Here is a 115,343-nt window from a genome sequence, read left to right on the forward strand (position 1 = left end):
GGGGACGGGGAGGGGTGTCCCCGCAGGACGAGCGCGCAACCACCGAGCACAACCGAGAAGGCTAGTCACGCGCGAGCCGAGGAGACACCCCTGCCCGGCACCGCGACCGGCCCGCACCACTCCAGCCCCGCCGGCGTTTGAGGCGCGGGGCCTGGGGCGGAGCCCCAGCACACCGGCCCGGGGGCCGCCCCCGGACTGCCACCCGCCGCGGGAGCGGAAGGGCACACCGGCCCGCAGCCCGGACGGGTTGACCACTTTCCGCCGTTAGCCGGGACCGGCGAAAGGGCAGGGATGGACCGTCCGCCGGGGCGCCCCCGGCGGTGGGGTGGGGAGGAGTGCGGCGATGTGGCGTGCGATCACGAGCGGCTCCCCGCTGCCCGCGCCCGCCGCGCCCGCCGCCCCCGGGCCGGACACCGACCGCCGACAGGGAGCCGTGCCGCACCCCGCCCAAGGACCGGGCCCGGCCCAGCCGGCGCCCGCCGCCCGGCGTCCCGGCGGCGGCCCGCGGTCCGGTCCCGCCGCGCACGCGAGCCGGCACGCCCGCAACGCCCCCTGGCCGTACACCCGCCTCGATGTCGCCGCCGCGCGGGCCGCAGGCTATCCGCCGCATCCCATCCGGCAGTTCGTGCTCAAGACCCGCAGTCGCTGCAACCTCGCCTGCACCTACTGCTACGTCTACGAGATGGCCGACCAGGGCTGGCGCGACCAGCCCGTCGCCATGGCCCCCGCCACCGCCGCCCGCGCCGCCCAGCGGATCGCCGAGCACGCCGCCGCCCACGACCTGCCCCGGGTCGACCTGGTCCTGCACGGCGGCGAACCCCTCCTCACCGCCCCCGCCGCACTGGCCGCGCCCGTCGAAGCCGTACGGGCCGCCCTCGCCGCCACCGCCCCCCGCACCCGGATCACCGCCACCGTCCAGACCAACGGCACCCTGATCACCCGCGGCCGTCTCGCGGCCCTGGCCGCCGCCGGGATCCGTGTCGGCGTCAGCCTCGACGGAGGGCTGCCCACGCACAACACCCGCCGCGTGGACCACGCCGGACGCCCCGGCTTCGGCGCCGCCGCCCGCGGCCTGCGCCTGCTGGCCCGACATCCGCAGAGCTACGCCGGGGTGCTCTGCGTCGTCGACCTCGACCACGACCCGGTCGAGACGTACGAGTCCCTGCTCGCCTTCGCCCCGCCCGGCATCGGGCTGCTCCTGCCGCTCGCGAACTGGAGCGCCCCGCCCCCCGGCCACCACGCAGGCCGGACCCCGTACGCCGACTGGCTCCTCGCCGTCTTCGAGCGCTGGTGGCACGACGCGGAACGCCGCACCCGCATCCGGCTCTTCGAGGAGATCATCGCCCTGCTGCTCGGCCTGCCCGCCACCACCGAGACCCTCGGGCTCGCGCCCGCCGCCACCGCCGTCATCGAGACCGACGGCTCCATCGAACAGGCCGATTCGCTGAAATCCGCGTACGAGGGGGCCGCCGCCACCGGCATGGCCCTCGACACCCACAGCTTCGACCAGCTCCTCGAACACCCCGGCTTCGCCGCCCGCCAGCTCGGACGCGACGCGCTCGCCGCCGGATGCCGCGCCTGCGAACTGGTCGAGGTGTGCGGAGGCGGGCACTACCCGCACCGCTACCGCGCCGGCGAGGGCTTCCGGCAGCCGTCCGTCTACTGCGCCGACCTCCAGGTCCTCATCCGGCACATCGCCACCGCCGTGCAGCACGCCGCCACCACCGCCGGCCGCGGCCACGCCACCGCCGCCCACCCTCCGGCAGCCGCCTCATGACCGCCGCCCTCGCCGCCTTCGCCGTGTCGTCCCACACCCTGCGCGCCCTCGCCTCCACCGAGCCCTCCCCGGACGGCACCCGCCTGGTCCGCGACGTACGCCGCTCCAAGCGCCTGGTCCTGCTCCGCGCCGTCCTCGACGCCGCCCCCTGCGGCCGGTCCGGCCGGACCGCCGACCACTGGGCCCTGCTGGAGGAGGCCGAACGCCACGACCCGGCCGCCGTACGCGACGTACTGCACTACCCGGCCACCGGAGTATGGGCCGAGGAGACCCTGCGCCGGCTGCACGCCGCCTACGGCCCGCCGCCGGACCTCGCCCACCTCGGCGCCCTCGCCGCAGCCGCCGCCCTGCGCGCGGGGATCGCCTTCACCCACACCCTGCGGCCCGTACACGGCCGCCTCGTCCTGCCCACCCTCGGCCTGCTGCGCCCGGACCGCCCCGGCCCGCTCGTCCTCACCGAACGCTCCTGGGACCCCGAGGACCCCGCCACACTGCCCCTGCACGCACTGCCCGGAGGCCGTACCGCCCTCGACGACCTCGACCCCTACCGGGCCCCCGGCCCCGCGCAGCCCGCCCCCCTGCGCCCGGCCCGCCGCCTCACCCCCAAGGGCCACAAACGCTGGGACACCCAGTGGTCCGGCGCCCTCACCCTGCTCCAGCGCTACGACACCGTCCGCGCGGAGGAGACCGTACAGCTGCTGCGCTCCCTCGTACCGCTCGCCGGCGGCTCCCGCTCCAGCGGCGCCACCCTCCCCGCGGCCGCAGGCTCCGTACTGGCCCGCGCGCAGGCCCCGCCCGCGCTCGCCGCGACCCTCGTCCACGAGGTCCAGCACGGCAAACTCACCGCCCTCGCCGACGTCCTGACCCTGCACACCGCCGACGCGACACCCCGCCACTGGGCCCCCTGGCGCAGCGACCCCCGCCCGCTGGAGGGACTCCTGCACGGCGCCTACGCCCACCTGGCCCTCGCCGGATACTGGCAGCGCGCAGCCCTGTACGGCGCCCGCGGCGCATGGGCCCAGCACGCACGGATCCGGGCCCAGGTCGCCGCCGTCCTGCCCGTCCTGCGCGCGCAGGAGCAACTGACCACAGCGGGACGTGAGTTCACCGACGCGATGGCCGCCGCCGAACGGGCCATGGACGACCTCCCGCCCCCCGGCGACCAGCACGCCGCGGCCCGCCGGGCCGTCGACCGCGAACGCCGCGCCTGGTGCGAGGCGCACCCCGAACTCGCCCCGTTCGCACAGGTCTGACGGACCGTCCGCTGCGGTACCTTTTCAGTCCCGTCCACTGCCCGCAGCCCAGGGAGACGGCCGCATGACCACCGGTAGCCGGCAGGACCGCGAACGCGAATCGGCGCACCAGCCCCCACAACCTCCCCAGCCCCAGTCCCCGTCCCAGCAGCCGCAGCGCTTCGTCATCAGCTTCGCCGGCTTCAACCGCCCCTGGGCCGTGTGGATCGCCCACCGCCTGGAAGAACACGGCCACCGCGTCACCCTCCAGCGCTGGGACCCGCAGAACAGCCCCGGCCTCACCCAGGCCCTCGACGACCTCGCCCGCTCCGGCAGCCGCGTCCTCCTGGTCCTCAGCGAACGCTACTTCTCCGCAGGCACCCACACCGACCAGGAGTGGAACACCGCCCTGCGCGCCGTCACCGACGACCACCCCGACCGGTTCGCCGCCGTCTGCCTCACCGACGCCCCCCTGCCCAGCGCCGTCGCCGTCCTGGAGAAGACCGACCTGTGGGGCCTGGACGCGTACGAGGCCGAATACCGCGTGCTGCGCCGCCTGGAGCTCCCCACCGACCGCATCGGCACCGAAACCGGCCGCCGCGGCCCCCGCTTCCCCAACGACCCGCCCGAGATCTGGGGCCGCGTCCCGCGCCGCAACCCCCGCTTCACCGGCCGCAACGACGTCATCGGCACCCTGCGCCAGGCCCTCGCCGAAGCCCCGTCCGGTGCGTCCACCGTCACCCTGCTCGGCCTGTCCGGCGTCGGCAAGACACAGGTCGCCACCGAGTACGCCTACCGCTTCGCCTCCGAGTACGACATCGTCTGGTGGGTCCCCGCAGAGGACCGGCCCACCCTGCGCGAGCGCCTCGCCGACCTGGCCCCCGCACTCGGCCTCCCGCGCGGCGCCGGCAGCTACGGCGAGCAGATCCGGGCCGTCCTCGAAGCGCTGCGCCGGGGAGCCCCCTACGGCCGCTGGCTGATGGTCTTCGACGGCTGCGACAACCCCGACGACCTGATCGACCTGCTGCCCTCCGGCGGCGCCGGCGACGTCATCATCACCTCCCGCAACCGCGAATGGGCCGCCCGGCACACCAGCCTCGTCGAGGTACCCCTCTACGCCCGCCCCGAGTCGGTCACCTTCATCCGCCGCCGCGCCCTGCGCCTCACCGCCGACGAGGCCGACCAGCTCGCCGAGGCCCTGGAGGACTACCCCCTCGCCCTCGACCAGACCGCCGGCTGGCTCGCCGACTCACCGCTGCCCGTCGGCGACTACCTCGCCCTGCTCCAGCGCCGCATGGACTCCCGCGAGGCCGTCACCCTCTCCGAGGACTACCCGCTGCCCTTCCCCACGGCCCTCGCCATACTCCTCAACAACGTCCGGGAGAACTTCCCCGACGCCGTCGCCCTCCTGCGGCTCTTCGTCTTCTTCGCCCCCGGCCCCGTCCCGCTGCGCCTGCTGCGCGAGTTCCCCGCCGACGACGTGCCCGAACAGCTCGCCGGACTCATCAACGACCAGATCCGCTGGAACGCCGCCCTCAACAAGCTCGTCCAGTTCTCCGTCGTACGGCTGGAGTACTCCGACCTCCCCGTGGAGGAGGGCGGCGGCGGGCTGGAGACCGTACAGCTGCACCGTATGGTCCACGGCATCGTCCGCGAGAACCTCTCCGAGGACGAGGCCGAACCCCTCGCCCGGGCCGTCCGCCAGGTCCTCGCCGCCGCCGACCCCGGCCGGCCCTCCGACTCCCGGCTCTGGCCCCGCTACGCCGAACTCGTCCCCCACCTCACCCCCTCCGGGGTGATCACCAGCAGCAACCCGCGCATCCAGAACTTCCTGCTGCACTGCCTGCGCTACCTGATCCTCGCCGGGGAGTACCGCACCTGCCTGCGCCTGTGCGAGGAGACCGACCAGATCTGGCGGGCCCGGCTCGGCGAGGACCACCCCAAGGTCCGCGAGCTCAGCTACCAGTACGCCAACTCCCTGCGCAACCTCGGCCTGTTCCGCCGCGCCGAGATCCTCACCAGGACCGTCGCCGACCGGCTCACCGGCGAACGCGGCGACCAGGACCTGGAGAGCCTGCGCGCCACCAGTGCCTACGGCGGCGTCCTGCTGTGCATCGCCAAGTTCGAACCGGCCCGCGAGATCTTCGAGCACTGCCTGGCGACCTACCGCGAGCTGCTCGGCGAGGACGACTCCATCACCCTCGACGCCCAGAACAACCTCGCCGCCACCTACCGGCTGCTCGGCCGCTACCAGGACGCCTACGACCTGGACCTCGACACCCTGCGGCGCCGCGAACGCGTCCTGATGCCCCTGCACATCTCCACCCTCGCCTCCGGCATCGCCTGCGCCATGGGACTGCGCCTCATGGGCCGCTACCGCGAGGCCCAGACCCGGCAGGAGCAGGGCGTCAAGCTCAACACCCAGGTGCTCGGCCTCGGCCACCCCCAGACCCTGCGCGCCGAGCACAACCTCGGCCTGTGCCTGCGCCGCTCCGGCGACATCCCCGGCGCCGGCCTGCGGCTGCGGACGGTCTGGGAGCGGGCGACGCGGGTCTTCGGCGTGGATTACCCCTGGACGCTGATGGTCGCCTCCGACTACGCCACGTATCTGCGGGAGTACGGGGACATCGGCGAAGCCCGCCGCATCTCCGAGGACGTCGTCCGTGGCTACCAGTCGCAGCTCGGCCTCGCCCACCCGTACAGCATCGGCACCGTCGGCAACCTCGGCCTGGTCCTGCGCGCCCAGGGCGAACGCGCCGAGGGCCTCTCCCTCGCGGAACAGGCCCTCGTCGGCATGCGGGGCGCCCTCGGCGGCCGACACCCCTGGACGCTGGGCTGCGCCCTCAACGCCACCGGCCACCGCAACATCACCGGGCGGCTGGAGGACGCCCTGGACCTGAGCCGCGAGACCCTGCGCACGGCCGAGCACGTCCTGGGCCCCGACCACCCGATGACGCTGAGCGCCCAGATCGCCCTGGCGGCGGACCTGCGGTCCGTACGGGAGGACACGGAGGCCGGCAAACACGAGGACGCGGGCATCAAGGGCCTGACCCGCACCCTGGGCGCCCAACACGTCCACACGGTCTCGGCAAAGCAACGGGCCCGCCCGTACTGGGACTTCGAACCCCAGCCGTAGGGGGGGTACGGGAGCTTCAGCGGGGCGGGGCCTTCACCCCCGCGGCCCCCGCACTCCCGGGCGGTGGCTGCCCACCCGCCCCCCTGCGTCGGGGTGGTGGTGCGGGGGCGGGGTTTCGGCGGGGCGGGAGTCAGTGAGGTGCTGGGGGTTTCCCGGCAGCCCCATCGTCTCTCCGTGTCGTGCCGGTCCCTCAAGGGCGCTCGTTCCTCGCGTCGCTGCGCGATGGCCTCCGGCCACCCTTGACCGCCCGTCCCGCCCCGGAAATACGAGGACAGCCGGGAAGCCCCCAAAGGAACGGGCCGGACCTTCTTTTCAGGGACGGGCACATCAGCGATCAGCGGGGTGGTTGGGGGAGCGCGTCAGATCGCTACGCGCTTCTCGACCACGCGTCCGCAGCCCGCCTGGGGCTGGTCAGGTGCGTTGACCCGGGTGGAGTTCGGCTGACTCGATGTTGTCGACGGCGGTGGAGAACTCGCGGCCGGAGGGGCCCCGGATGTAGGCCAGTTCCACCCAGTGGGGGTGGACCGAGTTCGAGACGTCCTCGTTGATCACGGCCATGAGTTCGCCCTCGATGCCGGATGCGATATCGCGTACACGGCGGCGCAGCAGGTGATGAGGCAGGTATTCGTACCGGTCAGTCATCCGATGCTTCCTCGAAGGAAGATACGAATCGCTCCCATCCCATGCGGGCGCGTTCGAGGAGTGTCTGACTGAGCGCGGGCACCTGACTCGGGCCGGAGGCGGACGAGGCTGTTTGGAGATCGGGTGTCATGTCGGAGACTTCCGGGATCGGGGGCGTTTTGGTTTCCCTGCACACACAAAGGATTCAGTGACTTTCCGTGCAGGGGCGATATCCGAGCGGTAATCTCACCGTGAGATGTTTTTCCATCTCGCAGGCGGATGACGGGAACTGGTCGACCGTGGGCACATCGCTCTTGCCGACGTCCCTGCCGGAGTGGGCGTGGGAACGTGCAGACGTACGACAGGCCCTTCGTGCGCGCGACGTGGGTGCTGTCTTTCGATACGTGCAGCAATACAGCGGAGCCAGTCAGGCGCGTATCGCTGCGGCGGTGGGCATGACACAGGCCCGCGTGAACGAGATCATCAACCGGCGCCGTGAGGTGTCTCGCCTCGATGTGTACGAGCGGATCGCGGACGGTCTCAACATGCCCGATGACGCTCGGCACCTTCTCGGCTTGGCGGCCGGCCGTGAGAGGCGTTCCGGTGGAGCTGCCTTCGACCTCGCCGCGTTCCCCGAAGTGGTGCGGGTGTACTCCGCGCAAGCCTCTGCGCGGGAGGAGATCCAGCAGCAGGTCCAGGGAGCGGAGGAGTTGGACATTCTCGCCGTGCGTGGGTTGGGCTTGATCGGGCTGAATGATTCGATGTTGCGTGCCCATCTCGGGAGGGACGGCAGACTCCGGGTTCGGGTGCTGTTACTGGATCCCGAGGCGCCTGCGCTCGCCTTGCGTGCCGCCGAGATCGGCGAGTCGGCGGAGTCGCTCGCCAGCGGTGTGCGACTGGCTGAAGCCCGACTTCGTGAGCTGTCGGGGATCTGCGACGTCGAGGTGTACCGGTACGCCATGCTGCCGACGTGGCGGTTGATCCGGGCCGACTCCACCTTGTTCGTCGGGGCGTTCGACGCGGGTTGGGAGGGGCACGAGTCTGCCACCTACAAAGTGATGGAGACGCCGCACGGCCCGCTGTTCAGGGGCTTTCGGCGCATGTTCGAGGCAGTCGTCAGGGGTGCCCAGCGTACGGTTTGAGAGGGGACATGCTGATGATCGAAGCGGAGCTGAAGGCGTGCGTGCAGGCGCCGGAAGAGACGCTGCGCCGACTGGATGAGCGGGCCGTAGGCCGAGCCGAGGTGTATCAGGACACCTACTACGACACGGTGGACGGAGAGCTGGAAGGCCGGGACGAAGAGCTACGGGTCAGAACGGTGCACGCGGCTGACGAGACCCGGACGCTCCTCACGTACAAGGGCGCTCCGGTGGACGAAGATTCCGGGTCGAAGCCAGAGCATGAGACGCGTGTAGCGGACGCCTCGGCGGTGCATGCAATGCTGCGCGGCCTCGGGTACGTACCGACTGTGGCGTTGGAGAAGAGGTGCCGGAACTACTCCTTCGAGGCTCGGGGGCGCCAGATGCTCGCCACTCTCGTCCGCGTGCCCGAGCTCGACGGGACGTTCCTGGAGCTGGAGACCTTGGTCGAGGAGAGGGATGTATCAAGGGCCCTTGAAGATGTCCGCGAAGTTCTCGTCGAGCTCGGTATCGAGGCGGATGATCTGACGCGCCAGCAGTACACCGATGCCGTCAAGGCGCGCCGCGATGGAACTGCGGGTGTGTGACCTCGGCTGAGACGGGTGCGGGATATTCACGGCTGTCCTTCGTAGTTCCGGGGCGGGACGGGAGCGGTCGCCCGGACAGCCGGAAGGCCCGGCCCCCGAGGGGGCCGGGCCTTCCGTGTGCTGCTGGGGCGATCAGGCCTCGAAGACCTCGTTGATCAGCTGCTGCTGCTCCGCCTGGTGGCGCTTCGCGGAGCCCACCGCCGGGGACGAGCCGTGCGGGCGCGAGATGCGCCGCAGGCGCTCGCCCGCCGGGACCTCCGCGCCGACCGCCAGGTCGAGGTGGTCGATCAGGTTCAGCGCGATGAACGGCCACGCGCCCTGGTTCGCCGGCTCCTCCTGGGCCCAGAGGTACTTCGCCGCGTTCGGGAACTTGGCGATCTCGGCCTGGAGCTCCGCACCCGGGAGCGGGTACAGGCGCTCGATGCGGATGATCGCGGTGTCCGTGATGCCGCGCTTCTCGCGCTCGGCCTCCAGGTCGTAGTAGACCTTGCCGGCGCAGAAGACGACCTTGCGGACCGCGTTCGGGTCCACCGTGCTGTCGCCGATGACCGGACGGAACGAACCGGTCGTGAACTCCTCCGCCTTCGACGCCGCGGCCTTCAGGCGCAGCATCGACTTCGGCGTGAAGACGATGAGCGGCTTGTGGTGCGGGTTGTGGACCTGCCAGCGCAGCAGGTGGAAGTAGTTCGACGGCAGGGTCGGCATCGCGACCGTCATGTTGTCCTGCGCGCACATCTGGAGGAAGCGCTCCGGGCGGGCGGACGAGTGGTCCGGGCCCTGGCCCTCGTAGCCGTGCGGCAGCAGCAGCGTGACGCCGGAGGTCTGGCCCCACTTCTGCTCGGCCGAGGAGATGAACTCGTCGACGACGGTCTGCGCGCCGTTGACGAAGTCGCCGAACTGCGCCTCCCACAGCACCAGCGCGTCCGGACGGGCCAGCGAGTAGCCGTACTCGAAGCCCATGGCCGCGTACTCGGAGAGCAGCGAGTCGTAGACGTTGTAGCGGGCCTGGTCGTCGGACAGGTAGAGCAGCGGGGTGTAGTCCTCGCCGGTCTCCCGGTCGATGAGGACCGCGTGGCGCTGGCCGAAGGTGCCGCGGCGGGAGTCCTGGCCGGACAGCCGGACCGGGGTGCCCTCCATCAGCAGCGAACCGAAGGCCAGGGTCTCGCCCATGCCCCAGTCGATGGTGCCCTCGTCGATCATCGCCGCGCGGCGCTGCAGCTGCGGCAGCAGACGCGGGTGGACGGTGACGCCCTCGGGGATGGCGACCTGGGACTCGGCGATCCGCTTGACGACGTCCTGCGAGATCGCGGTGTTCACCGCGACCGGGAAGACGGCGGACGTGCCCGGGGCGGCCGGCGCCGCGACCGCGGGCTGCGTGGCGGCCTCGCGGACCTCCGCGAAGACCTTCTCCAGCTGGCCCTGGAAGTCCTGGAGCGCCTGCTCGGCCTCTTCCAGCGTGATGTCGCCGCGACCGATGAGGGACTCGGTGTACAGCTTGCGCACCGAGCGCTTCTTGTCGATCAGGTCGTACATCAGCGGCTGCGTGAAGGCCGGGTTGTCGGACTCGTTGTGGCCGCGGCGGCGGTAGCAGATGAGGTCGATGACCACGTCCTTGTTGAACGCCTGGCGGAACTCGAAGGCCAGACGCGCGACGCGGACCACGGCCTCGGGGTCGTCGCCGTTCACGTGGAAGATCGGAGCCTCGATCATGCGGGCCACGTCGGTGGCGTACATCGACGAACGCGAGGACTCCGGGGCGGCGGTGAAGCCGACCTGGTTGTTGATGACCACGTGCACGGTGCCGCCGGTGCGGTAGCCGCGCAGCTGCGACATGTTCAGCGTCTCGGCGACGACGCCCTGGCCGGCGAAGGCCGCGTCGCCGTGGAGCGCGAGCGGGAGGACCGTGAAGTCCGTGCCGCCCTTGTTGATGACGTCCTGCTTGGCGCGGGCGACACCCTCCAGGACCGGGTCGACGGCCTCCAGGTGGGAGGGGTTCGCGACGAGCGAGACCTTGATCTGCTCGCCGTCCAGGCCGGTGAAGGTGCCCTCGGCGCCCAGGTGGTACTTGACGTCGCCGGAGCCGTGCATGGACTTCGGGTCGAGGTTGCCCTCGAACTCGCGGAAGATCTGCGCGTACGACTTGCCGACGATGTTCGCCAGGACGTTCAGGCGGCCGCGGTGGGCCATGCCGATGACGACCTCTTCGAGGCGGGCCTCGGCGGCCGAGTCGATGACGGCGTCGAGCAGCGGGATGACGGACTCGCCGCCCTCCAGGGAGAAGCGCTTCTGGCCGACGTACTTCGTCTGCAGAAAGGTCTCGAAGGCCTCGGCGGCGTTCAGGCGGCGCAGGATGCGCAGCTGCTCCTCGCGCTCCGGCTTGGTGTGCGGGCGCTCGATGCGGTCCTGGATCCAGCGGCGCTGCTTGGGGTCCTGGATGTGCATGAACTCGACGCCGGTGGTGCGGCAGTACGAGTCGCGCAGCACGCCGAGGATGTCGCGCAGCTTCATCATCGACTTGCCGGAGAAGCCGCCGACGGCGAACTCGCGCTCCAGGTCCCACAGGGTGAGGCCGTGCTCGGTGATGTCGAGGTCGGGGTGCTTGCGCTGCTTGTACTCCAGCGGGTCGGTGTCGGCCATGACGTGGCCGCGGACCCGGTAGGAGTGGATCAGCTCGAAGACGCGGGCGGCCTTCGTGACGTCGTCGTCATGGCTGGCGTCGATGTCGCGGTTCCAGCGGACCGGCTCGTACGGGATGCGCAGCGACTCGAAGACGGAGTCGTAGAAGTCGTTCTCGCCGAGGAGCAGGTTCGCGACGATGCGCAGGAACTCGCCGGAGGCCGCGCCCTGGATGACCCGGTGGTCGTAGGTCGAGGTCAGGGTCATGACCTTGGAGATGCCCAGCTTGTTCAGGGTGTCCTGCGAGGTGCCCTGGAACTCGGCGGGGTAGTCCATGGAGCCGACGCCCATGATGACCGACTGTCCGGGCATCAGGCGGGGCACGGAGTGGACGGTGCCCAGGCCGCCGGGGTTGGTGAGGGAGCACGTCACACCGGTGAAGTCGTCCATCGTCAGCTTGCCGACGCGGGCGCGGCGGACGATGTCCTCGTAGGCCTGCCAGAAGTCGAAGAAGCTGAGGGTTTCGGCCTTCTTGATGCCGGCGACGACGAGCTGGCGGTCGCCGTTGGGCTTCACGAGGTCGATGGCGAGGCCGAAGTTCACGTGGTCGGGCTTGACCAGGGTCGGCTTGCCGTCCTTCTCCGCGAAGGAGTGGTTCATCGACGGCATGGCCTTGATGGCCTGCACCATCGCGTAGCCGATGAGGTGCGTGAAGGAGATCTTCCCGCCCCGGGCCCGCTTGAGGTGGTTGTTGATGACGATGCGGTTGTCGAACAGCAGCTTCACCGGGACGGCGCGGACGGACGTGGCCGTCGGGACGTCGAGGGAGGCGTTCATGTTCTTCGCGACGGCTGCCGCCGGGCCGCGGAGCGTCACCAGTTCGGGGCCCGCGGGGGCCTCGCTGGGGGGCGCGGCCTTCTGCGGGGCTACGGAGGCGGGGGCGGGCGCGGCCGGTGCGGCGGCCGGGGCCTGGGAGGTGACAGTCACAGCAGGGGCACCAGAGGGGATGGCAGGAGCAGGGGCAGGAGCTGACACAGGCGGAGGAGTCGGCGTCGCGGAGGGCGCGGGCGCGGCGTCCGCCGCCCCCGTGGCGGCGTCGGCGGCCTGCGGGGTCCTGGCGACGGCGGTGGCGGCCTGTGCGGAGGCGCCGTCCGTCGGCGTGGACTTCTCGGTACCGGCCGACGTCACCGGAGCGGCAACGCCCCCCGGCTTGTAGTCGGCGAAGAAGTCCCACCAGGCCCGGTCGACCGATTGCGGGTCCTGGAGGTACTGCTGATAGATCTCGTCGACGAGCCACTCATTCGCGCCGAAGCCTGAGGCAGGGTTCTTCCCGCCCTCTGCTGCGTCGGTCGTGGTGCTCGGGTTACTGGGGGACTGTGGCGACACGGCGGCAACCGCCCTCTTCCGCTTCACAAGGTATGGACAGCGGGAATAAAGGCTACGCCTCCTCGGCCGCTGCATGCAGGCCGGGCGGGACTTACGTCGCGTAGGTCACATCGAACGGCGGGTTTCGTGACGTGGAATGGCGGGAAACCAGCCTGGTTCGGGTAGGGGGCACCGAGGTTGCGGCCCCCTTGGCTTCGCACCCCTGACGGACCCCGGGTACGTGTGGCCGAGATCATGTCCTTTCCAGTCGAACCCTACGTCAACACGGCACCTGCGAGCTGCCCGGAAGCGTGACGAGGATGCGGCAGCCACGTGACGATTCGGCCACCCCGATCCGGCCGCCGTGCAGCTCCACGGCCCAGCGCGCGATGGCCAGGCCCAGTCCGGTGCCTCCGTCGCCGCCTCGGGCGCTGCCCCGGTTGAACCGCTCGAAGACCCGGTAGCGCTCGGCCTCCGGGATGCCCGGGCCCTCGTCGCGGACCTCCAGCACCAGGCCGCCGGGCGCCTCGCCGGCCCGCGCCCGGACCGTGACCCGGCCGTGCGGGGGACTGTGCTTGACCGCGTTGTCGATCAGATTGGCGACCACCTGGTGCAGGCGTTCGGCGTCGGCGTACGCGCACAGTTCCGGAGGGAACACGTCCAGGTGCAGGTGCACGTCGTTGCGGGTGTGCCCGCCGGAGCCGGAGAGCAGCCCCGGCCGGCCGGCGGCGGCCAGCCCCGACTCCTTCAGCACCCCGGACAGGTACGGCCACACCTCGAAGCGGCGGGCTTTCAGCGGCACCACGCCGTTGTCCACCCGGGACAGGTCCAGCAGGGTCTCCACGAGCCGGCCGAGGCGCTCGGTCTGCTTCAGCATGGTGCGCATGGTCTCGGGGTCGGCGGCCGAGACACCGTCGACGACGTTCTCCAGCACCGCCCGCAGTGCGGCGATCGGGGTGCGCAACTCGTGCGAGACGTTGGCGACGAGCTCCTTGCGGTGCTGGTCGACGGCCTCCAGGTCATCCGCCATGAGGTTGATCGTGGAGGCCAGGTCGCCCAGCTCGTCGCGGCGTCCGGCGCCCCGCACCCGGCGCGTGTAGTCGCCGCGCGATATCGCCCGCGCCACCGTGGTCATGTCGTCCAGCGGGGCCGTCAGGCTGTGCGCCACGAACTGCGTGATCAGCATCGAGGCGATCACCGAGAAGACGGTGATGAACCGCAGCTCGGTGTCGGTGCGCAGGGCCACCAGCAGCAGGCCGGTGGTGATGAAGACCGAGACCACCACGAGCGTGCCGAGCTTGGTCTTGATCGAGAACGGCGAGAAGGGCCGCAGCCCACCGGTGGGCCGCTGGCGCTGGCGCTGGCGCTGCCCCTGGGCCCGGTCGGTCACGGCTGGGCCGGGGTCTCCAGGGCGTACCCGACGCCGTGGACCGTCCGGATCCGCTCGGCGCCGATCTTGCGCCGCAGGGCCTTGATGTGGCTGTCGACCGTACGGGTCCCGGACGCGTCGGCCCAGTCCCAGACCTCCGCCAGCAGCTGCTCCCGGGAGAGCACCGCCCGCGGGGTCCCGGCCAGGCACACCAGCAGGTCGAACTCGGTCGGGGTCAGGTGGACGTCCTCGGTCTGCACCCGGACCCGGCGCTGCGCGTGGTCGATCTCCAGGTCGCCCAGGCGCAGGGTGGCGCCGCGCGGGGTGTGCGCGGCGATCGTGGCCCGCTCCACCCGCCGCAGCAGTACGTGGACCCGTGCGGCCAGCTCGCGCATGGAGAACGGCTTGGTCATGTAGTCGTCGGCGCCCACGCCCAGCCCGACCAGCATGTCCGTCTCGTCGTCGCGGGCGGTGAGCATCAGCACCGGGAGCGGGCGCTGTGCCTGGACCCGGCGGCAGACCTCCAGCCCGTCGAAGCCGGGCAGCATGACGTCGAGGACCAGCAGCTCGGGCAGCCAGCTCTCGGCCGCGGCGACGGCCGCGGGACCGTCGGCGGCCGTCTGTACCTGGAAGCCCTCGGCGCGCAGCCGGGCCGCGATGGCCTCAGCGATGGTGCGGTCGTCCTCGACGACGAGCACACGCCGCTGGGCGCCGGGGGTTGCCGCGGCGCCGGTGTGGGTGGTGTGTGTCTGTTCCATGTCCGCCCCTGAAGATCCCGCTGAATGGGGTGCAGCGTAGAGGAGGCTCCGGCCTGCGGCTACGTGGGGTTCGGACACGGCATATGCGTTGGACCTGAGTAAATGGAATGGGATGTACCGGGTGTCGGACCCCGTGCGGGGCCGGCGTCCGGCGGGTGCGGCGGTCAGCTGCCCCACCGGCTGTGACCTCGTCGGATCCCTCTTGGAGGGGACCTACAAGGGCGGTCCGCGGCCGTGCGGGAAGACCGGGCCCTGAGTGTCGTTCGGCACGTCGGGCCGCCCGTTCGGCGATCTCCGGGACGATGGCGGCCCGCCCCGGGCCGGTGCAGACCGGCGGGCGGACCGGGTCCGGAGCGTTGACGTGCCGGCCGGCCGGCCGCGCGGCTTCCCGGACCGGCTGCCGCAGGAGTTCAGCGCGCCGTGAACGGCGGCAGCGCGTCCGCCACCCGCTCCAGGGCCGGCGGCAGGGACCCCTGCTCGCCGGCGACCTCGTACCCGCCGTGCACGAAGGCGTAGAGGAAGCCGTCGTAGATCTTGGGACCGCCCGTCGCCATCCTGGGCAGACGGGCGAAGTCCGCCTCCCGCAGCGCGGTGCGCAGGGCCGCCAGCTCCTGCTCCGACAGCTTTCCGGTGCCCTCCGGCTGCGCCTTCCCGTCCAGCCGGGACCACGAGCCGTCGCCCTTCACGACGAGGGTGTGGGTCTCGCCGGCGAAGCCCCCGCTGCGGGTGGCCCGGACCAGGGTCTCACCGGGGGCGGGGACGGCGCTCGGGCTGGTGCTGGTGCTGGTGCTGGTGCCGGGGCTCGGGCTCGCGGCGGGGCCGGCGTCCGTACCCGTACCCGTACCCGTGGACGGTTCCGCGGAGCCCCTCGGCGGTGCGTCGTCACCGCCACCGGAACCGGACGGTCCGCACCCGGCCAGGACCACCGCGCTCAGAAGTACCGCCGCCACCGCCCGGAACGCGCGCACACCCACCTCCGCAGCCACTCGGGTCCACCCCCGAGTATGGAGTCCGCACCCCCGATCCGACAGCTCCACGACAGCTCCAGGAGGCCGCCATCCGCCGCATCGCGCCATGGCGCCCGCTCCCGCCGCTGCTCGCCGCGGTCCTCGGCCTCTGGGGCCTGGAACGGGGCGGCAGCATGTGGCGCGACGAATCGGTCACCTGGCAGGTGGCGCACCGGTCGCTCGGCGGGATACGGGACCTCCTCGGACAGGTCGACGCCGTGCACGGCCTCTACTACGTCCTCATGCACGGCGTGTTCCAGGCCTGGGACGGCGGCCTGTGGGCGCTGCGGCTGCCCTCCGTCGCCGCCACCGCCCTCGCCGCCGCGGGGGTGGCCGCCGTCGCGCACCGGCTGGCGGGGGAGCGGGCCGCGCTCCTCGCGGGCTGCGTGTACGCCGTGCTGCCACCCGTCCAGATGTACGCCCAGGAGGGCCGCTCGTACGCGATGGTCGCGGCTGCCGTGGTGTGGGCGACGTACCTGATGCTGTGCGAGCGGTGGGCGGCCTACACCGTGGTGCTGCTGATCGGCTGCTGGCTGCACGAGTTCGCCGCGCTCGCACTGCTCGCCCACGCCTTCACCGCCCGGCACTCCCGCGGCTGGCGGGCCGGCGCCGCGACCGTCGTCGTCCTGCTGCTGCCGCTCGCCGTGGTGAGCGTGCGTCAGGCGCACCAGCAGCTCGGCTGGCTGGGCCGGCCGAGCTGGCAGGACTGGGCCGCGTACGCGGTGGTCGGCGCCGCCTCCCTGATGCTCGCGCGGGGCGCCCCGAAGGACCTCGTACGGGTGGCGCTGCCCCTGGTGCTGCTGCCGCCCGGACTGCTGATGGCGATCTCGCTGCTCAACCCCTGGTACGTCGACCGGTACGTGCTCTACGCCCTGGCCGGGCCCGCCCTGCTGGCCGGCGCGCGGCTGGCCGACGCCCGCGGATGGCGCCCGTGGGCGGCGGCGGTCGCCCTCCTCGTGCCGTTCGGCCTGTGGTCGGCGTGGCTGCGTACCCCGGAGAGCCGCAAGGACGACGTGGTCGCGGTGGCCGCCGCGGTACGGGAGCGGGCCCGCCCGGGGGACGCGGTGGTGTTCATGCCCTCCCGCAGGCGCGAGTGGCTGCTGTCCTCGCCGGACCTCTACGACGGCCTGCGGGACACCGCCCTGTCCGCCTCCCCGGCCGCCTCCCACAGCCTCCAGGGCACCGAGCTGCCCCCGGAGCGGATCCGCGCGGCCCTGCTCGCGTCGCCCCGGGTGGTCGCCCTGCTGGACCCGGCGGGCCAGCCGCTGGACCCCTACCCGCGTGAGGCGGTCAAGCGGGAGGTGCTGGCGGGCTCGTTCGACCTCTGCTCGGTCACCGGGGTGCGGGGCGCCCGGGTCGCGCTCTACGCCCGTCCCGGCGGCTGCCCCGCCCCCTGACGCGGGAGGCTGCCCCGCCTCCTGGCGCGGGCGGGTGAACCGGCCCCGAGGCGGGGGCGGTTGCCGGCCGGCGCGGGCCGCGCCGGAGGATGGGGCGACCGCGTCGCACAGCCGGCGGGCCGCGCCGCCCCGGCGGAAGGGACGCGGCACGCCGATCCCAGGAGGTGCCGTATGCCCACGTCCGACCGCCCCGCGTCTGACCGCCCCGCGTCTGACCGCTCCGCGTCCGACCGCCCCGGGTCCCGCGAGCCCGAGCCCGGCCCCGGGGCCGACCCGGCGGCCGGGGGACCGGGGCCGCTGGTCGGGGCCGACTGGCTGGCCGCCCGGCTGGGTGCCCCCGGACTGGTCGTCTTCGACGCCTCCGTCGGCGCCCACCGCGCCGCGGGCCACCGCATCCCCGGCGCCCGCCCCTTCGACCTCGACGGAGCCCTCTGCGACCACGCGGCGCCCGCACCGCACACCATGCCCGGGCCCGCCGAGTTCACCGAGGCGCTGCGGTCCCTCGGCGTCGACGACACCGACACCGTCGTCGTCTACGACGGCGCCGGCGTCTACTCCAGCGCCCGCGCCTGGTGGATGCTGCGCGCCATGGGCTTCGACCGGGCCGCCGTCCTCGACGGGGGACTGCCCGCCTGGACGGGCGCCGGCCTGCCCGTCGAGGCCGCCGCCCCGGAGTACGGGGGCCCGCGCGGCACCTTCACCGCCCGGCCCCGTCCGGGGCTGCTCGTCGACGCCGAGGCCGTCGCCGCGGCCCTGTCCGACCCGGCCGCGGCCGTCCTCGACGCCCGTACCCGCGAACGCTTCGAGGGCACCGCCCCCGAGCCCCGTCCGGGCCTGCGCGGCGGCCACATGCCGGGCGCCGTCAGCCTGCCGTTCGGTGAACTCCAGCGCCCCGACGGCGTGATGCGCCCGGCCGGGGAACTCCGCGCCGCCTTCGAGGCGGCCGCGGGCGGGCGCGAACGCCTCCGCTTCAGCTGCGGCTCCGGGGTGACCGCCTGCGTGCTGGCCCTCGGCGCCGAACTCGCCGGCTACCGGGACCTGGCGGTGTACGACGGCTCCTGGAGCGAGTGGGGCCTGCCCTCCCCACAGCGCCCGGTCGCCACCGGGCCGGGAGCCGGCGCGGTCGCCGCCCCCGGGGCCGGTGCGGGCGCCGGCCTGGGGCCGGCCGAAGACGACCGACCGCACCTTCAGGAGTTCTGACGCCCCACCGGTGGGGGGCCGCAGTCGGAAGGAGGGCCCCTCGCAGTCGGTGTCGCCGGAGGCAGACCGCGGCCCAGGCGTCGGTGCGGTTCTTCGGCGAGTGACCGGGCCCGGGGTTCTCCTGGCCGGCACCGGGGATGTTGAAGCACTGGGCGTCCGCCCGGACGCTCAGGAGGCCGGAGGCCCCGTAGCCCGCGACGGTCACGTACGCGTAGCCGAACCGCCCCGAGGCGGCGGACGCGGAGGCCGGGACGGCGACGGGGAAACGACCCCGCTCGGCCCGAAGGCCGAAGGGGGCCCGCCGCCGGGGCCCTCCCCCGCCGGGTACGGGGGATAACCCCACACCGGATCCGGGTACCGGCACCATCGGCCGCGCGGGGCGGGCGCCGGAGGATCGGCGCATGACTTCCCACACCACGGCTGCCCGGGCCGCCCGGGTCGCCCGGGCCGCGGCCGTCGCCCTCGCGGCCGGCCTCGTCCTGGCCGGATGTTCCTTCGTCGACGGTCCGCGCGAGACGGCGCGCGCCGACACCACGGTCACCGAGGCCGTCACGGCCGTGGAGGTGACCGGCACCCGGGCCGGGTCGATCGAGATCACCCCGGGGGCCGGTCCCGGAGTCACGGTCCGCCGCACCGTCCGCTACCGCGGCGACACCGCCCCCACGCCCGGCCACCAGGTCGACGGGGGCGTTCTCACCTTCACCGCCGGCGGCTGCCCGAGCAGCTGCCGCATCGACTACCGGCTGGAGGTCCCGGCCTCCGCGAAGGTCACGCTGGAGAGCGACAGCGGCGACATCACCGTGAGGGGCGTGGCCGCGGCCGAGGTGGAGGCCGAGTCCGGCGACGTCCGGGCCGAGGGCATCGCCGGCCCGCTGAGGATCCGTACGACCTCGGGCGGGATCACCGCCACCGGCCTGGCCGGCCCGGACACCTCGGTGCGCTCCGACTCGGGCGACACGCGCCTGGACTTCGCGAAGGCCCCCGCCTCGGTGCTCGCCGAGACGACCTCCGGCGACGTCAGCCTGAAGGTGCCCGCGGCCCCCTACCGGCTCTCCGTCTCCACCACCTCCGGCGCCCGCGACGTCTCCCTCCCCGACGACGCCTCCGCCCCCTCCCGCCTCACAGCGAAAACCACCTCCGGCGACATCCGCGTCTCCCCCCTGACCGGCTGACCGGCTGACCGGCTGACCGGCTGACCGGCCCCCGGTCCGGGAGGCTGCCCGGGGCGTGTTCGCCCCCGGCGAACGGGGGTGGGGAACACCGGCAGGCGCAGATGCATTGAGTCCCCATAGCTCAACTTCACTGCCGGAGGGAAGATCATGGCTTCGACGTCCGTAACGCTCACCCTGCCCGTGCTGCCTCTCGACGACGAGGTCGTGCTGCCCGGAATGGTCGTTCCGCTGGACCTGTCCGACGCCGAGGTGCGCGGGGCCGTCGAGGCCGCCCAAGCCGCTGCGGGCACCGGGAAGCCCCGAGTGCTGCTCGTGCCGCGGATCGACGGCACGTACGCCGCGACCGGTGTGCTCGGAACCGTCGAGCAGGTCGGCCGGCTCTCCGGCGGCGACCCGGGCGCGCTCATCCGCGGCCTCGGGCGCGTCCGCATCGGCGCCGGCACCACCGGGCCAGGAGCGGCGCTCTGGGTGGAGGGCGAGACCGTGGACGAGACCGTCCCCGATCCGCTGCCGGGCGCTGTCGCCGAGCTCGTCAAGGAGTACAAGGCACTCGCCACCAGCTGGCTCAAGAAGCGCGGGGCCTGGCAGGTCGTGGACCGCGTCCAGCAGATTGAAGGGGTCTCCGCCCTCGCCGACAACTCCGGATACTCGCCGTTCCTGACGGTCGAGCAGAAGGTCGAACTCCTGGAGACGGCCGACCCGGTCGCCCGCCTCAAGCTCGCGATCAAGGCGCTCAGCGACCACCTCGCGGAACAGGACGTCGCCGAGTCCATCGCCAAGGACGTCCAGGACGGCGTCGACAAGCAGCAGCGCGAGTTCCTGCTGCGCCGCCAGCTGGAGGCCGTACGCAAGGAACTGCGCGAGCTGAACGGCGAGAAGGAGGGCGAGGAGTCCGACGACTACCGCGCCCGCGTCGAGGCCGCCGACCTCCCCGAGAAGGTCCGGGAGGCCGCCCTCAAGGAGGTCGACAAGCTGGAGCGGTCCAGCGACCAGAGCCCCGAGGGCTCCTGGATCCGCACCTGGCTCGACACCGTCCTCGAACTGCCCTGGAACGAGCGCACCGAGGACCGGTACGACATCCAGGGCGCCCGGGCGGTGCTGGACGCCGAGCACGCGGGCCTCAGCGACGTCAAGGACCGCATCACCGAGTACCTGGCCGTGCGCAAGCGCCGCAGCGAGCGCGGCATGGGCGTCGTCGGAGGCCGCCGCGGCGGCGCCGTCCTCGCGCTCGTGGGCCCGCCCGGCGTCGGAAAGACTTCGCTGGGCGAGAGCGTGGCCCACGCCATGGGGCGCACGTTCGTCCGGGTCGCCCTCGGCGGCGTCCGGGACGAGGCCGAGGTGCGCGGCCACCGCCGGACCTACGTCGGCGCCCTGCCGGGCCGCATCGTCCGGGCCATCAAGGAGGCCGGGTCGATGAACCCGGTGGTGCTCCTCGACGAGATCGACAAGGTCGGCTCCGACTTCCGCGGCGACCCCGCGGCCGCCCTCCTGGAGGTCCTCGACCCCGCCCAGAACCACACCTTCCGGGACCACTACCTGGAGGTCGAACTGGACCTGAGCGACGTCGTCTTCCTCGCCACCGCCAACGTCCTGGAGGCCATCCCGGAGGCTCTCGCCGACCGCATGGAGCTCGTCCGCCTCGACGGTTACACCGAGGACGAGAAGGTCGTCATCGCCCGCGACCACCTGCTGCCCCGCCAGCTGGAGCGCGCCGGGCTCGGCGCCGACGAGGTGGTCCTGGAGGAGGACGCCCTGCGCAAGCTGGCGGGGGAGTACACCCGCGAGGCGGGCGTCCGCACCCTGGAGCGGGCCCTCGCACGCCTGCTGCGCAAGGTCGCCGCCCAGCACGAGCTGGGCGAGCGCGAACTGCCCTTGCGCATCGGGGCCGACGGGCTGCGGGCCCTGATCGGACGCCCGCACCACGTGCCGGAGTCCGCCCAGGACCCGGCCGAGCGGCGCACCGCCGTCCCCGGCGTGGCCACCGGCCTCGCGGTGACCGGCGCGGGCGGCGACGTGCTGTTCGTGGAGGCCTCGCTGGCCGACCCGGAGACGGGCGCGGCCGGACTGACCCTCACCGGCCAGCTCGGCGACGTGATGAAGGAGTCGGCGCAGATCGCGCTGAGCTTCCTGCGCTCGCACGGCGCCGAACTGGAACTCCCGGTCGCCGACCTCAAGGACCGGGGGGTGCACATCCACTTCCCGGCCGGCGCGGTGCCCAAGGACGGCCCGAGCGCGGGCATCACCATGACCACCGCCCTCGCCTCCCTGCTGTCCGGGCGGCAGGTGCGCACCGACGTGGCCATGACCGGCGAGGTCTCGCTGACCGGGCGGGTCCTGCCGATCGGCGGGGTCAAGCAGAAGCTGCTCGCCGCCCACCGGGCGGGTCTGGCCACCGTCATCATCCCCAAGCGCAACGAGGCCGACCTGGACGACGTCCCGGCCGAGGTGCTGGAAGGGCTGGAGGTGCACCCGGTGACCGATGTGCGCCAGGTCCTGGAGCTCGCTCTGGAGGGGGCTCAGGTGCAGGTCCCGGCCGTCGCCTGACCCCTGGCCGAAGGGCATACGCCGCCCCCCGGACGGCCCGGGTCCCCGCTCCGGCGGGGCCCCGGGCCGCCCGCGCACCCGCTGCGAAATACTGGCCCCCACCCACCGGGACCCACCGGGGGCCACACATCGAAGCATCGAAGCATCGAAGAAGGAGCGGGACGTGCGCGGGAGTGAAGACCAGGAGTTCCTTGCCCTGGAGCGGGAGCTGTCCGTCTTCCTCCGGCGGGCCCGCGCCTCCTCCGGGGAGATGGCCCGCGCCCTCCACCCCGAGCTGGAGCCCGCCGCGTACGGGCTCCTCGTACGCCTGGAGGCCGCCGGCCGGCAGCGGGCCACCGACCTCGCCGCCTACTTCGGCGTAGGCAAGGCCACCATGAGCCGGCAGCTGCGGGCCCTGGAGGTCCTGGGCCTGGTGGCCCGCGAGCAGGACCCCGCCGACGGGCGCGCCTTCCTCGTCGGGCTCACCGAGGAGGGCCGTGAGCGGTTCCTGCGGGTACGGGGCGCACGGCGCGAGCAGTACATGCGCAAGCTCGCCGGATGGGACCGCGGCGAGGTCGCGGAACTGGCCCGGCTGCTGCACCAGTTGAACGCCGGCGCCGACTAGGTCTGTATCGAGTTGCCCCGTGGAGCAAGGAGCGGCGTTGGGTGCGTGCCCTCGGCGTGCGGGACGCATGTCCTCGTAGCGGAGCTACTGGGGCATGTGGCTCGTGCGCCGAGGTGCGTGCCGGGCGTCGCGACGCCGCGGGGCAACTCGATACAGGCCCTAGTGCCGGCGGCGCCTCAGAGTTCCGCGTAGACCGCCGTTGCGTCGTCGTGCCGCTTGTGCCGGGTCGCCGGGCGTGCCCGGTCGGACTCGGCGGCGCGGACCCGGCCGATCAGGCCCTCCGCGCCCTCCTTGCGCAGCACCGCCAGGCACTCGGCCCAGTCGCCCTCCCCGAACGTGTCCGTCCACCGGCTCGCCCCGTCCGTGAGCGCGGCCACCGCCCGCACCCGGCCGCGCGGGGTGCGCCCGGTGACCGCCCGGGCCGCCACCGACGGGTCCGCTGCCGCCGTGAAGAAGCCGCCCTCGGCGTTGCGCAGGGCGTCCGTCGCGGCCACCGAGCGCAGCACCTCCCTCGGCACCCGGTCCAGCCGGTCGTCGAGCACCGCCGTCACCTCGCCCGCGGGCGCCTGCAGGAGCAGTACGGAGTCCGAGAGCACGAGGTGCTCCACGTACGCCTCGTCCCAGCGGACGACGACGACCGTCGCCTGCGGGGTGCGTACGTGAGAAAGGTCACACGTGTCACGGTGGGCCGCAGCCGTGGCGCGGACGGCCTCGGCCAGGATCCGGTCCAGCGGCATGTCCCGTCGCGATCCGGACAGTTCGGTCAATCGGCCGCCGAGCCGGGCCGTGAACCACGGCACGCCGTGCACGCACCCGTCCCCGCCCGCGGGCGGGGTGACCCCGTCCAGCACCACCAGGACCCCGCCCCCCGAAGCGGGCGCCGACGCCGACACCCAGTCCTCATTGGGGCGTTCCTGGCTGCCGGGGGCCGTGGCGAGGTCGATGCGCATACGGACATTCTGCCCGGCGGCGGCCCGCGGACACGGGAAGGTACGGACCAGGGGAGGAGTGGTGGACGGCCCGCGTACGCACGGCGTCCGGCCCCGCCCGGCAAGGCCCCGGCACGGGACCGGCGATGTGGGCGGGGCATACTGCCAAAGGCCGCATCGATCTTTCAACCACCTGTCCACGGAGGCGCTCTGCGACCGGGCACCCGAGTTGGTCGCCAACTCATCCGTGATGTTCACTCGTTCGAGTGGCCGGGTGGGCGATGTGCGGCTCTCTCCCCAACACGCTGCAAAGGTCTGAGGCGGTACGAGGGGGCAGGGGGCGTTTACTTGTTGACCGGCCGTTACCTCGGCCACACGAGTAGACGAGCAACAGCACACGTACAGGATTGCGAGCACCGGTGCAGAAGAAGCGGTCTCGGAAGAACGGCACCGCCGCCGAAGGCCCGGCCCCCGCAGGACGCCGCGTCCGCGTGCGCAGCCGGCTGGTCGTCGGCGTCGCCGTCGCAGGACTCGCCGTCCTCGCGGCCGGCACCCCCGCCGTCGTCACCGCCGCGAGGGAGCTGAACGACTCCCAGCGGCTGGTCACCCTCGCCGAGCAGACCGGCCAGATCCTCACCCTCACGCACGTCCTCGCCGACGAGCGCGACGCCGTCGTCGAGTACGCCGCCAAGGGCCGCCCCGGCGCCGCCAAGGGCGGCCTCCAGGACCGCATCCTGCGCACCGACCGGCAGATCGCCGAGGCCGCGGGCGTGGTCGACGAACCCCTCGCCATGGCCCTCGCCCGCGTCGCGTCCGTGCGCGCCGAAGCCATCGACGGCAAGGGCACCGCCCTCGCCGCGCACCAGGCCTACACCGGCGTCATCACCGAACTCCTCACCCCGGGCGCCCGGCTCGCCGAGCTGACCCCGCCGCGCGCCGAGCCCGCCCTCGTCACCACCCGCCCGCTGGCACCCCTCGGCCAGGCCGTGGAACAGGCCTCCGCCACCCGCGGACTGCTGCTCGGGGCGCTGGCCGTCCCCCGCGGCGAACAGGCCCCGGGCTCGGCCTCGGTCGACGAACTCACCACCGTCGCCCAGCGCACACGCGTACGCGAGCAGGCCGCCCTCGACGACTTCGCGCGGGTCGCCCGGCCCGACGTACGCCAGACCCTCACCGCCACCGTCACCGGCCCCGAGGTCAAGGCGGCCGACGACTACCTCAAGCGGCTCACCGACCGGCCCACCCTGAGCATCCCCGACCGCAAGACCGACGGCGCCGCCGTCGGCGCCGCGCTCACCGCCCGCATCGACCGGATGCGCACCGTCGAGGCCACCCTCGCCGGCCAGCGCGCCTCCGCCCTCGCCTCCCTGCGCGACGACGACGTGACCCGGCTGGAGATCCTGGTCGCCCTGCTCGGCCTGCTGTTCCTCGGCGCGGTCGGCTTCTCCACCGCCGTCGCGCGCTCGCTCACCCGCCCGCTGTCGGTCCTGCGGCGCGGCGCGGAGCGGCTCGCCACGCCCGAGGGCTCGGTGGAGCCGGTGCGGTTCACCGGCCGCAACGACGAGTTCGCCGAGGTCGTCCGGCACCTGAACGCCGTACGGGACCAGACGGTCTCCCTGCACACCCGGATCGCCGGCCTCGACGCCGACCGGCGCCGCATCATCGGCCGCAACGAAGCGCTCGCCTCCGGCCGGGAGGCACTCGAAGAGGAGCTGACGGAGCTGCGCGCGGGGCTGGAAGAGCACCGCCGCATCATGTCGTCGACCTCCGTCTCACTGTCGCTGCGCACCCTGGGCCTGGTGGAACGCCAACTCGCCGTCATCGAGGAGCTGGAGTCCAAGGAGCAGGACCCCGACCGGCTCGCGAACCTCTTCAAGCTCGACCACCTGGCGACCGTGATGCGCCGCCACAACGAGAACCTGCTGGTCCTCGCCGGGCAGGAGCACGGCCACGGGCAGGGACTCCCGGTGGCGCTGGTCGACGTGATGCGGGCCGCCGTCAGCGAGATCGAGCGCTACGAGCGCGTCGACCTCGCGGCGCTGCCCTCGTACACGCAGGTCGCCGGACACGCCGCCGACGACATCTCCCACGTGCTGGCCGAACTGCTGGAGAACGCGACGACGTTCTCGCCGCCGGACGTCAAGGTGAAGGTGTCGGGCTGGACCCTGGACTCCGGCGACGTGGTGCTCTCCGTCGTCGACGAGGGCATCGGCGTCACCGACGAGCGCCTCGAAGCGCTCAACGCCCGGCTGTCCACGCCCGAGGCGTACGACGAGGAGCCCGAGGAGGAGCACGGCCTGGGCCTCGGCCTGTACGTGGCCGGGCGGCTCGCGGCACGGCACGGGGTCACCGCGGAGCTGCGCGGTGCCCGGCACGGGGGCACCGAGGCGCTGGTCGTCATCCCCGCGACGCTGCTGCCGGCCACCCCGCCGGCCTCACCCGTGCACACCCTGGCCGCACCGGGCGCGCCCTCGCTGCACCTGCCGGGCGTGATAGCGGAGGCGAACGAGAACACCCTTCCCGCCCGCCCGCGCGGCGCCCACGCCGCCCCCGAGGCCACGGCCCCGGCCGCCCCGAACCAGGAGCCTGCGGCGCCGGACCTCACCGATGCCGCCGAGCCGGTCCTCCCGGCCGAGCCGGTCCTCCCGGCCGAGCCGGTCACGCCGGTCACCCTGGCCGAGGCCCTGGCGGCCCCGACGGAGGCCGTCCTCCCGTCGCCGGACGAGGTGTCCACCGAGGCCCCGGCTGCGGACGCCCCCGTGGCCGAGCAGGTCTTCACTGCCGCCCCGGCCACCGACGCCCCGCGCGCGGACGAGGTCTTCACGGCCGCCCCGGCCACGGACGCGCCGCCTGCGGACCAGGTGTTCACCGCGGCCCCGCCCGCGGACGCGCCCCCGGCCGACGAGGTGTTCACCGCCGAGCCCCCCGCAGGGGAACAGCTCCTCGCACGCATCGTCCACGACACGGACCCGGCCGACTTCACCCTGCCGGATCCCGCCGAGGCCGACACGGCCGAGCCCCCCGCAGGGGACCCGGCCGAGCCCCCCGCAGGGGACCCGGCGAGGGACCACGCCCACACCCCCGCCGAGGCCGACTGGCTCCCCCGCCAGGGCAGCCACCCCGCCGACCCGTCCGAAGGCGGCGGCCCCGTCACCGACAAGGGCCTGCCGAAGCGCACCCCGCGCACCGTCGCCGCCCCGCGCACGGAGGACGTACGACCCCAGCCGCCGCGCCGGGTCGACGCCGAGGAACTGCGGCGCCGGCTCGGGGGCTTCTACCAGGGAGCCCAGGACGGCCGCCGCGTCGTCGCCGCCGAGCTCGCGCAGGACCGGGAGCCGGACCGGGAGCAGGGGCAGGGGCAGGGCAAAACCGACCAGGGGGACAGCGCACAGGAGGCACGCACATGACCGCGCCCAGTACGTACGGACTGAGCACCCAGGCCCGCAACCTGCAGTGGCTGCTGACCGACCTGGTCGAGGAGGTGCCCGGCGTCAACTCCGTCGCCGTCGTCTCCTCGGACGGGCTGCTGCTCCTGTCCTCCGACCCCGGAGCGGGCGGCGCGGGCGAACCGCAGGCGACGCCGCGGCCCAAGGGCCCCCGGGGGGCGTCCGCCGACCTCGCCACCATCGTCTCCGGCCTCGGCAGCCTCACCACGGGGGCGGCCGCCCTCATGGAGTTCGGCGCCGTCAAGCAGACCATGGTGGCGATGGAGCACGGCTCCGTCTTCGTCATGGCCATCAGCGACGGCTCACTGCTGGGCGTGCACGCCACGCCCGACTGCGACATGAGCGTCGTCGCCTACCACATGGCCCTGTTCGTCGGCCGCGCCGGCCACGTCCTGACCCCCGAAGTCCGCAGTGAGCTGCGCCAGTCGATGGAGAACACCCCGTGAGGAGACCGGCCGCCGACCGACTCCCGATACGCGGAGCCGACCGCCGTCCCGCCCGCGTCCGCCCGTACTCCCTGACGGGCGGACGGACACGGTTCACCCAGGTCCTGCACGTCGAGACCTTCGTCGCCGCCCTGGACACCAAGGCGTCCGAACCGCAGAAGCCCGACCGCATGCCCGAGATGCCCGCCATCGTCGAGGTGTGCCGCCGCATGCGCACGATCGCCGAGATCGCCGCGCTGCTGAAGCTGCCGCTCGGTGTGGTCCGCGTGCTCGTCAGCGACCTCGCCGACCAGGGCAGGATCCGTGTCTACGCGACGGGCCACGGCACCGGCCGGCCCGAACGCGCGCTGCTGGAAAGGGTGCTCGGTGGTCTTCGCCGTATCTGACAAGCCCGTGGTCGACGACGAACCGGCGCAGCCCTGGCAGTACGACCGCTCCCGTGCGCCTGTCGCCGTCAAGGTGCTGGTCGCGGGCGGCTTCGGCGTCGGCAAGACCACCTTCGTCTCCTCCGTCTCCGAGATCACCCCGCTGCGCACCGAAGCGGTGATGACCCAGGCCAGCGTCCCCACCGACGACCTGTCCGGCACCCCGGACAAGCACACCACCACCGTCGCCATGGACTTCGGCCGCGTCACCCTCGACGACGACCTCGTCCTCTACGTGTACGGGACCCCGGGGCAGGAACGCTTCTGGTTCATGTGGGACGACCTGGTGCGCGGAGCCATCGGCGGCCTCGTCATGGCCGACACCCGCCGCCTGCGCGACTGCTTCCCCGCCCTCGACTACTTCGAGAGCTCCGGGCTGCCGTACGCCGTGGCCGTCAACCACTTCGAGGGCTCGCCGTCCTACGAGCCCGAGGACGTGCGCGAGGCCCTCAGCGTCCCGCCGCACGTGCCCGTCGTCATCATGGACGCGCGAGAGCGGCGGACGGTCGTCGAATCCCTGCTGGCGCTGGTGGGCCACGCCCTCGACAGCACTCCCGAACAGAGGACTTGAGAGATGCGCAGGATACTTGTCGTCGGAGCCGGCCAGTCCGGTCTCCAGCTCGCCCTCGGACTCCAGTCCAAGGGGTACGAGGTCACCCTCATGTCCAACCGGACCGCGGACGAGATCCGCACCGGCCGGGTCATGTCCACGCAGTGCATGTTCGACACCGCGCTCCAGCACGAGCGCGACCTGCGGATCAACTTCTGGGAGCAGCAGGCGCCGAAGATCGAGGGCCTCGGGGTCTCGGTCGCCGCCCCCGACGGCAGCCGCCCCATCGACTGGCTCGGCCGCCTCAAGGGCTACGCGCAGTCCGTTGACCAGCGCGTGAAGATGGCCGGCTGGCTGGACACCTTCGCGCAGCGCGGCGGGCAGCTCGTCATCCACGGCGCGTCCGTCGCCGACCTCGACTACTTCTCCCGCACCTACGACCTGGTGCTGGTGGCCGCCGGCAAGGGCGAGCTGGTGTCGATGTTCGAGCGGGACGCGGCGCGTTCCCCGTACGACACCCCGCAGCGCGCGCTGGCCGTGTCGTACGTGCACGGGCTCGGTCCGCGCCCCGAGCACCCGGAGACGGAAGCGGTCCGCTGCAACCTCGTCCCGGGCGTCGGCGAGCTGTTCGTCATGCCGACCCTGACGACCTCGGGCCGTGCGGACATCCTCTTCTGGGAGGGCCTGCCCGGCGGCCCGCTGGACGTCTTCAACGGCGTCAACGACCCGGCTGAGCACCTCGCGCTCACCCTGGGGCTGATGGAGAAGTACACGCCGTGGGAGTACGGCCGGGCGACGAAGGTGGAGCTCACGGACGCGGGCGGCACACTCGCCGGTCGGTACGCGCCGGTCGTGCGCAACCCGATCGGACGCCTGCCCGGCGGCGGGCTCGTCCTCGGCGTGGCCGACGTGGTCGTCGCCAACGACCCCATCACGGGGCAGGGTTCGAACTCCGCGGCCAAGTGCGCGGCCTCCTACCTCTCCTCGATCCTCATGCACGGGGACAACCCGTTCGACGAGGCGTGGATGAAGGCGACCTTCGACAAGTACTGGTTCGCCACGGGCAAGCCCGCGACCCGGTGGACGAACGCGATGCTGGGCGTGCCGCCGGAGCACGTGCTCAACCTGATCGGCGCGGCCGGGCAGCTCCAGCCGGTAGCGAATCGATTCGCCAACGGCTTCGACAACCCGGCCGACTTCGACGCCTACTTCTACGACCCCGAGGACACCGCCGACTACCTGGCCGAGGTGGCCTCGGCCGCAGGCGTCTCGGCCGCGGGCGCCTCCTCGGAGGAGTAGCCGGCATCGTCCCCCGCCGCCGCCGTGCCCGAGGCCTCGGGCAGCGGCGGCGGGGCGAACTCGGCGAGCGGTGTCCCGTCCGGATCCGGCCGCACCGCCCCGAGCAGCGGGTTCGCGGCGACCGGCGAGACCTTCACGACGGACCCGGGCCGCGGCGCCTGGATCACCTTGCCGTCACCGACGTACAGGCCCACGTGCGTGGCCTTGGGGAAGTACACCACCAGGTCCCCCGGCCGCAGCTGGTCCAGCGGCACCTTCGGCAGCCGCGCCCACTGCTCCTGACTGGTCCGCGGGATGGCCCGGCCCGCATGCGCCCAGGCCTGCGAGGTGAGTCCGGAGCAGTCGAAGGACCCGGGCCCCTCGGCGCCCCAGACGTACGGCTTCCCGATCTGGGCGGCCGCGTACCGGAGGGCCGCGCCGCCGGCGGCCGTCGGGGTGCCCGTGCGGGTGGGCAGGGCCCCGGAGGTCACCAGGTCCCGCTGCGCCGCCGCGGTCATCTCGTCCTCGCGCGCCCCGAGCCGGGCGAGCTGGTCGGGAGTCAGCGAGGACAGCAGCCGCTCGACCTGCTTGAGCTGCGAGGCGACCGCCTCCTTCTGGACCTTCTGCCGTTCGGCCAGCGTCTGCCGGGTGTCCAGGGCCTTGCGGGCCCGTACGGCGAGCGCGTCGGCCTCCTTCTCGCCCTTGGCGAGGCGGCTCAGGGCCGCAGCCCGGCGGGCGCCCTCGCGGGCGGCGAGCCGACGCTGTTCCAGGGCGGCCTGCGGGTTCCCGGCCAGCAGCATCCGGGCGTAGGGGGACAGGCCCTGGCTGCCCTGGTACTGCTCGCGGGCGAGCCGCCCGGCGAGGGCCCGCTCGGAGTCGAGGGCCGTACGGGCCCTGCCGAGCGCGGCGGTACGCAGCCGCTCCTCCTGCCGGCCCGCCTCCAGGGCGTCCTCCGTGGACTTGTACGCCTCTGAGGCCTCCTCGGCCTTCTGGTACAGGCCCTGCAGGCGGGTGAGCAGCGCGCCCACGTTCTCCCCGTCGGGCAGAGCGGGCTCGGCGCCGGCATCCTGGACCGGTCCGGCGACGAGGAGCGCTACGGCGATACAGGCAGCGCGAAGCCCCCGATATGGCATGGGATCACCTCCAAGACCGCCGATGCTGCCACGTCCGGTATGACAAATCGCCCAACGGAGTCGGCCGGTCGCGGGGCGCCACCCGGTTGGGGGCTTCGGCTGAGGCGGGGCCCGGGAGGTGGGAGGCGCCCGGGCCGGCGGGGTCGGGGCCCCTCAGCCGTTCAGCAGGCGGGCCTTCGCCGTCGTGAACTCCTGGGGAGTCAGCAGGCCCTCGCGGGCCAGGTCGGCCAGTTGGCGCAGCTCCGCCGCCAGTCCCGCGGGGGGAGTCGGGCCGGGCTCCCGGTGAGTGTCCGCGTCCCAGTACAGGGCGTCGATCGGCTCGGGCTCTTCGACCGGCTCGGGCTCGTACACCGGCTGCGGTTCCGGCGGCCGGACCGGTCGGGCCGGCAGGGGGCCGTGCGGTGGTTCGTCCGGGCGTACCGCGCCCGCCGTGTCCTGAGCCGTTCCTGACGCGCGGGCCAGCAGCCCCCGGAGCAGCGGGGATCCCGCCGGGCGGTTCGCGGCGTGGACCGTCACCCCCCTCGGGCGGATGAACATCAGGCCACCCCTGCCCGGGGGTCCGCCGGCACCCGGTCCGGCGGGATGCGGACCGAGCCCACGATCCGCCCGCCCGCCGAACGTACGGCGACCGCCGCGTCCTCGGCCCATACGTGTTCGACCACCAGCAGCAGCGCGCAGCTGCCCCGCTCCAGCAGGTCCGCCGCCTCGTGCACGTCCTCCGGTCCGATCAGCCGGGCCGCGTCCCGCCCCGTCAGGAGGCCGTGCAGCTCCACGAACTCGTCGAACTCGGCCGCGAGGACCTCGCCCGACGCGGTCTTCGTGGCGACAAGGCCGTCGATCAGCCGGACCACCCCCGTCTTGCGCAGCCCCATCACGGCCTCGACGGCCGGTACCCGCAGCTGCTCCTCCGGGAAGGCGAGGACGATGAACTCCACAGGTCCCATGCGCCTCGGCTCCTCACTTTCGCTACTTTCGACCGTTTGTGACGACTCTTCGGCACACTATGACATAAGCGGACATACCATCCGTCTGCTTGCTACGTTTCGGGGTATGACCGCTCTGACGGCGAAGGTGGCGGAGCCGACGCCGCCCCCGCCACCCGCAGCCGGCGCGCCCAAGCGCCGGGGAGTCGAGCTGGCGCTCCTCGCGGGCGCCGTCCTGATCTCCGTGCTCGGTCACCTCCTCGTCGGCCTCGCGACCACCGGCCGCATCCCCGACCCCGCGGACCGCTACGCCGCCGGCCTCACCGCGGCCGCGCTGCTCGCGCACCTCGCCGTCCGGCTCGCGGCCCCGTACGCGGACCCCCTCGTGCTCCCCATCGCGGTCCTGCTCAACGGCCTCGGCCTGGTGCTCATCCAGCGCCTCGACGCGACCACCCCGGGGCACCCCACCGCGGACGACCAGCTCCTGTGGTCCGCCCTCGGCCTGGTGCTCTTCGTCCTCGTCGTCGCGCTGCTCCGCGACCACCGGGTCCTCCAGCGCTACGCGTACCTGTCCGTCGCCACCGCCCTGGTGCTGATGCTGGTGCCCGTCTTCTTCCCGGCGGTCAACGGCGCCCACATCTGGATCCGCTTCGCCGGGCTCTCCTTCCAGCCGGGGGAGTTCGCCAAGATCCTGCTCGCCGTGTTCTTCGCCTCCTACCTCGCCGCGAACCGCACGGCCCTGGCCCTGACCGGCCGCCGGCTCTTCTGGAAGCTGCGTCTCCTCCCCGGCCGTGTCCTGGGCCCGATCCTCGCGATCTGGCTGCTCAGCGTCTGTCTCCTGGTCCTGGAACGGGACCTCGGCACCTCGCTGCTGTTCTTCGGCCTCTTCGTGATCATGCTGTTCACCGCCACCGGGCGGATCGGCTGGATCGCGATCGGCCTGCTGCTCGCCGCCCTCGGCGCGTACGCCGTCGGGACCCTGGAGCCACACGTGAACAGCCGCGTGGACGACTGGCTGAATCCTTTCGCCTCCATCGAGCGAGGCGAGGGCCCGGGCCAGCTCGCCCAGTCCCTCTTCTCCTTCGGCGCCGGCGGCCTCCTCGGGGCCGGGCTCGGCCACGGCCAGTCCTTCCTCATCGGGTTCGCCGCCAAGTCGGACTTCATCCTCGCCACCGCCGGCGAGGAGCTCGGACTCGTCGGCCTCACCGCGATCCTGCTCCTCTACGGGCTCCTCGTCGCCCGCGGTTTCCGCGCCGGGCTCGCCCTGCGTGACCCCTTCGGCCGGCTGCTCGCGACCGGCCTCGCATCGATCATCGCGCTGCAGGTCTTCGTCATCGCGGGCGGCGTCACCGGGCTGATCCCGCTCACCGGCATGGCCATGCCCTTCCTCGCCCAGGGAGGCTCCTCCGTCGTCACCAACTGGATCATCGTGGCGCTGCTGGTCCGGCTCAGCGACAGCGCCCGCAGACCCCGTCCCGCGCAGGAGGCGGACGAGTGATCCGCTACATCCGCTGGTGCGCGTACTTCTGCGCGCTGCTGCTCCTGGCCCTGCTGGTCAACATCGCCCGCGTGCAGGTCTGGGAGTCCGCCGCCTACGGCGCGAACCCGGCCAACAAGCGCACGGCCATCGAACGTTACGCCGAGCCGCGCGGGGACATCCTCGTCGACGGACGGCCCGTCACCGGCTCCCGCGACAGCGGCCAGCTGCTGCGCTACGAGCGGTCCTACACCAACGGCCCGCTCTACGCACCCGTCACCGGCTTCTCCTCCCAGACGTACGGGACCAGCTTCGTCGAGCGCGCCGAGGACGCCGTCCTGTCGGGCACGGACCCGGGACTGTCGGCGTTCCCGCTCTGGTACGAGCTGGCGCGCGGCCGCCCGGCCGGCGGGAACGCCGCCACCACCGTCCGCGCCGCCATGCAGCAGGCCGCCTACGCCGGACTCGGCGGCAAGCGCGGTGCGGTGGCCGCCCTCGAACCGGCCACCGGGAAGATCCTCGCGCTGGTCAGCAGCCCTTCCTACGACCCCGCCGTGCTGTCCGGTACGGGTACGAAGGCGAAGGAGGCCTGGACGGCGCTGAACGCGGATCCCGCCAGGCCGATGCTGAACCGGGCGCTGCGCGAGACGTACCCGCCCGGCTCCACCTTCAAGATCGTGACGGCGGCGGCGGCCCTCGACGCGGGCGTGGTCACCGACGTGGACGCGCCGACCCGGACCCCGGACCCCTACCCGCTGCCCGGGACCAGCACCCTGCTGCCGAACGCGGCTACGGGCTGCGAGGACGCCTCCATGGCCGAGGCCGTGCAGTGGTCGTGCAACACGGTGATGGCGAAGATCGGGGTGCAGGTCGGGCTGCGCGCGATGGTGGACGCGGCGCGCCGCTTCGGCTTCAACACGGAGGGGCTGCGGGTGCCCTCGTGGGTGTCCCGGTCGAACTTCGACACCGACATGAGCCTGGACCAGCTGGCCCTGTCCTCGATCGGGCAGTTCAACACGACGGCGACACCGCTGCAGATGGCGATGGTGGCCGCGGCCGTCGCGAACGGCGGTGAGCTCGCCTCCCCGTACCTGGTGGAACGGACCACCCAGGACGACGGTTCCCCGATCCGGCGCGGCGACCGGCGCAGCCTCGGGCGGGCGATGCACCCGGCCACCGCGCTGCGGATGCAGGAGCTGATGGTGAAGGTGGTCGAGAACGGCACCGGCAGGAACGCGGCCATCCCGGGCGCGGTGGTCGGCGGCAAGACCGGCACCGCCCAGCACGGCGTCGGCAACGCGGGGACCCCGTACGCGTGGTTCATCTCCTGGGCCCGCGCCGAGGGGGCGGCCCTGCCGGCGGTGGCCGTCGCGGTGGTCGTGGAGGACGCCTCGGCGGACCGGGGCGGCATCAGCGGCAACGGCGCCGCGGCGCCGATCGCCCGGGCGGTGATGCAGGCCGCGCTGCGCGCGAAGCCCTCCGGGTAGGCCGCCCGGGAGGCTCGCGCCGGGGACTCCCACCGGGCCTCCCGCCCGCCCCGGCCTGGGGCGGTTGCCCGGTCAGTGCTCCGCCGGGCCCCGGCCGCGGCCCTCGCTGATGGCGGCCTCGACCTCCGCCACGCGCGCCGCCTCCTCGGCCGCGAAGCGCTCTCGGTCGAGGGCTTCGGCGATCTCCTCGTCCTGGCTCATCAGCAGGTCCAGGCTGGAGTCGCCCAGGTGGAAGACGCCCAGGTCCACGTACGCCCTCTGGAGCCGTTCGCCCCACAGCCCGATGTCCTTCACGCAGGGCACGATCCGGCTGAACAGCAGCTTGCGGAACAGGTGCAGGAACTCCGACTGCTCGCTGAGCCGCTGCGCCTCCTTGGCCGGGATGCCGAAGTTCTCCAGCACCTCCACCCCGAGCAGCCGGTCCCGCATCAGGTAGCAGCCCTCGATCACGAACTCCTCGCGCTCGCGCAGCTCGGCGTCGGTCAGCTGCCGGTAGTAGTCGCGCAGCGCCATCCGCCCGAAGGCCACGTGCCGGGCCTCGTCCTGCATCACGTACGCCAGGAGCTGCTGGGGGAGCGGCTTGGCGGTCGTGTCCCGGATGAGGCCGAAGGAGGCCAGCGCCAGCCCCTCGATGAGCACCTGCATGCCCAGGTACGGCATGTCCCAGCGGGAGTCGCGCAGGGTGTCGCCGAGCAGGCCCTGGAGGCTGTCGTTGACCGGGTAGAGCATCCCGACCTTCTCGTGCAGGAAGCGCCCGAAGATCTCGGCGTGCCGGGCCTCGTCCATGGTCTGCGTGGCCGAGTAGAACTTCGCGTCGAGGTCCGGAACGGACTCCACGATGCGCGCCGCGCACACCATCGCGCCCTGCTCGCCGTGGAGGAACTGGCTGAAGTTCCAGGCGGTGTAGTGCCGGCGCAGCTCGCCCCTGTCCCTCTCGGTGAGCTTGGACCAGTGCCGGGTCCCGTGCAGCGGCAAGGACTCGTCGGGGGTCCCCAGCGGATCGTACGGATCCACCTCGATGTCCCAGTCGATGCGCTTGGCGCCGTCCCACTGCTTGTCCTTGCCCTTCTGGTAGAGGGCGAGGAGCCGCTCGCGGCCGTCGTCGTACTCCCAGCTGAAGCGGGCCGAGCCGGAGGCGGGGATCTGCCAGACGGCCTCGCCCGGGTCCTCGGTGTAGAGCTCGTGCGTCGACACTGACGCCCCCTCGTCTCACGTACTGCGGTGCAGGACCGGACAGTTGGCAGGGTCACACGTTGGTAGACGCGGGGTCAACAAGTCGTGCGCGGGGGATTGACGACCTTGCTGACAAGCAGTCTCATAAACAGTGACCGCCGGTAACTCGACGACGAGGTGTCCGAAGCCATGACGACCGTGACCGAACGAGCCGCGCTCAGGGACGCCCTCGGCCTCCTCAAGGACCGGGAGCAGATAGCCGAGCGCCTGCTGGAATCCTCGGCCAAGCACTCCTTCGACCCCGACAAGGAACTCGACTGGGACGCCCCCATGGTCGAGGGGAAGTACTACTGGCCGCCCGAGCTCCTCTCCCTCTACGACACCCCGCTCTGGAAGAAGATGGGCGAGGAGCAGCGCATCGACCTCTCCCGCCACGAGGCGGCGGCGCTCGGCTCGCTCGGCATCTGGTTCGAGATCATCCTCATGCAGCTGATGGTCCGCCACATCTACGACAAGTCGCTGACCAGCAAGCACGTGCGCTACGCACTCACCGAGATCGCCGACGAGTGCCGCCACTCGATGATGTTCGCCCGCATGATCCAGAAGAGCGGCAGCCCCGAGTACCCCGTCTCCCGCCTCAACCACAACCTCGCACGGATCCTGAAGACCGTCTCCACCACGCCCGGTTCCTTCGCGTGCACCCTGCTCGGCGAGGAGATCCTCGACTGGATGCAGCGCCTGACCTTCCCGGACGAGCGCATCCAGCCGCTGGTCCGCGGCGTCACCCGGATCCATGTCATCGAGGAGGCCCGGCACGTCCGGTACGCGCGCGAGGAACTGCGCCGCCAGATGCTGACGGCCCCCCGCTGGGAGCAGGAGCTCACCCGGATCAGCTGCGGCGAGGCCGCCCGCGTCTTCTCCCTCGCCTTCGTGAACCCGGCCGTCTACGACAACGTGGGCCTGGACCGCCGCGAAGCGGTCGCCCAGGTCCGCGCCAGCGGCCACCGCCGCGAGGTCATGCAGACCGGCGCCAAGCGGCTCACCGACTTCCTCGACGACATCGGCGTCCTGCGCGGCGTCGGCCGGAGGCTGTGGCAGAGCTCGGGGCTGCTGGCGTAGGCGCGGCGGGTGGGGGAGTACGGATCGGGCCGGGACTTCGCGGACGCCGGCCGCGGCCGGCCGCCCGCGGGCTACCCTGCGGTCATGACCGTACGCGCGTACCGCAGGCTGAGCGTCGAGGAGCGGCGGGCCCAACTCCTCGACGCGGCCCTCTCGCTGTTCGCGCACCGGGCTCCGGAGGAGATCTCCCTGGACGACGTCGCGGAGGCCGCCGGAGTCTCCCGCCCGCTCGTCTACCGCTACTTCCCCGGCGGCAAGCAGCAGCTCTACGAGGCGGCCCTGCGCTCGGCGGCCGACGTCCTCGAACTCTGCTTCGCCGAACCCCAGGAGGGCCCCCTGACCCGGCGGCTGTCCCGGGCCCTGGACCGCTACCTCGCGTTCGTCGACGAGCACGACACCGGCTTCGCCGCCCTCCTCCAGGGCGGCAGCGTCGTGGAGACCTCCCGCACCACGGCGACGGTCGACGGCATCCGCCGGGCCGCGGCCGACCAGATCCTCCTCCACCTGGGGGTCCCGGCGCCCGGGCCCCGGCTGCGCATGATGGTCCGCACCTGGATCACGGCGGTCGAGGCCGCCTCCCTCACATGGATCGACGAGGGCAAGCAGCCCGAGGTCGACACCCTCCGGGACTGGCTGCTCGACCAGTTCATCGCCCTGCTGACGGCCACCGCCGCAACGGATCCGGAGACCGCGGAGGCCGCCCGGGCCGCCCTGGCCATGGAATCGGCGGACGGCCCGGTCGGGGCCCTGGCCCGGCGCGTGATGCCGGTGGTGTCCGAGGCCGCCCACCTGCTGTGACACTGGTGGGGTGAGAAGCCAACCGACCCCGTTCGAGGGCGGCCCGATGGACGGCCGGGTCCTCCCGATCCTGCTCGGCCCGACCGGACACCCGCCGAAGTGGTACGAGATCCCCGTCCCGACGCCGGACGGCCCGCCGACGGTACTGCTGTACGAACGCGTCCCGTCGGGCTACTCGAAGCGGCTGGGCCTGCAGAAGGGCTGGAAGTACGCCTTCCGCCCCTCGGGTACCAAGCCCCGCCCGCGCTGGCCCTGGACCAAGGCCCCCCGCCCCCAGGACTGACCCACCGGGCCCGAGCCTCGGTCCCCGGCCGAGCCTCCGTCCCCGGCCGAGCCTCCGTCACTGCCCGAGCCTCCGTTCCCCGGCCCCGCCCGCGTCCGGCCCGCGTCCGGCCCGCGTCCGGCCCGCGTCCGGCCCGGGGCCGGACCGGGGCCGGACCGGCCGCGGGGGTGCCGGGGACCGGCTACGTGCCCGGGAGGGAGAGGACCGCCAGGCCGCCGCCGCCCTCCGCGGTGCGGAAGCGCAGCGTCGCGCCGATCGCCTCCGCCTGGCCCACGGCGATGGTCAGCCCCAGCCCGTGGCCCTTCCCGCCACTGCGGAAGCGCTGCGGGCCGTGCGCCAGCAGGTAGTCGGGGAAACCGTCGCCGTGGTCCCGTACGGTCACCACCGGCCCGTCCACCGTCAGCACCACCGCCGGCCGGCCGTGCTGGTGGGCGTTGGCCACCAGGTTCCCCAGGACCCGCTCCAGCCTGCGCCGGTCCGTCTCCACGTGGGCGTCCCGCAGGACGACCACCTCCGTGTCCGTGCCCGACGCCCGCACCACGCGCCGGGCCAGCCGCCCCAGTTGGTGCAGGTCCGTCTCCACCGCCTCGCTTCCCGAGTCCAGCCGGGAGATCTCCAGCAGGTCCTCCGTCAGCTGCCGCATCGTCCGTACCCGTTCGCGCACCAGCTCCGTCGGCCGGCCCTCCGGCAGCAGCTCCGACGCCGCCTGCAGCCCGGTCAGCGGCGTGCGCAGCTCATGGGCCACGTCCGCCGTGAACCGCCGCTCGCTCTCCAGCTTCGACTGCAGGCTCCCCGCCATCGTGTCCAGCGCCCCGGCCACGGTCGCCACCTCGTCCTGGCGCCGCGACGGGTCCTTCGTCCGCGGGTCGCCCACCCGGGCGTCGAGATCGCCCTGGGTGATCCGCCGCGCCACGGTCGCCGTCTGGTGCAGCCGCCGGGTCACCCGGGTCACCGAGAAGGCGCCCACGAGCAGCGTCCCGCCGATCGCCAACACCGACGACCCCATGATCGCGTTGTCCAGCCCGCTGATGGTGCGGGCGCTCTGCCCGTAGTCGACGGCGGTCGCCAGCGCCCGGCCGTCCGCCGGGGCCGCAGCCCACATCGTCGGGCGGCCGCGGTGCTCCGCCACGACCGTGCCCCGGTGGCCGCTCACCGCGAGCGCCCGCAGCTCCGGGGGCAGTCCCACGGGGTCCAGTCCGGAACCGGGCGGCAGGCTCTCGCCCGCCTCGTAGGCGCTCGCGACGTCGTTCAGCTTGCCCAGCGCCTTCTCGCGCGCCGTGGCCACCGTCTGGCGGGTCACCTCCACGTGCACGAGCGCGCCGAGCGCGGCCGCCAGCGAGCAGCACATCACCACGATGAAGCACGCCGACTTCCAGGTCAGCGTGGCCGTCCAGGAGGGCAGCCGAAGTCGGAGCCGTGGCCGGAGCCGGAGTCGTGGCCGGAGCCGAGGCCTGAGCGGCAGCCGCCGCCCGGCCCGCCGCCCGCGGTCCTCGCTCACGGCCGGTCCGGTGCGGGGCCGTGACCGGGGCCGGACCCCGGACCGAGACCGGGGCCGGATCCGGAGCCCGGACGGGATCCCGGCCCCGGACCGGACCCGGGGCCCGGGCCGGGGCCGCGGTCCTCCGGGCCCTGCGGATTCGCGGGCACCCGTACGATCTGCTCGCGCGTCGGCAGCATGGTGCGCTGCTTCTCCTCCCAGGACCATGCGGTGATCAGCTCGTAGCCGCGGTTCCCGCTGGGCACCCGCAGGACCACGTCCCGCCCGGCCAGTTCCACCGAGACGACGGTCTGCGTGGTCGCCATGATCCGGTTGAGCCGCCCGTCGCGGTCCGCCGTGTAGACCCGTACGGACATCTTCCGGTCCGGGAACTCGATGCCCACGATCAGCTCGTCCGTGCCGTCGCCCGTGAGGTCCCGGTAGTACGGCGTCAGCACCGGGCACGCCTCGGGCTCCGCGGCCCCCTGCTTGCAGGCGTTGATCGCGGCCGCGGTCTCGGCCGGTATCCCCTCGGCCCCGACCCGGGCCTTGGGGCGGACCCGCAGCTCCGCCTGGACGAGGGCCACCGGATCGACCGCGTGCACGTCCCCGTCGGGGACGGGCGGGATCCCCTTCACGTACTCGGGCGGGGCCCCGGCCGGATCGGCCGGCGGCACGGTCGCCCCCTGGCGGTCGGGCCACAGGTGCACCGGCCCGCTCGCGGTCGCCGTCGCCCCGGCGCCGACCAGCCCGCCGGTGTCGCCGCACCCCGCGAGCAGCGGAAACACGGTGAGTATCAGCAGGGGGGCGACGGCGGGAGCGGGGGAGCGGCGGTGCCCGGAGCTGCCGAAACCGAACCTCTTCACGGCCCCCCTGTCCACAGCCCCCCGTGCCCTTCCGCCCGCGTTGCCCCGTCGTTCGATCACGCCCACCATATGCGGAGGTGCGCCCGTTTTGCCCATGCGGGTGTCGATGCCGATGCCGATACCGGCACCGGTCTCCGGCGCGCGGGCCGTTCTTCCGTACGCCGGTACCTCGGTCAGCCGTCCGTGCGTCCCCGGCGCAGCATGGCGAAACCGAGCCCGGCCGCACCCACCGCCGCGATACCGGCGCCCGCGGCGAGCAGGAGTACGCCGTCGCCCGGCCCGTCGGCCAGCGTACTCAGCCGCCGCCCCTCGGCGGACGCGGCCTCCAGGGCGCGGGTGTCACCGGAGGCCGCCCGCTGCTCGGTCGAGACCGGGACGGCCTGACCGTTGCGCGCCGCGTCACGCGTACCGGTCTTGTGCCCGGCGCCCGCGACGGCGTGGCCGCCGCCCTGCGCGGAAGCGTCGCCCACCCATGAGGTCAGCCGGCCGTCCGAATCCAGGGCCGCGTGCAGTTCGCCGGAAGCGCCGAAGTCGGTGATCCCGTCACGGCTGGTCAGGGTGGTGGCCGTGGCGCCGTCGGCGGCCAGGATGTCAGCCTGGTAGGCGCCCTTGGCCGTCCGGTACACCTTCGCCGTGGACACCCCGTCGGCCAGCCAGAGGCTCTTGACCAGGGTCCGCTGCGGGGCCGCGGAATGCGCGGACGAGGCCGCCGGTACCCCTTCGGCCAGAGCGGCGGCGGTGGGCAGCGCCAGCAGGCTGCCGGCACAGGCGGTCACGGCGGCGGCGCGAACGAGAGTGCGGCGGCGGACGGTGCTCACGGAAAGTCCCTCGGTACTGGTCACGGCCTGGCATCTCCAGGTGCGACCAACCTAGGGGGCGGCCGTTGCGGCGACACCCCGTTCGTGTAACAGCGAAGCCGCAACGTCCCGTCGGACTCGTTACACAGCCGGACTCGTGACACCACCGAGGGATTGCCGTGCGGCGCCCCGGCTGCTCCCATGGACTGCGGGGGTGAGGGTGAATGCGCGGACTCAAGGTACTGCCCAGCGGCCGGCCCGGTCGCGGCCGACTGTACGTCAACCTGCCCGACGGACAGGCGGTCGCCTGGTACGACCGCCAGGCCAACCGGATCAGCGTGCTCGCCGACGACGACCGCGAGGCCGTCCTGGCGGTTCTGCGTCCCTACCTGAGCGGCACCGTGTCCATCGGGCCGCCCCCGGTACCCACCGCGGCCGACCTGCGCCGCCTCGCCCTGCCACCCGACGCCGACCTGGCCCCGAACCGCCCCGGCGAGACCCTGCTGGCGGAGCTGGAACACGGCTCCGCCGCGGGCACCCGCGCCCGGCACCGGCTGCGCCAGGACCTGACCGCGCAACAGCGGATGGGTGACGCCTTCGACGCCTTGGAGCCGGACGGCTGGCGGACCCTGCACTGCGTCCCGCTCCCGGGCTTCGGCCACATCGACCACCTGGTCATCGGTCCGGCCGGGATCTTCTGCGTGCGTACGGTACCGGGGCGCCGTCAGCGCGCGGTCGTCGGCGACCTGTTGCTCACGGTCGGCCGCGCGGAAGCCCGCCCGGACCCCCGCTGGATCCGCGGCGCGGCGGCCCGCGCGACGGCGCTCCTGGCCGCGAAGGTGACCCCCGCCCTGGCGGTCGTCGACGCCTCCCGCCTGGAGACCGCCCCGACGGTTCGCGACATCCGCATCCTCCAGCCGCCGACGGCGACCCCGGACCTCGTCGCGTCCCCGACGACCCTCAGACCACCGGACGTCGAAGCCCTGTTCGCCCAGGCCCGCGACACCCGGACCTGGCTACCGCCGACCGCTCCACCCCGCTCCCGACCCACTCCGGCCCCGCCGGGCGGCACCTCCCGGAGCTAGGGTCTGTATCGAGTTGCCCCGCGGCGTCGCGGCGTCCGGCACGCACCCTCGGCGCACCGGCCGAAAGCCACGTACGTCCCGTAACGTCCCGTACGAGCGCTCCCGGCCGGCACGCCGAGAGCACGCACCGGACGCCGCTCCTGACGGGTAGACGTTGCCCTGGCGCGGCATGAGCCGGGCAGTGCGAGGCGCCTGGTGGGCGGGCAGCCCAGTCCAGCCCCGCCGGCGCTTGAGGCGCGCGGTCCGGGACGCAGCCCCGGGAAACGGCGAAAGGGCGGCGCGGGGCGGGGAGAGAGTGCCGCAGGCCCCCCACCCTGCCGGAGCACCCTCAGGCAGAGGCCCGCTTCCGCGGCGTCGCGGCCTTCTTCGCCCCCGCGGCCGTACCGGCCTTCTTCGCACTCGCCGCCGAAGTCGACTTGGCCGTCGTCGACTTGGCCGTGGTCGACTTGGTCGTTCCCGACGTGGCCGTTCCCGATCTGGCGGTGGTGGACTTCTTCTTCGACGTGGTCTTCGCGGCCGCCGCGGTCTTCTTCGCCGAAGCCGCCGTCGACTTCTTCCCGCCGACGGCCTTCGGCGCAGCCGACGTCTTGCGGCCCGGCCCACCCCGCCGCCGCATCGGCGTGACCTCGGCCCCCGCTCCCGCTTCCTCGGCCCCCGCCTCCTCAGCCCCACCCGCCTCGCCCCGCGAGGCCTTCGCAGCCTGCACGCTCTTCTCCAGCGCCGCCATCAGGTCGATCACCTGCCCGCCGGCCGGCTCCCCCGAGGCCTCCACCGGCTCGAACGCCCCACCCGCCTTCGCCGCGATCATCGCCTCCACCGCGTCCCGGTAGTCGTCGTGCAGCGAAGCCATCTCCACCTCGCCGAGCGTCGCCATCAGCGCGTCCGCCAGGTCGAGTTCGGCGTCCCGCACCGTCACCTCCGCGTCCGGAGCGACCCCCTCCGGCGCCCGGATCTCATCCGGCCACAGCAGCCCGTGCATCGCGATCACGTCGTCGACGACCCGCAGCATGCCCAGCCGCTCCCGCCCCCGCAGCGCGTACTTGGCGATCGCGACCTTCCGGCTCCGCTTCAGCGCCTCACGCAGCAGCGTGTACGGCTTCGCCGCGGTCGCCCCGTTCGCCGCCAGGTAGTACGCCGCGTCCATCTGCAGCGGATCGATCTCCTCGGCGGGTACGAACGACATGATCTCGATCGTCTTCGCGGTCGCCAGCGGCAGCTGCGCCAGGTCCTCGTCCGTGATCGGGATGACGGACCCGTCCGCCTCCTCGTACCCCTTGCCGATCTCGGCGCCCGGCACCTCCTCGCCGTCCAGCTCGCACACCTTGCGGTAGCGGATCCGCCCGCCGTCGGCGAGGTGGATCTGGCGGAAGGAGATCGAGTGGCTCTCGGTCGCGTTCACGAGCTTGATCGGAATGCTGACGAGGCCGAAGGAGATTGCTCCGTTCCAGATGGATCGCACGGTTCCTCCCGTTTCGTGGCAATCTCATCGTATGACGCCGATCACCATGGTGGAGGGCCGTCGCATCTCGCTCAGCAACCTCGACAAGGTCCTCTACCCGGAGACCGGCTTCACGAAGGGCGAGGTGCTCCACTACTACGCCACCGTCGCGGGGCCCCTGCTCGCCCAGATCCACGACCGGGCGGTGTCCTTCCTGCGCTACCCCGACGGACCGGACGGCCAGCTGTTCTTCACCAAGAACCCGCCGCCGGGCGCACCCGACTGGGTGAGGACCACCCCCGTACCCCGCTCCGAGGACCCCTCCGCCGAACAGGTGGTCGTCGCCGACATGGCCACCCTCATGTGGTCCGCCAACCTCGTCGTCGAGTTCCACATCCACCAGTGGCCGGCCGGCAGCCCCGCCGTCGCCGACCGCATGGTCCTCGACCTCGACCCTGGTGCGCCCGCGACCGTCGCCGAGTGCTCCGCCGTCGCCCTGTGGCTGCGCGAGCGCCTCGCCGCCGACGGCCTCGACGCCTACGCCAAGACCTCCGGCTCCAAGGGCCTGCACCTGGCCGTGCCCCTGGAGCCGACCCCGTCGTCGCAGGTGTCCGCGTACGCGAAGCGGCTCGCCCAGGAGGCCGAGCGCGAGCTCCCCGACCTCGTGGTCCACCGCATGGCGAAGGCCCTGCGCCCCGGCAAGGTCTTCGTCGACCACAGCCAGAACGCCGCAGCCAAGACCACCGCCGCCGCCTACACCCTGCGCGCGCGGGCCCGCCCCACCGTCTCCGCCCCCGTGTCCTGGGCGGAGGTCGAAGCCTGCCGCACCCCCGCTGACCTGGTCTTCCTCGCCGACGACATCGGGCCGCGACTCGACCGCGACGGAGACCTCTTCGCCCCGCTCGCCGACCCCGCGCAGGGCCGCCCGCTCCCCAGGGCCCGCCCGTGATCCGCGTCGCGCTGGCCGCCGCCGTACGCACCCTGCCGCGCGCGGCAGGACTGGCGTACGAGCCGAAGTTCGACGGGCACCGGCTCGTCGTCGTGCGCTCGGCGGCCGGCGTGGCGCTCCAGGCCCGCTCCGGGCGCATCGTGACCAGCGCGTTCCCCGACCTGGCGGCGGCCGCGCTGCAGTTGCCCGCCGGGACGGTCCTCGACGGCGAGGTGGTGGTCTGGCACGAGGGCCGGACGGACTTCGCCCTCGTGCAGCGGCGCGCGGCGGCCACCGCGGCGCGGGCCGCCGTGCTCGCGCAGAGCCTGCCGGCCTCGTACGCCGCCTTCGACGTGCTGGAACTGGCCGGGCTGGACGTGCGCGCCCGCCCGTACGAACGACGCCGCGCCCTCCTCGTCGACCTGCTCCTGCCCCTCGGGCCGCCCCTCCAGCCGGTCCCGATGACGACCGACCCGGAGCTGGCCGCCACCTGGTACGAGACGCTCCCCGCCAGCGGCATCGAGGGCCTCGTCGTCAAACGGCTGGACCAGTCCTACCCGGCCGGGCGGCGCGGCTGGCAGAAGCTCCGGCACACCGACGTACGGGACGCGGCGGTGATCGGGTATACCGGAACCCCGCGCCGTCCGCTCGCCCTCGTCCTCGTCCTGCCCGTCGGGGACGAGACCCCGCTGGTGTCGAGTCCGCTGACGGCGGCGCTCCGACGGGAGGTGGCCGAGGTCGCCGCCGCCCGCGGGGCCGCCGAGCCGCCGGCCACCGCCACCGTGACCGCCATCGGCCTCGGCGAGGTCCCCTACCGCGCCCTGGACCCGCCGCTCACGGCGGAGGTCCGGCACACCTCGGCCCGGCACCCGCCGCCGGAGGTGCTGCGGCTGCGGACAGACCTCTGACCCGAGCGGGAGGCGCGGGTCAGAGGTCCGGGTCGTCGTCCTCGGGATGGCCGTGTCAGGCGTGCGCCCCGCGTCCGGCGTCGGGGGGAGCCCCGGGCTGCGGGTGCGGACCGGGCCCTTCGGGCAGCTCGTATCCGGACTCGCGCTCCTTGCGCACCTCATCCGGGTGGCTGGAGGTGGTGGAGCCGAAGTTCCCGTAGCCCTGCATCTCGTGCGGTCTCAGCCCGCCCTCGGGGATCTCCACCTGGTCCCGCTCCTCGCGGACCTCGTAGACCGCTCCGCCCTCCGGCAGATGGGGCTGCTCCTCGGCGGCGGGGGGCGGCGGTTCCTTGGCCCGGACCCGCTGGCCCAGCTTGAAGCCGCCGAGCAGCATGCCGGCGACGAGGATGCCGACGACGAGGAACCACACGATGTCCCAGGCGACCGGGTCCACGCTCAGGATCATGTCCATAGGGACATTTTCTACATGACCCATCAAATCGCGCCTGTTGGGGGAGCGGATTCCGGTGCGCGAACCCCTGCCACGGTGCCGTTCCGGACGTTGACCGGTCCGTCGCCGTCCCGAAGCGCACCCGCCTTGCGCGCCCCGCGCCCCCGGGGCGTGCCCCACCCGTCACGCGGGTGCACGCCCGGTGCGAGGGCGCGGGCGTCACGGGGGCGGCTCAGGCGCTGGTGGCCAGGGACGGAATACCGACCACCGCCACGTCGATGCCCTGCGCGCGCAGGGCGCGGGCCGCCTGGAGCAGGGACACCTGGGCGAAGGTGAACAGGTTCTGCGTCGTCAGAGCCTTGCCGCTCTTGAGCGAGATGGCGTAGACGACCTTCCTCGGGGTGAACTCGTCACCGACCGGGTGTCCCGGGTGCCGTTCCCGCACACGCCGGGCGAACTCGGCGCGCGCCTCCGCGTCGTAGCGCAGGGCGTCGGCGGAGATCCTGCCCTGGGCGAAGAGGTGGCTCAGCGGCGCCGAGGAGGCGGCCCTCTTCACGTGGATCAGGGTCCCGTCCTCGGCGAGCAGGTCCGCCGCCTCGAAACCGTGAGGATGCAGGGCGGTCCTGATCAGCCGACGGTCCAGGCAGAGATAACCGTGCTTCGCTGCCTCCAGGTTGTATTCCTCCTCCGTCGCGAGGTCGGTCGTCCAGGCCGGCAGCGGACAGCCGGCCGGTGCGGTGAGCAGGGCGTCGACCTCGCTCCGGATGCCCTCCAGGTACTGGTCCCCGATCTCGAACCAGCGCCCCTCGTGATGGAAGTAGCGGCTGGCGCCGAGCGGAATCTCGGCCGTGATCCACTTGTGGGCCTTCACCTGGGCGCTCACCGGATCGGTGCCCTCCTCGTCCCGGTGCATCTGTATGTAGCCCGCCCTGAGGGCTGCCAGGCGCCTGCCGGGCGGGATGCCGTCGAGCAGCTCCAGAATGTCGCCGATCGCCGGAGACGGCATGAGGCGGCGGACGGGTCCGACCTTCACCTGGTAGGAGAGTGCGGCGTCCTCCTGGTCGAGGCAGGCGGCGGGGACGGCCAGGGCCAGCGATCCGGTGTCCGCCGAGGCGCCCAGCAGATCGTCGAGACGGTCCTCCAGGTCGCTGCGTCGCGGGTCTCCGCTCTTGAGCGGCCGAACGCGGGCGATGGCCTCGAACTCCGGTGCGGGAGAGCGGCGGGCGAGGATCGCCCGGATCTGTGCGAGGTCGGGCAGCAGGTCCTCGGGCTGCGCACCGAGATGGATCTTCAGGGCGTCCGTACCGGCCACCTGAGCCGTTCGCCGGCTGTGCTTCCCGATCGTGAGTTCCGTCGAGCTCAGGGAGCCGACCAGCCGGCTCACCACCTCTCCGTACTCCTCGATGGGGAACGCGCGGATGTGCTGGCCCTGGGCTGCCGAGCTCCGGTCCGTGCGGCCTCTGGCGTCCATCAGGCTGTGCGTGACCTGGCGGATGGCGTCGGGCTGCGCCGCGCGCAGGACGAAGTCGAAGCCGAAGCCGGGGGAGATCCTGCTCTGGTCGAGCAGCAGGTGCCCCATGCCGAAAGTGAGGGCGAAGACGTCGTCGGCGACGGGGAGGAGCAGGACGCACGCCGAGGTGCGGTTCTCCACGGGCGGCTTCCGCCCGGTGAGGGCGTGCACGGCGGAGGTCCAGTCGGGCGGCCGGTGGTGGCCGATCACACCGTGGCAGAGGAGTGCGGGGGCGTCCCCGACCGTCACGTCCTCGACGGCGAAGGAGTGATCGTGCTCATACCTGGCGTTGAGTGCTGCCCGCAGGTCCGCGGGGGACGGGCCCGTGTCCCGGAGCAGGTAGAGAGTGCTGCGCCGGGTCCTGGGGACGGCGGCCGGGCTGTGGGTGAGGGTCGGGCCGAGCGGCATGGGGACTCCCGGGGTGGTGAGGCGGGGGGGTGGCGCTAACGGCACCCAGTAGATGCTCTCGTGAAAGCACTGTCAAACATGAATTCACGCTCGGGTTGTGGTGTAGGGTGTGAACTGCCAGCCCAGAGGAGAGGTGCCGCCCGGTCATGCCCGAGACAACAGCCCACGTGACAGCCGCGGAGATCTCCCGCATCGCCGGCGTCACCCGGGCCACCGTCAGCAACTGGCGCCGACGGCACGCCGACTTCCCCCATCCGTCCGGCGGCACCGACACCAGTCCGCTCTACGACCTCGGAGCGGTCCAGGCGTGGCTCGGCTCGCGCGGTCACACGCAGGTCGCCGACCCCCGGGAGGAGCTGCGCACCGCGGTCCGCTTCCAGGCCTCCGACCCGGACAGGACGACCGGCCGCATCGGCTTCGTCCTCACGCTCGCCCGCCGCTCCCCGGACGAGACGGCGGCGCTCGCCGACCTCACGGACGCCGAACTCGTCGCCCGCGCCGCCGAAGAGGTGGCCGAGCTCCTGGCCTCGCTCCCCGGGCCGACGCCCGTGAGCCCTCCGTTCTCCGCATCCGACGGCCCCACATTGCGCGCGATCCTTCGCTGCGTACGCGAGGAGGGCGGCCCGGCCGCGCTCGCGGTGCTCGCGGAAAGGGAACTGGAGGACAGCGCCGCGACCGGCGTCTACGGAACTCCCGAACCCTTGACGCGGCTGGTCGCGGAGCTCCTCCCGGCGGGGGTCGCGCGGGTCCTGGACCCGGCCTGCGGCAGCGGCGCGCTGCTCGCGGCCGCCGCCGGGCGCGGCGCCACCACTCTCCTCGGCCAGGACTCCGTACCCGTACAGGCCCAGCGCGCCGCGGTCGGGCTCAGCCTCGCGGCGCCATGGGCCGAGGTCACCGTACGCATCGGGGACAGCCTGCGCGCGGACGCCTTCGACGGCCTGACGGCGGACGCGGTGGTCTGCAACCCGCCGTACGGAGACCGCGACTGGGGCCACGACGAGCTCGCCTACGACCCGCGCTGGGCGTACGGCGTACCGGGCCGGTCCGAATCCGAGCTCGCCTGGGTGCAGCACTGCCTCGCCCACCTCGCGCCGGGCGGCTGGGCCGTGCTGATCCTGCCGCCCGCCACCGCCTCCCGCCCCTCCGGGCGCCGGGTGCGGGCGGAGCTGGTGCGCGGCGGCGCCGTGCGGGCCGTACTGGCTCTCCCGGCCGGGGCCGCACCGCCACTGCACGTGGGCCTGCAGCTGTGGGTACTGCAACGGCCCGAGCCGGGCGGCCCGGAGCGGAAGTCGGTGCTGTTCGTCGACATGGCAGGGTCGCCCGGGCCGGGTGCCGGGGGAGAGGCGGCGGGCTCGTCGCGTGCGGGCTCTTCCCGTGCCGCGATCGACTGGGCCGGTCTGACGGCCCGGACGCTCGCCCACTGGGACGCTTTCATCGCCGACCCGGACCGCTTCGCGGCCGAGCCCGGCGCCGCACGTGCGGTGCCGGTCGTGGACCTCCTCGACGAGCTCGTCGACCTCACGCCCGCCCGCCAGGTCCGTATCTCCCACACGGACGTCGACCCCGCCGAGTTGTCCACGCGCACGGAGACCGGCCGCCGCGAGCTGACCGAGGCCGCCCGCTCCCTCCTCGACGCGGCGGACCTCACCGCCTGGACCCCACCCGAACCAGGCGGCTCGGCCCGGGAATGGCGTACGGCCACCGCCTCCGACCTCGCCCGGGGCGGGGCGCTGACCCTGCTCCGTACCGTCCCGGACGCCAAGGGCCCCGAACCGGAGCCGGAGGGGGCTGCCTCCGCACCGGCGGCGCCGGTGCTCACCGGAGCGGACATCGCGCGCGGGACGGGCCCGACCGGCGACCCGGCGGAACTCCGTTCGGCGGCTCACGCGCCCGTGATCGCCGTCGGCGACGTCCTGGTACGGGCGATCGCGGGCGGCACCGGGCCGATGGCCCGAGTGGCGGACGAGGGGGACGCGGGCGCTCTCCTCGGCCCCCAGGTCCATCTCCTGCGCCCGGACCCGGCCCGCCTGGACTCCTGGTTCCTGGCCGGATTCGTCGGCTCGGCGGAGAACATCGCGGGGGCCTCCACCGGCAGCACCGTCCTGCACGTGGCACCGGGCCGGCTACGCGTCCCGCTGCTGCCGCTCGACGAGCAGCGCCGCTACGGCGAGGCCTTCCGGCACGTCCACGTACTCCGCGCGCGGGCACGGCAGGCCGCGCGCCTCGCGGAGGAGACGGCGGCCCTGCTGACGGGCGGCCTCACGGGCGGCGCGCTCCTGCCGGCCACGGCCACGGCCACGGCCACGGCCACGGCCACGGCCACGGCCACGGCCACGGCCACGGCCCCGGCTGGGGCCTCGGCCGATACCGAACCGGCCTGAACCACACGTGTACTTCTCGACCATCCACCACACTTGTCCGCACCCGCTTCCCTTGGGCGGGACGGTCCGGAAGGAAACCGGGGAACCCCTTGAACAGCAGTAAGCACACGGAACTGGCGAACCACGCCTGGTCCGTCGCCGACCTCCTGCGCGGCGACTACAAGCAGTCCGACTACGGCAAGGTCATCCTGCCGTTCACGGTGCTGCGCCGGCTGGAATGCGTCCTGGAGCCGACCCGGGAGAAGGTCGCGGAGACCGCTGCCCAGTACAAGGACCAGGAGGACATCGACCCGGACTACTGGCTGCGCAAGGCCTCGGGCCACTCGTTCTACAACAAGAGCGACCTGACCCTGAAGAAGATCGCCGGGGACCCGCAGAGTGCGGCGAAGAACCTCCAGATCTACGTCGCCGCCTTCTCGGACAACGCCCGCGAGGTCCTCGACAAGTACGAGTTCGCCCAGCAGATCAAGCGGCTCGCGAGTGCCGACCTGCTCTACCAGGTCATCGGCAAGTTCACCGACCTGGACCTGCACCCCGATGTCGTCTCCAACCACAACATGGGCTACATCTTCGAGGAGCTGATCCGCCGCTTCGCGGAGCAGTCCAACGAGACGGCGGGCGAGCACTTCACCCCCCGCGAGGTCATCAAGCTGATGGTCAACCTCCTGATCGCGCCCGATGGCGACGCTCTGACGGTGCCGGGCGCGGTCCGCACGGTCATGGACCCGGCATGCGGTACCGGCGGCATGCTGTCGGCCGCCGAGGACCACATCAGGGCCCTGAACCCGGACGCCACGGTGGAGGTCTACGGCCAGGAGCTCAACCCCGAGTCCTGGGCCATCTGCCGGTCCGACCTGATGATCAAGGGGCAGGACCCGGAACACATCGCGTTCGGCAACTCCTTCAGCGACCCCGCCCACCGGAGGGAGAGGTTCGACTACCTTCTGGCCAACCCGCCGTTCGGCGTGGAGTGGAAGAAGGTCAAGGACGAGGTCGAGTACGAGCACAAGCACATGGGCGAGGCCGGCCGCTTCGCCGCCGGCCTGCCGCGCATCAACGACGGCTCGCTTCTCTTCCTCCAGCACATGATCTCGATGATGAAGCCGGTGGACGTCAAGGGCGGTGGCGGCTCCCGCATCGCCATCGTCTTCAACGGCTCCCCGCTCTTCACCGGCGCGGCCGGCTCGGGCGAGTCCGAGATCCGCCGCTGGATCCTGGAGAACGACTGGTTGGAGGCGATCGTCGCTCTCCCGGACCAGCTCTTCTACAACACCGGCATCTCGACGTACTTCTGGATCCTCACCAACCGCAAGTCTCCGGACCACAAGGGCAAGGTCGTCCTGCTGGACGCGCGCGACCAGTTCCAGAAGATGCGTAAGTCACTCGGCGACAAGCGCAAGGAACTGGGCAAGCAGCACATCGCGGACGTGACCCGCCTGTACGCGGAGGCCATCCAGGCCGCGGCGGACCCGAACCACGAGCTCCACGCCAAGGTCAAGGTCTTCGACAACGAAGCTTTCGGCTACCAGCGCATCACGGTCGAACGCCCGCTGAAGCTCCGCTTCGAGGTCACGGAGGAGACGCTGACGGCCCTGGCGGCGGCGAAGCCGGTCCAGAAGCTGGCGGAGGCGGAGGCGTTCTTGGCCGCTGTCCGTACGCTGCTGGGTTCGTCGTGGCTGACCAAGTCCGAGGCGCTGGTGGCTCTGAAGGACGCGGTGGTCGCGGCTGGCCTGCTGTGGCCGACGGGCGCGCCCTTCGCGAAGGCACTGCGGGAGGCAGTGGGCGTCCGCGACCCGGAGGGCGAGGTGCAGAAGGTCAAGGGCGAGCCGGAACCGGACACGGAGCTGCGGGACTACGAGAACGTCCCGCTGGGCGAGGACGTCGAGGAGTACCTGAAGCGCGAGGTCCACCCGCACGTCCCGGACGCGTGGATCGACCACACGAAGACGAAGATCGGCTACGAGATCCCGTTCACCCGGCACTTTTATGTGTACGAACCGCCGAGGCCGCTGGCGGAGATCGACGCGGAGCTTAAGGCTCTGGAGGCCGAGATTCAGGAGCTGTTGGGGGAGGTGACCGAATGAGCTCAGTGCTCGGCATCTCGCTGCCAGGCGAGTGGTCCTCGGCACCGCTCAAGCACGTCACCACGTATCTAAACCGTGGTTCGGCCCCGACATACGTGTATGAGGGCGCGGTGCGGGCCATCAGCCAGGCTGCGAACCAGGCCACCGGCCTCGACTGGACGCGAACCCGCTTCCATGAGTTCAGCGGTGACCCGAGGAAGCTCAAGGGGTTTCTGTGGTCTGATGACGTTCTCATCAACTCAACGGGGACCGGCACGCTCGGTCGAGTCGGCTACTTTACGCAGTCGCCGGACGGCCTCCCTTGCATGGCCGACAGTCACGTCACTGTCGCGCGTTCGAAGCAGGGCGAATTGGATTCCCGCTTCATGTACTACTGGCTGAGCTCACGCCCCTTCCAGGAGTTCGTGTATGCGGCACTCGTGGTTGGGGCGACCAACCAGATCGAACTAAATCGGGATCGCTTGGGTGACGCACCTGTGCCGCTTCCGGAACTGGAGGAGCAGCGCCGCATTGCCGACTTCCTCGATGCTGAGACCGCCCGCATCGATAGACTCAGCGCCCTGCAGCGCAGCGCCCTCCGAACGCTTGACGAGCGGGAAGCCGCCCAGCTTGATTTGGGTATTGACGTTCTTGTGGAGCGTCATGGTGTTGTGCCGCTTCGCCGTTTCCTCCTGGGAGTTGACCAAGGCGCCAGTCCTCAATGCGATGCGGTGCCGGCTGCCGACGGTGAGTGGGGGGTCCTCAAGGTGAGCTGCCTGAGGCCCGGCGTCTTCATTCCCACCGAAAACAAGAGGCTCCCTGTGGGAATCAAACCCGATCCGGCCAGTGAGGTGCGAGATGGAGATTTGCTCGTTGTTCGGGCGAATACTCCACAGTTGGTCGGTTCGACGGCTGTTGTTCCTAAGGTTAGAGGGAGGCTGCTTCTTTCGGACAAGATTTTTCGTGTCCGCTTGGATGGCAGGCTGACGGCCGACTTCGTGGCGACCGTTGCGCGGGGGCGTCGGATCCGCGCCCTGTGTGCGGCTAGTTCGAACGGCGCTTCCCAGTCGATGGCGAACATTCGGTTCGAAGAGGTCAAGGCGTGGCCGATCCCTGCCGTCGGACTTGGTGCGCAAGCCGATTTCGTGGCACGGGTTGCGAACGGCCGGGCAGTTCTGGACAACCTGCGACCACGCATCGAGCGGCAGCTCGCTCTCCTTGCCGAGCGCCGGAAAGCCCTCATCACCGCAGCTGTAACCGGTCAGTTCGACGTGTCCGCCGCCAGCGGACGCAACGTCACGGAGGGAATCACCGCATGAGCCCCGGCGCCGTCCACCACGAGTCCGCGTTCGGCGACGGCATAGTCGCCGCTATGATCGAGCGCGGCTGGCGCGAGGTCAGTTCCGCCGGCTATCAGCCCGACCTCGGCCTGGACCCCGACGAACTCTTCGAGTTCATCCGCAAGACCCAGGCCCAGGAGTGGCACGAGCTGCGCACCGTCTACGGCGACCCCAACGAGGCCCAGCGCGGCTTCGCCCGTCGCCTCGACCAGGCCATCGCCAACGACGGCCTGCTCCACGTCCTCCGCAATGGCGTCAAGGACCGCGGCGTACTCCTCCGCGTGGCCTACTTCAAGCCAAACCTGGTCGCCGACCCCTCCGCCCTCGACGGCTACCGCGCCAACAGCCTCACCGTCGTCCGCGAGCTGCCGTACGCAACGAAGCAGCTGGACTGGAACAACCGCCTCGACCTGACCCTGTTTCTGAACGGCATCCCGGTCGCCACCGCCGAGCTCAAGAACCCGCTCACCGGCCAGGGCGTCGAGCACGCCAAGGAGCAGTACCGGACCGACCGCGACCCCACCGAGCTGATCTTCACCCGCCGGGTCATCGCGAACTTCGCCGTAGACCCCGACCTGGTCTTCGTCGCGACCGCGCTCAAGGGCAAGAACACCCGCTTCCTTCCCTTCAACACCGGCTCCGAAGGCCCCGGCCGCCCCGGCGGCGCCGGGAACCCGCCCCCCACGGCCTTCGGCCAGTACTCGACCTCCTACCTTTGGGAGCAGGTCTGGGAGCGGGACAACTGGCTCGATCTCCTCCAGCGCTTCGTCCACCAGACCAAGCCGAAGTCAAAGACCCCCGGCGGCAGCACCACCCGTACCACGATCTTCCCTCGCTACCACCAGTGGGACGTCGTCAAGAAGCTGACCGCCCACGCCGCCACCCACGGCGCCGGTCAGAACTACCTGATCATGGCCTCGGCCGGCTCCGGCAAGTCCAACACCATCGGATGGCTCGTTCACCGCCTCTCCGACCTGCACGCGGACAACGACCCCCGCACGCTGAACACCGAGGCCCTGTCCGCCGGCTTCATCAAGCCCGGGGCGCCCGTCTTCGACAAGGTCATCGTCATCACCGACCGCCGGAACCTGGACGCCCAGCTTCGCGAGACGGTCGGCAGCTTCTCCCAGACCGACGGCCTGGTCGTCAAGATCGACGAGAAGCACGGCGCCAAGAGCGAGCAGCTCGCCCGCGCCCTCTCCCGCGACACCGGCAAGATCGTCACGGTCACCCTGCACTCGTTCCCCGCGCTCCTGGACTACCTCAAGCGCAACCCGACCGAGATCAAGGGCACCACCTTCGCGATCGTCATCGACGAGGCCCACTCCTCCCAGTCCGGCGACGCCGCGACCTCCGTCCGGGCCGCCCTCCGGGAACTCGGCCTCGACTCCGACTCCGACGACGCCGGCGCGACCACCGTCACCGTCACCGACAAGCTGAAGAAGAAGGCGCTCGAACGCTCCCGGGCCGCCAACCTCTCCTACTTCGCCTTCACCGCCACCCCCAAGTCCAAGACCCTCGAACTGTTCGGGACTCCGGACCAGGTGAACGGCAAGGCCGCCTATCGCCCCTTCCACACGTACTCCATGCGCCAGGCCATCGAGGAAGGGTTCATCCTCGACCCGCTGCGGAACTACGTCACGTACAACACGTACTGGAAGCTGGTGAACCAGAACCACGACGAGCGCGAGGTCGACCCCGCCAAGGCCAACTCGCTCCTCGCCCGGTACGTACTGACCCACGATTCCACCGTCTCCCAGCACGCGCAGGTGATCGTCGAACACTTCGTCGCCCACACCCGGGGCCGGCTCGGCGGGCGTGCCAAGTCCATGGTCGTGACCGCCTCCCGGCACTCCGCCGTCCAGATGGCCCGCGCCATCAAGAGCTACATCAAGGACCGCGACTACCACACCAGGTACCCGGACATGGGCGTCCTGGTGGCCTTCTCCGGCTCCCTCACCATCGACGGCGAGGAGACCACCGAGCCGAAGGAGAACGGCGGCCTCTCCGAGACCGCATTGCCCAAGGCCTTCGGCTACACGCGCGCCGACGACAAGGCGGTCAAGGCCGGAGCGAAGGGGCAGCAGGAGTACCGGATCCTGGTCGTCGCCGAGAAGTACCAGACCGGCTTCGACCAGCCCCTGTTGACGACCATGTACGTCAACAAGACGCTGACCGGCATCGCGGCAGTCCAGACCCTCTCCCGTCTGAACCGCACCGCCGAACGCAAGGCGCAGGCCGACCTCGCCGTCCTGGACTTCACCAACGAGGCCGAGGACATCAAGGACGCGTTCCGCCCCTACTTCGAGGAGGCGAACACCCTTCCCTCGGACCCCAACCTGCTCTACACCGCTCAGAGCCGGGTCATGTCCGCGCCGATCATCTCCGAGGCGGAGATGGACGAGTTCGCCGCCGCCTGGTTCGAGGCGAAGGAGAAGGCCGCCGGCTCGCAGGCCAAGTGGGAGAAGCTGCACGCCGAGCTCTACCGGCGGCTGTCCCCGGCCGTCACCCGCTACGAGGCCCTGCGCGACAACGACGAGGACGAGGACGAGGTCAAGACGGCCGAGGACTTCCGCGCCGACCTCATCGACTACGTACGCAAGTACGGCTTCCTTGCCCAGATCGTGCCCTACCACGATCCCGACCTGGAGCGCCTCCACCTCTACGGGCGCTACCTCCTCACCCGCCTGCGCGGGCGCACGGACGGTGGCGTGGACATCGGCGATGTGGACCTCAGCCACCTGCGTGTGCAGAAGACGGGCGAGCACGACGTCTCCCTGAGCCCGGAAGGGCCCGCGACGATGCCGGGCTTCGGCGAGGGACCGGGCGGCGCCAAGGAGGCCGAGAAGTCCCTTCTGTCCGAGCTGATCGAGAAGTTCAACGCCAAGTTCGGCACGGACTTCACCGAGCAGGACGTCATTCGGCCCTTCGAGGAGGCCAAGGCCGACGCGAAGGTCCGGGCGGCGGCCGTCGTCAACGACGAGGACAACTTCGGCAAGGTCTTCGACAAGGTCTTCGCGGACAAGATGGCCGACCACGTCGACTCCATCGCCGGCCTCGGCCGCCAGTACTTCGGCGCCGACCGGAACTTCAAGTCCAGCCTCGACCGCAGCGCCCGCCGTGCCGCGTGGCGGATGATCCGCCGCGAGGAGGGCGTGGACGACGCCGCGTAGCCCCTTGGTACGTGTCGGTGCCCTCGTACACCTCACCGGTGTACGAGGGCACCGCGCCGTTTCAGGCCGTGTGGTCGGCCGCCAGCTCCACGAACCCGGCCCAGGCGTCGGGGCCTACGGTCATCACGGGCCCGCCGAGTCGCTTGGAGTCGCGGACGTGCACGGTGCCGGGGGTGGCGGCCACCTCGACACACTGACCGCCCTCTGCACCGCTGTAGCTGCTCCTGAACCAAGCGAGTCCCGGCTGCACAGGTGAGGTAACTGCGTTGCTCATAGCTCTCCCAGCAACTTCTCGATGAATCCCATGGTCTCTCGCGGAGTGAGAGCCTGGCTCCGAATGATCCCATAGCGGGCTGCGGCCATATGGGTCTCCTCTCGGTCCGTCAGCAGGCTGCTTCGTCCCTGGACTTCCATGTACACCAGTTGCTGCCCGGCCTTGCGGGTGATCACGGTGAAGGGGCCATCCACACCGGCGTTGTCCTCGCGGTCCAGCGGCATGACCTGGATCTCGACATTACGCTTCTGGCCGATGAGCAGCAGATGTTCCAACTGGCCACGCAGGACCGCCCTGCCGCCATGTGGACGGCGAAGGGCCGATTCCTCTAGCACGAAGCTCAACAGGGGAGCCGGCCATCGGTTGAAGATCTCATGGCGGGCCAGCCGAGCCGCCACCCGCGTTTCAATGGTTGCCTCATCCAGCAAGGGCCGCCGCATGGCCAGTACAGCCCGCGTGTACTCCTCCGTCTGTAGAAGCCCGTTGACCACCAGCGTGTCGTAGGCACAGAGCTCAACCGCCTCCGCCTCCAGGCGCGCCATGTCCCGGAAGAACGCCGGATACTGCGCCCGTGCCATCTCTTCCTTCAGGGCCTTCAGCACGCCCCCCGCGTCCAGCACCTCGTCCGCCTGGTCGATGAACCTCGGCGGCGGGATGCGCCGCCCCTGCTCAAACGAGGCGATCGACTGCGCCGCGTACCCCACCAGCTTGCCGAACCCCGCCCGCTCCAGGCCCGCCCGTGTCCGGAACAGCTTCAGTTGGCGTCCGAAGGCCGCCGCCAACCCCTGTCCCGGCTCGTCCTCCGGCCGATGGCCAACGGCCTCGACCCCCTCCGATACCGCTCCCGCGTCATCGTCCCGCACCGCCGCCACCCTTCCGCGCACGTACACCGCACCGCCCGCCCGCGTACAAGCGGAACGCGACGGCGCGTCACCCATGGTCACGCTACGCCACCACGGCCCACCGTAGAGCCATGACGAGCAACCCCGCCAACACCGCCACCCCCACCCAACCCGACATGCCCACCCACCACTTCGAGATGCGGTTCACCTCCACGCCCCGCGGCGCCCGCCTCGCCCGTCGGCTGTGCGCGGAACGGCTGCACGCCTGGGGGATCCCGTACGGCACCGAGACACACGACGTGATCGCCCTGCTCGTGGCCGAGCTCAGCGCGAACGCCGTCCAGCACGGCTGCGTACCCGGCCGCGACTTCCACGTACGGCTCACCGTCCCCGCGCAGCCCCTCGCTCCCGCGCGGATCGAGGTGACCGACACCCGCGGCGAGCGGACACCCGAGCCCGCACCACACCTCCCCGGCCCGGACCGTACCGAGGGGCGCGGCCTGCTCCTCCTCGCCGCGCTCGCCGACCGCTGGGGCTGGGGCCCGCGCCCCGGCGGGGCGCCCGGCAAGATCGTGTGGGCCGAGTGCGACCGGCAGAGTCACGACGCAAGGGTGGTTCTCGGCCATATGTGACAGACCTTCCCGCCCTTCCCTGGACGGAAGATCGCCACCCCCACCACACTGGTCCCGACATGTCGGGCCGGCCGACACCACCTCGGTACGCACGTCGGCGACAGAAACACGACGGGGCGGGGGCACGGTGCCGCAGCAGGTGATCGCCGGACGTTACGAACTCCTGGAGGAGATCAGCCACGGCGGCATGGGCGACGTCTGGCGCGGCTACGACGCCGTACTCGACCGGCCCGTCGCCGTGAAGCTCATCCGCCCCCAGGCCGTCACCTCGCCGCAGATGGCGGACGAGCTGGCCAAGCGGTTCCGGCGCGAGGCCCGGATCACGGCCCGAATCCAGCACCCCGGCGTGCCGCAGGTCTACGACGCCGTCCTCGACGACACCCACGAGCGACTGTTCCTCGTCATGGAACTGGTCGAGGGCGTCCCGCTGTCCGCCTACGTGGACCCGGCCCGGCCGCTGCCGGTGAGCTGGGCCGTGGCCGTGGCCGCTCAGGTGGCCACCGTGCTCTCGCACGCCCACGAGGTCCCGGTGATCCACCGGGACCTCAAGCCGGGCAACGTCCTCGTCGCCCGCGACGGGACCGTGAAGGTCCTGGACTTCGGCATCGCGGCCATCCTGCGCACCGACGCCACCAAGCTGACCGCGACCGGGAGCCCGATCGGGACGTCCCAGTACATGGCACCCGAGCAGGTCCGCGGCGGACGTGTCACCCCGCAGACGGACCTCTACGCGCTCGGCTGCGTCCTGCACGAACTGCTCTGCGGGCGCGCCCTGTTCCAGGCGGACAGCGAGTTCGCGCTCATGTACCAGCACGTCAGCGCCGCCCCCACCCCGCTCCGGCAGCTGCGCCCCGAGGTCCCGGGCGCCCTGGAAGAACTCGTCGTGCACCTGCTCCGCAAGGCGCCCGAGGCGAGGCCCGCCGACGTCCAGGAGGTGTACGAGCGGCTGCGGCCCTTCCTCCCGCAGGCCGGCCAGGAACCGGCGCCCGGCGAGAGCGGCCCGGCCGGAGCGCCGGACCCGACCGGGCTGTTCCGCCACCCGTACGCGCCCCGCTCCCGCCCCCGGCCCGTGGCCGCCCAAGCGCCTTCCGGGGAGGCGGCCCCCGCACCCGTCCCCGTACCGGACGGACTCAGGGCGGACATCAAGGAGGCGTACGCGCACTCCGACGCCCTCCTGGAAGAGGAGCGGTTCGCGCAGGCCGCGGAGGTGCTGAGCGAGGTCATCGAACCGGCCGCCCGCGCCCTCGGCACCGACAACCGGCAGGTGCTCGACCTGCGCACCCAGCGAGCGGCCATCCGGCTGCTGGGCGGGGACTACCGTGCCGCCCTGCCCGAGTTCAACGCGCTCGCCGACGCGTACGGGCGCATCGCGGGACCCACGAGCGCGCGGGCCCGCGCCTGCCGTGCCCAGGCCGCCCGCTGCCGCGCCGAACTCGGTCAGGTGACGGAGGCGCTCACGGCACTGGAATCAGTGCTGGCCGTCGTCCGGTCCGTGGACAGCGATGCCAGCGAGGAAGCCCTCGAACTGCGCCGTGACATCGGCATGCTGCTCCTCGCCCAGGGCCGCGCGGCCGATGCCCTGTTCGTGCTCGAACCGCTGCACGGCGACCTGAACGTCGTCTACGGGCCCGCGGGCGAGCTGACAGCGGAGATCGCCGAGGCGCTGGCACTCATACGGCTGGATCTCGACGGCCCGGAGTCCTGACGTCCGTCGGGTAGACGATCCGTGGTCGGCAAAGTGGCGGAGCCGGTGGGTGCCGCCAAGGGGGGAACGAAGTATGAACGCACAGCAGCCCAAGGGCGGAAAGCCTGACCTGAACACCCAGGTGAGGCAGGTCGGCAACGCCCTCCAGAAGATGTACGGCGAGCTGCTGGACACCAGCGACCTGGCAGCCAAGCACACAGGGGAGGCGTTCGAGATACGCCGGACCTCCAGGGCCCTGGCCGCGCAGGCCGTGCGGATCGTCACCGGATTCAGCCCGGAGGAAGCCGCCGCCACCGTCATCGACGGCGACCTCGACCAGGGCATCGACGCGATTGCCGTGGTCGAGGGAGCGAAGCCGCACGTGTACCTCGTGCAGGCCAAGTGGAGCGAGAAGGGCTACGCCAAGGGCGAGCGGAAGGCCGTACTCGAACTCCTCGCCGGCCTCAGACTCATCGACGACGAGAACTTCGCCCCGTTCAACCCGCGGGGCAGGAGGCTGGCCGAGTACGCGAAGTCCGTCATGGACCAGGGGACCGTACCCGTCACCCAGGTCGTCGTACTCATGCGGCCCGACGCCCCTGACGACGGCTTCATGCAGGTCATCAAGAACGGTGAGGACGAGTTCAACCACCACGCCAACGTTCTGGGCCACCGGATCATCCTCGCTCCGGAGGTATGGGCCTCCGTACGAGCCGACCAGGCACCCGAGCCGGTGGTCCTGACCGCCGAGCTGTTCCCCTGGTTCGGCATGGGCTCCGACGCGCTGTACGAGTCGTACCAGGGAGTCGTCGACGCCGAGCAGGTCGCCGACTGGGCGGAGCAGCACGGGACGAACCTCTTCAACCTGAACATCCGCAAGCCCCTGGGCCGGACGCCCATCAACAACTCACTGATCGCCACCCTCACCGAGGAGCCGGCCAACTTCTGGTACTACAACAACGGCATCACCGTGCTTTGCGATCGTGTGGAGAAGGTCGAACGGTCGGCACGTGCTCCCCACCAGAAGCCCCTGATGCTGACGCTGTACAACGCCAGCGTGGTGAACGGCGCCCAGACCGTACGCGCGGTGGCGGAGGCGCTGCAGAAGGAGGACGCGGCGGCCGAGGCGAAGATAGGCGTACGGATCATCGTCACGCACGCGGCCCAGGAGTTCGCCAGCGACACCACGCGCGCCACCAACCGCCAGAACAGCGTGGGCGACCGCGACTTCGTCGCCCTCGATCCCGTACAGGGGGACATCCTGGACGAGATGCGGGCGGAACTCGGCCTGGAGTACGGGGTGCAGCGCAGCGAGGTCGACCTTCCGGAGGAGTCCGGCTGCACCGTGGTCGAGGCTGCCGTTGCTCTGGCCTGCGCCCATGCCGACAGCCAGTACGCGGCCCGGATCGCGCTCGCCCTCGACCCGCTGTGGGAGCGCGGCCCGCAGGGGGTCTACGACGTGCTGTTCCGCCCGAGGCCGGGCGTCTACCTGCTGTGGAACGCCGTCCAGGTGGTCCGGGAGGTGCGCCGCTCCCTTCTCGACCTCCGCAAGCGCTATGAGGGCAGGGCCGCCGCGCTGACGGAGCACGGCACGTACCTGCTGGCCCATCTGGTCTTCCGGCTCCTCGACACCGAGGGGATCGACGAGCCTGACACCAAGCTGACCTGGGCCGGCGACGCAAAGGCGGAAACCAAGGAGATCGTCGAGCGGCTGCTGCCCGTCACCATGCAGGTCATCGACGGGCTCTCCGAGCGGCGCCCGCAGATCCGAGCCGTATGCGCGGACGTCGACCGGTGCCGAGAGGTCTCCGAACGGGTGGTGGAGGCCATGGCAGAGGGCAAGGACGGCTCCGCACCGGACACGTACCGCCGCGTCCGACCGACCCGCAGGCGTCGCCGCCCCAACGCCGTCCAGGTCCTCGTCGACAAGCGTGTACTGCCGGAGGGTGAGCCGCTCGCCCTCAGCACGGCCTACCCGACGGAAGCCGACGCGCTCAAGGACTGGCTGGCGGAAGACCCGCAGCGATCCCGGGCCACATGGACCAACCACCGGACGAAGCCCATCGTCTGGGCCGCCGACGGCAGGCAGTACTCGCCTTCCGGATTGATCACCCTCATGTGGGAGCAGGCCGCATGGGCGGAACGCCCCGTGGCCAACCAGGGCACGGCCCGCTGGGTCACCTCATCGGGCGACACCCTCGCCGATCTCGCGTGGCGGACGCTGGGCGACCTGGAGGAGCCGGACGAGTCCGACGAAGCGGGCCGCCAGGATACGGACGAGACCGACCAGTAACCACGGGAGAGAAGCCCGCCATGCCCCGCCTCGCCTTCGACATCGCCTTCTGCGCCCAGCTCCCCAAACTCCAGGGCACGGTCCGCAAGGGGGTCTTCGACGCCTGGGAGAAGTTCGAACGGCTCACACTGGACCAGCTGTTCAAGGACCCCGGCCTGAAGCTGGAGTCGCTCAAAGGCGCCCGGGACCCGCACATCCGGACGATCCGGATCGACCGCGGCACCCGAGGGGTCGTGCTGGCACCCGACAGCGGGGACACGTACGTCCTGCTGCGCGTGCTGCCGCACGACGAGGCCAACGCCTGGGCCGTCAAGCAGAAGGCGAGCATCAACACGGTCACCCGGGCCGTCGAGATCCGCGACATCGCCGTACTGGAGGAGCTCACCCCCGCATACGAGCGGATCGCCCCCGCCGCCGAGCAGCGGCTCTTCGCCCGGTTCTCGGACGGAGACCTCGCGGCACTCGGCATCGACGGGACGACCCTGCGGCAGGCCCGGGTCCTGACCAGTGCGGAGCAGCTGGAGGCCTTCGCGCCGTTCTTCCCCCAGGATCAGCGGGAGGTACTGGAGTACCTGGCCGCCGGCTTCACCGTGGAGGACGTGTGGCGCGAAGTGGTCGCCGTCAACCTGGCCGCCGCCGACAGCTCGGAGCCCGTGAACCCCGCCGACTACGAGACCGCGATCCGGCACACCCGCACCCGCATCGCCCTGGTCACCGGATCGGACGAGCTCCGGGACATCCTCGACAAGCCCTTCGCCGCATGGCGGGTCTTCCTGCACCCCTCCCAGCACAAGGTGGCCTACCGGGCCTCCTACTCCGGCCCGGCCCAGGTCACCGGAGGCCCTGGCACGGGCAAGACGGTCGTCGCCCTGCACCGCGTACGCCACCTGCTCGGCCACCTGCGTGACGGCGACCGCATCCTGCTCACCACCTACACCAACGCACTGGTGGCCGCCCTGCGTGCGGGCCTCGCCGAGCTCGTCGACGACGTGACGCTCCGGGACCGGGTGGACATCATGACCGTCGACGCGTTCGCCGGGCGGGTGCTGTCCACGTCGCGCCGCCCCCTGCGCGCCGACGAGGAGCCGGCCCGCTGGCAGCAGGCCGCCCGAGCCGCGGGCTTCACCGGGAGCCCGCAGTTCCTCGCCCAGGAGTACAGACACGTCGTCCTCGCCCAGAACCTGCGCACGTACGAGCAGTACGAAGCCGCCGAGCGCAAAGGGCGGGGCAGCGCGCTGCCCGGGGCGGCCCGACCGCCGGTGTGGGGAGCCATCGAGGAGTTCACCGCCCGGCTGGCCTCCGACGGGCTGCGGACCTACCTCGGCACCTGCACGGAGGCCGCGGACCTGCTGGAGCGGACCGGGCCGTGCTACCGGCACGTCGTCGTCGACGAGGCCCAGGACCTGCACCCCGCCCAGTGGCGCCTCCTGCGCGCGGCCGCCCCGGTGCGCCCGGACGACCTGTTCATCGCGGGCGACCCGCACCAGCGGATCTACGACAGCAAGGTCTCCCTGAAGGCGGTCGGGATCAAAGTCGCGGGGCGGTCGGCGAAGATGCGCAAGAACTACCGCTCCACACACGAGATCCTGAGCTGGTCCACCGCGCTCCTCGTCGGACGCCCCTTCGCGGAGCTTGAGGACGACGCCCGCCACGAAACCCTGCTCGGCTACCGTTCGGCCCTGCACGGGAGCGGGCCCGAGACCCATGCGGCCGGTTCCCCGGAGGCGGAGCTGGCCGCGCTCGTCACCCGCGTCCGCGGGTGGCTGGAGGACGGCATCGCACCCGGTGACATCGGCGTGAGCGCCCGCTTCAACCGGACCTGCGACCAGGTGGCGGAGCGCCTGTCCGCGGCTGGCATCCCCGCTCAGCGACTGCGGGCGGACCGGTCGGCGCTGGCCGACGCGGTGAGCGTCGGCACCATGCACTCCTTCAAGGGCCTGGAGTACCGGTGCGTCGCGGTGATCGGTGTCCATGACGGCGCTGTGCCGTTCCCCAAGGCGGTGACGCCCGTGGACATCGACCGTCTTCAGCACGAGGCCGACCTGCTGGCGGAACGCTGCCTGCTGTTCGTCGCCTGCACTCGCGCCCGCGACGGCCTGTACGTGTCCTGGGCGGGGGACCCCAGCCCCTTCCTGCTCACGGCCGGGATGTGAGCAGCAACAGACTGGCCCCGCCCCAGGGCAGCCGCAAACGGTGTCACGACAACACGAGGAGAAGAGATGGGCGAGCTCGCGGACGGCGTGGCCCGGTTGGAACGTGAGCTTGCGGAGGCCCAAGAGGCCTTGCGAGTCGTCGAGAAGGTCGAGGAGGAGATCGAAAGCGCCATGGAAGAGGTCGAGAGTGTCTGCGAGGCGCTCCACAATCTCTCATGGGAACTCGACGGAGAGATCGCCGATCACAACTATCCGGCCGTCGAACGGTATGCCTACGAGCTGTGGGGTCTGGTCGACAGCGAACGGGTTCGGCATGCCGTCGACACGGTCGCGCTGTTGACGGCGGTACGCGACGGACGTCCTCTCCCCGCCACGTCCGTAGCCGTGCTCATGCAGGGCCTGAAGGACGTCAAGGCATCGCATCCCACACTGACTCAGGAGGCACTCGACCAGGAGTTCCAGGCGGCGATGGGCCGGGCCGAGAACATCTGGAAGGAGATCTACGACGACGGCTCATGGGACAGCGAGAACGAACGCAAGGACCACCTTGCGGACCATCTGCACGAGGCAAGGCAGGAAGCGGTCTCCGACCGTGCGGTACGGGCGGGACGCTTTCTGATGGAGCTCTGCGATCACCTCGCGGAGACCGTGTGGCCGGAGGTCACGGACGGCCTCCGGGGGACGGACCTCGAAAGGGTGGCGCGGGCCCTGAAGGAGGCGTCCACGGCGGGAGAGACCGCCCCGGCGGTGTACAAGCTCTACGAGGTCAACCTTTCCGTGCAGTACGAGTCCTCCCCTTACTCGCTGGGGGCTGTGGGCGAGCAGCTGATGGCCTTCGAGTCATGGTTGGGGGTGCAGGGCCAGGGCTGACGCGCCTTCGGGAATCCGTGCTCGTCTTCCGTATGGCCAGGCGCTGGTCAGACCTTGATGACAGTGATGCGTCCGCCGCACAGGGTGGAGAGGTCCTCTGGGCCTGAGGTCAGGGTGGTGACCGACCCCGTGCTCGTAGCCCTGGGGAACAACGTGCCCGCTCACAAACGAGAAAGGCGGCATCGTGGGGGAGGCGTGCCGCGCCAAGCGCAACGGCAGGTACAGCGTGTGCTTTTGGCGTAAAAAAGGCGCTGACCTGCATTTCTGCTGGTCAGCGCCTCAACGGCACTTCGTGCGAAGTGCCCCCGGCAGGATTCGAACCTGCGCACACGGCTCCGGAGGCCGTTGCTCTATCCCCTGAGCTACGGGGGCGTGTCGCTTGTGGTGCGGCGACGGGTTGAACACTACCAGCTTCCGCAGGGTGATCAGGAACCGTTTTGTGGGGGACGGGGGAGTGGGTCGCCCGCACGGGGCGGAAGTGGCAAAAACCCGGACGCGGGGGCCCGGGCGGACCTACTCTCGAGTTGTGCCAGGCGTCTCGGGCCGGGTCCTCGTTGTCGACGACAACAAGGTCATCCGGCAGCTGATCAAGGTCAATCTCGAGCTGGAGGGCTTCGAGGTCGTGACCGCGAGCGATGGTGCCGAGGCGCTGGACATGGTGCACCGGGTGTGCCCTGACGTGATCACCCTTGACGTGGTCATGCCCCGGCTGGACGGCTTCGGGGCCGCCGCGCAGCTGCGGGCCGATCCGCGGACGCGCGACGTGCCCGTCGCCATCGTCAGCGCCTGTTCGCAGCTGGAGGTCGAGGCCGGGATCGCGGCTGGGGTCGACGCCTTCCTCGCCAAGCCCTTCGAGCCCACCGAGCTCGTACGCGTCGTGCGCCGGCTCGCCGAGCGCAAGGACCGGCGCGACGGGAGGAAAGGGGCTCCCGCCGGGAGGGGGAGGGGCTGAGCCCCGCCCGGGCTCCTGAGGGCTCCCGCCGATCAAGTCGGGCTCGCGGCGTCCGGTAGCGCGCCTTGCCCGGCTCGCGGCGTCCGGTAGCGCACATCGCCCGCCTTGTGGCGTCCGGTAGCGCGGCTCGCCCGGCTCGCCCGCCTCGCGATTCACGCCACCATGCGCCGCTTCCTGATCCGGCCTGATCGACGAGACACCCCCACGCCCGCTGTTCACATGGCGAAACCCTTCGTGGGATGACCGGGCGTCTCCCCTAGGCTGGGTCCCGTGACCCCCGCAGACCTCTCCCGTTGCGTCGTACGCGCCGTGCGCTGCGCCGTCGCGGACGGGGAGCTGGCCGCCGGGGCGGCCGCGCCCGAGCGGGTCGTCGTCGAGCGGACCCGGCCCGGCGGGGTCGGGGACTACGCCACCCCCGTCGCCTTCCAGGTCGCCAAGGCCGCCCGATGCGCGCCGCGTGACGTGGCCGGCGTACTGGCCCGCCGGCTCGGCGCCGAGCCGGGCATCGAGCGCGTCGAGGTCACCGGAGCCGGATTCCTCAACTTCGTACTGCCCGCCCCTTCCGCGCCCGCGGTCATCACCGACGCGATCATTCGCGACATCGTCATCCGGGACGTCCGCGGGGGCGCGGCCCATGTCGTTCCCGCCGACGAAAGCGGGCTCGGGCTGCGCGAGCGCGTCGTGCGGCGCAGTGTCCTGCGGCTCGTGACAGCCCAGGGCGGCACCGAGCGAGACCTGCCCGGCCCCCTGGCCGTCGCCCCCGTCGCCCGGCGCGACGGCGACGTCGTCGCCCGCTACGGCGCCGACGCCGCCTGCTGGGCGATGCTCGCCGTGCCCGCCCGGGAGACCCCCTCCTTCTCCGACGCGCTGCTGCACCAGGGCGAGGCCAACGAGTTCTTCCGCGTCCGGTACGCCCACGCCCGCAGCCGGGCCCTCGTACGCAACGCCGACCAGCTGGGCTTCCACCAGGAGCCCGGCGACGTCGACGACGCCCCCGCCCTGCTGCGCCTCCTCGCCGACCACCCCCTCGTCCTCGAAGCCGCCGCCTACCACCGTGCGCCCGAGCGGCTCGTACGGAACCTCGTCGAGCTGGCCGACGCCCTGCTCGACTTCCAGTACCGCGTACTGCCCCAGGGGGACGAGAAACCCTCGGCCGCCCACCGCGCCCGGCTGGCACTCGCCGACGCCGCCGGGACGGTGCTGGCCGGCGGCCTGGCCCTGCTCGGCATGGACGCACCCGAACGCCTATGAACCGCGAAGAGAGAAACCGATGAGCCGCTCCGCGCACCCCGCCGGCCCCCGCCACGCCGACGTCCTGCCCGAAGGGCACTACTCCCCGCCCCCCGCCGACCTGAACGCGCTCGACGAGAAGGTCTGGTCCCGCACCGTCCGGCGCGAGGACGACGGTGTCGTCTCCGTCGGCGGCATCGAAGTCACCCAGCTCGCCGAGGAGTTCGGGACCCCCGCCTACTTCCTCGACGAGGAGGACTTCCGCTCCCGCTGCCGCGCCTGGGCACACGCCTTCGGCCCCGACGCCGACGTCTTCTACGCGGGCAAGGCGTTCCTGTCCAAGGCCGTCGTGAAGTGGCTGAAGGAAGAGGGACTCAACGTCGACGTGTGCTCCGGCGGGGAGCTGAGCACCGCCCTCGCCGCCGGGATGCCGGCCGAGCGGATCGCCTTCCACGGCAACAACAAGTCCGAGAGCGAGATCCGCCGGGCCGTCCAGGCCGGGGTCGGACGGATCGTCCTGGACTCCTTCCAGGAGATCGCCCGCGTCGCGCACATCGCCCGCGAGCTGGGCGTACGGCAGCCCGTGCAGATCCGCGTGACCGTCGGCGTCGAGGCGCACACGCACGAGTTCATCGCCACCGCCCACGAGGACCAGAAGTTCGGCATCGCCGTCGCCGACGGGTCCGCCGCCGAGGCCGTGCGCCGCGCCCTCGGCCACGACTCGCTGGAGCTGCTGGGCGTCCACTCCCACATCGGCTCGCAGATCTTCGACATGGCCGGCTTCGAGGTCTCCGCCAAGCGCGTCGTGCGGCTGCTCGCCGCCGTCCGCGACGAGCACGGCGTCGAACTGCCCGAGATCGACCTCGGCGGCGGCCTCGGCATCGCCTACACCTCGAACGACGACCCCCGCGAGCCCCACGAGATCGCCAAGGCGCTCACCGAGATCGTGGCCCGTGAGTGCGAGGGGGCCGGACTGCGCGCCCCCCGGATCTCCGTCGAGCCCGGCCGCGCCATCGTCGGCCCGACCGCGTTCACCCTGTACGAGGTGGGGACCATCAAGCCGCTGGAGGGGCTCCGTACCTACGTGAGCGTCGACGGCGGGATGTCCGACAACATCCGTACGGCCCTCTACGACGCCGAATACTCCATCTCGCTCGTCTCCCGTACCTCCGACGCCGATCCCATGCTCGTGCGCGTCGTCGGAAAGCACTGCGAGAGCGGTGACATCGTCGTGAAGGACGCGTTCCTGCCGGCCGACCTGGCGCCCGGCGACCTCCTCGCCGTGCCCGCCACCGGCGCGTACTGCCGGTCCATGGCCAGCAACTACAACCACGCGCTCCGCCCGCCCGTCGTCGCCGTGCGTGACGGACAGGCGCGCGTGATCGTTCGCCGCGAGACGGAGGAAGATCTCCTGCGACTCGACGTCGGATAATGAAATAGGTGTCTCACTCATTGGACCGAGGATGGAAAGTGCTGTCCATTGAGTGAGACTGGTTCACACCCCGCGCGCAAAACCGCGCGCGGGGTATTGATGGAAGATCGAAAGGCGTAGGTCGAATGATGCGTACGCGTCCGCTGAAGGTGGCGCTGCTGGGCTGTGGAGTGGTCGGCTCAGAGGTGGCCCGCATCATGACGACGCACGCCGACGACCTCACGCAGAGGATCGGCGCGCCCGTCGAGCTCGCCGGCGTGGCCGTGCGTCGCCCCGCCAAGGTGCGCGAGGGCATCGACCCGGCCCTGATCACCACCGACGCCACCGCCCTCCTCAAACGGGGGGACATCGACATCGCCATCGAGGTCATCGGCGGCATCGAGCCGGCCCGCACCCTGATCACCACCGCCTTCGAGCACGGCATCTCGGTGGTCTCCGCGAACAAGGCGCTGCTCGCCCAGGACGGCGCCGCGCTGCACGCCGCCGCCGAGCAGCAGGGCCGCGACCTGTACTACGAGGCCGCCGTCGCCGGCGCCATCCCGCTGGTCCGGCCGATGCGCGAGTCCCTCGCGGGCGACAAGATCAACCGGGTGATGGGCATCGTCAACGGCACGACGAACTTCATCCTCGACAAGATGGACTCGACGGGCGCCGGCTACCAGGAGGCACTCGACGAGGCCACCGCCCTCGGGTACGCCGAGGCCGACCCGACGGCCGACGTCGAGGGCTACGACGCGGCCGCCAAGGCCGCGATCCTGGCCGGCATCGCCTTCCACACCCGCGTCCGCCTGGACGACGTGTACCGGGAGGGCATGACCGAGGTCAGCGCCGCGGACTTCGCGTCCGCCAAGCGGATGGGCTGCACCATCAAGCTCCTCGCCATCCTGGAGCGCGCCGCGGACGGCGAGTCCGTCACCGCCCGCGTCCACCCGGCGATGATCCCGCTCAGCCACCCGCTCGCCTCCGTCCGCGAGGCGTACAACGCGGTCTTCGTCGAGGCGGAGGCCGCCGGGCGGCTCATGTTCTACGGGCCCGGCGCGGGCGGTGCCCCGACCGCGTCCGCGGTCCTCGGCGACCTCGTCGCCGTCGCCCGCAACAAGCTCGCCGAGGCAACGGGGCCCGGCGAGTCGGCCTACACCCAGCTGCCGGTCAGCCCCATGGGCGAGGTCGTCACCCGCTACCACATCAGCCTCGATGTGGCGGACAAGCCGGGCGTCCTCGCCCAGGTGGCGACGACGTTCGCGGAGCACGGGGTGTCCATCGACACCGTAAGGCAGCAAGGTCGTCCAGACGGGGTCGGCAATGAGGCCTCCCTCGTCGTCGTCACCCACCGCGCCGCCGACGCCGCCCTCTCCGGGACGGTCGAGGCGCTGCGGAAGCTGGACACCGTGCGCGGTGTCGCCAGCATCATGCGTGTTGAAGGGGAGTAAGGACCCATGAGCAGCAATCGCACCCACCAGTGGCGCGGCATCATCGAGGAGTACCGGGACCGCCTGCCGGTGACGGACGCGACTCCGGTGGTCACGCTCCGCGAGGGTGGTACTCCTCTCGTTCCCGCGCAGGTGCTGTCCGAGCGCACCGGTTGCGAGGTGCACCTCAAGGTCGAGGGGGCGAACCCCACCGGGTCCTTCAAGGACCGCGGCATGACCATGGCGATCACCAAGGCCAAGGAGGAGGGCGCCAAGGCCGTCATCTGCGCCTCCACCGGCAACACTTCGGCCTCCGCGGCCGCGTACGCGGTGCGCGCCGGGATGGTCTGCGCGGTGCTCGTGCCCCGCGGCAAGATCGCGCTCGGCAAGATGGGCCAGGCCCTGGTGCACGGCGCCAAGATCCTGCAGGTGGACGGCAACTTCGACGACTGCCTCGACCTCGCCCGCGCACTGTCCGACAACTACCCGGTGGCGCTGGTCAATTCCGTCAACCCGGTGCGCATCGAGGGCCAGAAGACGGCTGCGTTCGAGATCGTCGACGCGCTCGGCGACGCCCCGGACGTGCACGTGCTGCCGGTGGGCAACGCGGGCAACATCACCGCGTACTGGAAGGGGTTCAAGGAGTACAAGGCCGACGGCCTGGCCTCCCGTACGCCCCGCGTGTGGGGTTTCCAGGCGTCCGGTTCCGCGCCCATCGTGCGCGGCGAGGTCGTCAAGGAGCCGCACACCGTCGCCACCGCGATCCGCATCGGCAACCCGGCCTCCTGGGACTACGCGCTGGCCGCGCGTGACGAGTCGGGCGGCCTCATCGACGAGGTGACGGACCGCCAGATCCTGTCCGCCTACCGGCTGTTGGCCGCCCAGGAGGGCGTCTTCGTCGAGCCCGCCTCGGCCGCGTCCGTGGCCGGCCTGCTCAAGGCCGCCGAGCTGGGCCTGGTGGACCCGGGCCAGCGGATCGTGTGCACCGTCACGGGCAACGGCCTGAAGGACCCCGACTGGGCGGTGGCCGGCGCTCCGCAGCCCGTCACCGTTCCGGTGGACGCCGAAGCCGCTGCCGTGCGCCTCGGCCTGGTCTGACGCACGACCGAGCGAGCCGGGTTCCGCAGGTCCCCGAGTGCCCTGACGGGCGCTCCCGGGGCCTGACGGAACCCGGCAACTCACCCCGTACGACGACACGAGTACGGCCGAAGCGGGTCCAACCCGGTCGAATCCGCGACACGCATCGTGCGCCTCCTGTGCGCCCTATGTCGCGAGAGAACCTTCCTTCGATAGGCTGTACTTACATCCGCCACCGCGCATATGACTGCGGTGCTGCCCCGAGGGCCTTCGGGTGTCGTACGTTCTCCAGTACATTCACAGCGAGCCAGCGAAGAGCGAGTCCTCGCACAGTCACAAGGAGTGTCATCGGACGATGGCCGGTCCAGCGTTCCGCGCCGCCGCCGTACGGGTGCGCGTCCCCGCCAGCAGTGCCAATCTCGGCCCCGGCTTCGACGCCCTGGGCCTGGCCCTGGGCCTCTACGACGACGTCGTGGTCCGGGTGGCCGACTCCGGCCTGAACATCGACATCGCGGGGGAGGGCGCCGACACCCTCCCGCGGGACGAGAGCCACCTGCTCGTACGCTCCATGCGCACCGCCTTCGAACTGCTGGGCGGACAGCCGCGCGGCCTGGAGGTCGTCTGCGCCAACCGCATCCCGCACGGCCGCGGCCTCGGCTCCTCCTCGGCCGCCATCTGCGCCGGCATCGTCGCCGCCCGCGCCGTCACCATAGGCGGCGAGGCGAAGCTCGACGACGCGGCGCTCCTGGAGCTCGCCACCGAGATCGAGGGCCACCCCGACAACGTCGCGGCCTGCCTGCTCGGCGGGTTCACCCTGGCGTGGATGGACGGGGGCAGTGCCAGGGCGATCCGGATGGAGCCCGCCGAGTCCATCGTTCCGGTGGTCTTCGTACCTTCCCGGCCGGTCCTCACCGAGACGGCGCGCGGCCTGTTGCCGCGGACCGTCCCGCACGTGGACGCGGCCGTCAACGCGGGCCGCGCGGGCCTGCTCGTGGAAGCCCTGACCAGGCGTCCCGAGCTGCTGCTGCCGGCCACCGAAGACCGGCTCCACCAGGAGTACCGGTCCCCGGCGATGCCCGAGAGCGTGGCACTCGTCAACCGGCTGCGGGCGGACGGCGTCCCCGCGGTCATCTCCGGCGCGGGCCCCACAGTCCTCGCGCTGGTCGACAACGACGCGGCCGACAAGGTCGCGCAGCTCGCGGGCGAGGGATGGGCGGCGAACCGGCTCGCACTCGACGCCGCGGGCGCGAGCGTTCTTCCGCTGGGCACCCAGGGCGGCTAGTCCTGTCGCGTGACAGGACCAGTCGGCCAGGGGCGGGCGGCCAGGGCAGGCCGCCCGCGCGGAAGAGCGCGATTGCCGGTGATTGAGAGGGGGAATATCTATTGGATCCGGTAGTGTTAGTCTCAAGTGCGCATCGGAAGCCGCCATGGCTCGGTGCTCAGTGTCCCCATCCGGGACCACATTTCTTCCGGGAGCCTCCCCGACTGCTTTGATCACTCCAGCAGTTTCGAGCACGCTCCGGAATCGGCGTGATTTTCCCACGCTTTCCAGCTCGGGGGCTTCTCGCCGGAACCCACGCACGTTTCTTTCCGCCGTATCTCTATCGGCGGACCACCGCCCCGGCACGGTCCACACCAAGGACCGTTGCCGGACAGCACAACCGGTCGCCGAGCCAGACAGGCCGACGTCCGCTCCAGGGAAGGACCCTTCGTGAGCGACACCACCGATCTGATGGGCGCTGCCGACACCTCTGTCGACACCAGTGCCCCCGCCGCGGGCGCCGCGGCCGCCCCTGCCGGACGGCGGCGACGCACCGGCACCGGCCTTGACGGCATGGTTCTCGCCGAGCTGCAGCAGGTCGCGTCGGGCCTCGGCATCAGGGGCACCGCGCGGATGCGCAAGAGCCAGCTGATCGAGGTCATCAAGGAGGCGCAGGCGGGCAGCGGTGCCCCCAAGGCCGCCGCCTCCGCCGCCGCGGACACCGCCGAGGCCAAGCCGAAGCGCCGCGCCACCAGCAAGGCCCGTACGGCTGCCGCCGAGGCCGCACCGGCGGAGGCCCCCGCGGCGCCCGCCGAGAAGCCCGTCGCCGCGCAGGCGCAGATCGAGATCCCGGGCCAGCCCGCAGGGGGTCCCTCCCGCGCGAGCGCAGCCGAGAGTGCGGGAGAGGACGCCCCGGCCGGCGAGCGCCGCCGCCGTCGCGCCACGGCCCCCTCCGGCAGCCCGGAGGGCTCGGCCCCCGTCTCCGTACAGGTCGAGCAGAAGGCCGACGCGGCCACAGCCACCGCGCCCGCCGAGACCAAGGCCGAGGCCGCCACGGCGGTCTCCGCCGGCCAGGCCCCGGGCCAGGACGGCGAGGGCCGCGGCCGCCGCGAGCGCCGGGAGCGCGGCGACCGCCAGCGCGACCGCCGTGACCGTGGCGCCAAGGCCGACGAGCAGGGCCAGGGCGGCCAGGGCCAGCCCGCGCAGGGCGGCCAGGGCGGCGGCCGGCAGGACCGCGCCGACCGCCAGGACCGCCAGCAGCAGGGCGGCCGCGGTCAGGGCCAGGGCCAGCAGGGTCGCCAGGACGGCGGCCCGCAGGACGACTTCGACGACGAGGGCGGCCGCCGCGGCCGTCGCGGCCGCTACCGCGACCGCCGTGGCCGTCGAGGCCGCGACGAGTTCGCGCCGAACGAGCCGCAGGTCGCCGACGACGACGTGCTGATCCCCGTCGCGGGCATCCTCGACATCCTGGACAACTACGCGTTCATCCGGACCTCGGGCTACCTGCCCGGCCCCAACGACGTGTACGTCTCCCTCGCCCAGGTCCGCAAGGCGGGTCTGCGCAAGGGCGACCACACCACGGGTGCCGTGCGCCAGCCCAAGGACGGCGAGCGCCGCGAGAAGTTCAACGCCCTGGTGCGCCTCGACTCGGTCAACGGCATGGCGCCCGAATCCGGCCGCGGCCGACCGGAGTTCCAGAAGCTGACGCCCCTGTACCCGCAGGACCGGCTGCGCCTGGAGACCGACCCGGGCGTGCTGACCACCCGCATCATCGACCTCGTGTCGCCGATCGGCAAGGGTCAGCGAGGCCTGATCGTGGCCCCGCCGAAGACCGGCAAGACCATGATCATGCAGGCGATCGCCAACGCGATCACCACCAACAACCCCGAGTGCCACCTGATGGTCGTCCTGGTCGACGAGCGTCCGGAAGAGGTCACCGACATGCAGCGGTCGGTCAAGGGCGAGGTCATCTCCTCGACCTTCGACCGCCCGGCCGAGGACCACACCACCGTCGCCGAGCTGGCCATCGAGCGCGCCAAGCGCCTCGTCGAGCTGGGTCACGACGTGGTGGTCCTGCTGGACTCCATCACCCGCCTGGGCCGCGCGTACAACCTCGCGGCGCCCGCCTCCGGCCGCATCCTGTCCGGTGGTGTCGACTCGACCGCGCTGTACCCGCCGAAGCGCTTCTTCGGTGCCGCGCGCAACATCGAGGACGGCGGCTCGCTGACCATCCTGGCCACCGCGCTCGTCGACACCGGCTCGCGCATGGACGAGGTGATCTTCGAGGAGTTCAAGGGCACCGGCAACATGGAGCTCAAGCTCGACCGGAAGCTCGCCGACAAGCGCATCTTCCCGGCCGTCGACGTCGACCCGTCGGGCACCCGCAAGGAGGAGATCCTCCTCAACGCGGAAGAGCTCGCCATCGTCTGGAAGCTGCGCCGGGTGCTGCACGCGCTCGACTCGCAGCAGGCGATCGAACTGCTCCTCGACAAGATGAAGCAGACGAAGTCGAACGCCGAGTTCCTGATGCAGATCGCGAAGACGACCCCGTCGGGCAAGAACGACGACTGAGGCCGGCCGTCCGGCGTCCCGCGCCGGACGTGAGGCATCACCGCAAGCAGCCCCCGCCGCACACCCGCGGCGGGGGCTGCTGCGCGTTCTCCGGTAGCTGGAGGGGCCGCCTGGAGCGGCACCCGGTGCGGCCCCGGACGCGCTCCCGGGACCGCGTCCGGACCTCGTGCGGACCTCGTGCGGACCTCGTGCGAGCTTCGCCACAGGACATCCCGGCGCAGGCATCCGGCGTACGCGCGGAAAGCGCAGGTGAGGAACGCGCAACGCAGAGTTTTGCCCGGGTTCGTGCGCAGTGGCAGCCGTACGGGGGATTACGGCGGCCATGGAACCCTTCAGGACATTCGCCCGTCTGTGTCAGAGGACCCGCGGGGCGGAGGGCGGGCCGGTGCGCACCAAGGGGCCGCGACCGAAGACGAGGACTGGGGACCAAGGATGACCGAGGACAGCAAGGGCCGCGGCCGGCGGGCCGCAGGCCGGCGCCGGCGCAAACCGGCGGCGCGCCGCAGGGCCCTCACCGCGGCCGCGTGGAGCGCCGCCGCGGTGGTCCTGCTGGGCGGGGCGGGCCTGGGCTACTTCTACTTCAAGCTCAACGGCAACCTGAAGACCGTCGACATCGACCAGGCACTGGGCACCGACCGCCCCGCGAACGTCGACAACGGCTCGATGGACATCCTCGTCCTCGGCTCCGACTCCCGCGGCGGAGCCAACGGTGCCTACGGCGCGGACGACGGCGGCTCCGCCCGCTCCGACACGGCGATGATCGTCCACCTGTACGAGGGCCACGAGAAGGCCGCCGTCGTCTCCATACCCCGCGACACCATGACCTCCCGCCCCGAATGCCCCACCGGCAAGGGCAGGAGCGACCCCGGCGGCAAGCGCCGGCAGTTCAACGAGGCCTACACCGTCGGCGGCGCGGCCTGCGCGGTCAAGACCGTCGAGAAGATGTCGGGGATCCGCATGGACCACTACATCGAGGTCGACTTCACCGGCTTCAAGAAGATCATCGACACCCTCGGCGGGGTCCAGGTGACCACCACCCAGCCGATCAAGGACCAGTACAGCCGCCTCGACCTCCCGGCCGGCCCGAACCAGCTGAACGGCGAGCAGGCCCTCGGCCTGGTCCGTACCCGCCACGGCGTCGGCGACGGCGGCGACCTCGGCCGAATACAGCTCCAGCAGGCCTTCATCAAGGCGCTGATCAAGCAGGTCAAGGGCGTCGGCGTGTTCGACAACCCCAAGAAGCTCTTCGACCTTGCCGACGCCGGGACCAAGGCGCTCACCACCGACAAAGCGCTCGGCGACGTGAAGTCCCTCGCCGGCTTCGCCCAGAGCCTTCAGGGCATCGACGCCCAGGACATGCAGATGATCACCCTGCCCGTGACCACGGACGCACTCGACGCCAACCGCGTCACCCCGCTGCAGAAGGAGTCCAAGATGGTCTGGAGCGCCCTGCTGGCCGACCGCCCCATCCCGGCCGAGGCCACGGTGAACTCCACCGGCGACAAGAGCGCGGCCGCAACCGTCGTCCAGTAGGCGGCCCGCCCGCCTCCGCCCCCCTGCCGGCCGCCCCGGCTCCTGCCGGCCGCCGCCCGCAAGGCCTCGGAGCCCGCCGGAATAGACGCGGACCCGCTGCCGTTGAGCAAGACGTCCTCAGAATTTTGACAGGCGGCCCGGTCCTGGCAGACTGGTCCGTCGGCCCCGGTTCACGCAGTGCGCAATTCGGCTCCTGCGACCCGGCGCCCTCCCGAATCTAGGAGACGCCTTGAAGCGCGATGTTCACCCCGAGTACGTCGAGACCGCGGTCAGCTGCACCTGCGGCGCGTCGTTCACGACCCGTAGCACCCTGACCGAGGGCACCATCCGTGCCGAGGTCTGCTCCGAGTGCCACCCGTTCTACACGGGCAAGCAGAAGATCCTCGACACCGGTGGCCGTGTGGCCCGCTTCGAGGCGCGCTTCGGCAAGGGCGCGGCCAAGAAGTAGCGCGACCCAGGCGCCGGTCTCCGGCCGCCCCCTGTCCACTCGGGGGCGGCCTGACCGGCGCCTTTGTCGTCGTATCGCCCGTCCCCCCGTGCAGTCCCCCCGCACTTTCACCACAGGAGTCCCCCGATGTTCGAGGCGGTCGAGGAACTGGTTGGCGAACACGCCGACCTCGAGAAGCAGCTCGCCGACCCTTCGGTCCACTCCGATCAGGCCAACGCGCGCAAGCTGAACAAGCGCTACGCGGAGCTGACCCCGATCATCGCTACCTTCCGTGCCTGGAAGCAGACGAACGACGACATCGAGACGGCGAAGGAGCTCGCGGCCGACGACCCGGACTTCGCCGCCGAGGTCAAGGAGCTGGCGCACACGCGCGACGAGCTCACCGAGAAGCTCCGCCTGCTGCTCGTCCCGCGCGACCCCAGCGACGACAAGGACGTGCTCCTGGAGGTCAAGGCGGGTGCGGGCGGCGACGAGTCGGCCCTGTTCGCCGGCGACCTGCTGCGCATGTACCTGCGCTACGCCGAGCGCGTGGGCTGGAAGACCGAGATCATCGACGCCACCGAGTCCGAGCTCGGCGGCTACAAGGACGTCCAGGTCTCCGTCCGCACCAAGGGCGGCAACGGCGCCACCGAGCCCGGCCAGGGCGTGTGGGCCCGCCTGAAGTACGAGGGCGGCGTGCACCGCGTCCAGCGCGTTCCGGCCACCGAGTCCCAGGGCCGCATCCACACCTCAGCCGCCGGCGTGCTCGTCACCCCGGAGGCGGAGGAGGTCGAGGTCGAGATCAACGCGAACGACCTCCGCATCGACGTGTACCGCTCGTCCGGCCCCGGCGGCCAGTCCGTCAACACCACCGACTCGGCCGTGCGCATCACGCACATCCCCACCGGTGTGGTCGCCTCCTGCCAGAACGAGAAGAGCCAGCTCCAGAACAAGGAGCAGGCCATGCGCATCCTGCGCTCCCGTCTGCTGGCCGCCGCCCAGGAAGCCGCCGAGCAGGAGGCCTCCGACGTGCGTCGCAGCCAGGTCCGCTCCGTGGACCGGTCCGAGAAGATCCGTACGTACAACTTCCCGGAGAACCGGATCTCTGACCACCGCACCGGTTTCAAGGCGTACAACTTGGACCAGGTGCTCGACGGCGACCTCGACGCGGTCATCCAGGCCTGCGTGGACACCGACTCCGCGGCCAAGCTCGCCGCCGCGCACTGACCGAGACCCGCACCACCCCCCGTACGACAGCAGCCCGGAGGACCAGCGTGAACTTGCTGCTTGCCGAGGTGGCCCAGGCCACCCAGCGGCTGGCCGCCGCCGGCGTGCCCTCACCGCGCTTCGACGCGGAGGAGCTCGCCGCCTTCGTGCACGGCGTCAAGCGGGGGGAACTGCACCACGTCAAGGACGCGGACTTCGACGCCCGCTACTGGGAGGCCGTCGCCCGCCGCGAGGCGCGCGAGCCGCTCCAGCACATCACCGGGCGCGCCTTCTTCCGGTACCTGGAGCTCCAGGTCGGGCCCGGGGTCTTCGTACCCCGGCCCGAGACCGAGTCGGTCGTGGACTGGGCCATACAGGCCGTCCGGGCGATGGACGTCGTCGAGCCGCTGATCGTCGACCTGTGCACCGGCTCCGGCGCCATCGCACTGGCTATGGCGCAGGAGGTGCCGCGCTCGCGCGTGCACGCGGTCGAGCTGTCCGAGGACGCCCTGCGGTGGACCCGCAAGAACGCCGAGGGCTCCCGCGTCACCGTCCACCAGGGCGACGCCCTGAGCGCGCTGCCCGAGCTCGACGGCCAGGTCGACCTGGTCATCTCCAACCCGCCGTACATCCCGCTCACCGAGTGGGAGTACGTCGCCCCCGAGGCCCGCGACCACGACCCGGAGATGGCGCTCTTCTCCGGCGAGGACGGACTCGACACCATCCGGGGCATCGAGCGCACCGCCCACCGGCTGCTGCGGCCCGGCGGCATCGTCGTCGTCGAGCACGCCGACACCCAGGGCGGCCAGGTCCCGTGGATCTTCGCCGAGGAACGGGGCTGGGCCGACGCGGCCGACCACCCCGACCTGAACAACCGCCCGCGCTTCGCCACGGCCCGCAAGGCCCTGCCGTGACCGGCGCGACGACTTCCGCCACCCCCCTGCTGCACGAGGAGGCCCGCTGATGGCCCGGCGATACGACTGCAACGACGCGACGGACCGCAAGACGGGCCTGCGTGAAGCCGCATCCGCCGTGCGCCGCGGCGAGCTCGTCGTGCTGCCCACCGACACCCTGTACGGGATCGGCGCGGACGCCTTCAGCCCGGAGGCCGTCCACGACCTGCTCGCCGCCAAGGGCCGCGGCCGCGGCATGCCCACCCCGGTGCTCATCGGCTCCCCGAACACCCTGCACGGCCTCGTCACGGACTTCTCCGAACAGGCCTGGGAGCTCGTCGACGCGTTCTGGCCCGGTGCGCTGACGCTGGTCGCCAAGCACCAGCCCTCGCTGGCGTGGGACCTCGGCGACACCCACGGCACCGTGGCCGTGCGCATGCCCCTGCACCCCGTCGCCATCGAGCTGCTGACGGAGGTCGGCCCGATGGCGGTGTCGTCGGCCAACCTCTCCGGACAGCCGGCGCCCGAGGACTGCGACGCGGCACGCGAGATGCTCGGCGACTCGGTGTCCGTCTACCTGGACGGCGGTCCGACGCCCGGCATCGAGCCGTCGTCGATCGTCGACGTCACGGGGAAGGTACCCGTGCTGCTGCGCGAGGGGGCGCTCAGCGCCGACCAGCTGCGGGAGGTCGTACCCGACCTCGAGGTGGCCCCGTGAGCCCTGAGGGGCGTGGCATAGCAGGGGGAAGCACTTTCCGCATACTCCACGTCAGCACGGGCAACGTGTGCCGCTCGCCGATCACCGAGCGGCTGACCCGGCACGCCCTCTCGCACCGCCTCGGCGGACCCGTCGGCGGCGACCTCATCGTGGAGAGCGCCGGCACGTGGGGCCACGAGGGCGCCCCGATGGAGGCGAACGCGGCCGCCGTGCTCGCGGACTTCGGGGCCGACGCGTCCGGGTTCACCGGCCGCGAGCTGCTGGACGAGCACGTCATACGCGCCGACCTGGTGCTGACCGCCACGCGCGACCACCGTGCGCAGGTCATCTCGATGGGGCACTCGGCGGGGCTGCGCACCTTCACGCTGAAGGAGTTCACCCGGCTGGTGCGGGCCATAGACCCGGCCACGCTGCCGCCGCTGGACGACGGCATGGCGGAGCGGGCGCGGGCGCTCGTACGGGCCGCCGCGGCGCTGCGCGGGTGGCTGCTGGCGCCGTCGCCCGACGCGGACGAGGTGTACGACCCGTACGGGGCGCCGATCACCTTCTTCCGCTCGATCGGCGACGAGATCAACCAGGCGCTGGACCCGGTCGTCACGGCGCTGACGGGCGTCACGGCCCGCCGCTGACGCGGGGCCCTGCGCCCGGCCGGCCGGGCGTGCGGGTCCCGCTGCGCGGGCCCGCCCCCGTCCGCTCCTTCTCCGTTCCCGGGGCGCCGCCCCGGACCCCGCGCCTCAATCGCCGGCGGGGCTGTTTGCGGGCGCCGCCCCGGACCGTACGCCTCAGTCGTCGGCGGGGCTGTTTGCGGGCGCCGCCCCGGACCGCGCGCCTCAATCGCCGGCGGGGCTGTTTGCGGGCGCCGCCCCGGACCGCGCGCCTCGATCGGCGCCGGGGCTGGTCGCCGGCGCCGCAGATGTGGGCGGCGTGGCCGGGAGGCGTCGGCAGGGCGCCGCGGGGGCTGCGGGCCTACAGTGGCTGGTACCCGGTACCCCCCTGGAGTCGCGCCATGAGCGTCATCACCCAGCCCACGGACCTGCTGCGCCGGCAGGACCCGCAGATGGCCGACGTCCTCGCCGGGGAGGCCCGCAGGCAGGCCGGCACGCTGCAGCTGAGCGCGGCGGAGAACTTCACCTCGCCGGCCGTCCTGGCGGCCCTGGGGTCCCCGCTCGCCAACAAGTACGCCGAGGGCTACCCCGGCGCCCGCTACCACGGCGGCTGCGAGTACGCCGACCTGGCCGAGCAGGCGGCCGTCGAGCGGGCCAAGGCGCTGTTCGGGACCGAGCACGCCAACGTGCAGCCGCACTCCGGCTCCTCGGCCGTCCTGGCCGCCTACGCGGCGCTGCTGCGGCCGGGGGACACCGTGCTGGCGATGGGGCTCCCGTACGGGGGACACCTCACCCACGGCTCGCCCGCCAACATCTCCGGGCAGTGGTTCGACTTCGTCGGGTACGGCGTCGACGCCCGGACAGGCCTCATCGACTACCGGCAGGTGCAGGACCTCGCCCGGGCGCACCGGCCGAGGGCCATCGTCTGCGGGTCCATCTCCTATCCCCGCCACCCCGAGTACTCGGCCTTCCGGGAGATCGCCGACGAGGTCGGGGCCTACCTGATCGCCGACGCCGCCCATCCGATCGGGCTGGTGGCCGGCGGAGCCGCGCCCAGTCCGGTCCCGTACGCGGACGTCGTCTGCGCGACCACGCACAAGGTGCTGCGCGGGCCGCGCGGCGGGATGGTCCTGTGCGGCGCGGAGTACGCCGAGCGCATCGACCGGGCGGTGTTCCCCTTCACCCAGGGCGGGGCCCAGATGCACACCATCGCCGCCAAGGCCGTGGCCTTCGGTGAGGCGGGCCGGCCGGCCTTCACCACCTACGCCCATCGGGTGGTCGCCAATGCCCGGGTGCTGGCCGCGGCACTGGAGGAGCGCGGCTTCACGATCACCACCGGCGGCACCGACACGCACATGATCACCGCGGATCCGGCGCCGCTGGGCGTGGACGGCCCGACGGCCCGCGGCCGGCTGGCCGCGGCCGGGATCGTGTTGGACACCTGCGTCCTGCCGTACGGGGACCAGCGGGGCGTCCGCCTGGGCACGGCCGCGGTGACCACCCAGGGGATGGGGGAGCCGCAGATGCGCCGGATCGCGGAGCTGTTCGCCGCGGCGCTGCACGGGGCAGCCGCGAAGACACGTACGGAGGTCGGCGAGCTCACGGAAGGATTTCCCCCTTACGGGGATTAAGAGGGACAAGAGGGGTGTAGTGGAACCGGGATACCGCCCCCTCGCGTCCTCGGCAGAGGGGACATCGCAGCTAATGTGTGGGGCTGAGATGGCCGGCGATACATCTGGGGCAGCCAGTGCGTGAATATCTGCTGACGCTTTGCGTCACGGTCGCGGTGACCTACCTGCTGACCGGGCCCGTGCGGAAGTTCGCGATCGCGGCCGGGGCCATGCCGGAGATCCGCGCCCGCGACGTGCACCGCGAGCCGACGCCGCGCCTCGGCGGGATCGCGATGTTCGGCGGCCTGTGCGCGGGCCTGCTGGTCGCCGACCACCTGCAGAACCTCAACGCGGTCTTCGAGAAGTCGAACGAACCGCGCGCACTGCTCTCCGGAGCCGCCCTGATCTGGCTGATCGGCGTCCTGGACGACAAGTTCGAGATCGACGCCCTGATCAAGCTCGGCGCCCAGATGATCTCCGCCGGCGTGATGGTCATGCAGGGCCTGACCATCCTGTGGATCCCGGTGCCCTTCATCGGCACGGTCCCGCTCACCCAGTGGCAGGGCAACCTGCTCACCGTGGCGCTCGTCGTCATCACCATCAACGCGGTGAACTTCGTGGACGGCCTCGACGGCCTCGCCGCAGGCATGGTCTGCATCGCCGCCGCCGCGCTCTTCCTGTACGCGTACCGGATCTGGTTCGGCTACGGCATCGAGTCCGCGGCCCCCGCCACCCTCTTCGCGGCCATCCTGATGGGCATGTGCCTGGGCTTCCTGCCGCACAACATGCACCCCGCCCGGATCTTCATGGGCGACTCCGGCTCGATGCTCATCGGCCTGGTGCTGGCCGCCGCGGCGATCTCCCTGACGGGACAGGTGGACCCGGACGCGCTGGCCCTGTTCGCCGGTGGTGAGCGCAACGCGACGCACGCGATGCTCCCCGTCTTCATCCCGCTGATCCTGCCCCTGACGATCATCGCGATCCCGATGGCCGACCTGATCCTGGCCATCGTCCGGCGTACGTGGAAGGGCCAGTCGCCGTTCGCCGCCGACCGCGGGCACCTGCACCACCGGCTGCTGGAGCTCGGCCACTCGCACAGCCGAGCGGTGCTCATCATGTACTTCTGGTCGGGGCTGATCGCCTTCGGCACGGTGGCCTACTCCGTCCACTCCACCGCGATGTGGATCGTGCTGGTGATCGCCGTGCTCAGCGCGGTGGGCCTCTTCCTGCTGCTCCTGCCGCGCTTCACCCCGCGCACCCCGAAGTGGGCGGAGGGTCTGGTTCCGCCGCGCTACCGGCACACCGCGCGCGCGGCGGAAGCGGCCGCGGAGGCGGCGGCGCGGGAGGCCTCGGGCACCGAGCCGACGCCCGCCAGGCCGATCGCCGCGGGCGTCTCGGGCGTCAACGGAGCGACCGCCGTGGGCCCCCGTTCGCGCTTCCCCGAGCGGCGTAAGGCTGAATCCACCCGCTGACCGTCGGGGCGCATGTCCGACATGAGGCCCATTAGCAGACAGCTGACCCGCTTGTCGCGCACACACGCGCAGGGTCACTCTCATGTGTGACAGTCGGCACACCCGGCAGGTAAAGCTCTCATCAAATAGTTTGTGATACCGTTCACTAAACCCGGCGACAGAGCCGAAGGACCGTAGTGCGACGGTCCCTTGGCCCGAGGTTCCCTCTCGGACCGGGCTTACGCTCGTCCCGTACGAGTCCAGTGCCCCCACCACCACGCGGAGCAAACCGCCATGCGGTCAGATGACGTCCGATCCCTTCTGCAAGCCGCCGTGCCCACGGCCGTCGCCGGCGCACTCGCCGCGTTGATCAGTGGGCTTGTCGTCGGCAGCAAGGGTGCGATCGGAGCGGTCGTCGCGACGCTGGTCGTGATCGTGTTCATGGGCATCGGATTCGTCGTTCTGCAGCGCACGGCGAAATCGCTTCCGCACCTCTTCCAGGCCATGGGGCTCATGCTCTACACGGCCCAGATCCTGCTGCTTTTCGTGTTTGTCGCGGCGTTCAAGAACACCACTCTGTTCAACCCCAAGGCGTTCGCGATCACGCTCGTGGCGACCACCCTCGTGTGGATCGCCGCACAGACCCGCGCGCACATGAAGGCCAAGATCCTTTACGTCGAACCGGACTCGACGACGGGCGACAAGCCCGAAAATCCGGGACCGAAGACGTGAAGGGTAGGGCCGGGATAAGTGGGCGTTCGAGATCCTGCTATCGTCCGGTGCCAACTGCGGCATTGCGGGCGCGGGCATCTGAGCTGACGCCTGTCCCATCGCGAGGCTCGATGCCTGACTGCCGCCCCACCATCCGTAACACCAGTCCAGTGCCGAACCGCGGCTGCGCGCCGCGCCGACACAACGAGGTTGCCGTACCTATGCGCCACGCTGAAGGAGCCCTGCGGTGAGTGCTGCTGACATGACGCTCGCCTTCGAGATCAATTGTCATTTCGAAGACGGCACTGGCTGCGGCTTCCCGGGCCCGACCCTGTACTCGTTCCTGTTCAAGCCGATCTTCGGTGACGACAGCGGCCTGTACTTCAACAAGACGATGCTTCTGGCCCTGCTGGGCTCGATCGTCATCGTCGGCTTCTTCTGGGCCGCGTTCCGGAAGCCGAAGGTCGTCCCGGGCAAGCTGCAGATGGTCGCCGAGGCGGGCTACGACTTCGTGCGCCGCGGCATCGTCTACGAGACGCTGGGCAAGAAGGAGGGCGAGAAGTACGTCCCCTTCATGGTCGCGACGTTCTTCTTCGTCTGGATGATGAACCTCTGGTCCATCGTCCCGCTCGCCCAGTTCCCGGTGACCGCGGTCATCGCGTACCCGGCCGGTCTCGCCCTCGTCATCTACGTGATGTGGATGTCGGTGACCTTCAAGCGCCACGGCTTCGTCGGCGGCTTCAAGAACATCACGGGCTACGACAAGTCCCTCGGCGCGGTCCTGCCGATGGTCATGGTCATCGAGTTCTTCTCGAACGTCCTGGTCCGCCCCTTCACCCACGCGGTCCGACTGTTCGCGAACATGTTCGCCGGTCACACCCTGCTGCTGCTGTTCACCATTGCCAGCTGGTACCTGCTGAACGGGATCGGCATCGCCTACGCGGGCGTCTCGTTCGTCATGGTCATCGTGATGACCGCGTTCGAGCTCTTCATCCAGGCCGTCCAGGCCTACGTCTTCGTGCTCCTGGCCTGCAGCTTCCTGCAGGGCGCGCTCGCCGAGCACCACTGAGCGCGACCCGCTCCAGCAAATCCCCCTAGTCGTCCGGTGGCCAACCCCCACCGGTCCGTGAAAGAGAAGGAAGAACTGGCATGTCCCAGACCCTTGCTGCCGTCACCGGTTCCCTCAGCTCCGTTGGCTACGGCCTCGCGGCGATCGGCCCCGGCGTCGGCGTCGGCATCATCTTCGGTAACGGCACCCAGGCGCTCGCCCGTCAGCCCGAAGCTGCCGGTCTGATCCGCGCCAACCAGATCCTCGGCTTCGCCTTCTGTGAGGCGCTCGCCCTCATCGGTCTGGTCATGCCGTTCGTCTACAGCTGACGAACCCCACGACTAGTTCGAATCGACGAAAGGCACTGATGTGAACCTCCTGGTTCTGGCGGCCGAGGAGCCTCAAAACCCCCTCGTCCCGCCGATCCCCGAGCTCGTCATCGGTCTGATCGCCTTCGTCATCGTCTTCGGTTTCCTCGCGAAGAAGCTCCTCCCGAACATCAACAAGGTTCTGGAAGAGCGCCGTGAGGCCATCGAGGGCGGTATCGAGAAGGCGGAAGCCGCTCAGACCGAGGCCCAGAGCGTCCTGGAGCAGTACAAGGCCCAGCTCGCCGAAGCCCGGCACGAGGCCGCGCGCCTGCGCCAGGAAGCGCTGGAGCAGGGCACTGCGCTGAAGGAAGAACTGCGCGCAGAGGGCCAGCGGCAGCGTGAGGAGATCATCGCTGCCGGCCACGCCCAGATCGCGGCGGACCGCAAGGCCGCCTCTCAGGCGCTGCGCCAGGACGTCGGCAAGCTCGCCACCGACCTGGCCGGCAAGCTCGTCGGCGAGTCCCTTGAGGACCACGCCCGGCAGAGCCGCACCATCGACCGCTTCCTCAGCGAGCTTGAGGAGAAGGCCGAGGCGGCCCGATGAACGGAGCGAGCCGCGAGGCGCTGGCCTCCGCGCGTGAGCGTCTCGACGCGCTGACGGACAACACGTCCGTCGACGCGGCGAAGCTCGCCGGTGAGCTGGCCGCTGTCACCGCGCTGCTCGACCGTGAGGTCTCGCTGCGTCGGGTCATCACGGACCCGGCGCAGGCCGGCGAGGCCAAGGCCGAGCTCGTCGCTCGGCTGCTCGGCGGCCAGGTCGGCGGGGAGACCCTCGACCTGGTGTCCGGCATGGCCCGGTCCCGCTGGTCGCAGTCCCGCGACCTGGTGGACGCGCTGGAGGAGCTGGCGGCCACCGCCGACCTCACGGCCGCCCAGCAGGCCGAGGCGCTCGACAACGTCGAGGACGAGATCTTCCGCTTCGGCCGGATCGTGTCCTCGAGCACCGAGCTGCGTGCCGCGCTGACCGACCGCGCGGCGACCGCCTCCGCCAAGAGCCAGCTGCTGCGCAGCCTGCTCAACGGCAAGGTGAACGCCGTCACCGAGCGCCTGGTGATCCGTCTTGTCACGCATCCGCGTGGACGTAGCCTGGAAGCGGGACTCGAGTCCCTTTCCACGCTCGCCGCCGAGCGCCGCAACCGCATGGTCGCCACCGTGACCAGCGCGGTTCCGCTCAGCGACGTGCAGAAGCAGCGTCTCGGTGCGGTGCTGGCCACGCTGTACGGCCGCCAGATGCACCTGAACCTCGACGTGGACCCCGAGGTCCTCGGCGGGATCTCGGTGCGAGTCGGCGACGAGGTCATCGACGGCACCATCGCGGACCGCCTCGCAGAGGCGTCCCGCCGCATGGCCGGCTGACCAGCCACCAAAAGTACAAAGCATTCCTAGCGGCCCGGTTGGGCCGTGCAGAACTTGCAGAAGATTCCTGGGGGTCACCCCCAGACCCCTAAGAAGCTTCAGGCCCAACAAGGAGAGCAGGGAACCCAGATGGCGGAGCTCACGATCCGGCCGGAGGAGATCCGGGACGCACTGGAGAACTTTGTCCAGTCGTACCAGCCGGACGCGGCCTCGCGCGAGGAGGTCGGAACGGTCCACGTTGCCGGCGACGGCATCGCGAAGGTGGAGGGCCTGCCCTCCGCCATGGCGAACGAGCTGCTGAAGTTCGAGGACGGCACCCTCGGTCTCGCCCTCAACCTCGAGGAGCGCGAGATCGGTGCGATCGTCCTCGGCGAGTTCAGCGGTATCGAGGAGGGCCAGCCGGTTCAGCGCACCGGTGAGGTTCTCTCCGTAGGCGTCGGCGAGGGCTACCTCGGCCGCGTTGTCGACCCGCTCGGCAACCCGATCGACGGCCTCGGCGAGATCGCGACCGAGGGCCGCCGCGCCCTCGAGCTGCAGGCCCCCGGCGTCATGCAGCGCAAGTCCGTGCACGAGCCCATGGAGACGGGCTACAAGGCCGTCGACGCCATGACGCCCGTCGGCCGCGGCCAGCGTCAGCTGATCATCGGCGACCGCCAGACGGGCAAGACTGCCCTGGCTGTCGACACGATCATCAACCAGCGTGACAACTGGCGCTCGGGTGACACGAACAAGCAGGTCCGCTGCATCTACGTCGCCATCGGCCAGAAGGGCTCCACCATCGCTTCCGTGCGCGCCGCGCTGGAAGAGGCGGGCGCCCTGGAGTACACGACGATCGTCGCCGCCCCGGCGTCCGACCCGGCGGGCTTCAAGTACCTCGCCCCGTATACCGGTTCGGCCATCGGCCAGCACTGGATGTACCAGGGCAAGCACGTCCTGATCGTTTTCGACGACCTGTCGAAGCAGGCCGACGCCTACCGCGCCGTGTCTCTGCTGCTGCGCCGTCCGCCGGGCCGTGAGGCCTACCCGGGTGACGTCTTCTACCTGCACTCCCGTCTGCTGGAGCGCTGCGCCAAGCTCTCCGACGACATGGGCGCCGGTTCGATGACCGGTCTGCCGATCGTCGAGACCAAGGCCAACGACGTCTCGGCGTTCATCCCGACCAACGTCATCTCCATCACCGACGGCCAGTGCTTCCTGGAGTCCGACCTGTTCAACGCCGGCCAGCGCCCGGCCCTGAACGTCGGTATCTCCGTCTCCCGTGTCGGTGGCTCGGCCCAGCACAAGGCCATGAAGCAGATTTCCGGCCGCCTGCGTGTCGACCTGGCGCAGTACCGCGAGCTGGAGGCGTTCGCCGCCTTCGGTTCCGACCTGGACGCCGCGTCGAAGGCCTCGCTGGAGCGCGGCAAGCGCATGGTCGAGCTGCTGAAGCAGGGCCAGTACCAGCCGATGCCGGTCCAGGAGCAGGTCATCTCCGTCTGGGCCGGTACCACCGGCAAGATGGACGACGTCCCGGTCGAGGACATCCGCCGCTTCGAGGCCGAGCTGCTGGAGCACCTGCGCCACAACCGCAAGGAGCTCCTCACCTCGATCCGCGAGGGCGGCAAGATGTCGGACGACACCCTGCAGTCCGTCGCGGATGCCATCGTCGACTTCAAGAAGCAGTTCGAGACCTCGGACGGCAAGCTTCTGGGCGAAGACACTCCGGCCGGCAAGTGACGACGGAAGGGACCTGACTCATGGGAGCCCAGCTCCGGGTCTACAAGCGTCGCATCCGATCCGTTACCGCGACCAAGAAGATCACCAAGGCGATGGAGATGATCGCTGCCTCGCGCATCGTCAAGGCGCAGCGCCAGGTGGCGGCCTCCATGCCGTACGCGACCGAGCTCACCCGTGCGGTGACCGCGGTGGCGACCGGCTCCAACGCCAAGCACCCGCTCACCACCGAGCCCGAGGCCCCGGTGCGCGCGGCCGTGCTGCTGCTCACGAGTGACCGCGGTCTCGCCGGAGGCTACTCGTCCAACGCCATCAAGGCTGCGGACCGGCTGACCGAGCGGCTGCGCGGCGAGGGCAAGGAGGTCGACCACTACATCGTCGGCCGCAAGGGTGTCGCCTACTACAACTTCCGCGAGCGCAAGATCGCGGACAGCTGGGTCGGCTTCACCGACAGCCCGAGCTACGCGGACGCCAAGGCGATCGCCGCTCCGCTCATCGAGGCCATCACTGAGGTGACGGCCGAGGGCGGCGTGGACGAGCTGCACATCGTCTACACGGAGTTCGTGTCGATGATGACGCAGAACGCGGTGGACAACCGGATGCTGCCGCTCAGCCTTGAGAAGGCTCAGGAGGAGACGGTCGGCAAGGGCGAGATCCTTCCGCTGTTCGACTTCGAGCCGTCGGCGGAGGACGTCCTTGACGCCCTGCTGCCGCGCTACGTCGAGAGCCGTGTGTACAACGCGCTGCTGCAGTCGGCTGCCTCCGAGCACGCCGCCCGTCGCCGCGCGATGAAGTCGGCCACCGACAACGCCGGAGACCTCATCAAGAGCCTCTCCCGGCTTGCCAACGCGGCCCGCCAGGCCGAAATCACCCAGGAAATCAGCGAGATCGTCGGTGGCGCCAGCGCCATGGCCGACGCGACCGCGGGGAGTGACAAGTAATGACGACCTCTGTTGAGACGGCCGCTGCCACCGGTCGCATCGCGCGGGTCATCGGCCCGGTGGTCGACGTGGAGTTCCCCGTCGACGCCATGCCGGAGATCTACAACGCGCTGACTGTCCAGGTTGCCGACCCGGCCGAGGAGGGCGCTCTCAAGACGCTCACCCTCGAGGTCGCGCAGCACCTCGGTGACGGCATGGTCCGCACCATCTCGATGCAGCCCACCGACGGCCTGGTCCGCCAGGCCCAGGTCACGGACACCGGCAACGGCATCACCGTTCCCGTCGGTGACGTCACCAAGGGACGCGTGTTCAACACGCTGGGCCACGTCCTGAACGACGAGGCCTCCAGTGTCGCGAGTGCCGAGCGCTGGCCCATCCACCGCAAGGCCCCCGCGTTCGACCAGCTCGAGTCGAAGACCGAGATGTTCGAGACCGGCCTGAAGGTCGTCGACCTCCTCACCCCGTACGTCAAGGGTGGAAAGATCGGTCTGTTCGGTGGTGCCGGTGTCGGCAAGACCGTGCTGATCCAGGAAATGATCATGCGTGTGGCGAAGCTGCACGACGGTGTGTCGGTCTTCGCGGGTGTCGGTGAGCGCACCCGTGAGGGCAACGACCTCATGGTCGAGATGGAGGAGGCCGGCGTTCTCGACAAGACCGCGCTGGTCTTCGGCCAGATGGACGAGCCCCCGGGCACCCGTCTGCGCGTCGCCCTGGCCGGTCTGACCATGGCGGAATACTTCCGCGATGTGCAGAAGCAGGACGTGCTGTTCTTCATCGACAACATCTTCCGCTTCACCCAGGCCGGTTCCGAGGTCTCCACCCTGCTCGGCCGTATGCCGTCCGCGGTGGGTTACCAGCCGAACCTGGCCGACGAGATGGGTCTCCTCCAGGAGCGCATCACCTCGACCCGTGGTCACTCGATCACCTCGATGCAGGCGATCTACGTCCCCGCGGACGACCTGACCGACCCGGCGCCGGCCACCACCTTCGCCCACCTCGACGCGACGACGGTTCTTTCCCGTCCGATCTCGGAGAAGGGCATCTACCCGGCCGTGGACCCGCTGGACTCCTCGTCCCGCATCCTCGACCCGCGGTACATTGCGAAGGACCACTACGACGCCGCGACCCGCGTCAAGGGGATCCTGCAGAAGTACAAGGACCTCCAGGACATCATCGCGATCCTGGGTATCGACGAGCTCGGCGAGGAGGACAAGCTCGTTGTCCACCGCGCCCGCCGTGTCGAGCGCTTCCTGTCCCAGAACACCCACGCGGCGAAGCAGTTCACCGGCGTGGACGGTTCGGACGTTCCGCTCGACGAGTCGATCGCCGCGTTCAACGCCATCTGCGACGGTGACTACGACCACTTCCCCGAGCAGGCGTTCTTCATGTGCGGTGGCATCGAGGACCTGAAGGCCAACGCCAAGGAGCTGGGCGTCTCCTGATCCGGCGCGCTCCTCGCGGAGCGCATCCGGTTCACAGGTTCCACGGAGAGGGGCGGGTGTGTCCCGTCCCTCTCCCCACGCCCATTAGAATTTGACCCAACACCCGGCCGACCCGCCGGGTGGTGACCCGAGGAGCCACCTTGGCTGCTGAGCTGCACGTCGAGCTGGTCGCGGCGGACCGCAATGTCTGGTCCGGCGAGGCCACCCTTGTTGTCGCCCGCACCACGTCCGGCGACATCGGCGTCATGCCCGGTCACCAGCCGCTTCTCGGTGTGCTGGAATCGGGCCCGGTGACCATCCGCACCAGCGAGGGCAGCACTGTCATCGCCGCGGTGCACGGCGGATTCATCTCGTTCGCGGACAACAAGCTGTCCCTGCTGGCCGAGATCGCCGAGCTCGCGGACGAGATCGATGTCCAGCGTGCGGAGCGGGCACTGGAGCGCGCGAAGGCGGAGGCCGACGCGGCCGCCGAGCGTCGCGCGGATGTCCGACTGCGCGCGGTCACGGGGCGCTGAGCCCCGTACCGAACAGGTTCGAGACCTCAGCCGCGGTTCGTTCTGGAATTTTCCGGGACGGGTCGCGGCTGAGGCGATGTACGTCCGTTTTTCACATGCGGTGTGACGATGAGCGAGGAGGTCGGTGAAGATGCTCCTCGCTCTGCTTGTGAGCGGCCTGGTCGTAGCCCTGGTGGTGATCGGGCTGTTCGTGTTTGGCCTGCGCCGCAGGCTCATCCAGCGCTCCGGTGGCACCTTCGACTGCAGCCTGCGCTGGGACGTTGCGGCGGAGCCCGACGTCTCCGGCAAGGGATGGGTGTACGGCGTCGCACGGTATAGCGCTGACCGCATCGAGTGGTTCCGCGTCTTCTCGTATTCCCACCGACCGCGCCGGCTGCTGGAGCGCGCTTCGATCGAGGTGATCGCGCGCCGTGCTCCTGAGGGTGAGGAGGAGCTGGCGCTGCTGTCCGACGCCGTCGTTCTCGGCTGTACCCATCAGGGGACCCATTTGGAGCTGGCAATGAGTGAGGACGCGCTCACCGGGTTCCTGGCCTGGCTGGAGGCGGCCCCTCCCGGGCAACGGGTCAACGTCGCCTGAAGTCCGCTCGGCGTCCCCCGGACAGAGTCCGGGTTGTTGGCATGGCCTGATCCGGATCCGGCGGTACCGCCTCCGGAAGGCCTCTCGTAGGTCAACGATTGTCAGGGCCATGACATTCATATATATAGTCGACCTCCCGGGGCCTGTCGTCCGTGGGTACATGCGTTCGAAACATGTCGAGATTCGGTCATTGACGCTGCGTTCATGGCCAGAGCGAATGCAAACCTTTACATCCCGTGCCGCACCCCTGGCGTTTGCTGTAGTCGCCACTGGGAAATCCGAACGACATGCACGGTGAACCTCTGGCCTTGCTGGTGACGCTATGTGACTGGCGCGCCCATTTCAGGACGCCGTGGCCATTTGATGCTGGTGTGCCACCCGGTATCTCCTGAGTCAACTGACGTGAAAAGAATGGCATGTCGATCAACTCGCTGCTTAGGGTTCTTCTGTCGTGTCCAGGGGCAAACCGGCCCGTTCTCCCGATGGCCTGCTTCCGGCCTGATCGCGGTGCCTTGTTTGCTTTGTTGAAGGTGGGGTAGCTCGTGCCTGCGTCGTTCTCCGCACCAGGGCCGGCGGACCCGGCTACGACGGACATCGCGATCATCGGGATGGTCGGGACGTTCCCGGGTGCCGAGGGAATCGACGCGTTCTGGTCCCTCTTATGCGAGGGGCGTGACGGCCTGACCCGCTTCTCCGCGGAGGAGCTCCTGGGTGCCGGACTGCCCCGCGAACTCATCACGGACCCCTCGTACGTCCGGGCGCACGGGGTGATCCCCGACGTCGAACTCTTCGACACCGCGCTGTTCGGGATGACGCCGGCCGAGGCCGAGATGATCGACCCCCAGCACCGGCTCTTCCTCCAGCACTGCTACGCGGCCCTCGAGGACGCTGGCTACGATCCGGCCCGGTTCCCCGGCCTGATCAGTGTCTACGGCGGCGCGGCGATCAACACGTACCTCCAGAACCACGTACTGCCGAACGTCGACCAGACGCGCACGCCCGACCACTTCGCGGTCATGGTGGGCAACGACAAGGACTACCTGGCCACGCGCGTGGCCTACAAACTCGACCTCAAGGGCTCTGCCTACAGCGTTCAGACGGCTTGCTCTACCTCCCTCGTCGCCATCCATCTGGCGTGCCAGGGTCTCGTCAACGGCGAGTGCGACATGGCTCTTGCCGGCGGCGTGACCGTCAAACTGCCGCAGACCAAGGGTTATTTGTTCGAAGAGGGCGCCATCCTGTCGGCGGACGGCGTCGTCCGCACCTTCGACGCCGCCGCGAGCGGCACCGTGCTCGGCAACGGCGTCGGTGTGCTGGTCCTCAAGCCGCTCGCTGCGGCGCTCGCCGCCGGCGACACCATCCACGCGGTCATCAAGGGCACCGCCACCAACAACGATGGTGCTCTGAAAGTGAGTTACGCGGCCCCCGGCAAGGAGGGTCAGGCCGCCGTCATCGCCGAGGCGCATGCCGTCGCCGGCGTCGCCGCGGAGACGATCGGCTACGTGGAGGCGCATGGAACGGCCACCCGCCTGGGTGACCCGGTCGAAGTCTCCGCCCTCACACAGGCCTTCCGGGCGGCGACCGACCGCACCGGCTTCTGCCGCATCGGATCGGTCAAGTCGAACGTCGGACACCTGGACGCGGCCGCCGGCGTCGCCGGGGTGATCAAGACGGCGCTCATGCTGCGTCACCGGACCTACGTGCCGACCGCGCACTTCCGGACGCCCAATCCGCAGATCGACTTCGAGCAGAGCCCGTTCCGGGTCGCCGCCGACCACGTCTCCTGGGACACCGAATACGGGGTGCCCCGCCGGGCCGGGGTCAGCTCCTTCGGTATCGGCGGAACCAATGCCCACGCCGTCCTGGAGGAGGCGCCGCAGCAGGAGCCGACGGACCCCTCGCGCCCGAACCGCCTCCTGGTGCTCTCGGCCAAGACCCCGACCGCCCTCGCGGCCGCCTGCTCCAACCTCGCATCTCACCTGCGTGCCCACCCCGGGCTGGAACCCGACGACATCGCCTTCACCCTCGCCGTGGGTCGCGCCGAGCACACTCACCGCCGGGCCGTGGTGTGGCACGAGGCCGTGGACGCGGCCGACCTCCTGGATGCTGCGGCCCGGGACGAGGCCGCCGCCGGCCCCGTCCGTGCTGTCGCGCCCCTGCGCTTCGTCTTCGACTCGCCGGACGACGCCGAGCGGCGCGCCGCCGAACTCGTCGCCCGTGAACCGGGCTTCAAGCGGCACTGGACGGCTGCCCGCAGGGCCGGGGCCGGTCGGCACGGCGCCGCGGGGTCCGCCTTCGCGCTCCAGTACGCGCTGGCCAGGCACTGGCTCGACCTCGGCCTGGTACCGGAGGCGGCCCACGGGGACTCCGTCGGCCGGCTGGCGGCGTCTTGTGCCGCCGGCGGACTCACCCTGAAGGAGGCCGTCGCGGCCCTCGGTACCGACGGACGGGCCGAACCGGCACGGGCCAGGATCCCCAGGTTCCCGGTCCGCCCGCTCCCCGTCGACATGGCCGAGGACGACGGTGCCATCGTCCTCGGCCCCGATGTCCGCGATTCCATGGACACCGTGCGCGAGGCATGGCTGCGCGGCGCACCCGTCGACTGGAACGCCCACTTCGCGGGAGCTCAGCGCCGCCGCCTGCCGCTGCCCGCCTACCCCTTCGAAGGACGGCGCTGCTGGCTGCCCGCGGGGACCCAGGAGCCCGTGCCCACCGGGTCCGGGGCTGTTACCCGCCCGCACCCGCTGCTCGACCAGAACGTGTCGTCCCTGTGGGAGCAGCGGTACGTCGCGCGACGCACCGGGGACGAGCCCTACCTCGCCGACCACGTCGTCGCCGGACGCCGCGTCTGGCCCGGGGCCGCGTACGTGGAAATGGCACGCGCCGCCGGTGAACTGGCCTCCGGCCGCCGCGTGACGTCCCTGCGGGGCGTGACGTTCGAACGCATGCTGGCCTTCGACGGCGCCGAGCGGGAGGTCGGGGTCACCCTCGTGCCCGGCGACGACGCCACAGTGGCCTTCGAGGTGGGGGCCGAGGACGGCGTCTGCGCCCGTGGCACCCTCTCGTACGGGCCTGCCCCTGCTGAGCCCGCCCGGCCGCTGGACCTCGACGGGCTCCGTGCCCGGTTGGCGGGCAGTGCCGAGAGTGACGCGCTGTACGAGGCCTTCGCCCGGCGGGGCCTGGCCTACGGTCCCACGTTCCGCACGCTGAGCGGCTTCGTGTGGGACGGCGACGAGGCCCTGGCCCGGGTCGCGCTCGACGGGGAGCAGGGCCGGGAGGATGCGCAGTACGTGCTGCACCCGTCGGTGCTCGACGGCGCGCTGCAGGCAGCGGTCGCCCTCCTCGTAGCCCAGGGCGCCCCGGAAGACGCTGCCTACCTCCCCTACGCGCTGGACGAGGTGGAGGTCGTTTCCGCCCCCGGCACGGCGGCCGTGGTGCACGTGCGGCTCACCTCGGGCAATGCCCGGGCCAAAGCGATCACGGCCGACATCACCGTGACCGACGCCGAGGGCGTTCCGCATGCCCTGGTCCGGGGCCTCGTCATCCGGTCGACCTCCCGGCAGCCCGAGGCGGGGCCCCCTGCGCGGACCGCTGGACCGGAGCAGGCCGGCGCCCCACTGCCGTCCGGGGAAGGTGCGGGGCAGGCGGGCTCGGTGGCCGCCGAGGCGTTCCTCGCGGACATCCTCGCGGCCGCGACCAAGCTGGACGCAGCCGACATCGACCCCGATGCCCCTCTGGAGAGCTACGGCATCGACTCCCTGATGATCACCCGGCTCAACGGCACCCTTGCGGAGCACTTCGGTGACGGGCTCTCGCGCACGCTGCTCTTCGAGTATCGGACGCTCGCCGAGCTGGCCGCGTACTTCCTGGACGAGCACGCGGACCGGACGGCCGCACTGCTGACCGGCGGGAGCACCGCCCCCGGGCCCGGGCGCAAGGAGCCCGTGCCGGCGCTGACTCCCCGGCCGGGACTCCGCGTCGCCGAGCAGCCGGCCGCCTCGCGCCCGGAGTCGGAGGGGGCGGGCGACGACGCGATCGCGATCATCGGGGTCAGTGGCCGTTATCCGATGGCTGACGACCTGGAGGCGTTCTGGCGGAATCTCGCCGAGGGCCGGGACTGTGTGACGGAGGTGCCGGCAGAGCGCTGGGACCACGCGGCCTTCCATGATCCGGACCGGGAGGCGGTGGGGCGGAGCTACGGCCGGTGGGGCGGCTTCCTGTCCGACGTGGACAAGTTCGACCCGCTCTTCTTCCCGATCATGCCGCGAGAGGCCGAGCTGATGGACCCCCAGGAGCGGCTCTTCCTGGAGACCGCCTGGCACACGCTTGAGGACGCAGGGTACCGGCGCCGCGACCTGCGGGATGCGCAGGTCGGCGTGTTTGTCGGCGTCATGTACGGCGAGTACCAGCTCTACGGGGCCGCAGACGCGCTGCGCGGCGGCCGTCGGGTGACCAACTCGTCCTACGCCTCCATCGCCAACCGCGTGTCGCACCTGCTGGACCTGAACGGCCCCAGCATGGCCGTCGACACCATGTGCTCCTCCTCGCTCACGGCGATCCACCTGGCCTGCGAGAGCCTGCGCCGTGGCGAAACGGACCTGGCCGTCGCCGGTGGCGTCAACGTCTCCGTCCACCCCTACAAGTACGTCTTCCTCAGCCAGGGCGGCTACCTCTCCGACGACGGCCGGTGCCGTTCCTTCGGAGACGGCGGCAGCGGTTACGTGCCCGGCGAGGGCGTCGGGGCCGTGCTGCTGAAACCGCTCCGCAAGGCGGTCGAGGACGGCGACCACATCCATGGCGTCATCCTCGGCAGCGCGCTCAACCACGGTGGCAAGACCAATGGCTACACCGTGCCCAATCCGGCCGCGCAGGAACGGGCCGTGGCCACCGCACTGCGCCGCGCCGGGGTCGCCGCCCGGGACGTCTCTTACGTGGAGGCGCACGGGACCGGGACGCCGCTGGGCGACCCCATCGAGATCACCGGACTGAGCAGGGCGTTCGGGACCTCTGGTGGCCGGGCGCCGGACACCGCCCCGGTGGCGGTCGGCTCGGTGAAGTCGAACATCGGCCACCTGGAGTCCGCCGCGGGCATCGCGGGCCTGACCAAGGTCCTCCTCCAGTTCAAGCACCGCAAGATCGCCCCCTCCCTCCACGCGGAACGACCCAACCCGAACATCGATCTCGCGGCCGGCGGGTTCCGCCTCCAGCGCGAACTCGGTGAATGGAGCAGTCTGGCGGCCGACGGGCGGCCGCGGCCGCGCCGGGCGGGGCTCAGCTCCTTCGGCGCCGGGGGCTCCAACGCCCACCTCGTCCTGGAGGAGGGGACGGCCGGGCCCTCCGACGCGGGGCAGACCGCCGACCGGCAGCACACCACCGATCCCCTGGTCTTCGTACTGTCTGCGCGCGACGAGCACCGGCTGCGCGTGTACGCCGGCCGGATCGCCGACTTCCTGGAGCGCAGCAGCGCCGACCTCGCCGACATCGCGCACACTCTCCGCTGCGGCCGTGAGGCGATGGAATCGCGCCTGGTGTGCGTCACCGCCGACGGCGGTGAGCTGGCCCGTGCACTGCGAGGCTTCTCCGACGGAGCGGAACCCGCGGGCCTGCAGCTGGGCACGGCTGCGCCCGGCGCGGGCCGCCGGCATGCCGCGGCGGTGCGCGCGGCCGCAGAGCGCGGCGACGACGCCGAGCTCGTACAGCTGTGGATCGACGGCGCGGACGTTGAATGGCGGCCGGCCGGGCGTCGTATCCCGCTGCCCGGCTACCCGTTCGCCCGGGACCGGTACTGGGTGCCCACGGATGCAGGAGCGCTTCTTCCCGAGCTGCCCACCGGACGGGACCGGGGGACCGGGCACGGGCGCCTGCTGTTCCGCGGCGACTGGGAGGAGCACGCGCTGCCGACCGGGTCGGGCACCCAACCCGACGGCGTCCGGATGCTGTTCGCCGACGGAGACGCGGCCGCGACGGTCCGGGATCATGGGGCCGGAGCCCCCACAGTGCTGGTGCGGCCCGGCGGGGCCTACCGCCGCGACGGCGCACACAGCTACACCATCGACCCCGGGAAGGCCGAGGACTACGTCCGTTTGCTGGAGGACTGCGCCCGGGACGGCCTGTCGCCCACGGTGGTCCTGCACATGTGGAACGTGCCCGGGGTGCGTCAGGACCGCGACGGTGGGTACGACGCGGCCGCACTGCTGCGTGGCACGGCCTCCCTGTTTCCGCTCGGACGGGCGCTGCTTGCTCGTCGGCCCAAGCACTCCGTGCGGCTGATGGTGCTGCACTGCGAGGGTCCCGACGGGTTCTCACCCGTCGCGGAGGCGGCCGCGGGGTTCGCCCGCAGCGTGCGCGAGGAGAACCCGCGGCTGCTCGTGCAGGTCGTGGGTGCCGATGGGCCCGAGCGGCTCCTGGAGGCGGCCGGGAGGGAGTTGGCCGTCTCCGAGGACCCCGAGGTGCTGGTGCGCCACCGGGCCGGACGCCGCTGGGTCCACCTGCACCGGCCGGTCTCGCCGGCGGACGCGGCGGACGCGGCGTCCCGTGACGCGCAGGTGCGCGACGGCGGGGTGTACCTGATCACCGGTGGCACGGGCGGTCTCGGACTGCTCGTTGCCCAGCACCTCGCCCGCCGGGCGCGGGTGTGCCTGGTTTTGGTGTCCCGGTCCCAGCCGTCCGACGACGCCGAACGCCGCATCGCGGCGATGAGGGCCGGCGGCAGCACCGTGGACCACCTGCGGGCCGACGTGGCGGACGCCGACGAGGTGGAAGCCCTGGTGGCCCGTGTGCGGCGGGAGCACGGTGTGGTCAACGGGGTCGTGCACGCCGCGGGCGTGCTGCGCGACGGGTTCCTGCTGCGTAAGGAGCCCGAGGACGCTGCGGCGGTGCTCGCCCCGAAGATCGCCGGAACGTTCCACCTCGACCGCGCCACCCGGACCGACCCGCTGGACTTCTTCGTCCTGTTCTCTTCCATCGCGGCCGCCTTCGGCAACGCAGGCCAGACCGACTACGCCACCGCGAACCGGTTCCTCGACGGCTACGCGGCCCACCGGGCCGGCCTGGCCGCAGCGGGCCTGCGCTCCGGCCGGTCCGTGGCCGTTGCCTGGCCGCACTGGTCCGACGGCGGCATGCCGCTGTCCACAGAGGGCGCCGCGGCGCTCCTCGACCGTCTGGGCGTGGTGTCGCTGGGTACCGCCGAGGGGCTCGCCGCGTTCGACGAGGCCCTGGCGCTCGACGGAGAGCTGCTGGTGGCCGCCGGAGACGCGAAACGCCTGGCCGATCGGCTCGCACGCGCCCGGCGCGCCGGCGCACCCGCCGGTGCGGGCGTACCGGAACCCTTCGCCGGACAGGTCGGATTCGCCGCCGGGCGGACCGGAGCACCCGAGGCCGAGGCCGGCGACACGGCACGGGCCCGCGCCTCCGCCGTGGCCCTGCTGCGGGAACTGGTCGGTTCCGCCATCCAGGCGGACCCGGCGGACATCGCCGCGGACGTCGCCCTCCTGGCCCGCTACGGCATCGACTCCCTCGCCGTGACCCGGCTCAACCGCGCCCTGGAGGAACGGCTCGGCGCCGGCCTGTCGAAGACCCTGTTCTTCGAGTACGACACCCTCGACGAGCTGGCGGACCACCTTGCCGGCACCCGAGCCGCCCAGCTGCTCCCCGCGATGCCGAAGTCCGCCCCCGAGCAGGCTGAGCCCAGGACGCCGACAGCCCGGGCGACCGGCGGCGCCACGACCGCAGCGGAGTCGGAGGGGGCGGGCGACGACGCGATCGCGATCATCGGGGTCAGTGGCCGTTATCCGATGGCTGACGACCTGGAGGCGTTCTGGCGGAATCTCGCCGAGGGCCGGGACTGTGTGACGGAGGTGCCGGCAGAGCGCTGGGACCACGCGGCCTTCCATGATCCGGACCGGGAGGCGGTGGGGCGGAGCTACGGCCGGTGGGGCGGCTTCCTGTCCGACGTGGACAAGTTCGACCCGCTCTTCTTCTCCGTCTCCCCCCGCGAGGCCGAGCTGATGGACCCCCAGGAGCGGCTCTTCCTGGAGACCGCCTGGCACACGCTGGAGGACGCCGGCTACCCGTCCGGAAGCCTGAGCCGACGCAGGGTCGGCGTGTTCGTCGGCGTCATGTACGGCGAGTACCAGCTCTACGGGGCCGCGGACGCCCTGCGCGGCGGCCGCCCGGTCACGGAGTCCTCGTACTCCCTGATCGCCAACCGCGTTTCCTACGCCCTGGACCTGAACGGCCCCAGCATGGCCGTCGACACCATGTGCTCCTCCTCGCTCACGGCGATCCACCTGGCCTGCGAGAGCCTGCGCCGCGGCGAGAGCGAGATGGCCGTCGCCGGTGGCGTCAACGTCTCCGTCCACCCCTACAAGTACGTGCTGCTCGCCCAGAGCCGGTTCCTCTCCGACGACGGCCGGTGCCGTTCCTTCGGAGACGGCGGCAGCGGTTACGTGCCCGGCGAGGGCGTCGGGGCCGTGCTGCTGAAACCGCTCCGCAAGGCGGTCGAGGACGGCGACCACATCCATGGCGTCATCCTCGGCAGCGCGCTCAACCACGGCGGCCGCCCCAGTGGCAGCGGACTCACCGTGCCCAACCCCCGGGCCCAGGGCGAACTGGTCGGGCAGGCCCTGGAGGCCGCCGGCGTGGACGCGCGGACGATCTCCTACGTGGAGGCGCACGGGACCGGGACCCCGCTGGGAGACCCCATCGAGATCACCGGACTGAGCAGGGCGTTCCGCGAGCACACGGCGGACACCGGGTTCTGCGCCATCGGCTCGGTGAAGTCGAACATCGGGCACCTGGAGTCCGCCGCGGGCATCGCGGGCCTGACCAAGGTCCTCCTCCAGTTCAAGCACCGCAAGATCGCCCCCTCCCTCCACGCGGAACGACCCAACCCGAACATCGATTTCGACGCGGCCCCGTTCACCGTGCAGCGGGAACCTGCCGACTGGTCCCGGCCCGTCGTCGGGGGAGTGCAGGCTCCCCGTAGGGCCGGGGTCAGCTCCTTCGGCGCCGGCGGTGCCAACGCCCACCTCGTCCTGGAGGAACCCCCTGCCCGGGTGGTGGCCGAGGACCCGGCCGGGGCCCAGCACACCGTCGAGCGCCTCGTGTTCGTGCTGTCGGCGCGCGACGAGGACCGGCTGCGGGCGTACGCGGGCCATATGGCCGACTTCCTGAGGCGCGAACACGTCGACCTCGTCGACGTCGCCGAGACGCTGCGCGAGGGCCGCGAGCCGATGCGGGAGCGACTGGCCCTCGTGACGTCCGACGGAGCCGAACTGGTCGCAGCCCTGGCCGGTTTCGCCTCCGGCGGGACGCCGCAGGCACTGCTGCGCGGCACTGTGTCGGACGGAGCCGCAGTTGCGGCGGAGGCTCCGGGTGCCGACGCGCAGGATCCGGAAGCGCTGGCCGCCGCCTGGGTGGGCGGCGGACTTCAGGCCTGGCCGTCGCGCCTGCGGCGGGGCTGCCGGATCCCGCTGCCCGGCTACCCGTTCGCCCGGGAGCGCTACTGGCTGCCCGCGCGGCCGGTCAGGACCACCGGTGCACTCGCACTCCATCCGTTGCTCGACGCCAACGAGTCCACCGTCGAGGAGCAGCGGTTCCGCAAGACGTTGCATGCCGACGACCCGCTTCTGCGCGACCACGTGATCGCCGGGCGGCCGGTGCTCGCGGCGGCTGCCGCGCTCGAACTCGTCCGCGCCGCCGCCCGGCGGGCCAGTGTCCGGCCGCTGCTCACGCTCAACGACGTCGTCTGGGGGCGCCCGGTCACCGTGGCGGCCGAACGGGCGGACGTGTATGCCGGCTTCACCGCCGACGGGCCCGACCGGCTCGTCTTCGAGGTGTACACCGAGGCGAGCGGAGCACGCATTGCACACATCCGCGGACACGCGCGCTACGGCGCCGCGGAGCCGGCCGACCCGGCGGACGTCCTCGACCTCCCCGGCATCCGGGCGCGGTGCACCGGCCGGCGCACCGGTGAACAGGTCGACCGCGACTACGCCGCCGCCGGGTTCGTGTTCGGTGAAGGCTTCCGGACCGTCCACGAGGTGTGGGCAGGCCCTGCCGAGGCCCTCGCCGAGCTGCGCCTGCCCACCGGCGGGGCGGATGATCCCGACCTCGTGCTCCCCCCGGGGCTGCTCGACGGGGCCCTGCGGACCTGCCACTGGATCGGGCGGACCACCGCGCCGGAAGCATCCGAGCTGGCCGTCCCGTTCGGGATCGGGGAACTGCGGGTGCACGGGCCGTTGCCCCCGGTCTGCTACGCCCACGCGGAAGTGACCGGTGGTGACCGGCGTGCCGAATGGCGCTACCGGGTCACCGTCGTCGACGCGGAGGGCCGCGAACTCGCACGGGTCGACGACATCGTGGGCAGGCTGTACGACGCGGCGGAGCTCCCCGACGGGACGGCGGAAGCCTCGCACCCCGCAGACGCCGTGCCGGCCGGGCCCGCCGCAGCGGATTCCCCTGGCGAGCACCTGTTCTACCGCCCCGTCTGGCGGGAAACCGACCTGCTGCCCGCCGACGGGGCGGTACCCGGCGCGACCCTGCTCGTGCTCGCGGGCCGGCCCGGTGAAGCCGACGCCCTGGGCCGCGCCGGTGGCTGGAACCGGGTCGTGGAAGCCCTCCCGGGCGACTCCTTCGCCGACCTCGGAGGCGATCGCTACACCCTCGACCCCGCTGCCCCGGAGCAGTACCGCCGACTGCTGGAGGTCGTCGGCAGCCCCTCCTCGGGCCGCATCGACGTCGCCCACCTGTGGAACCGCGAGCCCCACGGTGCCGACTCCGGCCTCATCGGAGCGACCGGGCTGCTGTCCGTGCTGTGGCTCGTACAGGCGGCGGCTCCGGCATCGGTGCGCATCGCCTACGTGTACGGGGCCGCCTCACCCGAAGCACCCGCCCCCGAGCACGAGGCCGTCACCGGGCTGGCCCTGTCGGCCAGGGCCGCAGCGCCCGGCTGCGAGGTGTTCACGGTCCGCTTCGGCGCGCTCCGGGAGCCCGACGAAGCTGTCCGGCTGGCAGCGGAGCTGACGTCCCCGTCGCCGCGCGGCGGCGCGGAGGTTCGCTTCGCGGCGGGCCGCCGGTCGGTGCGCGGTGCCGAGCGGGTGGTCCCGGCCACCGGGGCGGGGTCGCCGCTCGCGGACCGGGGTGTGTACGTGATCACCGGGGGCGGCGGAGGCATCGGACGGCTGCTGGCCCGCCGTCTCGCCGACCGGCACCGCGCCCGGCTGGTCCTGCTCGGCCGGTCGCCGCTGCCCGCCGCGCTGCGCGCGGACCTGGAAGCCCGCGGCTCCGAGGTGCTCGGGGTACGGGCCGACGTCGCCGACCGCCGTGCGGTGCGGGCCGCGCTCATCGAGGCCCGCGGCCGGTTCGGCCGGATCGACGGGGTCTTTCACCTGGCGGGGAGCGCCGACACGGTCCCGCTCACCGAGGCGGACGCGGACGGCTTCCGGTCTGCCTTCGATGCGAAGGCGGGCGGTCTGGTCAACCTCGACGAACTGACGCGCTCCGACGACCTCGCGGTCTTCGCGGTGTTCTCCTCCGTCTCGGGCCGCGTGGGCGACTTCGGATCGGGCAGTTACGCAGCCGCCAACCGGTTCGTGGACGCCGCTGTGGAGGCACGTGCCGCAGCCGTCGCCGCAGGGACCCGGACCGGCCGCAGCCTCTCCCTCGACTGGCCCCTGTGGGAGGCGGGCGGAATGGACGCCGCCGTCCCGCAGACCGGCCTTGCCGTGTACCGGGAGGCCACCGGAATGAGCCGCCTGACCGCCGAACAGGCCCTCGACGCCCTCGACGCCGCGTGGGGGCTCGCAGCCGACGTACCGGTCGCCGCTCCGCTGCGGGGCGACCGGGACCGGATCCAGCGGGCCCTGGACGGTGCCGCCGCGATGGCCGGCCCGGCGGCCCTCACGCCGGTCGCCGCCAGGGCCGTCACTCCTGCCGCCGCAGATCACCAGGCCGGCGCCGCGCGGTACGCCGCACGGCTCACCGACCACCTGCGCGGGGTGTTCTCACGGGTGCTGAAGGTGCCGGCCGACCGGATGGAGACGACCACCACGCTGGACCGGTACGGCATCGACTCGGTCATGATCATGGAGGTGAACTCCCTGCTGGGCCGGCACTTCGAGGGCCTGCGCGGCACCCTCCTCTTCGAGTACCGCACGGTCGCCGCCCTGGCGGACCACCTGGTGCGGGAACACGCCGAGGAGGTCGTGCGCCTGTTCGGAGGTGACGTACCGGACGTCCGCGGTGTGCCGGAGCCCGCCCGGCCCGCCCCCGCCCCGGCGGCCGTGCCCGCGCGGGCCGACCGGCCGGCGCGTGCCTCGGTCACCGTGCCCGCCCCGGCCCCGGCCCCGGCTCCGGGTCCGGTGCAGGCGTCTGCCGACGAGCCCATCGCGATCATCGGCATCAGCGGTCGCTACCCGCAGGCCGACGACCTGGAGGCCTTCTGGGACAACCTGGTCGAGGGGCGGGACTGCGTCACGGAGATCCCCGCCGACCGGTGGGACGCCGACGCGCATTTCGACCCGGACCCCGACGCCCCGGGCCGCAGCTACGGCCGCTGGGGCGGGTTCCTGGACGACATCGCGTCCTTCGACTCCCTCTTCTTCTCCATTTCCCCGCTCCAGGCCAAGTCCATGGACCCGCAGGAGCGGCTTTTCCTGCAGACCGCGTGGGCCGCCCTGGAGGACGCCGGCTACCGCCCCGACACCCTGCCCAGGCCCCGCTTCGGCGACGAGGGCCGGGACGTGGGGGTGTTCGTCGGAGCCATGTGGGACGACTACGCCGTCCTCGGCGCCGAGGAGTCGTTCAAGGGCAACCACGTGGTCGCCATGGCCAACCGGGCCTCGATCGCCAATCAGGTCTCGTACTTCGGCGACTTCCGCGGCCCCAGTGTCGTCGTCGACACGGCCTGCTCCTCCTCGCTGGTCGCCCTGCACATGGCCTGCGAGAGCCTGCGGCGTGACGAGTGCTCCCACGCCATCGCCGGCGGGGTGAACGTCGCCGCCCATCCGTTGCGCTACGTCCACCTGAGCCGCAAGCGGATGCTCTCCGAGGACGGCCGTTGCCGTTCCTTCGGGGCAGGGGGAACCGGCTACGTGCCCGGCGAGGGCGTCGGCGCCGTCGTCCTCAAGCGGCTGTCCCGCGCACTCGCCGACGGTGACCAGGTGCACGCCGTGATCAGGTCCACAGCTGTCAACCACGGCGGCCGGACGAACGGGTTGACCGTTCCCAACCCGAGGGCCCAGCAGGCGCTCGTCGAGGAGGCGCTGGCCCGGGCGGGCGTCAGTGCCCGGGACATCGGCTACGTGGAGGCGCACGGTACCGGCACCGCACTCGGCGACCCCATCGAGCACACCGGCCTCACCCTTGCCTTCGCCGCGCAGACCGCCGACCGCGGCTTCTGCGCCCTCGGCTCGGTGAAGTCCGCCGTCGGCCACCTGGAGGGGGCCGCCGGTATCGCAGGCGTCACCAAGGCCGTCCTCCAGCTCAAGCACGGGCGGCTGGCGCCGTCGTTGCACGCCGAGGACCTCAATCCGGTCATCGACTTCGACGGCTCCCCCTTCCGGGTGCAGCGCGAGGCGGCCGAGTGGCCCCGCGACAACGGACGCCCCCGCAGGGCCGGCGTCAGTTCCTTTGGAGCCGGCGGCACCAACGCCCACGTCATCCTGGAGGAACACGTGCCGGAGCAGGAGGTGGAGCCCGGCGGCGCGGCCGAGCTCATCGTGCTCTCCGCCCGCGACGAGGAGCGGCTGCGCGAGTACGCGGGCCGTATCGCGGACTTCCTGGGCCGCGGGGACCGCGTGCCCCGGCTGGCCGACGTCGCGCACACCCTCCAGACGGGGCGGGAGGCCATGGCCGAGCGGCTGGCCTTCACCGCGGAGGACCCGGCCCGCGCCGCCGAGGTGCTGGCGGCCTACGCAGCCGGCGGGGCGCCCGTGGGCCTCGTCCGGGGCAGCGCCGGCCGGCAGGGTGTGCTGAGCGGCCTGTTCACCGAAGGAGCCGGCGGCAGCGCCTTCCTCGCGGCCCTGGCCTCGGCCGGGCAGTGGGACAAGCTCGCCGGGGTGTGGGTCTCGGGAGTGGACCTGGACTGGGCCGCCCTGCGCCCGGCCCCGGCCCGCAGAGTGTCCCTGCCCACCTACCCGTACGCCCGTGTCCGGCACTGGCTGACCCCGGCACTGCCGGCCGCCCCGGCGGCAGCGCCGGCACTTCCTGCCGTCGCCGGTACTCGGGCCGGCGCAGAGCGGCACGTGCCGCTCGTCCTGCGCCCCGAGGACCGTGTCGTCGCCGACCACGTGGTCAGCGGCCGGTCGATCCTTCCGGGCACCGGCTACCTGGACCTGGTCCTCGACGCGCTCGACGCCCGGACCGGGGAGCGGACCGTCGACGACGTCTACTGGCTGGCCCCGGTCGTGGTCGGGGACGTCCCCGTCCACCTGGACGTGGTGTCGCGACAGACCGACCGCGGACTGGAGTTCGAGGTGCAGGGAGCCGCCGGAGCCGTACACGCACGCGGCGTGCTCGCGGTGTCCGGGGTGTCCGCACCCCCGCCGGACCTCCCGTTGGAGCTGCTGCGCGAGGAGTGCCCCCGGTCCATGGACGGCGAGAGCTTCTACCGGGGCATGGCACGGCTCAACGTGTCGTACGGTCCCTGGTTCCGGCTCGTCGAGCGGTTGTGGACGGACGGCGCCCAGGTACTGGCACGGGTGCGCCTGCCCGAGCGGTTCCTGGAGGGAGCCGAGCTGCGGGCCCTGCACGCCGCGGTCGCCGACGCCGCCCTGCACAGCGTCGCCGCACTCCACTTCGACGTACGTGGCACCGACGACCTGCCGTTGCTGCCGTTCGCCGTCGACCGGGTGCGTGCGTACCGCCCCGTCCCGACGGCCGGTTGGGTCCACGTCTCCCCCCTCGGCGGCGACCGCTACGACATCGCGCTCGCCGACGAGCAAGGGCGGGTGTGCGTCGGCTTCGAGGGCCTGGCCGTTCGTGAGCAGCGTGATCCGCATCCGCAGTTCGTGTACCGCCCGCGCTGGGTGCCGACGGCGGCGCCCGCCGGTCCAGACGCAGGACGGGCCGCGGCCGACGTGCTGATCGCGGCTCCGGCCGGGGCCGCCGAGGCCGCCGAGGCGGTCGCCCGCAACCACCCGCAGGCCGCGGTGCGGCGTCTGGAGATCGCGTCCGCGGGCGCGCCCGCAGACGCCGGTGCCCTCCTGCCCGCCGACGGCCGGCCGCTCCTCGTCTACTTCCTGGCGGGGTTCGACGGGCCCGACGGCACGGAGCCCTCGCGCGCCGAGGCCCGCCGGGTCGGCCCGGGCGCCCTGCTCGGCCTGGCCAAGGCCCTGGGACGGTACGCGGCAGCCGGCGCGGAGGTCCGTCTGAAGGTCGTGACGGCCGACGCCTTCGCACTGCGCGAGGACGAGGCCGCCCGGCCCTGGGCGGCCGCCGTGGCCGGACTGTGCTCCGCACTGGAGAAGGAGCGGCCGGAACTGCGGATCGCGCACGTCGACGTACGGGCCGGCGAAGCGGCCGGCGCTGCCGCGAGGATCGCGGCAGAACCGTTCCCGACCCCCGTCCGGCCCGTACTGCTGCGGGACTCGGTGCGCTACGAGCGCAGTCTGGAGAAGCTGCGCCTGCCCGAACCCCGCCGCAGGGTGCCGCGACGGGGCGGTGTTTACGCGATCGTCGGCGGCCTGGGCGTGATCGGCCACGACACCGCCCTCCACCTCGCCCGGGAGTACGGGGCCCGGCTGTTGGTCCTCGGCCGCGGAGCCCTCGACGCGGCGCGCCGTGAGAGGCTCGCCGCGATCGAGAAGGCCGGCGGCGAGGTGCTCTACGAACGCTGTGACGCCGCCGACCCCGCTGCGGTCCGCAAGGCCGTGAGCCGGGCGAAGAAACGGTTCGGCGCCCTGCACGGAGTGATCCACTCCGTCATGGACTTCCGTACCGCCGCTGTCGCGGACCTCGACGAGGGCGCCCTGGACGCCGTGCTCGACTCCAAGGAGGCCACCCTCCTCGGCGTGTGGGAGGCCGTCCGCGACGAGGCGCTGGACTTCTTCGTCCACTACTCGTCCGGCGCCGCCTTCCAGGGCGCCGCGCATCAGGGCGCGTACGCCGCCGCCTGCTGCCTCGCCGACGCGACGGCGGCCGAACTGGCACGGTCCGCCCCGTTCCCGGTGCGGACCGTCGACTGGGGCTTCTGGCACGCGGCCGGCATCGAGGAACGGGAACAGGTGCTGCGTCCGCTCACCGCCGCCGGGGTCACCCCGATCGGGGCCGAGGACGGGATGCGCACTCTGGAACGGTTCCTCGCCACATCCGTCCCGCGCATCCTGGCCGTACGCGCCTCCGACCGGCTGCTCGGCGCGATGGGTGTCGCCCCCGGGGCCGAGGTCCGCCCCCGCCCCGAGCGGCTGCCGGCGCGCCCGGCCCCACGATCCGGTCCCGCCGTCCTCGCCGCGGACGACCGCATGCGCATCGAGACCCACCAGCGCGCGGCCCGAGAGGCGGAGGAACTGGCGGGGTTGCTCCTGGTGGGCGCGCTGCGGCGCATGGGAGTCCTGCTCGCCGAGGGGGAGCACCACACGGAGGAAGGCCTGCGCGACCGGCTTGGGATCGCCGAGCAGTACCGACGGCTGCACCGTTCCGTGCTCGACATGCTCACCGACGCCGGCTACCTGCGCCGGGACGGAACCGGGTGGACGACGACTGCCGCGGTCGTGGCACCGCGCGTGCTGCGGACCAACGAGCGGCCCGCGGCCGCGGCGGCCGACCTGGCGGCGCGGTACCCGGGCATCGCCGCGGTGGCCACGCTGCTGGAGCGCTGCCTGGAGGCCTTCCCGAGGGTGGTGACCGGTGCCGAGAGCCACATCGACGTGCTCTTCCCCAATGGCTCGATGGACATGGTCGTCGGTGTGTACCGCGGCAACGCGGTCAGCGACGCCTGCAACACGCTGGTCGCCGACGCGGTGCGCGGCCTGGTCGAGGAACGCGCGGCCGGCGACACCGGGGCCCGCATCAGGGTTCTGGAGGTCGGCGCGGGTACCGGGAGCACCAGCGGACCGGTGCTGGAGGCCCTGGCTTCGTATGCGGACGTGGAGTTCACGTACACCGACGTCACGAGCGCCTTCGTGCGCCACGGTCGCCGGGAGTTCGCGGCACGGTACCCCTTCGCGGAGTTCAAGGTCTTCGACATCGACGCGGATCCCGTGGCCCAGGGCATCGCGCCCGACGGCTACGACATCGTGCTCGGTACCAACGTCTTCCACGTCACGCCGTTCATCGAGCACACCCTCCTGCGGGCCAAGCGCCTGCTGCGGGCGGGCGGTGTCCTCATCGCCAACGAGGGGACCGGGTTCGCCGCCTACCTGCCGCTCATCTTCGGCCTCACCAGCGGCTGGTGGATGTACCGCGACGCCGACTACCGGATCCCGGGCTCGCCGCTGCTGACGGTCGGGCACTGGCGGGACGTGCTTGCCGCGTGCGGGTTCGAGGCCGCCGAGGTGCGCCGGCTGCCGGACACAGCCGAGGGACCGGTGGAGCAGTGCCTGATCCTTGCCGAGAGCGACGGTATCGTCCCCGCCGCCGGAGCACTGCCCGCGGACGCCGAAGGCCCCTCCGGTACCGGCGCCGAGGCACAGGACCCGCCCGTCGCCGCGCCGGTCCCGACGGCGGACACCCATGCAGCCGATCTGGGCGATGTGGCGCGCCGGCGGGTGACGGCGGCGTTCGCCCGGGTCCTGGAGATGGCGGAGGGCCAGTTCGACCCCGAAGCACCCTTCGAGGACTACGGCATCGACTCGATCGTCGTCCCGCAGTTGAAGCAGGCCCTGGAGGCCGACTTCGGACGGCTTCCCGCCCCGTTGCTGTTCGAGCACACCACGATCGGACGGCTCGCGGCCCACTTCGAGGCCAACTACGCCGACACCCTGGCCCGGCTCGACGGGCGGGCCCCGCTCGACGCCCCGGACCCCGACCCGTCACCGGCGGCGGAGTCCGCCGTCCCGGTGCTTGCGCCCGCGGTCGGACAGGCTGTGCTCCCGCCCGCCGACGCGCCCCGGCACGCCGGGAAGCCCGACCTGGAGAGCGCCGTTGCCGCGCTGTCCGACGACCGTGTGGACGAGCTCCTGGGCAGGCTGCTGTCCGTGCTCGGCGACACCCCCGAAAGCCGGAGGAACCAGTGAGCCGCGAAGCCGCCTTCAGCTGCCACCTGATAGGGGAGAACACCCTCCTCGTGACCTGCGCGGAACTCCTCATGGAGCGCGGGCACCGGATCCTGAGCGTGGTCTCGCCCACCCCCGAGGTCCGGGACTGGGCCCGGGAACAGGGTCTCCCCGCCCGGGACTTCGGACCAGACCTGGAGGCACACCTCTCCGCCCGGCCCTTCGATCACCTGTTCAGCATCGCCAACCTCCGTATGCTCCCGGCACCCGTGCTTGCGCTGCCCCGCGGACTCGCCGTTAATTTCCACGACGCGCTGCTCCCCGACCACGCGGGCGTGCACGCCGCCACCTGGGCGCTGCTCGCAGGGGAGCGCCGCCACGGCATCACCTGGCACGTGATGACGGAAGGTGCCGACGAGGGCGACGTCCTGGTCCAGCGGTCCTTCGAGGTGGCTGCCGACGAGACCGGGCACAGCCTCGACGTGAAGTGCTTCGACGCGGGCGTGGAGGCATTCGCCGAGCTCGTCGACGCGCTGGCCGGGGACCGCGTGGTCCGCCGTCCCCAGGACCTCGCGGCGCGGAGCTACCACGGCCGGCTCGACCGGCCCTCCGATGCCGGCCTGCTGTCCTGGCACGCGCCGGCGGCGGCGCTGGGCCGCACCGTCCGGGCCCGGGACTTCGGAGTCCACCCGAACACCTTCGGGTCGGCCAAGATGCTGCTGGACGGGAAGGTCCTGCTCGTCGGCGCGCTGGAGGAGCGGGCGGAGCACTCCGGCCGGCCCCCGGGGACGGTGCTGTCCGCCGACGCCGAGGCGGCGGTGGTCGCCACCGAGACCGGCGACGTCAGGCTGACCCGGCTGACGACGGTGACCGGCGAACCCCTCGTCCCGGCCGACGTGTTACGCCCCGGCACGGTACTGCCCGTCCCCGACACGGCCACGGTGGCCGCGGTGCACGGCGCGGAGCGCGCCCTCCTACGGCACGAGGGGCACTGGGTGCGCCGACTCGACCGCCTGGCCCCGGCCGTGCTCCCCGGCGCCGATCCGGCGGGCCCCGCCGCAGTGGCCCCGCCGGCCGTGCACACGGTGCCGGTTCCGGCAGGGCTCCCGTCGGCATCCGCTGCGGTGCCCCGGGAACGCTGGCTGCTCGCCGCGTTCCTCGCCTACATCGCCCGCATCTGCGGGGAGGACGGCGTGGACGTCGACCTGAGGCTGCCCGGACCGGTCGCAGAAGGCCCGCTGCCGCCCGCCGTCCGCGCACTGCGGTCCCCCTTCGTCCCGTTCCATGTGCCCTCCCTCTCCGAGGGACCGTCGATGGCTGCCTGGTGCGCGCGGATCGCCGACGGGCTTTCGGAGACCGAAAGGCGCGGGTCCTTCGCCCGGGACGTGTGGGCGCGCCATCCCGAGCTCGCCCGGCAGCGGTTTCTCGCCGACGGCCTGCCGATCGCCGTGGAGATCACCGACGAACCGGCCTCGGAGCCGTCCCTGCGGGCGGGGACGGCCCTGCTGGTCCGCATCCCGCGCACCTCGGGGGACTGCACCTGGGCGGTCGCCGGCGGCGCGGACGCCACGGGCACCGCCGCAGCCGCCGCCCGCCACGCGGCCGCCTTCCTGGAGGCGGTGGCCGGTCCCGCCGGAGCCGACCTGGCCGGGGCGCCCGTCTGCTCGGACGAGGACCTCCGCCGCACCCTGATCCAGTGGAACGACACCGACACCGAGGCCGGGACCAGCTCCGGGTTCGGCACGGATGCGGGGCTCGGGCCCCGTACCCGTGTGGACCGCCTCGTCGCCGAGCAGGCCCGGCGGCGCCCGGCCGCACCCGCCGTGACCGACCGGAACGAGACCCTCGACTACGCCGGTCTCGACCGCAGCGCCGAAGACCTCGCGGACCGCCTGCGCGGACGCGGCATCGGCCCGGGCGACCTCGTCGGCATCTACCTGAACCGCTCCGTGGCCCTGCCCGCGGCACTGCTCGCCGTCATGAAGACGGGCGCTGCCTACGTCCCGCTGGACCCCATCTACCCGGCCGAGCGGATCGCGTACATGCTCGCGGACACCGGACTGCCGCTCGTCGTCACCGAAACGGCGCTGGCGGGCCGCCTGCCCGCCGGAGACGCCGAGGTGCTGCTCCTGGACGAACCGCCCCCGGCCGCTGCACCCGCACCCGTGCACCGGCCGCCGTCCCGCGCAGCGGGCGGCGACGACCTGGCCTACGTGATCTACACGTCCGGCTCCACGGGCCGGCCGAAGGGGGTCCGCGTCGGCCACCGCGCCCTGTCCAACTTCCTCACCTCCATGGTCCGCACGCCGGGCCTGACCGAGCGGGACCGGCTGCTGGCCGTGACGACGGTCTGCTTCGACATCGCCGGACTGGAGCTGTACGCGCCGCTGATCAGCGGCGCCGAGGTGGAGATCGCCGACGACGATACGGCCGCCGACGGCTTCCGCCTGCGCGCCCTGATCGAGGAGCGGCGGCCCACGGTCATGCAGGCGACCCCCGCCACCTGGCGGATGCTGGTCGAGGCCGGGTGGGGCGGCGGCCCCGGCCTGAAGGTCCTGTGCGGCGGCGAGGCCCTCCCGCGCGACCTGGCGGACGCGCTGGTCGCGCGTGCCGGTTCCGTGTGGAACCTGTACGGGCCGACCGAGACCACGATCTGGTCCTCCGTGGCCAGGGTGCTGCCGGGCCGGCCGGTCACCATCGGCCGGCCCGTCGACAACACGCGCCTGTACGTCCTGGACGCGCGCCTGCGGCCCGTCGCCCCCGGCCTTCCGGGCGAGCTGTACATCGGCGGCGACGGAGTCGCGGACGGCTACCTCGGGCGGCCGGACCTGACGGCGCAGCGCTTCGTGCGGGATGTGTTCGACCCGGCCGCCGGACGGCTCTACCGGACCGGCGACCTGGTCCGGCACCTTCCGGACGGCGAACTGGAGTACCTGGACCGGGTCGATCGCCAGGTCAAGCTGCATGGCTACCGCATCGAGCCGGGGGAGATCGAGGAGGCGCTGCGCGCCCACCCGGCCGTCGAGCAGGCGGCGGTCCTGGTCAGGGAGGACACGCCGGGAGTGCGCAGGCTCGTCGCGTACCTCGTGACCGGCGGAGGTGGCCCGGCCGTCTCCGAGCTGCGCAGCGCGCTCGGCTCGACGCTGCCCGCCTACATGGTTCCCAGTGCCTTCGTCGCGCTGGACCGGTTGCCGCGGACAGCCAACGGCAAGATCGACCGCGGGGCGCTGCCCGCCCCCGGAGCCGCGGCGGCGGCCCCGGCGGGAGCCGCTCGGCCAGCGGCCGGCACCGAACGCGTCATCGCCGGAGCGTGGAGCGCGGTACTCGGGGTGGAGTCCGTAGGGGCCGACGACAACTTCTTCGAGGTGGGCGGCAATTCGCTGCTCCTCATGCGGGTCATGGGCCGCCTGGTGCAGGAGCTGGGCCGGCCGCTGACCCGGGTCGAGATGTTCAAGTACCCGACGGTGCGCTCCATGGCCCGTCACCTGGCGGCACGGGACGCGGCGGCCGCAGGCGGCGGCGCGGCTCCGGTGCGCGACCGGGCGGCCGTCCGCGGCCGGGCCCGGGGGCGCGCCGCCCTGGGAGCCCTGCGCACGCGGCGCGGGCAACGCACGGCGGACCGACAGCCGCCGCGGCCCTAGCCGGCCCGGCAGGGCACGAAATAAGTCAGTCGAAGGAAACAAACGGGGAGTGGATCAGATGCGTCTGTGCACGGTGTGCGCGCTCGGGGAGGAACACCCGGGAGTCGTCCTGGACGACGAGGGGGTGTGCAGCCTCTGCAAGCTGGACCACGCGGGCGACCTGCTGCGCAACTTCACGTACACCAATGCCGTGTACGAGGAGTTCACCCGCAGCGGGCCGAACCCGAACGGCGACTACGACTGCCTCTTCATGTACAGCGGGGGCAAGGACAGCACCTACATGCTGGACAAGTTCGTCAACGAACACGGCAAGCGCGTCCTGTCGTACACCTTCGACGTCCCCTTCGAGAGCGTGCACGCCGCGCAGAACATCCGGCTCGCACGTGAGCGTATTCCGGCGACGTTCGTCCTGGACTCCGACGACGACAGCATCAAGCGGATGATGCGGGAGGTGTTCAACCGGCCCACCCCGAAGAAGCCGGGCAAGTACCTGGACGAGAAGCTGCCCTGCGTCTCCTGCCGCACCTTCTTCGTCCTGCGGGCCGTCCTGTACGCGTTCCGGCACCGGATCCCCTACATCGCCCTGTGCGCGGACCCCCAGCAGATCCTGACCATGGAGTCGGACGCCCGCGAGGTGGTGCGTGGCTTCTACCGGACATTCGGCGTGCACCTGACGGACGAGCTCTTCAAGGGCGAGCTGGAGCAGGTCCTCTTCGCCGAGGACGACGAGATCCCGAAGATCGTCTTTCCGTTCATCGCCATGCGCTACGAGTACGACCCCGACCGGATCGTCGCCGAGCTGAAGGCGAAGGGGCTCTACGACTCCTCGCCGCTGGAGACGCACTGCACGCTCTTCCCGCTGCTGAACTACTACTCCTTCAAGAACTGGGGGTGCATGTTCTACAAGCTCAACGCCTCCAGCCACCAACGGTCCGTCGCACGGAACAAGGACTTCGAC

Annotated in this window: 78 protein-coding genes and 1 tRNA gene (1 of these 79 running past the window's edge); 60 read left to right on the forward strand and 19 right to left on the reverse strand. The window is 71.9% G+C overall.

Annotated elements, in window-relative coordinates; all coding sequences use genetic code 11:
• The first annotated feature begins 343 nt into the window (after positions 1–343).
• The 3 genes from ACFWFZ_RS04110 (at position 344) to fxsT (ending at position 6,145) form a co-directional block, all read left to right on the forward strand.
• On the forward strand, positions 344–1,777 hold the full coding sequence (locus ACFWFZ_RS04110; protein ID WP_387116342.1) for an FxsB family cyclophane-forming radical SAM/SPASM peptide maturase: 1,434 nt from the start codon (positions 344–346) through the stop codon (positions 1,775–1,777).
• The gene (locus tag ACFWFZ_RS04115; RefSeq protein ID WP_387116345.1) at positions 1,774–3,030 is read left to right on the forward strand and encodes an HEXXH motif domain-containing protein; all 1,257 of its coding nucleotides are present in this window, start codon (positions 1,774–1,776) and stop codon (positions 3,028–3,030) included. The genes ACFWFZ_RS04110 and ACFWFZ_RS04115 overlap by 4 nt, the downstream gene beginning before the upstream one ends.
• Before the next feature lie 64 nt (positions 3,031–3,094).
• Entirely contained in the window at positions 3,095–6,145 is a 3,051-nt protein-coding gene (gene fxsT / locus ACFWFZ_RS04120) for an FxSxx-COOH system tetratricopeptide repeat protein (protein ID WP_387116347.1), read from the forward strand.
• A 411-nt stretch (positions 6,146–6,556) separates the two neighbouring features.
• Here fxsT and ACFWFZ_RS04125 read toward each other — a convergent pair whose 3' ends face one another.
• Positions 6,557–6,787 carry a hypothetical protein gene (locus tag ACFWFZ_RS04125; protein ID WP_387116350.1) on the reverse strand — a complete coding sequence of 77 codons (231 nt, stop codon included), beginning with the start codon at positions 6,785–6,787 and terminating at the stop codon, positions 6,557–6,559.
• Positions 6,788–7,149: 362 nt separating this feature from the next.
• Here ACFWFZ_RS04125 and ACFWFZ_RS04130 point away from each other — a divergent pair, with 362 nt between their 5' ends.
• Positions 7,150–7,908, forward strand: a complete 759-nt coding sequence (locus ACFWFZ_RS04130) for a helix-turn-helix domain-containing protein (protein ID WP_387117280.1) — start codon at positions 7,150–7,152, stop codon at positions 7,906–7,908.
• A gap of 14 nt (positions 7,909–7,922) precedes the next feature.
• Entirely contained in the window at positions 7,923–8,492 is a 570-nt protein-coding gene (cyaB, locus tag ACFWFZ_RS04135; RefSeq protein ID WP_387117283.1) for a class IV adenylate cyclase, read from the forward strand.
• A 132-nt stretch (positions 8,493–8,624) separates the two neighbouring features.
• On the opposite strand, the gene ACFWFZ_RS04140 is transcribed toward cyaB, so the two are convergent.
• The 4 genes from ACFWFZ_RS04140 to ACFWFZ_RS04155 form a co-directional block, all read right to left on the reverse strand.
• Entirely contained in the window at positions 8,625–12,494 is a 3,870-nt protein-coding gene (locus tag ACFWFZ_RS04140; RefSeq protein WP_387116352.1) for a multifunctional oxoglutarate decarboxylase/oxoglutarate dehydrogenase thiamine pyrophosphate-binding subunit/dihydrolipoyllysine-residue succinyltransferase subunit, read from the reverse strand.
• Positions 12,495–12,753: 259 nt separating this feature from the next.
• The gene (locus tag ACFWFZ_RS04145) at positions 12,754–13,863 is read right to left on the reverse strand and encodes an ATP-binding protein (RefSeq protein ID WP_387116355.1); all 1,110 of its coding nucleotides are present in this window, start codon (positions 13,861–13,863) and stop codon (positions 12,754–12,756) included.
• Positions 13,860–14,600: a response regulator transcription factor gene (locus ACFWFZ_RS04150; RefSeq protein WP_387116358.1), complete on the reverse strand. Its 741-nt coding sequence runs from the start codon at positions 14,598–14,600 to the stop codon at positions 13,860–13,862. Before ACFWFZ_RS04150 ends, ACFWFZ_RS04145 begins: the two co-directional genes overlap by 4 nt.
• 410 nt (positions 14,601–15,010) lie before the next feature.
• Positions 15,011–15,586 carry a hypothetical protein gene (locus ACFWFZ_RS04155; protein WP_387116362.1) on the reverse strand — a complete coding sequence of 192 codons (576 nt, stop codon included), beginning with the start codon at positions 15,584–15,586 and terminating at the stop codon, positions 15,011–15,013.
• A gap of 155 nt (positions 15,587–15,741) precedes the next feature.
• On the opposite strand from ACFWFZ_RS04155, the gene ACFWFZ_RS04160 reads away from it, so the two are divergent.
• The 5 genes from ACFWFZ_RS04160 to ACFWFZ_RS04180 all read left to right on the forward strand — a co-directional run bounded on the left by ACFWFZ_RS04160 (position 15,742) and on the right by ACFWFZ_RS04180 (position 22,524).
• Positions 15,742–17,004 (forward strand): hypothetical protein, encoded by a 1,263-nt coding sequence (locus ACFWFZ_RS04160; RefSeq protein WP_387116365.1) that lies wholly within the window; start codon positions 15,742–15,744, stop codon positions 17,002–17,004.
• A 171-nt stretch (positions 17,005–17,175) separates the two neighbouring features.
• A complete protein-coding gene (locus tag ACFWFZ_RS04165) occupies positions 17,176–18,204 on the forward strand; it encodes a sulfurtransferase (RefSeq protein ID WP_387116368.1) in 1,029 nt (342 codons plus the stop codon).
• Between the two features lie 401 nt (positions 18,205–18,605).
• Positions 18,606–19,376, forward strand: coding sequence for a DUF4097 domain-containing protein (locus ACFWFZ_RS04170; protein ID WP_387116371.1), 771 nt, complete (start codon positions 18,606–18,608; stop codon positions 19,374–19,376).
• A 147-nt stretch (positions 19,377–19,523) separates the two neighbouring features.
• Positions 19,524–21,920: an endopeptidase La gene (gene lon / locus ACFWFZ_RS04175; protein WP_387116374.1), complete on the forward strand. Its 2,397-nt coding sequence runs from the start codon at positions 19,524–19,526 to the stop codon at positions 21,918–21,920.
• A 163-nt stretch (positions 21,921–22,083) separates the two neighbouring features.
• On the forward strand, positions 22,084–22,524 hold the full coding sequence (locus ACFWFZ_RS04180) for a MarR family winged helix-turn-helix transcriptional regulator (protein WP_387116377.1): 441 nt from the start codon (positions 22,084–22,086) through the stop codon (positions 22,522–22,524).
• A gap of 176 nt (positions 22,525–22,700) precedes the next feature.
• On the opposite strand, the gene ACFWFZ_RS04185 is transcribed toward ACFWFZ_RS04180, so the two are convergent.
• Positions 22,701–23,474 (reverse strand): protein phosphatase 2C domain-containing protein, encoded by a 774-nt coding sequence (locus ACFWFZ_RS04185; RefSeq protein WP_387116380.1) that lies wholly within the window; start codon positions 23,472–23,474, stop codon positions 22,701–22,703.
• Between the two features lie 398 nt (positions 23,475–23,872).
• Between ACFWFZ_RS04185 and ACFWFZ_RS04190 the strand changes: the two genes are divergently transcribed.
• Genes ACFWFZ_RS04190 through ACFWFZ_RS04210 form a run of 5 tightly spaced genes read left to right on the forward strand, consistent with a single transcriptional unit; the run spans position 23,873 to position 29,619 of the window.
• Complete coding sequence (locus ACFWFZ_RS04190; RefSeq protein WP_387116383.1) at positions 23,873–26,860, forward strand: nitrate- and nitrite sensing domain-containing protein; 2,988 nt, start codon at positions 23,873–23,875, stop codon at positions 26,858–26,860.
• The gene (locus ACFWFZ_RS04195; RefSeq protein WP_030658957.1) at positions 26,857–27,345 is read left to right on the forward strand and encodes a roadblock/LC7 domain-containing protein; all 489 of its coding nucleotides are present in this window, start codon (positions 26,857–26,859) and stop codon (positions 27,343–27,345) included. The genes ACFWFZ_RS04190 and ACFWFZ_RS04195 overlap by 4 nt, the downstream gene beginning before the upstream one ends.
• Positions 27,342–27,731: a DUF742 domain-containing protein gene (locus ACFWFZ_RS04200; RefSeq protein ID WP_387116386.1), complete on the forward strand. Its 390-nt coding sequence runs from the start codon at positions 27,342–27,344 to the stop codon at positions 27,729–27,731. Before ACFWFZ_RS04195 ends, ACFWFZ_RS04200 begins: the two co-directional genes overlap by 4 nt.
• Positions 27,712–28,341 carry an ATP/GTP-binding protein gene (locus tag ACFWFZ_RS04205; protein WP_387116389.1) on the forward strand — a complete coding sequence of 210 codons (630 nt, stop codon included), beginning with the start codon at positions 27,712–27,714 and terminating at the stop codon, positions 28,339–28,341. Before ACFWFZ_RS04200 ends, ACFWFZ_RS04205 begins: the two co-directional genes overlap by 20 nt.
• Positions 28,342–28,344: 3 nt before the next feature.
• Positions 28,345–29,619, forward strand: coding sequence for a styrene monooxygenase/indole monooxygenase family protein (locus tag ACFWFZ_RS04210; RefSeq protein WP_387116392.1), 1,275 nt, complete (start codon positions 28,345–28,347; stop codon positions 29,617–29,619).
• Here ACFWFZ_RS04210 and ACFWFZ_RS04215 read toward each other — a convergent pair.
• The 3 genes from ACFWFZ_RS04215 to ACFWFZ_RS04225 all read right to left on the reverse strand — a co-directional run bounded on the left by ACFWFZ_RS04215 (position 29,556) and on the right by ACFWFZ_RS04225 (position 31,675).
• The gene (locus tag ACFWFZ_RS04215; protein WP_387116394.1) at positions 29,556–30,731 is read right to left on the reverse strand and encodes an NlpC/P60 family protein; all 1,176 of its coding nucleotides are present in this window, start codon (positions 30,729–30,731) and stop codon (positions 29,556–29,558) included. The two genes, ACFWFZ_RS04210 and ACFWFZ_RS04215, sit on opposite strands and share 64 nt — an antisense overlap.
• A 153-nt stretch (positions 30,732–30,884) precedes the next feature.
• Positions 30,885–31,268, reverse strand: coding sequence for an SHOCT domain-containing protein (locus ACFWFZ_RS04220; protein WP_387116397.1), 384 nt, complete (start codon positions 31,266–31,268; stop codon positions 30,885–30,887).
• Positions 31,268–31,675: a DUF6325 family protein gene (locus ACFWFZ_RS04225; protein WP_387116400.1), complete on the reverse strand. Its 408-nt coding sequence runs from the start codon at positions 31,673–31,675 to the stop codon at positions 31,268–31,270. Before ACFWFZ_RS04225 ends, ACFWFZ_RS04220 begins: the two co-directional genes overlap by 1 nt.
• A gap of 106 nt (positions 31,676–31,781) precedes the next feature.
• On the opposite strand from ACFWFZ_RS04225, the gene ACFWFZ_RS04230 reads away from it, so the two are divergent.
• Both ACFWFZ_RS04230 and ACFWFZ_RS04235 read left to right on the forward strand, forming a co-directional pair.
• On the forward strand, positions 31,782–33,152 hold the full coding sequence (locus ACFWFZ_RS04230; RefSeq protein WP_387116403.1) for an FtsW/RodA/SpoVE family cell cycle protein: 1,371 nt from the start codon (positions 31,782–31,784) through the stop codon (positions 33,150–33,152).
• Positions 33,149–34,618: a penicillin-binding transpeptidase domain-containing protein gene (locus ACFWFZ_RS04235; protein ID WP_387116406.1), complete on the forward strand. Its 1,470-nt coding sequence runs from the start codon at positions 33,149–33,151 to the stop codon at positions 34,616–34,618. The genes ACFWFZ_RS04230 and ACFWFZ_RS04235 overlap by 4 nt, the downstream gene beginning before the upstream one ends.
• Before the next feature lie 72 nt (positions 34,619–34,690).
• On the opposite strand, the gene ACFWFZ_RS04240 is transcribed toward ACFWFZ_RS04235, so the two are convergent.
• Entirely contained in the window at positions 34,691–35,812 is a 1,122-nt protein-coding gene (locus tag ACFWFZ_RS04240) for a ferritin-like domain-containing protein (RefSeq protein ID WP_387116409.1), read from the reverse strand.
• Positions 35,813–35,980: 168 nt separating this feature from the next.
• Here ACFWFZ_RS04240 and ACFWFZ_RS04245 point away from each other — a divergent pair, with 168 nt between their 5' ends.
• The 3 genes from ACFWFZ_RS04245 (at position 35,981) to ACFWFZ_RS04255 (ending at position 37,991) form a co-directional block, all read left to right on the forward strand.
• Positions 35,981–36,910, forward strand: coding sequence for a diiron oxygenase (locus ACFWFZ_RS04245; protein WP_030834077.1), 930 nt, complete (start codon positions 35,981–35,983; stop codon positions 36,908–36,910).
• 84 nt (positions 36,911–36,994) lie between these two features.
• Entirely contained in the window at positions 36,995–37,708 is a 714-nt protein-coding gene (locus tag ACFWFZ_RS04250; RefSeq protein WP_387116412.1) for a TetR/AcrR family transcriptional regulator, read from the forward strand.
• Between the two features lie 10 nt (positions 37,709–37,718).
• Entirely contained in the window at positions 37,719–37,991 is a 273-nt protein-coding gene (locus ACFWFZ_RS04255; RefSeq protein ID WP_030028162.1) for a hypothetical protein, read from the forward strand.
• A 181-nt stretch (positions 37,992–38,172) separates the two neighbouring features.
• On the opposite strand, the gene ACFWFZ_RS04260 is transcribed toward ACFWFZ_RS04255, so the two are convergent.
• The 3 genes from ACFWFZ_RS04260 to ACFWFZ_RS04270 all read right to left on the reverse strand — a co-directional run bounded on the left by ACFWFZ_RS04260 (position 38,173) and on the right by ACFWFZ_RS04270 (position 41,152).
• Positions 38,173–39,453, reverse strand: coding sequence for a histidine kinase dimerization/phospho-acceptor domain-containing protein (locus ACFWFZ_RS04260; protein ID WP_387117286.1), 1,281 nt, complete (start codon positions 39,451–39,453; stop codon positions 38,173–38,175).
• 32 nt (positions 39,454–39,485) lie between these two features.
• Positions 39,486–40,334, reverse strand: a complete 849-nt coding sequence (locus ACFWFZ_RS04265; RefSeq protein ID WP_387116415.1) for a hypothetical protein — start codon at positions 40,332–40,334, stop codon at positions 39,486–39,488.
• Between the two features lie 173 nt (positions 40,335–40,507).
• Positions 40,508–41,152 (reverse strand): hypothetical protein, encoded by a 645-nt coding sequence (locus tag ACFWFZ_RS04270; protein WP_387116418.1) that lies wholly within the window; start codon positions 41,150–41,152, stop codon positions 40,508–40,510.
• Between the two features lie 203 nt (positions 41,153–41,355).
• Between ACFWFZ_RS04270 and ACFWFZ_RS04275 the strand changes: the two genes are divergently transcribed.
• Positions 41,356–42,216, forward strand: coding sequence for a nuclease-related domain-containing protein (locus ACFWFZ_RS04275; protein ID WP_387116421.1), 861 nt, complete (start codon positions 41,356–41,358; stop codon positions 42,214–42,216).
• Between the two features lie 328 nt (positions 42,217–42,544).
• Here ACFWFZ_RS04275 and ACFWFZ_RS04280 read toward each other — a convergent pair whose 3' ends face one another.
• Positions 42,545–43,675, reverse strand: a complete 1,131-nt coding sequence (locus ACFWFZ_RS04280; RefSeq protein ID WP_387116425.1) for a Ku protein — start codon at positions 43,673–43,675, stop codon at positions 42,545–42,547.
• Positions 43,676–43,706: 31 nt separating this feature from the next.
• Here ACFWFZ_RS04280 and ligD point away from each other — a divergent pair, with 31 nt between their 5' ends.
• Both ligD and ACFWFZ_RS04290 read left to right on the forward strand, forming a co-directional pair.
• Positions 43,707–44,603: a non-homologous end-joining DNA ligase gene (gene ligD / locus ACFWFZ_RS04285; RefSeq protein ID WP_387116428.1), complete on the forward strand. Its 897-nt coding sequence runs from the start codon at positions 43,707–43,709 to the stop codon at positions 44,601–44,603.
• Positions 44,603–45,490 carry an ATP-dependent DNA ligase gene (locus tag ACFWFZ_RS04290; RefSeq protein ID WP_387117289.1) on the forward strand — a complete coding sequence of 296 codons (888 nt, stop codon included), beginning with the start codon at positions 44,603–44,605 and terminating at the stop codon, positions 45,488–45,490. The genes ligD and ACFWFZ_RS04290 overlap by 1 nt, the downstream gene beginning before the upstream one ends.
• Positions 45,491–45,545: 55 nt before the next feature.
• Here the strand turns inward: ACFWFZ_RS04290 and ACFWFZ_RS04295 are convergent, their stop codons facing one another.
• Together ACFWFZ_RS04295 and ACFWFZ_RS04300 are read right to left on the reverse strand one after the other, a co-directional pair.
• Complete coding sequence (locus ACFWFZ_RS04295) at positions 45,546–45,941, reverse strand: DUF6479 family protein (protein ID WP_387116431.1); 396 nt, start codon at positions 45,939–45,941, stop codon at positions 45,546–45,548.
• Between the two features lie 211 nt (positions 45,942–46,152).
• Positions 46,153–47,838, reverse strand: a complete 1,686-nt coding sequence (locus ACFWFZ_RS04300) for a DUF6119 family protein (protein ID WP_387116434.1) — start codon at positions 47,836–47,838, stop codon at positions 46,153–46,155.
• Positions 47,839–47,984: 146 nt separating this feature from the next.
• Between ACFWFZ_RS04300 and ACFWFZ_RS04305 the strand changes: the two genes are divergently transcribed.
• The 4 genes from ACFWFZ_RS04305 to ACFWFZ_RS04320 all read left to right on the forward strand — a co-directional run bounded on the left by ACFWFZ_RS04305 (position 47,985) and on the right by ACFWFZ_RS04320 (position 56,795).
• On the forward strand, positions 47,985–50,219 hold the full coding sequence (locus ACFWFZ_RS04305; protein ID WP_387116437.1) for an N-6 DNA methylase: 2,235 nt from the start codon (positions 47,985–47,987) through the stop codon (positions 50,217–50,219).
• An 89-nt stretch (positions 50,220–50,308) separates the two neighbouring features.
• Entirely contained in the window at positions 50,309–52,303 is a 1,995-nt protein-coding gene (locus ACFWFZ_RS04310) for an N-6 DNA methylase (protein WP_387116440.1), read from the forward strand.
• Positions 52,300–53,601, forward strand: a complete 1,302-nt coding sequence (locus ACFWFZ_RS04315) for a restriction endonuclease subunit S (protein WP_387116443.1) — start codon at positions 52,300–52,302, stop codon at positions 53,599–53,601. Before ACFWFZ_RS04310 ends, ACFWFZ_RS04315 begins: the two co-directional genes overlap by 4 nt.
• Positions 53,598–56,795, forward strand: a complete 3,198-nt coding sequence (locus ACFWFZ_RS04320; RefSeq protein WP_387116446.1) for a type I restriction endonuclease subunit R — start codon at positions 53,598–53,600, stop codon at positions 56,793–56,795. Before ACFWFZ_RS04315 ends, ACFWFZ_RS04320 begins: the two co-directional genes overlap by 4 nt.
• Positions 56,796–56,856: 61 nt before the next feature.
• Here the strand turns inward: ACFWFZ_RS04320 and ACFWFZ_RS04325 are convergent, their stop codons facing one another.
• Together ACFWFZ_RS04325 and ACFWFZ_RS04330 are read right to left on the reverse strand one after the other, a co-directional pair.
• Positions 56,857–57,069 (reverse strand): DUF397 domain-containing protein, encoded by a 213-nt coding sequence (locus ACFWFZ_RS04325; protein WP_387116449.1) that lies wholly within the window; start codon positions 57,067–57,069, stop codon positions 56,857–56,859.
• A complete protein-coding gene (locus ACFWFZ_RS04330; protein WP_387117292.1) occupies positions 57,066–58,007 on the reverse strand; it encodes a helix-turn-helix domain-containing protein in 942 nt (313 codons plus the stop codon). The genes ACFWFZ_RS04325 and ACFWFZ_RS04330 overlap by 4 nt, the downstream gene beginning before the upstream one ends.
• Positions 58,008–58,042: 35 nt before the next feature.
• Between ACFWFZ_RS04330 and ACFWFZ_RS04335 the strand changes: the two genes are divergently transcribed.
• The 5 genes from ACFWFZ_RS04335 (at position 58,043) to ACFWFZ_RS04355 (ending at position 65,543) form a co-directional block, all read left to right on the forward strand.
• Complete coding sequence (locus tag ACFWFZ_RS04335; RefSeq protein ID WP_387116452.1) at positions 58,043–58,543, forward strand: ATP-binding protein; 501 nt, start codon at positions 58,043–58,045, stop codon at positions 58,541–58,543.
• Between the two features lie 127 nt (positions 58,544–58,670).
• Entirely contained in the window at positions 58,671–60,248 is a 1,578-nt protein-coding gene (locus ACFWFZ_RS04340) for a protein kinase (RefSeq protein ID WP_387116454.1), read from the forward strand.
• Between the two features lie 73 nt (positions 60,249–60,321).
• Positions 60,322–62,520 (forward strand): AIPR family protein, encoded by a 2,199-nt coding sequence (locus ACFWFZ_RS04345; RefSeq protein WP_387116457.1) that lies wholly within the window; start codon positions 60,322–60,324, stop codon positions 62,518–62,520.
• A 20-nt stretch (positions 62,521–62,540) separates the two neighbouring features.
• Positions 62,541–64,673, forward strand: coding sequence for a UvrD-helicase domain-containing protein (locus tag ACFWFZ_RS04350; RefSeq protein ID WP_387116461.1), 2,133 nt, complete (start codon positions 62,541–62,543; stop codon positions 64,671–64,673).
• A 66-nt stretch (positions 64,674–64,739) separates the two neighbouring features.
• Complete coding sequence (locus ACFWFZ_RS04355) at positions 64,740–65,543, forward strand: hypothetical protein (protein ID WP_387116464.1); 804 nt, start codon at positions 64,740–64,742, stop codon at positions 65,541–65,543.
• Positions 65,544–65,843: 300 nt separating this feature from the next.
• Here the strand turns inward: ACFWFZ_RS04355 and ACFWFZ_RS04360 are convergent.
• A tRNA-Arg gene (locus ACFWFZ_RS04360) sits at positions 65,844–65,915 on the reverse strand.
• 82 nt (positions 65,916–65,997) lie between these two features.
• Between ACFWFZ_RS04360 and ACFWFZ_RS04365 the strand changes: the two genes are divergently transcribed.
• From ACFWFZ_RS04365 to ACFWFZ_RS04500, 28 genes are all read left to right on the forward strand, one after another.
• Positions 65,998–66,495, forward strand: coding sequence for a response regulator (locus ACFWFZ_RS04365; protein WP_387117294.1), 498 nt, complete (start codon positions 65,998–66,000; stop codon positions 66,493–66,495).
• A gap of 270 nt (positions 66,496–66,765) precedes the next feature.
• Entirely contained in the window at positions 66,766–67,746 is a 981-nt protein-coding gene (gene nrtL, locus ACFWFZ_RS04370) for an ArgS-related anticodon-binding protein NrtL (protein ID WP_387116467.1), read from the forward strand.
• 19 nt (positions 67,747–67,765) lie between these two features.
• A complete protein-coding gene (lysA, locus tag ACFWFZ_RS04375) occupies positions 67,766–69,157 on the forward strand; it encodes a diaminopimelate decarboxylase (protein WP_387116470.1) in 1,392 nt (463 codons plus the stop codon).
• 125 nt (positions 69,158–69,282) lie between these two features.
• Positions 69,283–70,587 (forward strand): homoserine dehydrogenase, encoded by a 1,305-nt coding sequence (locus tag ACFWFZ_RS04380; RefSeq protein WP_387116473.1) that lies wholly within the window; start codon positions 69,283–69,285, stop codon positions 70,585–70,587.
• 6 nt (positions 70,588–70,593) lie between these two features.
• Positions 70,594–71,664, forward strand: a complete 1,071-nt coding sequence (gene thrC, locus ACFWFZ_RS04385) for a threonine synthase (RefSeq protein WP_387116476.1) — start codon at positions 70,594–70,596, stop codon at positions 71,662–71,664.
• Positions 71,665–71,998: 334 nt separating this feature from the next.
• The gene (gene thrB / locus ACFWFZ_RS04390) at positions 71,999–72,925 is read left to right on the forward strand and encodes a homoserine kinase (protein ID WP_387116479.1); all 927 of its coding nucleotides are present in this window, start codon (positions 71,999–72,001) and stop codon (positions 72,923–72,925) included.
• A gap of 429 nt (positions 72,926–73,354) precedes the next feature.
• Positions 73,355–75,475, forward strand: a complete 2,121-nt coding sequence (rho, locus tag ACFWFZ_RS04395; protein WP_387116482.1) for a transcription termination factor Rho — start codon at positions 73,355–73,357, stop codon at positions 75,473–75,475.
• A gap of 432 nt (positions 75,476–75,907) precedes the next feature.
• On the forward strand, positions 75,908–77,008 hold the full coding sequence (locus ACFWFZ_RS04400) for an LCP family protein (RefSeq protein WP_387116485.1): 1,101 nt from the start codon (positions 75,908–75,910) through the stop codon (positions 77,006–77,008).
• Positions 77,009–77,237: 229 nt separating this feature from the next.
• Positions 77,238–77,456, forward strand: a complete 219-nt coding sequence (gene rpmE, locus ACFWFZ_RS04405) for a 50S ribosomal protein L31 (RefSeq protein ID WP_030008686.1) — start codon at positions 77,238–77,240, stop codon at positions 77,454–77,456.
• A 126-nt stretch (positions 77,457–77,582) separates the two neighbouring features.
• A complete protein-coding gene (gene prfA / locus ACFWFZ_RS04410) occupies positions 77,583–78,662 on the forward strand; it encodes a peptide chain release factor 1 (RefSeq protein ID WP_387116489.1) in 1,080 nt (359 codons plus the stop codon).
• Between the two features lie 47 nt (positions 78,663–78,709).
• Positions 78,710–79,555 (forward strand): peptide chain release factor N(5)-glutamine methyltransferase, encoded by an 846-nt coding sequence (gene prmC, locus ACFWFZ_RS04415; RefSeq protein WP_030660273.1) that lies wholly within the window; start codon positions 78,710–78,712, stop codon positions 79,553–79,555.
• 49 nt (positions 79,556–79,604) lie between these two features.
• On the forward strand, positions 79,605–80,252 hold the full coding sequence (locus ACFWFZ_RS04420) for an L-threonylcarbamoyladenylate synthase (protein ID WP_030660276.1): 648 nt from the start codon (positions 79,605–79,607) through the stop codon (positions 80,250–80,252).
• Positions 80,249–80,881: a low molecular weight phosphatase family protein gene (locus tag ACFWFZ_RS04425; RefSeq protein ID WP_030660279.1), complete on the forward strand. Its 633-nt coding sequence runs from the start codon at positions 80,249–80,251 to the stop codon at positions 80,879–80,881. Before ACFWFZ_RS04420 ends, ACFWFZ_RS04425 begins: the two co-directional genes overlap by 4 nt.
• Before the next feature lie 377 nt (positions 80,882–81,258).
• Positions 81,259–82,488 (forward strand): serine hydroxymethyltransferase, encoded by a 1,230-nt coding sequence (gene glyA / locus ACFWFZ_RS04430; RefSeq protein ID WP_387116494.1) that lies wholly within the window; start codon positions 81,259–81,261, stop codon positions 82,486–82,488.
• Between the two features lie 116 nt (positions 82,489–82,604).
• Positions 82,605–83,939, forward strand: a complete 1,335-nt coding sequence (locus ACFWFZ_RS04435) for an MraY family glycosyltransferase (RefSeq protein WP_387116497.1) — start codon at positions 82,605–82,607, stop codon at positions 83,937–83,939.
• Between the two features lie 273 nt (positions 83,940–84,212).
• Positions 84,213–84,650: a hypothetical protein gene (locus ACFWFZ_RS04440; RefSeq protein ID WP_387116500.1), complete on the forward strand. Its 438-nt coding sequence runs from the start codon at positions 84,213–84,215 to the stop codon at positions 84,648–84,650.
• A 241-nt stretch (positions 84,651–84,891) separates the two neighbouring features.
• Complete coding sequence (atpB, locus tag ACFWFZ_RS04445; protein ID WP_387117296.1) at positions 84,892–85,698, forward strand: F0F1 ATP synthase subunit A; 807 nt, start codon at positions 84,892–84,894, stop codon at positions 85,696–85,698.
• An 80-nt stretch (positions 85,699–85,778) separates the two neighbouring features.
• Positions 85,779–86,006: an ATP synthase F0 subunit C gene (gene atpE, locus ACFWFZ_RS04450; RefSeq protein WP_030386954.1), complete on the forward strand. Its 228-nt coding sequence runs from the start codon at positions 85,779–85,781 to the stop codon at positions 86,004–86,006.
• Positions 86,007–86,046: 40 nt separating this feature from the next.
• Positions 86,047–86,589 carry a F0F1 ATP synthase subunit B gene (locus ACFWFZ_RS04455; RefSeq protein WP_030826858.1) on the forward strand — a complete coding sequence of 181 codons (543 nt, stop codon included), beginning with the start codon at positions 86,047–86,049 and terminating at the stop codon, positions 86,587–86,589.
• On the forward strand, positions 86,586–87,401 hold the full coding sequence (locus ACFWFZ_RS04460) for a F0F1 ATP synthase subunit delta (RefSeq protein ID WP_387116503.1): 816 nt from the start codon (positions 86,586–86,588) through the stop codon (positions 87,399–87,401). The genes ACFWFZ_RS04455 and ACFWFZ_RS04460 overlap by 4 nt, the downstream gene beginning before the upstream one ends.
• Before the next feature lie 129 nt (positions 87,402–87,530).
• A complete protein-coding gene (gene atpA / locus ACFWFZ_RS04465; protein ID WP_387116506.1) occupies positions 87,531–89,117 on the forward strand; it encodes a F0F1 ATP synthase subunit alpha in 1,587 nt (528 codons plus the stop codon).
• Positions 89,118–89,137: 20 nt separating this feature from the next.
• Positions 89,138–90,055 (forward strand): F0F1 ATP synthase subunit gamma, encoded by a 918-nt coding sequence (locus ACFWFZ_RS04470; RefSeq protein ID WP_387116509.1) that lies wholly within the window; start codon positions 89,138–89,140, stop codon positions 90,053–90,055.
• Positions 90,055–91,497, forward strand: a complete 1,443-nt coding sequence (atpD, locus tag ACFWFZ_RS04475; RefSeq protein WP_387116511.1) for a F0F1 ATP synthase subunit beta — start codon at positions 90,055–90,057, stop codon at positions 91,495–91,497. The genes ACFWFZ_RS04470 and atpD overlap by 1 nt, the downstream gene beginning before the upstream one ends.
• A 140-nt stretch (positions 91,498–91,637) precedes the next feature.
• Positions 91,638–92,012 (forward strand): F0F1 ATP synthase subunit epsilon, encoded by a 375-nt coding sequence (locus ACFWFZ_RS04480; RefSeq protein ID WP_387116514.1) that lies wholly within the window; start codon positions 91,638–91,640, stop codon positions 92,010–92,012.
• A 130-nt stretch (positions 92,013–92,142) separates the two neighbouring features.
• A complete protein-coding gene (locus ACFWFZ_RS04485; protein WP_387117299.1) occupies positions 92,143–92,589 on the forward strand; it encodes a DUF2550 domain-containing protein in 447 nt (148 codons plus the stop codon).
• 542 nt (positions 92,590–93,131) lie between these two features.
• Complete coding sequence (locus ACFWFZ_RS04490; RefSeq protein WP_387116517.1) at positions 93,132–110,765, forward strand: SDR family NAD(P)-dependent oxidoreductase; 17,634 nt, start codon at positions 93,132–93,134, stop codon at positions 110,763–110,765.
• A complete protein-coding gene (locus ACFWFZ_RS04495; protein WP_387116520.1) occupies positions 110,762–114,385 on the forward strand; it encodes an amino acid adenylation domain-containing protein in 3,624 nt (1,207 codons plus the stop codon). Before ACFWFZ_RS04490 ends, ACFWFZ_RS04495 begins: the two co-directional genes overlap by 4 nt.
• Positions 114,386–114,443: 58 nt before the next feature.
• Positions 114,444–115,343 carry the 5' portion of an OzmP gene (locus ACFWFZ_RS04500; RefSeq protein WP_387117302.1) on the forward strand. The gene runs 234 nt beyond the window's last position, so 900 of the gene's 1,134 nt are visible here — the first part of the coding sequence; the start codon lies at positions 114,444–114,446; its stop codon lies beyond the right edge, outside the window.

The organism is Streptomyces sp. NPDC060232 (assembly GCF_042726555.1).
Classification (GTDB): domain Bacteria; phylum Actinomycetota; class Actinomycetes; order Streptomycetales; family Streptomycetaceae; genus Streptomyces.

What these genes read in the sequence shown, in the direction of transcription:
- ACFWFZ_RS04110 (WP_387116342.1), top strand. Translation starts at nt 344, where the DNA reads ATGTGGCGTGCGATCACGAGCGGCTCCCCGCTGCCCGCGCCCGCCGCG.
- ACFWFZ_RS04115 (WP_387116345.1), top strand. Translation starts at nt 1,774, where the DNA reads ATGACCGCCGCCCTCGCCGCCTTCGCCGTGTCGTCCCACACCCTGCGC.
- fxsT (WP_387116347.1), top strand. Translation starts at nt 3,095, where the DNA reads ATGACCACCGGTAGCCGGCAGGACCGCGAACGCGAATCGGCGCACCAG.
- ACFWFZ_RS04125 (WP_387116350.1), bottom strand. Translation starts at nt 6,787, where the DNA reads ATGACTGACCGGTACGAATACCTGCCTCATCACCTGCTGCGCCGCCGT.
- cyaB (WP_387117283.1), top strand. Translation starts at nt 7,923, where the DNA reads ATGATCGAAGCGGAGCTGAAGGCGTGCGTGCAGGCGCCGGAAGAGACG.
- ACFWFZ_RS04150 (WP_387116358.1), bottom strand. Translation starts at nt 14,600, where the DNA reads ATGGAACAGACACACACCACCCACACCGGCGCCGCGGCAACCCCCGGC.
- ACFWFZ_RS04160 (WP_387116365.1), top strand. Translation starts at nt 15,742, where the DNA reads ATGTGGCGCGACGAATCGGTCACCTGGCAGGTGGCGCACCGGTCGCTC.
- ACFWFZ_RS04165 (WP_387116368.1), top strand. Translation starts at nt 17,176, where the DNA reads ATGCCCACGTCCGACCGCCCCGCGTCTGACCGCCCCGCGTCTGACCGC.
- ACFWFZ_RS04170 (WP_387116371.1), top strand. Translation starts at nt 18,606, where the DNA reads ATGACTTCCCACACCACGGCTGCCCGGGCCGCCCGGGTCGCCCGGGCC.
- lon (WP_387116374.1), top strand. Translation starts at nt 19,524, where the DNA reads ATGGCTTCGACGTCCGTAACGCTCACCCTGCCCGTGCTGCCTCTCGAC.
- ACFWFZ_RS04185 (WP_387116380.1), bottom strand. Translation starts at nt 23,474, where the DNA reads ATGCGCATCGACCTCGCCACGGCCCCCGGCAGCCAGGAACGCCCCAAT.
- ACFWFZ_RS04195 (WP_030658957.1), top strand. Translation starts at nt 26,857, where the DNA reads ATGACCGCGCCCAGTACGTACGGACTGAGCACCCAGGCCCGCAACCTG.
- ACFWFZ_RS04210 (WP_387116392.1), top strand. Translation starts at nt 28,345, where the DNA reads ATGCGCAGGATACTTGTCGTCGGAGCCGGCCAGTCCGGTCTCCAGCTC.
- ACFWFZ_RS04215 (WP_387116394.1), bottom strand. Translation starts at nt 30,731, where the DNA reads ATGCCATATCGGGGGCTTCGCGCTGCCTGTATCGCCGTAGCGCTCCTC.
- ACFWFZ_RS04220 (WP_387116397.1), bottom strand. Translation starts at nt 31,268, where the DNA reads ATGTTCATCCGCCCGAGGGGGGTGACGGTCCACGCCGCGAACCGCCCG.
- ACFWFZ_RS04225 (WP_387116400.1), bottom strand. Translation starts at nt 31,675, where the DNA reads ATGGGACCTGTGGAGTTCATCGTCCTCGCCTTCCCGGAGGAGCAGCTG.
- ACFWFZ_RS04230 (WP_387116403.1), top strand. Translation starts at nt 31,782, where the DNA reads ATGACCGCTCTGACGGCGAAGGTGGCGGAGCCGACGCCGCCCCCGCCA.
- ACFWFZ_RS04245 (WP_030834077.1), top strand. Translation starts at nt 35,981, where the DNA reads ATGACGACCGTGACCGAACGAGCCGCGCTCAGGGACGCCCTCGGCCTC.
- ACFWFZ_RS04250 (WP_387116412.1), top strand. Translation starts at nt 36,995, where the DNA reads ATGACCGTACGCGCGTACCGCAGGCTGAGCGTCGAGGAGCGGCGGGCC.
- ACFWFZ_RS04275 (WP_387116421.1), top strand. Translation starts at nt 41,356, where the DNA reads ATGCGCGGACTCAAGGTACTGCCCAGCGGCCGGCCCGGTCGCGGCCGA.
- ligD (WP_387116428.1), top strand. Translation starts at nt 43,707, where the DNA reads ATGACGCCGATCACCATGGTGGAGGGCCGTCGCATCTCGCTCAGCAAC.
- ACFWFZ_RS04295 (WP_387116431.1), bottom strand. Translation starts at nt 45,941, where the DNA reads ATGGACATGATCCTGAGCGTGGACCCGGTCGCCTGGGACATCGTGTGG.
- ACFWFZ_RS04300 (WP_387116434.1), bottom strand. Translation starts at nt 47,838, where the DNA reads ATGCCGCTCGGCCCGACCCTCACCCACAGCCCGGCCGCCGTCCCCAGG.
- ACFWFZ_RS04305 (WP_387116437.1), top strand. Translation starts at nt 47,985, where the DNA reads ATGCCCGAGACAACAGCCCACGTGACAGCCGCGGAGATCTCCCGCATC.
- ACFWFZ_RS04315 (WP_387116443.1), top strand. Translation starts at nt 52,300, where the DNA reads ATGAGCTCAGTGCTCGGCATCTCGCTGCCAGGCGAGTGGTCCTCGGCA.
- ACFWFZ_RS04320 (WP_387116446.1), top strand. Translation starts at nt 53,598, where the DNA reads ATGAGCCCCGGCGCCGTCCACCACGAGTCCGCGTTCGGCGACGGCATA.
- ACFWFZ_RS04325 (WP_387116449.1), bottom strand. Translation starts at nt 57,069, where the DNA reads ATGAGCAACGCAGTTACCTCACCTGTGCAGCCGGGACTCGCTTGGTTC.
- ACFWFZ_RS04330 (WP_387117292.1), bottom strand. Translation starts at nt 58,007, where the DNA reads ATGGGTGACGCGCCGTCGCGTTCCGCTTGTACGCGGGCGGGCGGTGCG.
- ACFWFZ_RS04335 (WP_387116452.1), top strand. Translation starts at nt 58,043, where the DNA reads ATGACGAGCAACCCCGCCAACACCGCCACCCCCACCCAACCCGACATG.
- ACFWFZ_RS04345 (WP_387116457.1), top strand. Translation starts at nt 60,322, where the DNA reads ATGAACGCACAGCAGCCCAAGGGCGGAAAGCCTGACCTGAACACCCAG.
- ACFWFZ_RS04350 (WP_387116461.1), top strand. Translation starts at nt 62,541, where the DNA reads ATGCCCCGCCTCGCCTTCGACATCGCCTTCTGCGCCCAGCTCCCCAAA.
- ACFWFZ_RS04355 (WP_387116464.1), top strand. Translation starts at nt 64,740, where the DNA reads ATGGGCGAGCTCGCGGACGGCGTGGCCCGGTTGGAACGTGAGCTTGCG.
- lysA (WP_387116470.1), top strand. Translation starts at nt 67,766, where the DNA reads ATGAGCCGCTCCGCGCACCCCGCCGGCCCCCGCCACGCCGACGTCCTG.
- ACFWFZ_RS04380 (WP_387116473.1), top strand. Translation starts at nt 69,283, where the DNA reads ATGATGCGTACGCGTCCGCTGAAGGTGGCGCTGCTGGGCTGTGGAGTG.
- thrC (WP_387116476.1), top strand. Translation starts at nt 70,594, where the DNA reads ATGAGCAGCAATCGCACCCACCAGTGGCGCGGCATCATCGAGGAGTAC.
- thrB (WP_387116479.1), top strand. Translation starts at nt 71,999, where the DNA reads ATGGCCGGTCCAGCGTTCCGCGCCGCCGCCGTACGGGTGCGCGTCCCC.
- ACFWFZ_RS04400 (WP_387116485.1), top strand. Translation starts at nt 75,908, where the DNA reads ATGACCGAGGACAGCAAGGGCCGCGGCCGGCGGGCCGCAGGCCGGCGC.
- prfA (WP_387116489.1), top strand. Translation starts at nt 77,583, where the DNA reads ATGTTCGAGGCGGTCGAGGAACTGGTTGGCGAACACGCCGACCTCGAG.
- ACFWFZ_RS04420 (WP_030660276.1), top strand. Translation starts at nt 79,605, where the DNA reads ATGGCCCGGCGATACGACTGCAACGACGCGACGGACCGCAAGACGGGC.
- glyA (WP_387116494.1), top strand. Translation starts at nt 81,259, where the DNA reads ATGAGCGTCATCACCCAGCCCACGGACCTGCTGCGCCGGCAGGACCCG.
- ACFWFZ_RS04440 (WP_387116500.1), top strand. Translation starts at nt 84,213, where the DNA reads ATGCGGTCAGATGACGTCCGATCCCTTCTGCAAGCCGCCGTGCCCACG.
- atpB (WP_387117296.1), top strand. Translation starts at nt 84,892, where the DNA reads ATGACGCTCGCCTTCGAGATCAATTGTCATTTCGAAGACGGCACTGGC.
- atpE (WP_030386954.1), top strand. Translation starts at nt 85,779, where the DNA reads ATGTCCCAGACCCTTGCTGCCGTCACCGGTTCCCTCAGCTCCGTTGGC.
- ACFWFZ_RS04460 (WP_387116503.1), top strand. Translation starts at nt 86,586, where the DNA reads ATGAACGGAGCGAGCCGCGAGGCGCTGGCCTCCGCGCGTGAGCGTCTC.
- atpA (WP_387116506.1), top strand. Translation starts at nt 87,531, where the DNA reads ATGGCGGAGCTCACGATCCGGCCGGAGGAGATCCGGGACGCACTGGAG.
- ACFWFZ_RS04470 (WP_387116509.1), top strand. Translation starts at nt 89,138, where the DNA reads ATGGGAGCCCAGCTCCGGGTCTACAAGCGTCGCATCCGATCCGTTACC.
- atpD (WP_387116511.1), top strand. Translation starts at nt 90,055, where the DNA reads ATGACGACCTCTGTTGAGACGGCCGCTGCCACCGGTCGCATCGCGCGG.
- ACFWFZ_RS04485 (WP_387117299.1), top strand. Translation starts at nt 92,143, where the DNA reads ATGCTCCTCGCTCTGCTTGTGAGCGGCCTGGTCGTAGCCCTGGTGGTG.